Annotated in this window: 101 protein-coding genes and 1 pseudogene (2 of these 102 cut by a window edge); 58 read left to right on the top strand and 44 right to left on the bottom strand. The window is 52.6% G+C overall.

What is annotated here, in order from left to right; translation table 11 throughout:
• Window positions 1–1,315: the 5' portion of a DNA polymerase II gene (gene polB, locus OGY08_RS08855; protein WP_008786176.1), read on the bottom strand. It extends 1,037 nt beyond the left edge of the window; only the first 1,315 of its 2,352 coding nucleotides appear in the window; it begins with the start codon at window positions 1,313–1,315; its stop codon lies beyond the left edge, outside the window.
• A 576-nt stretch (window positions 1,316–1,891) separates the two neighbouring features.
• On the opposite strand from polB, the gene OGY08_RS08850 reads away from it, so the two are divergent.
• Entirely contained in the window at window positions 1,892–2,278 is a 387-nt protein-coding gene (locus OGY08_RS08850) for a DUF4751 family protein (RefSeq protein ID WP_008786178.1), read from the top strand.
• Window positions 2,279–2,318: 40 nt separating this feature from the next.
• Here the strand turns inward: OGY08_RS08850 and araD are convergent, their stop codons facing one another.
• The 3 genes from araD to araB form a co-directional block, all read right to left on the bottom strand.
• On the bottom strand, window positions 2,319–3,014 hold the full coding sequence (gene araD, locus OGY08_RS08845; RefSeq protein ID WP_071446588.1) for an L-ribulose-5-phosphate 4-epimerase: 696 nt from the start codon (window positions 3,012–3,014) through the stop codon (window positions 2,319–2,321).
• A 105-nt stretch (window positions 3,015–3,119) separates the two neighbouring features.
• Window positions 3,120–4,622, bottom strand: a complete 1,503-nt coding sequence (araA, locus tag OGY08_RS08840) for an L-arabinose isomerase (RefSeq protein WP_003829590.1) — start codon at window positions 4,620–4,622, stop codon at window positions 3,120–3,122.
• A 10-nt stretch (window positions 4,623–4,632) separates the two neighbouring features.
• Window positions 4,633–6,342: a ribulokinase gene (gene araB / locus OGY08_RS08835; protein ID WP_125362744.1), complete on the bottom strand. Its 1,710-nt coding sequence runs from the start codon at window positions 6,340–6,342 to the stop codon at window positions 4,633–4,635.
• Between the two features lie 339 nt (window positions 6,343–6,681).
• On the opposite strand from araB, the gene araC reads away from it, so the two are divergent.
• Window positions 6,682–7,527, top strand: a complete 846-nt coding sequence (araC, locus tag OGY08_RS08830) for an arabinose operon transcriptional regulator AraC (RefSeq protein ID WP_003829586.1) — start codon at window positions 6,682–6,684, stop codon at window positions 7,525–7,527.
• Window positions 7,528–7,646: 119 nt separating this feature from the next.
• Window positions 7,647–8,414 carry a DedA family protein gene (locus tag OGY08_RS08825; RefSeq protein WP_125362743.1) on the top strand — a complete coding sequence of 256 codons (768 nt, stop codon included), beginning with the start codon at window positions 7,647–7,649 and terminating at the stop codon, window positions 8,412–8,414.
• A 97-nt stretch (window positions 8,415–8,511) separates the two neighbouring features.
• Here OGY08_RS08825 and thiQ read toward each other — a convergent pair whose 3' ends face one another.
• From thiQ to sgrR, 4 genes are all read right to left on the bottom strand, one after another.
• Complete coding sequence (gene thiQ / locus OGY08_RS08820; RefSeq protein WP_032942352.1) at window positions 8,512–9,210, bottom strand: thiamine ABC transporter ATP-binding protein ThiQ; 699 nt, start codon at window positions 9,208–9,210, stop codon at window positions 8,512–8,514.
• Window positions 9,194–10,804, bottom strand: coding sequence for a thiamine/thiamine pyrophosphate ABC transporter permease ThiP (gene thiP / locus OGY08_RS08815; RefSeq protein WP_125362742.1), 1,611 nt, complete (start codon window positions 10,802–10,804; stop codon window positions 9,194–9,196). Before thiP ends, thiQ begins: the two co-directional genes overlap by 17 nt.
• Window positions 10,780–11,763, bottom strand: a complete 984-nt coding sequence (gene thiB / locus OGY08_RS08810; protein WP_048236144.1) for a thiamine ABC transporter substrate binding subunit — start codon at window positions 11,761–11,763, stop codon at window positions 10,780–10,782. Before thiB ends, thiP begins: the two co-directional genes overlap by 25 nt.
• A gap of 300 nt (window positions 11,764–12,063) precedes the next feature.
• Complete coding sequence (gene sgrR / locus OGY08_RS08805) at window positions 12,064–13,719, bottom strand: HTH-type transcriptional regulator SgrR (protein ID WP_048214950.1); 1,656 nt, start codon at window positions 13,717–13,719, stop codon at window positions 12,064–12,066.
• Window positions 13,720–13,818: 99 nt separating this feature from the next.
• On the opposite strand from sgrR, the gene sgrT reads away from it, so the two are divergent.
• The 5 genes from sgrT to idnR all read left to right on the top strand — a co-directional run bounded on the left by sgrT (window position 13,819) and on the right by idnR (window position 18,694).
• On the top strand, window positions 13,819–13,947 hold the full coding sequence (sgrT, locus tag OGY08_RS08800) for a glucose uptake inhibitor SgrT (protein WP_020996233.1): 129 nt from the start codon (window positions 13,819–13,821) through the stop codon (window positions 13,945–13,947).
• 108 nt (window positions 13,948–14,055) lie between these two features.
• Entirely contained in the window at window positions 14,056–15,234 is a 1,179-nt protein-coding gene (locus OGY08_RS08795) for a sugar efflux transporter (RefSeq protein WP_125362741.1), read from the top strand.
• Window positions 15,235–15,512: 278 nt separating this feature from the next.
• Window positions 15,513–16,277: a gluconate 5-dehydrogenase gene (gene idnO, locus OGY08_RS08790; RefSeq protein WP_079935003.1), complete on the top strand. Its 765-nt coding sequence runs from the start codon at window positions 15,513–15,515 to the stop codon at window positions 16,275–16,277.
• A 58-nt stretch (window positions 16,278–16,335) separates the two neighbouring features.
• Window positions 16,336–17,619 (top strand): MFS transporter, encoded by a 1,284-nt coding sequence (locus tag OGY08_RS08785; protein ID WP_003829574.1) that lies wholly within the window; start codon window positions 16,336–16,338, stop codon window positions 17,617–17,619.
• A gap of 82 nt (window positions 17,620–17,701) precedes the next feature.
• The gene (idnR, locus tag OGY08_RS08780; RefSeq protein ID WP_125362740.1) at window positions 17,702–18,694 is read left to right on the top strand and encodes a DNA-binding transcriptional regulator IdnR; all 993 of its coding nucleotides are present in this window, start codon (window positions 17,702–17,704) and stop codon (window positions 18,692–18,694) included.
• 45 nt (window positions 18,695–18,739) lie between these two features.
• Here the strand turns inward: idnR and leuD are convergent, their stop codons facing one another.
• The 5 genes from leuD to leuL all read right to left on the bottom strand — a co-directional run bounded on the left by leuD (window position 18,740) and on the right by leuL (window position 23,598).
• Entirely contained in the window at window positions 18,740–19,345 is a 606-nt protein-coding gene (leuD, locus tag OGY08_RS08775; RefSeq protein ID WP_003829572.1) for a 3-isopropylmalate dehydratase small subunit, read from the bottom strand.
• Window positions 19,346–19,355: 10 nt separating this feature from the next.
• Entirely contained in the window at window positions 19,356–20,756 is a 1,401-nt protein-coding gene (gene leuC, locus OGY08_RS08770; protein ID WP_125362739.1) for a 3-isopropylmalate dehydratase large subunit, read from the bottom strand.
• A gap of 2 nt (window positions 20,757–20,758) precedes the next feature.
• Window positions 20,759–21,850: a 3-isopropylmalate dehydrogenase gene (gene leuB, locus OGY08_RS08765; protein WP_003829570.1), complete on the bottom strand. Its 1,092-nt coding sequence runs from the start codon at window positions 21,848–21,850 to the stop codon at window positions 20,759–20,761.
• Window positions 21,850–23,421, bottom strand: coding sequence for a 2-isopropylmalate synthase (gene leuA / locus OGY08_RS08760; protein WP_008786191.1), 1,572 nt, complete (start codon window positions 23,419–23,421; stop codon window positions 21,850–21,852). Before leuA ends, leuB begins: the two co-directional genes overlap by 1 nt.
• A gap of 90 nt (window positions 23,422–23,511) precedes the next feature.
• Window positions 23,512–23,598, bottom strand: coding sequence for a leu operon leader peptide (gene leuL, locus OGY08_RS08755; protein WP_048998978.1), 87 nt, complete (start codon window positions 23,596–23,598; stop codon window positions 23,512–23,514).
• Window positions 23,599–24,252: 654 nt separating this feature from the next.
• Between leuL and leuO the strand changes: the two genes are divergently transcribed.
• The 23 genes from leuO (at window position 24,253) to mutT (ending at window position 51,464) form a co-directional block, all read left to right on the top strand.
• A complete protein-coding gene (gene leuO, locus OGY08_RS08750) occupies window positions 24,253–25,200 on the top strand; it encodes a transcriptional regulator LeuO (protein ID WP_020996231.1) in 948 nt (315 codons plus the stop codon).
• A gap of 318 nt (window positions 25,201–25,518) precedes the next feature.
• Window positions 25,519–27,243, top strand: coding sequence for an acetolactate synthase 3 large subunit (gene ilvI / locus OGY08_RS08745; RefSeq protein WP_125362738.1), 1,725 nt, complete (start codon window positions 25,519–25,521; stop codon window positions 27,241–27,243).
• A gap of 2 nt (window positions 27,244–27,245) precedes the next feature.
• A complete protein-coding gene (gene ilvN / locus OGY08_RS08740; protein WP_003829566.1) occupies window positions 27,246–27,737 on the top strand; it encodes an acetolactate synthase small subunit in 492 nt (163 codons plus the stop codon).
• 264 nt (window positions 27,738–28,001) lie between these two features.
• Window positions 28,002–29,006 carry a catabolite repressor/activator gene (gene cra, locus OGY08_RS08735; RefSeq protein WP_003018794.1) on the top strand — a complete coding sequence of 335 codons (1,005 nt, stop codon included), beginning with the start codon at window positions 28,002–28,004 and terminating at the stop codon, window positions 29,004–29,006.
• Window positions 29,007–29,618: 612 nt separating this feature from the next.
• A complete protein-coding gene (mraZ, locus tag OGY08_RS08730) occupies window positions 29,619–30,077 on the top strand; it encodes a division/cell wall cluster transcriptional repressor MraZ (RefSeq protein WP_003018792.1) in 459 nt (152 codons plus the stop codon).
• A gap of 1 nt (window position 30,078) precedes the next feature.
• Window positions 30,079–31,020: a 16S rRNA (cytosine(1402)-N(4))-methyltransferase RsmH gene (gene rsmH / locus OGY08_RS08725; protein ID WP_003018789.1), complete on the top strand. Its 942-nt coding sequence runs from the start codon at window positions 30,079–30,081 to the stop codon at window positions 31,018–31,020.
• Window positions 31,017–31,382: a cell division protein FtsL gene (gene ftsL / locus OGY08_RS08720; protein WP_000625651.1), complete on the top strand. Its 366-nt coding sequence runs from the start codon at window positions 31,017–31,019 to the stop codon at window positions 31,380–31,382. The genes rsmH and ftsL overlap by 4 nt, the downstream gene beginning before the upstream one ends.
• A 15-nt stretch (window positions 31,383–31,397) precedes the next feature.
• Window positions 31,398–33,164, top strand: coding sequence for a peptidoglycan glycosyltransferase FtsI (gene ftsI, locus OGY08_RS08715; RefSeq protein WP_003829538.1), 1,767 nt, complete (start codon window positions 31,398–31,400; stop codon window positions 33,162–33,164).
• Window positions 33,151–34,638: a UDP-N-acetylmuramoyl-L-alanyl-D-glutamate--2,6-diaminopimelate ligase gene (murE, locus tag OGY08_RS08710; protein ID WP_125362737.1), complete on the top strand. Its 1,488-nt coding sequence runs from the start codon at window positions 33,151–33,153 to the stop codon at window positions 34,636–34,638. The genes ftsI and murE overlap by 14 nt, the downstream gene beginning before the upstream one ends.
• On the top strand, window positions 34,635–35,993 hold the full coding sequence (murF, locus tag OGY08_RS08705; RefSeq protein ID WP_125362736.1) for a UDP-N-acetylmuramoyl-tripeptide--D-alanyl-D-alanine ligase: 1,359 nt from the start codon (window positions 34,635–34,637) through the stop codon (window positions 35,991–35,993). Before murE ends, murF begins: the two co-directional genes overlap by 4 nt.
• Window positions 35,987–37,069 (top strand): phospho-N-acetylmuramoyl-pentapeptide-transferase, encoded by a 1,083-nt coding sequence (gene mraY, locus OGY08_RS08700; RefSeq protein WP_003018774.1) that lies wholly within the window; start codon window positions 35,987–35,989, stop codon window positions 37,067–37,069. The genes murF and mraY overlap by 7 nt, the downstream gene beginning before the upstream one ends.
• 2 nt (window positions 37,070–37,071) lie before the next feature.
• The gene (gene murD / locus OGY08_RS08695; protein WP_125362735.1) at window positions 37,072–38,388 is read left to right on the top strand and encodes a UDP-N-acetylmuramoyl-L-alanine--D-glutamate ligase; all 1,317 of its coding nucleotides are present in this window, start codon (window positions 37,072–37,074) and stop codon (window positions 38,386–38,388) included.
• Entirely contained in the window at window positions 38,388–39,632 is a 1,245-nt protein-coding gene (gene ftsW, locus OGY08_RS08690; protein ID WP_003829529.1) for a cell division protein FtsW, read from the top strand. Before murD ends, ftsW begins: the two co-directional genes overlap by 1 nt.
• Window positions 39,629–40,696: an undecaprenyldiphospho-muramoylpentapeptide beta-N-acetylglucosaminyltransferase gene (gene murG, locus OGY08_RS08685; protein WP_003829528.1), complete on the top strand. Its 1,068-nt coding sequence runs from the start codon at window positions 39,629–39,631 to the stop codon at window positions 40,694–40,696. The genes ftsW and murG overlap by 4 nt, the downstream gene beginning before the upstream one ends.
• A 51-nt stretch (window positions 40,697–40,747) precedes the next feature.
• Window positions 40,748–42,223 carry a UDP-N-acetylmuramate--L-alanine ligase gene (gene murC, locus OGY08_RS08680; RefSeq protein WP_003018763.1) on the top strand — a complete coding sequence of 492 codons (1,476 nt, stop codon included), beginning with the start codon at window positions 40,748–40,750 and terminating at the stop codon, window positions 42,221–42,223.
• Window positions 42,216–43,136, top strand: coding sequence for a D-alanine--D-alanine ligase (locus OGY08_RS08675; RefSeq protein WP_032942366.1), 921 nt, complete (start codon window positions 42,216–42,218; stop codon window positions 43,134–43,136). Before murC ends, OGY08_RS08675 begins: the two co-directional genes overlap by 8 nt.
• A gap of 1 nt (window position 43,137) precedes the next feature.
• Window positions 43,138–43,971, top strand: a complete 834-nt coding sequence (gene ftsQ, locus OGY08_RS08670; protein WP_003018758.1) for a cell division protein FtsQ — start codon at window positions 43,138–43,140, stop codon at window positions 43,969–43,971.
• A complete protein-coding gene (gene ftsA, locus OGY08_RS08665; RefSeq protein ID WP_003018755.1) occupies window positions 43,968–45,230 on the top strand; it encodes a cell division protein FtsA in 1,263 nt (420 codons plus the stop codon). Before ftsQ ends, ftsA begins: the two co-directional genes overlap by 4 nt.
• A gap of 62 nt (window positions 45,231–45,292) precedes the next feature.
• Window positions 45,293–46,444 carry a cell division protein FtsZ gene (ftsZ, locus tag OGY08_RS08660; protein ID WP_003018753.1) on the top strand — a complete coding sequence of 384 codons (1,152 nt, stop codon included), beginning with the start codon at window positions 45,293–45,295 and terminating at the stop codon, window positions 46,442–46,444.
• A 100-nt stretch (window positions 46,445–46,544) separates the two neighbouring features.
• Entirely contained in the window at window positions 46,545–47,462 is a 918-nt protein-coding gene (gene lpxC, locus OGY08_RS08655) for a UDP-3-O-acyl-N-acetylglucosamine deacetylase (protein ID WP_006686706.1), read from the top strand.
• A 283-nt stretch (window positions 47,463–47,745) separates the two neighbouring features.
• Window positions 47,746–48,252 (top strand): secA translation cis-regulator SecM, encoded by a 507-nt coding sequence (gene secM, locus OGY08_RS08650; RefSeq protein WP_003829520.1) that lies wholly within the window; start codon window positions 47,746–47,748, stop codon window positions 48,250–48,252.
• Between the two features lie 60 nt (window positions 48,253–48,312).
• Complete coding sequence (gene secA / locus OGY08_RS08645) at window positions 48,313–51,018, top strand: preprotein translocase subunit SecA (protein WP_003829517.1); 2,706 nt, start codon at window positions 48,313–48,315, stop codon at window positions 51,016–51,018.
• 56 nt (window positions 51,019–51,074) lie between these two features.
• The gene (mutT, locus tag OGY08_RS08640) at window positions 51,075–51,464 is read left to right on the top strand and encodes an 8-oxo-dGTP diphosphatase MutT (RefSeq protein ID WP_008786200.1); all 390 of its coding nucleotides are present in this window, start codon (window positions 51,075–51,077) and stop codon (window positions 51,462–51,464) included.
• Window positions 51,465–51,636: 172 nt separating this feature from the next.
• Here mutT and yacG read toward each other — a convergent pair whose 3' ends face one another.
• The 3 genes from yacG to coaE are packed head-to-tail and all read right to left on the bottom strand — an operon-like array spanning window position 51,637 to window position 53,204.
• Window positions 51,637–51,831, bottom strand: a complete 195-nt coding sequence (gene yacG, locus OGY08_RS08635) for a DNA gyrase inhibitor YacG (RefSeq protein ID WP_003018740.1) — start codon at window positions 51,829–51,831, stop codon at window positions 51,637–51,639.
• Window positions 51,832–51,840: 9 nt separating this feature from the next.
• Window positions 51,841–52,584: a cell division protein ZapD gene (gene zapD / locus OGY08_RS08630; protein WP_008786201.1), complete on the bottom strand. Its 744-nt coding sequence runs from the start codon at window positions 52,582–52,584 to the stop codon at window positions 51,841–51,843.
• Window positions 52,584–53,204 (bottom strand): dephospho-CoA kinase, encoded by a 621-nt coding sequence (gene coaE, locus OGY08_RS08625; protein ID WP_003829511.1) that lies wholly within the window; start codon window positions 53,202–53,204, stop codon window positions 52,584–52,586. Before coaE ends, zapD begins: the two co-directional genes overlap by 1 nt.
• Window positions 53,205–53,429: 225 nt before the next feature.
• On the opposite strand from coaE, the gene OGY08_RS08620 reads away from it, so the two are divergent.
• Complete coding sequence (locus OGY08_RS08620; RefSeq protein ID WP_003829510.1) at window positions 53,430–54,473, top strand: GMP reductase; 1,044 nt, start codon at window positions 53,430–53,432, stop codon at window positions 54,471–54,473.
• Window positions 54,474–54,530: 57 nt separating this feature from the next.
• On the opposite strand, the gene hofC is transcribed toward OGY08_RS08620, so the two are convergent.
• The 4 genes from hofC to nadC form a co-directional block, all read right to left on the bottom strand.
• On the bottom strand, window positions 54,531–55,733 hold the full coding sequence (gene hofC, locus OGY08_RS08615; RefSeq protein ID WP_191226417.1) for a protein transport protein HofC: 1,203 nt from the start codon (window positions 55,731–55,733) through the stop codon (window positions 54,531–54,533).
• Window positions 55,723–57,108, bottom strand: a complete 1,386-nt coding sequence (gene gspE / locus OGY08_RS08610; RefSeq protein ID WP_111466116.1) for a type II secretion system protein GspE — start codon at window positions 57,106–57,108, stop codon at window positions 55,723–55,725. Before gspE ends, hofC begins: the two co-directional genes overlap by 11 nt.
• A gap of 9 nt (window positions 57,109–57,117) precedes the next feature.
• Window positions 57,118–57,555: a prepilin peptidase-dependent pilin gene (gene ppdD, locus OGY08_RS08605; RefSeq protein WP_003829506.1), complete on the bottom strand. Its 438-nt coding sequence runs from the start codon at window positions 57,553–57,555 to the stop codon at window positions 57,118–57,120.
• Between the two features lie 243 nt (window positions 57,556–57,798).
• Window positions 57,799–58,692: a carboxylating nicotinate-nucleotide diphosphorylase gene (nadC, locus tag OGY08_RS08600; RefSeq protein ID WP_125362732.1), complete on the bottom strand. Its 894-nt coding sequence runs from the start codon at window positions 58,690–58,692 to the stop codon at window positions 57,799–57,801.
• Between the two features lie 87 nt (window positions 58,693–58,779).
• Here nadC and ampD point away from each other — a divergent pair, with 87 nt between their 5' ends.
• Both ampD and ampE read left to right on the top strand, forming a co-directional pair.
• Window positions 58,780–59,343: a 1,6-anhydro-N-acetylmuramyl-L-alanine amidase AmpD gene (gene ampD / locus OGY08_RS08595; protein WP_125362731.1), complete on the top strand. Its 564-nt coding sequence runs from the start codon at window positions 58,780–58,782 to the stop codon at window positions 59,341–59,343.
• Window positions 59,340–60,194, top strand: coding sequence for a beta-lactamase regulator AmpE (gene ampE / locus OGY08_RS08590; RefSeq protein ID WP_003829498.1), 855 nt, complete (start codon window positions 59,340–59,342; stop codon window positions 60,192–60,194). Before ampD ends, ampE begins: the two co-directional genes overlap by 4 nt.
• A 92-nt stretch (window positions 60,195–60,286) precedes the next feature.
• On the opposite strand, the gene OGY08_RS08585 is transcribed toward ampE, so the two are convergent.
• The 3 genes from OGY08_RS08585 to aroP form a co-directional block, all read right to left on the bottom strand.
• Window positions 60,287–61,237 carry a glycoside hydrolase family 43 protein gene (locus OGY08_RS08585; RefSeq protein ID WP_125362730.1) on the bottom strand — a complete coding sequence of 317 codons (951 nt, stop codon included), beginning with the start codon at window positions 61,235–61,237 and terminating at the stop codon, window positions 60,287–60,289.
• Complete coding sequence (locus OGY08_RS08580; RefSeq protein WP_100271502.1) at window positions 61,237–62,643, bottom strand: glycoside-pentoside-hexuronide (GPH):cation symporter; 1,407 nt, start codon at window positions 62,641–62,643, stop codon at window positions 61,237–61,239. Before OGY08_RS08580 ends, OGY08_RS08585 begins: the two co-directional genes overlap by 1 nt.
• A gap of 158 nt (window positions 62,644–62,801) precedes the next feature.
• Window positions 62,802–64,175 (bottom strand): aromatic amino acid transporter AroP, encoded by a 1,374-nt coding sequence (gene aroP, locus OGY08_RS08575; protein WP_008786209.1) that lies wholly within the window; start codon window positions 64,173–64,175, stop codon window positions 62,802–62,804.
• 564 nt (window positions 64,176–64,739) lie between these two features.
• On the opposite strand from aroP, the gene pdhR reads away from it, so the two are divergent.
• The 6 genes and pseudogenes from pdhR to traT all read left to right on the top strand — a co-directional run.
• Window positions 64,740–65,504, top strand: a complete 765-nt coding sequence (gene pdhR, locus OGY08_RS08570; RefSeq protein ID WP_003018699.1) for a pyruvate dehydrogenase complex transcriptional repressor PdhR — start codon at window positions 64,740–64,742, stop codon at window positions 65,502–65,504.
• A 163-nt stretch (window positions 65,505–65,667) separates the two neighbouring features.
• The gene (gene aceE / locus OGY08_RS08565; protein WP_008786210.1) at window positions 65,668–68,331 is read left to right on the top strand and encodes a pyruvate dehydrogenase (acetyl-transferring), homodimeric type; all 2,664 of its coding nucleotides are present in this window, start codon (window positions 65,668–65,670) and stop codon (window positions 68,329–68,331) included.
• A 14-nt stretch (window positions 68,332–68,345) separates the two neighbouring features.
• Window positions 68,346–70,235, top strand: coding sequence for a pyruvate dehydrogenase complex dihydrolipoyllysine-residue acetyltransferase (gene aceF / locus OGY08_RS08560; RefSeq protein ID WP_003829487.1), 1,890 nt, complete (start codon window positions 68,346–68,348; stop codon window positions 70,233–70,235).
• Between the two features lie 175 nt (window positions 70,236–70,410).
• On the top strand, window positions 70,411–71,835 hold the full coding sequence (lpdA, locus tag OGY08_RS08555; RefSeq protein WP_003829486.1) for a dihydrolipoyl dehydrogenase: 1,425 nt from the start codon (window positions 70,411–70,413) through the stop codon (window positions 71,833–71,835).
• Between the two features lie 269 nt (window positions 71,836–72,104).
• The gene (locus OGY08_RS08550; RefSeq protein WP_125362764.1) at window positions 72,105–72,389 is read left to right on the top strand and encodes a hypothetical protein; all 285 of its coding nucleotides are present in this window, start codon (window positions 72,105–72,107) and stop codon (window positions 72,387–72,389) included.
• A 59-nt stretch (window positions 72,390–72,448) separates the two neighbouring features.
• Window positions 72,449–72,640: pseudogene (traT, locus tag OGY08_RS08545) on the top strand (complement resistance protein TraT); the annotation flags it as partial.
• A gap of 67 nt (window positions 72,641–72,707) precedes the next feature.
• Here the strand turns inward: traT and OGY08_RS08540 are convergent.
• A complete protein-coding gene (locus OGY08_RS08540) occupies window positions 72,708–73,502 on the bottom strand; it encodes a DUF2950 family protein (RefSeq protein WP_125362728.1) in 795 nt (264 codons plus the stop codon).
• 10 nt (window positions 73,503–73,512) lie between these two features.
• The gene (locus OGY08_RS08535; protein WP_286565858.1) at window positions 73,513–75,099 is read right to left on the bottom strand and encodes a DUF3300 domain-containing protein; all 1,587 of its coding nucleotides are present in this window, start codon (window positions 75,097–75,099) and stop codon (window positions 73,513–73,515) included.
• Between the two features lie 448 nt (window positions 75,100–75,547).
• On the opposite strand from OGY08_RS08535, the gene acnB reads away from it, so the two are divergent.
• The 6 genes from acnB (at window position 75,548) to OGY08_RS08505 (ending at window position 82,834) form a co-directional block, all read left to right on the top strand.
• Window positions 75,548–78,145: a bifunctional aconitate hydratase 2/2-methylisocitrate dehydratase gene (gene acnB / locus OGY08_RS08530; RefSeq protein ID WP_057067418.1), complete on the top strand. Its 2,598-nt coding sequence runs from the start codon at window positions 75,548–75,550 to the stop codon at window positions 78,143–78,145.
• Window positions 78,146–78,319: 174 nt separating this feature from the next.
• The gene (gene yacL, locus OGY08_RS08525) at window positions 78,320–78,682 is read left to right on the top strand and encodes a protein YacL (protein WP_020996227.1); all 363 of its coding nucleotides are present in this window, start codon (window positions 78,320–78,322) and stop codon (window positions 78,680–78,682) included.
• Between the two features lie 180 nt (window positions 78,683–78,862).
• Window positions 78,863–79,816 (top strand): 2-keto-3-deoxygluconate permease 1, encoded by a 954-nt coding sequence (locus tag OGY08_RS08520; RefSeq protein ID WP_048214928.1) that lies wholly within the window; start codon window positions 78,863–78,865, stop codon window positions 79,814–79,816.
• Complete coding sequence (gene dtnK, locus OGY08_RS08515) at window positions 79,813–81,084, top strand: D-threonate kinase (protein WP_125362726.1); 1,272 nt, start codon at window positions 79,813–79,815, stop codon at window positions 81,082–81,084. Before OGY08_RS08520 ends, dtnK begins: the two co-directional genes overlap by 4 nt.
• Window positions 81,074–82,057, top strand: coding sequence for a D-threonate 4-phosphate dehydrogenase (locus OGY08_RS08510; RefSeq protein ID WP_081003606.1), 984 nt, complete (start codon window positions 81,074–81,076; stop codon window positions 82,055–82,057). Before dtnK ends, OGY08_RS08510 begins: the two co-directional genes overlap by 11 nt.
• 9 nt (window positions 82,058–82,066) lie before the next feature.
• Window positions 82,067–82,834 carry a DeoR/GlpR family DNA-binding transcription regulator gene (locus OGY08_RS08505; RefSeq protein ID WP_008786221.1) on the top strand — a complete coding sequence of 256 codons (768 nt, stop codon included), beginning with the start codon at window positions 82,067–82,069 and terminating at the stop codon, window positions 82,832–82,834.
• Window positions 82,835–82,864: 30 nt separating this feature from the next.
• Here OGY08_RS08505 and OGY08_RS08500 read toward each other — a convergent pair whose 3' ends face one another.
• The gene (locus OGY08_RS08500) at window positions 82,865–83,212 is read right to left on the bottom strand and encodes a YacC family pilotin-like protein (protein ID WP_032941691.1); all 348 of its coding nucleotides are present in this window, start codon (window positions 83,210–83,212) and stop codon (window positions 82,865–82,867) included.
• 153 nt (window positions 83,213–83,365) lie between these two features.
• On the opposite strand from OGY08_RS08500, the gene cueO reads away from it, so the two are divergent.
• Both cueO and OGY08_RS08490 read left to right on the top strand, forming a co-directional pair.
• On the top strand, window positions 83,366–84,982 hold the full coding sequence (gene cueO / locus OGY08_RS08495) for a multicopper oxidase CueO (RefSeq protein WP_125362725.1): 1,617 nt from the start codon (window positions 83,366–83,368) through the stop codon (window positions 84,980–84,982).
• A 121-nt stretch (window positions 84,983–85,103) separates the two neighbouring features.
• Window positions 85,104–85,625 carry a hypothetical protein gene (locus tag OGY08_RS08490; RefSeq protein WP_032942383.1) on the top strand — a complete coding sequence of 174 codons (522 nt, stop codon included), beginning with the start codon at window positions 85,104–85,106 and terminating at the stop codon, window positions 85,623–85,625.
• Between the two features lie 34 nt (window positions 85,626–85,659).
• Here the strand turns inward: OGY08_RS08490 and OGY08_RS08485 are convergent, their stop codons facing one another.
• On the bottom strand, window positions 85,660–88,050 hold the full coding sequence (locus OGY08_RS08485) for a glucose/quinate/shikimate family membrane-bound PQQ-dependent dehydrogenase (RefSeq protein ID WP_032941710.1): 2,391 nt from the start codon (window positions 88,048–88,050) through the stop codon (window positions 85,660–85,662).
• A gap of 203 nt (window positions 88,051–88,253) precedes the next feature.
• On the opposite strand from OGY08_RS08485, the gene hpt reads away from it, so the two are divergent.
• Window positions 88,254–88,790, top strand: a complete 537-nt coding sequence (gene hpt / locus OGY08_RS08480; RefSeq protein WP_003018658.1) for a hypoxanthine phosphoribosyltransferase — start codon at window positions 88,254–88,256, stop codon at window positions 88,788–88,790.
• 70 nt (window positions 88,791–88,860) lie between these two features.
• On the opposite strand, the gene can is transcribed toward hpt, so the two are convergent.
• Complete coding sequence (can, locus tag OGY08_RS08475) at window positions 88,861–89,523, bottom strand: carbonate dehydratase (protein ID WP_008786227.1); 663 nt, start codon at window positions 89,521–89,523, stop codon at window positions 88,861–88,863.
• 108 nt (window positions 89,524–89,631) lie between these two features.
• Here can and OGY08_RS08470 point away from each other — a divergent pair, with 108 nt between their 5' ends.
• The 4 genes from OGY08_RS08470 to OGY08_RS08455 all read left to right on the top strand — a co-directional run bounded on the left by OGY08_RS08470 (window position 89,632) and on the right by OGY08_RS08455 (window position 93,160).
• Window positions 89,632–90,558: an ABC transporter ATP-binding protein gene (locus OGY08_RS08470; protein WP_003829469.1), complete on the top strand. Its 927-nt coding sequence runs from the start codon at window positions 89,632–89,634 to the stop codon at window positions 90,556–90,558.
• Window positions 90,555–91,325, top strand: coding sequence for an ABC transporter permease (locus OGY08_RS08465; RefSeq protein ID WP_008786229.1), 771 nt, complete (start codon window positions 90,555–90,557; stop codon window positions 91,323–91,325). The genes OGY08_RS08470 and OGY08_RS08465 overlap by 4 nt, the downstream gene beginning before the upstream one ends.
• A gap of 103 nt (window positions 91,326–91,428) precedes the next feature.
• Window positions 91,429–91,869 carry a PTS sugar transporter subunit IIA gene (locus OGY08_RS08460; RefSeq protein WP_125362724.1) on the top strand — a complete coding sequence of 147 codons (441 nt, stop codon included), beginning with the start codon at window positions 91,429–91,431 and terminating at the stop codon, window positions 91,867–91,869.
• A 61-nt stretch (window positions 91,870–91,930) separates the two neighbouring features.
• Entirely contained in the window at window positions 91,931–93,160 is a 1,230-nt protein-coding gene (locus tag OGY08_RS08455; RefSeq protein ID WP_125362723.1) for a polysaccharide deacetylase family protein, read from the top strand.
• Window positions 93,161–93,166: 6 nt separating this feature from the next.
• On the opposite strand, the gene panD is transcribed toward OGY08_RS08455, so the two are convergent.
• From panD to thpR, 16 genes are all read right to left on the bottom strand, one after another.
• Window positions 93,167–93,547, bottom strand: a complete 381-nt coding sequence (gene panD / locus OGY08_RS08450) for an aspartate 1-decarboxylase (protein ID WP_000621526.1) — start codon at window positions 93,545–93,547, stop codon at window positions 93,167–93,169.
• A 95-nt stretch (window positions 93,548–93,642) separates the two neighbouring features.
• A complete protein-coding gene (gene panC / locus OGY08_RS08445) occupies window positions 93,643–94,497 on the bottom strand; it encodes a pantoate--beta-alanine ligase (RefSeq protein ID WP_008786233.1) in 855 nt (284 codons plus the stop codon).
• 78 nt (window positions 94,498–94,575) lie between these two features.
• Window positions 94,576–95,370, bottom strand: a complete 795-nt coding sequence (panB, locus tag OGY08_RS08440) for a 3-methyl-2-oxobutanoate hydroxymethyltransferase (RefSeq protein WP_111466107.1) — start codon at window positions 95,368–95,370, stop codon at window positions 94,576–94,578.
• A gap of 116 nt (window positions 95,371–95,486) precedes the next feature.
• Window positions 95,487–96,707, bottom strand: a complete 1,221-nt coding sequence (locus OGY08_RS08435; protein ID WP_075553053.1) for a fimbrial protein — start codon at window positions 96,705–96,707, stop codon at window positions 95,487–95,489.
• 33 nt (window positions 96,708–96,740) lie between these two features.
• The gene (locus tag OGY08_RS08430) at window positions 96,741–97,325 is read right to left on the bottom strand and encodes a fimbrial-like protein (RefSeq protein WP_125362721.1); all 585 of its coding nucleotides are present in this window, start codon (window positions 97,323–97,325) and stop codon (window positions 96,741–96,743) included.
• A gap of 11 nt (window positions 97,326–97,336) precedes the next feature.
• Window positions 97,337–97,957 (bottom strand): fimbrial protein, encoded by a 621-nt coding sequence (locus OGY08_RS08425; RefSeq protein ID WP_103285754.1) that lies wholly within the window; start codon window positions 97,955–97,957, stop codon window positions 97,337–97,339.
• 14 nt (window positions 97,958–97,971) lie between these two features.
• Window positions 97,972–98,538 (bottom strand): fimbrial protein, encoded by a 567-nt coding sequence (locus OGY08_RS08420; RefSeq protein ID WP_103285753.1) that lies wholly within the window; start codon window positions 98,536–98,538, stop codon window positions 97,972–97,974.
• Window positions 98,525–101,134, bottom strand: coding sequence for an outer membrane usher protein (locus OGY08_RS08415; protein WP_125362763.1), 2,610 nt, complete (start codon window positions 101,132–101,134; stop codon window positions 98,525–98,527). The genes OGY08_RS08420 and OGY08_RS08415 overlap by 14 nt, the downstream gene beginning before the upstream one ends.
• Before the next feature lie 58 nt (window positions 101,135–101,192).
• Window positions 101,193–101,927 (bottom strand): fimbrial chaperone, encoded by a 735-nt coding sequence (locus OGY08_RS08410; protein WP_008786240.1) that lies wholly within the window; start codon window positions 101,925–101,927, stop codon window positions 101,193–101,195.
• A gap of 178 nt (window positions 101,928–102,105) precedes the next feature.
• Window positions 102,106–102,702, bottom strand: a complete 597-nt coding sequence (locus OGY08_RS08405; protein WP_125362720.1) for a fimbrial protein — start codon at window positions 102,700–102,702, stop codon at window positions 102,106–102,108.
• 359 nt (window positions 102,703–103,061) lie between these two features.
• Window positions 103,062–103,553 (bottom strand): 2-amino-4-hydroxy-6-hydroxymethyldihydropteridine diphosphokinase, encoded by a 492-nt coding sequence (gene folK, locus OGY08_RS08400; protein ID WP_008786242.1) that lies wholly within the window; start codon window positions 103,551–103,553, stop codon window positions 103,062–103,064.
• 51 nt (window positions 103,554–103,604) lie between these two features.
• A complete protein-coding gene (pcnB, locus tag OGY08_RS08395) occupies window positions 103,605–105,002 on the bottom strand; it encodes a polynucleotide adenylyltransferase PcnB (RefSeq protein WP_204354956.1) in 1,398 nt (465 codons plus the stop codon).
• A 71-nt stretch (window positions 105,003–105,073) separates the two neighbouring features.
• On the bottom strand, window positions 105,074–105,970 hold the full coding sequence (gluQRS, locus tag OGY08_RS08390; RefSeq protein WP_125362719.1) for a tRNA glutamyl-Q(34) synthetase GluQRS: 897 nt from the start codon (window positions 105,968–105,970) through the stop codon (window positions 105,074–105,076).
• Between the two features lie 70 nt (window positions 105,971–106,040).
• Window positions 106,041–106,496, bottom strand: coding sequence for an RNA polymerase-binding protein DksA (dksA, locus tag OGY08_RS08385; protein WP_003829221.1), 456 nt, complete (start codon window positions 106,494–106,496; stop codon window positions 106,041–106,043).
• Window positions 106,497–106,673: 177 nt separating this feature from the next.
• A complete protein-coding gene (sfsA, locus tag OGY08_RS08380; protein WP_008786246.1) occupies window positions 106,674–107,378 on the bottom strand; it encodes a DNA/RNA nuclease SfsA in 705 nt (234 codons plus the stop codon).
• A gap of 15 nt (window positions 107,379–107,393) precedes the next feature.
• The gene (gene thpR / locus OGY08_RS08375) at window positions 107,394–107,924 is read right to left on the bottom strand and encodes an RNA 2',3'-cyclic phosphodiesterase (protein ID WP_286565857.1); all 531 of its coding nucleotides are present in this window, start codon (window positions 107,922–107,924) and stop codon (window positions 107,394–107,396) included.
• Window positions 107,925–107,997: 73 nt separating this feature from the next.
• On the opposite strand from thpR, the gene hrpB reads away from it, so the two are divergent.
• From hrpB to OGY08_RS08350, 5 genes are all read left to right on the top strand, one after another.
• On the top strand, window positions 107,998–110,427 hold the full coding sequence (gene hrpB / locus OGY08_RS08370) for an ATP-dependent helicase HrpB (protein ID WP_185757608.1): 2,430 nt from the start codon (window positions 107,998–108,000) through the stop codon (window positions 110,425–110,427).
• Between the two features lie 135 nt (window positions 110,428–110,562).
• Entirely contained in the window at window positions 110,563–113,103 is a 2,541-nt protein-coding gene (gene mrcB, locus OGY08_RS08365) for a bifunctional glycosyl transferase/transpeptidase (RefSeq protein ID WP_008786249.1), read from the top strand.
• 421 nt (window positions 113,104–113,524) lie between these two features.
• Window positions 113,525–114,091 carry a fimbrial protein gene (locus tag OGY08_RS08360; protein ID WP_286565856.1) on the top strand — a complete coding sequence of 189 codons (567 nt, stop codon included), beginning with the start codon at window positions 113,525–113,527 and terminating at the stop codon, window positions 114,089–114,091.
• Window positions 114,092–114,138: 47 nt separating this feature from the next.
• The gene (locus OGY08_RS08355; protein ID WP_125362715.1) at window positions 114,139–114,852 is read left to right on the top strand and encodes a fimbrial biogenesis chaperone; all 714 of its coding nucleotides are present in this window, start codon (window positions 114,139–114,141) and stop codon (window positions 114,850–114,852) included.
• A 43-nt stretch (window positions 114,853–114,895) separates the two neighbouring features.
• Window positions 114,896–115,343: the start of a fimbria/pilus outer membrane usher protein gene (locus tag OGY08_RS08350; protein ID WP_125362714.1), read on the top strand. 2,039 nt of this gene lie beyond the right edge of the window; the window shows 448 of its 2,487 coding nt (coding positions 1–448); it begins with the start codon at window positions 114,896–114,898; its stop codon lies beyond the right edge, outside the window.

Here is a 115,343-nt window from a genome sequence, read left to right as displayed (position 1 = left end):
TAAGCCCCACCGGGTCGATTAAAAAAGTACGAATTATTGAGGGATACAGGCTTTTGTAATCCAGCACCAGTACGGAGTCGTATAAGCCTGGGCGCGAGTCCATCACGTAGCCGCCGGGACTGGCGTGCGCGGGGACTTCACCCAGATTCGGCGCCACATAACCCGCCCGGTGCATTCGTGGCAGGTAGAGATGTCCGAAGGCGGCAACTGAACCACCGTGCCGGTCGACCGGCAGACCGTTGACCGTCGATCGTTCCAGCAGAAATGGCATGATCTCGGTTTTGTGAAAAATGCGCGTGACCAACTCACAGTCTTTGAGATTGTAGGTGGCAAGCGCGGGCTTATCCTGGGCAAATCGACGGTCGATTTCGTCCATTCTGTCCCACGGATTATCAATCGACTTCCCTTCGCCCAACAGCTCCTGTGACACTGTTTCCAGTGAAAATGACGAGAAATTCCAGAACGCGGATTTTAGCGCCTCAATACCGTCGATAATCAGGCGCCCCTTAGCCTGAGCGAAAAATACGCCGTTCTTGAAGCCATGCTCGCGCCACTCAAGCTCGCTGCTATCACGGCCAAAACGCAGGGGAATGCGGTAACGTTCGGCGTGCTTTTGCAGGACGCGTAAATCGAATTGCACGACGTTCCAGCCGATTATCACATCAGGATCGTGACGGGCAATCCAGTCATTGAGTTTTTCCAGCAACTGCGGGCGGCTTGCAACGTACTCAAGTTCAAAATCAAGCGTAGAGGCGTCGCCGTTTGCCGGGCCGAGCATGTAGACAATACGTTGCCCGCAGCCTTCAAGACCGATGCAATAGAGTTCGCCGTGGCGCGTGGTTTCGATATCCAGCGATACCCATTTTAGCGGTGGTCGATAGTCAGGGTTCGGCTTCAGGCGGGCATTCACCAGCATGTCATTATGTCTGTCGCCTTCGACCCAAACAGGGGAGGTGATAAAGCGCTCCATCAGATACCGCTCAGGTGGGCGTACATCGCCCTCATAGACGGTGACTGCGTTTTCGCGCAACAGTTTTTCCAACCGCATGAGCTGGCGATGTGAGCGGCAATACAGGCCGGAAACAGGATTGCGGTGGAAGTCTTGCAATTGCAGCGATTTCAGGCGATAGCCGTTTTCAGTGCGTAATAATGACATTACGCGAGGAACCTGACTGGTGGGAATAAACGCGACCGACTCCTGAGGCGCGAGCGTGACCTGCAGCGGCCCATCGTCTGTCGCCAGCCAGAATGAGACCTCAGTTCCCTGCGGGGTGTCCCGCCAGTGCCGGGTTAAAATAAAACCTGCTTGCGCCACGCTGCGTATCCGTCAAAAAACCAGGCATTATTATAGCCTGGTTTTGATAGATTAGCTGTGATTTTATACAGTTGTCATGCTCAGAAGAGGTTACTGCCCGAAATACGCTTTCCTGAGTAAAATAATTATTCCTACCTGACAATGTTATCTTCATATGCAATATATGAATAAAATAGCTTTGATAGGCTACAGATAGATATATTATAGCTGGTATTTGTACATTAGTTTCCATTAATTACGTTGTTTATATTTTAATTGTTAATTACAAGTTCGTTTTCATACTTTTTCTATTTTTTAGGAATAGTGCTCATTTGATTTTGCTACATATTTCTCGGATTAGTGAAAAAATTATATTTTTATTTGTTTTTATTAGCTGTTAGTGTAAAACTTTCATTCGAAATGTTTGGGTCATTATCTTAAATATAATATATTTAAATGGGGTTGTTATTGTTCTAAATAAACAGTTTCGATTCAATTTCGTCGGGAAATTCTCTGTGAATATAATTTTATTTTTTTTCGATGGCTTGTGCATTTTTTTTGTCCTTTTGATATTAATTTTGAAAAAATGGAGTTTTTATGAACGTTCTTTCCAAACATCAGCTTGGCATTAAATATCAGAACTATATGTTTGTTAACACAATGATTTCTAATCCAGCGATTAAAACTGTGAGCAAATATATTTTATATAAAACATGGGACGGTAAGTTGTGGAATGCTGAAATTATTGAAAATGGTAGCGCTTTTTTTCACTGGCAGGGTAATGACAAAAGTAAGGGGCACAAAGATACAGTGATTAATTATCTGCTGAACGGGCAGAAGTGGCAGGCGACGATTACAGATTATGTCTTTTTCCATTGTCTGGAAGGAAATAAGTCTCATGGACACTATGATAATGTAATTAATTATATCTGTTCAAATGATTGTGTATACCAAGGTTCATTCGCCGAATATTATAGCGAATAACTATAAAGGAGCGCGTAGATTATCTGCGCGCTTATTTCTTTTACTGCCCGTAATACGCTTTTGCACCGTGTTTGCGCAGGTAGTGTTTATCTAGCAGGGTTTGCTGCATATCCGGTAACTGCGGCGCGAGCTGGCGACAGAAGATCCCCATATAGGCTACTTCTTCCAGCACGATGGCGTTATGCACCGCATCTTCGGCATTTTTTCCCCAGGCAAATGGACCGTGAGAGTGCACCAGCACGCCAGGCATCTGTGAGGCGTCAATACCCTGTTTTTCAAAGGTTTCAACGATTACGTTACCGGTTTCCCATTCATATTCGCCGTTGATTTCTTCGTCGGTCATTTTGCGTGTGCAGGGAATCGAACCGTAGAAATAGTCCGCATGGGTGGTCCCCGTTGCCGGAATCGACTGACCCGCCTGTGCCCAGATGGTTGCATGGCGCGAATGGGTGTGAACAATGCCGCCAATGGTCGGGAACGCCTGATACAGCAAACGGTGTGTTGGGGTATCTGAGGAAGGTTTCTTCGTACCTTCTACAACTTCACCCGTGGCGATACTGACTACCACCATATCGTCGGCGGTCATTACGCTGTAATCGACTCCCGAAGGTTTAATCACAAACACGCCGCGCTCGCGATCGACGGCGCTAACGTTCCCCCAGGTCAGGGTGACCAGATTGTGCTTAGGCAACGCCAGATTGGCTTCCAGTACCTGACGTTTGAGATCTTCTAACATGATGCTCTCCGATGAATCTTGCCGGATGGCGCTACGCTTATCCGGCCTACAAATCGCACATTCTTGTAGGCCGGATAAGGTGTTTACGCCGTCATCCGGCAGTTGTTAACGTTTGAAGCCGTAATACACTTCGTTCCAGCGCAGCGCGTCCTTAAAGGCCGGCAGGCGGGTATCGTTATCGATCACTGCGATCTCGATATCATGCATTTCAGCGAACTGGCGCATATCGTTCAGATCCAGCGCGTGGCTGAACACAGTGTGGTGCGCGCCACCGGCCAGGATCCAGGCTTCAGAAGCGGTTGGCAGATCCGGTTGAGCTTTCCACAGCGCGTTAGCGACAGGCAGTTTTGGCAGGGAGTGCGGCGTTTGTACCGTGTCGATGCAGTTAACCAGCAGGCGATAGCGATCGCCGAGATCGATCAGGCTGGCAACCACTGCCGGGCCGGTTTTGGTGTTGAAGATCAGACGGGCAGGATCGTCTTTACCACCAATGCCGAGGTGCTGTACGTCGAGGATCGGTTTCTCTTCCACCGCGATGGACGGGCACACTTCCAGCATGTGCGAGCCGAGCACCAGATCGTTGCCTTTCTCGAAGTGGTAGGTGTAATCCTCCATAAATGAGGTGCCGCCCTGCAGACCGGTTGACATCACCTTCATGATGCGAAGCAGAGCGGCGGTTTTCCAGTCGCCTTCGCCCGCAAAGCCGTAGCCTTGCTGCATCAGACGCTGTACGGCCAGACCAGGGAGCTGTTTCAGGCCGTGTAAATCTTCAAATGTGGTGGTGAAGGCGTGGAATCCACCCTGTTCCAGGAAGCGCTTCATCCCCAGTTCAATACGGGCCGCTTCCAGGACATTCTGACGTTTTTCACCGTGGACTTGCGTCGCCGCCGTCATGGTATAGGTGCTTTCGTACTCATCGATTAGCGCGTTGATTTCGCCGTCGCTAATTGCGTTCACTACCTGCACCAGATCGCCCACGGCCCAGGTGTTTACCGAGAAGCCGAACTTGATCTGCGCAGCGACTTTATCGCCATCGGTGACCGCAACTTCACGCATGTTGTCGCCAAAACGGCAGACTTTCAGGTGGCGGGTATCTTGTTTGGACACGGCCTGGCGCATCCAGGAGCCAATGCGTTCGTGCGCTTGTTTATCCTGCCAGTGACCGGTGACCACGGCATGCTGCTGACGCATACGCGCGCCGATGAAGCCGAACTCACGACCGCCGTGCGCAGTCTGGTTCAGGTTCATAAAGTCCATATCAATGCTGTCCCACGGCAGGGCGGCATTAAACTGGGTGTGGAACTGCATCAGCGGCTTGTTGAGGATAGTCAGGCCGTTAATCCACATTTTGGCCGGGGAGAAGGTATGCAGCCAGACCACCATCCCTGCACAGCGATCGTCGTAGTTCGCGTCACGACAGATAGCGGTAATCTCATCAGGGGAAGTGCCCAGCGGTTTTAATACCAGCTTACAGGGCAGTTTGGCTTCAGTATTCAGTGCGTTAACGACGTGCTCGGCATGTTGGGTTACCTGACGCAGGGTTTCAGGGCCATACAGATGCTGGCTACCAATCACAAACCACACTTCATAGTTATCAAAAATCGTCATTGTCGTGTCCTTAATGTGTCAGGGTTGCCAGGTCTACCGGGGCTTGTTGCGCCGGAGCGGCAGTCGGAAGGTATTGCTGTTCAGCGCTTACTGCCCACTGCTGATAGCGGCGGTAAAGCTGTTCAAAACGTTGAGCCTGCTCTGGGCGAGGTTGCAGCGTGTTTTCCACGGCGCTTGCCATCTGCTGCTGAGCGGCAGGGATATCGGCGTGTACTTTCGCGGCAACGGCGGCGAAGATAGCCGCACCGAGTGCGCAGCACTGGTCTGAAGCGACAATCTGTAGCGGACGGTTCAGCACGTCACAGCAGGCCTGCATGATGACCGGGTTCTTGCGCGCGATACCGCCAAGCGCCATCACGTTGTTAACCGCAATGCCTTGTTCGGTGAAGCATTCCATAATGGCGCGCGCGCCAAAGGCGGTGGCGGCAATCAGACCACCGAACAGCGCTGGCGCGTCGGTTGCCAGGTTCAGATCGGTAATCACCCCTTTCAAACGCTGGTTGGCATTGGGCGTACGGCGACCGTTGAACCAGTCGAGCACGACCGGCAGATGCTCCAGTGATGGATTTTTCGCCCATGCTTCGGTGAGTGCAGGTAGCAGCTGTTTTTGACTGGCTTTAATCTGGGTCTGCAGTTCCGGATGCTGTGCGGCAAGCTGTTCCAGCGGCCAGCTCAGCACGCGGCTAAACCAGGCATAGATATCGCCGAAAGCAGATTGCCCCGCTTCCAGACCGATAAAATGCGGCACCACGCTGCCATCAACCTGGCCGCAAATGCCTTTCACCGCACGCTCGCCAACGCTTTGCTTGTCGGCAATCAGAATGTCGCAGGTTGACGTGCCGATGACTTTCACCAGCGTGTTAGGCTGTGCACCTGCGCCGACCGCGCCCATATGGCAGTCAAAAGCACCGCCTGCAATCACCACACTTTCCGGTAGTCCCAGACGCTGTGCCCACTCGGTGCACAGGGTGCCAACCGGCAGATCCGCGGTGAAGGTATCGGTAAACATTGGGTATTGCAGATGGCGGTTGAGGATGGGGTCGAGTTCGTCAAAGAAACTGGCTGGCGGCAGACCACCCCAGCTTTCATGCCACAGGGATTTATGCCCGGCGCTGCAGCGACCGCGACGAATATCCTGTGGGCGTACGGTGTTGGAGAGCAGGGCCGGAACCCAGTCGCATAGCTCAATCCACGAAACCGCAGCCTCGGCAACTGCGTGGTCCTGACGAGTGACATGCAGAATTTTGGCCCAGAACCATTCGCTGGAATAAATGCCGCCGATATAGCGGGAGTAATCGATCTTGCCCGGTGTGTGGCACAGGCGGGTGATTTCTTCGGCTTCTTCTACTGAGGTGTGATCTTTCCACAGGACAAACATCGCATTCGGGTTTTCCGCGAACTCCGGACGCAGCGCCAGTACATTACCGTCTGCATCGATGGGTGCCGGGGTTGAGCCGGTACTGTCAACGCCAATACCGACCACTTCCGCGCGCTGCTCAGCGCTCAGTTCGGCCAGTACGGTTTTCAGCGCCGCTTCCATGGATTCAATGTAGTCGCGCGGATGATGGCGAAACTGGTTGTTTGGGCCATCGCAATACTGCCCTTCCTGCCAACGTGGGTACCACTCAACGCTGGTGGCGATCTCTTCGCCGGTGGCACATTCCACCGCCAAAGCGCGTACTGAATCACTACCAAAATCGAGGCCAATTGCAATCGCCATCGTCTTACTCCATCCAAAAATACGGGTATGGATAAACAGTAGTGAGTAGCGATAAAAACCGTCAGGCAGGATCCGCTAATCTTATGGACTAAAATGCTGTGGCATCACAAAGTGTGACGCTGTGCAAATAATCAATGTGGACATTTCTGCCGTAGTTATAGACACTTTTGTTAGCCGATTTTGACGTTGGCGTAGTACATGTTTTTTACAAAGAGCTTTTCACAAGCGGGGTTGGTGGTCCATTGCCGCAAATACAGCGGCCCGCAGGGGCGACAGCGATGATGTCTGGCGTAATATGGACAAATTGTTTCTTGGCAGGACATAGGGAGTATTGAAATTATGGCTGAAACGCAAAACGATCCCCTGTTGCCTGGTTATTCGTTTAACGCGCATTTGGTGGCCGGATTAACCCCCATTGAGGCGAACGGATACCTGGATTTTTTTATCGACAGGCCGCTGGGTATGAAGGGTTATATCCTCAATCTCACCATCCGTGGCGAAGGGGTTATCAATAATCAGGGCAAGCAATTTGTCTGCCGGCCTGGCGATATTCTGTTGTTTCCTCCTGGAGAAATTCACCACTACGGGCGCCATCCTGATGCCAGCGAGTGGTATCACCAGTGGGTTTACTTTCGACCGCGCGCCTACTGGCAGGAGTGGCTGACCTGGCCGGCCATTTTTGGCCAGACCGGTTTTTTCCGCCCGGATGAAGCACATCAGCCGCATTTTAACGAGCTGTTTGGGCAAATAATTAACGCCGGGCAGGGAGAAGGTCGTTATTCCGAACTGCTGGCGATTAATTTACTGGAGCAGTTGTTGCTCCGACGTATGGAAGCCATCAATGAATCGCTACACCCGCCCATGGACAACCGCGTCCGTGATGCCTGCCAGTACATCAGCGATCACCTGGCGGACAGCAATTTTGATATCGCCAGCGTCGCGCAGCACGTCTGCCTGTCGCCTTCCCGTTTGTCGCATCTGTTCCGTCAGCAGTTGGGGATCAGCGTATTAAGCTGGCGCGAGGACCAGCGCATCAGCCAGGCGAAGCTACTGCTGAGTACCACACGTATGCCTATCGCCACCGTAGGTCGCAATGTTGGTTTTGACGACCAGCTCTATTTCTCTCGTGTTTTCAAAAAATGTACCGGTGCCAGTCCGAGCGAGTTTCGCGCTGGATGTGAATAAAAAGTGAATGATGTATCCTGAAAGTTGTCATAACTCGCAATCTATTCAGACAATTGATGGCTTGACGAAGTTGAGAGGGGTTATCAAAATCCCTGCTTCGTAAATTTGACGGACACATTATGCAAGCATTGCTGGAACACTTTATTCTCCAGTCCGCCCTGTACTCTCTGATCGCCGTACTTCTGGTGGCTTTTTTGGAGTCGCTGGCGCTGGTTGGTCTGATTCTGCCCGGGACCGTGATGATGGCGGGGTTGGGCGCGCTGATTGGCAGCGGCGAACTGAACTTCTGGCATGCCTGGCTTGCGGGCATTGTCGGCTGCCTGTTGGGGGACTGGATCTCCTTCTGGTTGGGCTGGCGCTTTAAAAAGCCGCTGCACCGTTGGTCGTTCATGAAAAAGAACAAGGCGTTGCTGGATAAAACCGAGCACGCCCTGCATCAACACAGCATGTTTACCATTCTGGTAGGCCGTTTTGTCGGACCGACGCGCCCGCTGGTGCCGATGGTAGCAGGCATGCTGGATCTGCCTGTCGCTAAATTTATCGTCCCGAATATTATTGGCTGCGTGCTGTGGCCACCGTTCTACTTCCTGCCGGGGATCCTGGCGGGAGCGGCAATTGATATCCCTTCTGATATGCAGAGCGGGGATTTTAAATGGTTGCTGCTGGCGACGGCGGTGTTGCTCTGGGTGGGCGGCTGGTTTTGCTGGCGGCTATGGCGTAGTGGCAAAGCGGCTGTTGATCGCTTAACGGCGTATTTCTCCCGCAGCCGTTTGCTGTATCTGGCGCCGTTAACGCTCGGGATCGGCGTGGTCGCGCTGGTGGCGTTACTGCGCCATCCGCTGATGCCGGTGTATATCGACATTCTGCGTAAGGTTGTAGGTTACTGACGATACCTTTGCCGGATGGCGGCTTCGCCTTATCCGGCCTACAAAATGTGCGACCTACAGGCCGGATAAGGCGTTCACGCCGTCATCCGGCAACGCATTATGCTTTAATGCCCAATAGCGCCGAGGCGCTGGCGTTGCCGCTTAACAGATCGTCCGTTTTGCCCTGCCACGCGATGCGCCCGTCGGCGACCACAATCGAGCGGGACGCAATTCGCGCGGCATCTTCTACGCTGTGAGAAACCATCAGCAACGTCAGCTGCTTCTCGCGACAGACTTCGGCGACCAGCGTTAGCATCTCCTGGCGCAGCGCGGGATCGAGCGCTGAGAACGGTTCATCAAGCAGTAAAATAGGTTGTTCTCGCACCAGACAACGCGCCAGCGCCACGCGCTGCCGCTGCCCGCCGGAAAGCTCACCGGGGAGGCGTTCCAGCAGAGAGTCGAGTCCCATTTGTTGAGCGATGTGGTGCATTTTCTCCCGCTGCGATGTGTTCAGCTTCAATCCCGGATTCAGGCCCAGGCCGATGTTTTGCTGTACGCTCAGATGGCTGAACAGGTTATTTTCCTGAAACAGCATGGAAACAGGACGGCGTGAGGGCGGCGTGGTGGTGTGATCTTCACCGTCAATCATCATGGTACCGCTGGCAGGCGTGAGAAAGCCGGCAATCAGATTCAGCAGCGTACTTTTCCCGGCGCCGCTGGGCCCGAGTACAGCTATTTGCTCACCGCGCGTGACCGACAGCGTAAAGCGCATAGGCAAATGGTGATACAGCCATGTGATATCAATCAGTTTTAACATTTCGACCCGGCAATTTCTCAATAACGGTAAAAAGCGTAAAGCACAGGATCAGCAGTAATAACGCCGTAACTGCGCCATCCTGACTGCGATAAGAGCCAATCTGCTGATATAAATAAAATGGCAGGGTACGGAAATCCTCATTACCAAATAATGCCACTACGCCAAAATCGCCGATCGACAGGACGCAGGCAAACGCCATCGCCTGCGCCAGCGGGCGCTTCAGGGCTCGCAGTTCAACCACTTTCAGGCGCGACCATCCCTCAATACCCAACGACTGGCACAACATACTGTAGCGCGCAGTGACGTCACGCATTGGGTTTTCCAGCACTTTCAGCGCGTAAGGGATCGCCATCAGCGCATTGGTAAAAATGACAATGCCGTCGGCAGATTCAGGAAGCCCAATGGTATTATTGAGCAGTAGAAAGAAGCCGGTTGCCAGCACGATGCCCGGCATGGCGAGGATCATCATGCCGCTCAACTCCAGCATCTGACCTGCCAGCAGCTGCTGTCGGGCACGGAGTTCACGACTGCTCCATAACAGCATCATAGTGAGCACGACGCATAACGCTCCTGCTGCTAATGCGATGCGCAGCGAGGTTCCCAGCGCCTGCCACAGCACTGGCTGCATCAGTACATCCAGAACATGGCGGTTTAAGCCATCGACAATCACCGCCAGCAACGGCGGCAGTAACAGCAACAGGGCAAGAATAATCAGGATTGCGTCAGCCAGTCGGCTGTGCAGGCGATCGTCGGGATCGCGCCAGCCTTGTACCAGGGTAGCACCGGGAGCAATCGCGCGGCTCAGACGTTGGCTGAGGAGCACCAGCGCCAAACAACAAACCATCTGGATCAACGCCAGCATGGCTGCGCGGGCAGGATCGTAATCAAAATTCAGCGCCTGATAGATAGCCAGTTCGATGGTGGTGGCTTGTGGCCCGCCACCCAGCGACAGAACGGTGGCGAAGCTGGCGAAGCACAACATAAAGATGAGTGCCGCGACGGGCAGGATCTGACGACGCAGCCACGGCCATTCAACAAAACGGAAGAAATGCCAGCCACGCATACCCAGCTGAGCGGCTAACTGCCGCTGTTCGCCGGGAATATTCTCCAGCGACTGTAACAGCAGGCGGCTGGCCATCGGCAGATTGAAAAAGACATGCGCCAGCAGAATGCCCTGCAAACCGTATGGCGAAAACGTCCACTCCAGCCCGAATGTATGCCAGAGCGAGGCCAGCCAACCCTGGCGGCCGTAGACGCTAAGAATACCGAATACCGCGACCAGCACTGGCAGGATTAACGTCATTGCGCACAGACGCAGCAGCGCCAGACGTCCTGGAAAACGACGACGATAGAGCGCTCTGGCAAGGAAAATCGCCGGGACAACCGACAACACTGCGGATAAAAAAGCCTGCCAGAAAGAAAAGCGCACCACGTGCCACAGGTAGTCATCTTGCCACAGCGAGAGCCATTCTCCCTGCGGGGCGTTAAACCACAGTGCCAAAAATGCGGCCAGGGCAACGGCCACCATCAGCGTGGCGGCGGTAAGCCCAGGAAACAGCCAGCCGGGAATTAACGGCTGACGGCGCGTTGCCATTCGCTAATCCATGCCTGACGTTGAGCCGCAACCTGCTGCGGCGTAAATTCCAGCGCGGTGGTCGGTTTATTCAGTTGCTCGAATCCTGGCGGTAGGGCGACTTGCGTCACGGGATACATCCAGTTGCCGGTCGGAATCGCATTCTGGAATGCCGGGGATACCATAAACTTCAGGAATTTCTCGGCCAGTTCCGGCTGCTTGCTGGCCGCGGTACGGGCGGCGACTTCCACCTGCAAATAATGGCCTTCGCTAAAGTCGGCTGCGGCGTAGTTGTCTTTTTTATCGGCGATGATGTGATAGGCCGGAGAGGTGGTGTAGCTGAGCACCAGATCGCTTTCACCTTTCAGGAACAGGCCGTAGGCTTCGCTCCAGCCCTTGGTGACGGTGACGGTTTTGGCTGCCAGTTTCTGCCACGCCTCTGGCGCTTTATCGCCATAGACTTTCTGCATCCATAGCAGCAGACCCAATCCCGGCGTGCTGGTGCGCGGATCCTGATAAATGACGCGCCATTTTTGGTCGCTCTCTACCAGTTCTTTCAGGCTTTTGGGCGGATTCTTCAGCTTGTTTTTATCATAAACGAAGGCGAAATAGCCGTAATCAAACGGAACGAAGGTATCGTTTTTCCAGCCGCCGGGTACGTTAACGGCGTCGTTTGCAACACCACTTTTGGCAAACAGTTTGGTTTGTGTGGCGGCTTCCAGAAGGTTGTTATCCAGACCCAGTACGACGTCGGCTTTGCTGTTTTTTCCTTCCATGCGCAAGCGGTTAAGCAGCGAAACGCCATCTTCCAGCGCGACCAGTTTTAGCTCGCAGTTGCAGTCAGCTTCAAAGGCTTTTTTGATTGTCGGGCCCGGGCCCCAGTCAGCTGCGAACGAGTCGTAGGTATAGACGGTCAGTACAGGTTTAGCGAAAGCAGGCGCTGCGCACAGCAGTAAAAGCGGAAGACATTTTTTAAACACTTTGCACCTCAAGAGTTGGGTGGCAAAGGACTTGAGATAAGCCTCAAATCCCTTCGCCGGCATTATCCGGATCAGGTTCGACGGGTATCTCTCAGCCCATACACTTCATCATTCACGCTGCCTCTGTGTTGGCAGCGCTCGCTCACCCCAGTCACATAGTTATCTATGCTCCTGGGGACTCACTCGCTTGCCGCCTTGATGCATCATGAATGATCTTGTGTATGTTTTTTATTTAGCACCCCGTTGAGAACGGCGTTAGTGTAGTGATTTTGTTGCCGGGCAGCAATTAAGAGCTGGCTCTTATGGATCCGGCGGAGCAAACCACGCCGATTTAAAATCAAACCAGCCGAGGGTATTCATGCGCAGCCCGCGCATGCTTCGCTGTCCCTGAATGATCAGCCAGTGGTGGATCAACGGCACAATGGCCTTTGTGGCGAGCAGCTGTTGGCACCATGCCGCCAGGCTCATTTCGCCCGTTCGCCAGCGAGCCGCATCGTTTTCCCAGTCACGCGAGATACAGTTTTGCAGCAAAGGGACTTCGCACAAATGGGCGAACAGTGAGAAGTCCAGCGGGAGGGTAAAGTTGGCGCTGTTGAGCCAGATATCGCTGACGATTTCACCTGCATGCCATTGATCGTAGTCGATCTCCTGAATATTCAACTGTACCTGATGCTGCGCCAGCAACGTTTTCATGATCTGCGCGATAATCCGGTGTTCGATATGATCGCGATAGTAGGTGATTGTCAGCGTTTCCAGCCCGGCGGGTTTTTCACCATGGCCTGGTTTGGCGTGATGCCAGCGGGGAAGCAAACCGTAGGCGGGAAACCACAACCGCTGGTACTGTTCATCGGCGTGGCAGATTAAATTTGTTGGCGAGAGAACGCGGCTTGCCCACTCGCGAACCTCCTGATTAGCGCCACGGTGGCTACGCGCATCAAACAGCAGGTAGTAGCAGCCTTCTTCGAGGCGGCTTTCGATCGCCTTTTCATCCTCTGTGGGGCCTTTTAGCGTCAACCCGCCGCCAGGCTCTTCTCCGATATCGGGTAATACCCAAACGTTAACTTCGTCGATCAAGGCCCGGTAGCCAAAGTAATCATCAAATGCATGAATTTTCAGTTGGTTATTGGTGTTGCGCATTACCGCATACGGACCGGTACCAATCGGGTGACTGGAGAAGTTGTTTAGCGTTTCCCATTCTCGCGGCAGGATCATGGCGGGGACCTGCCCCAATAGCCAGGGAAGCCAGCGATCTGGCTGGGCCAGATGGATATCCAGCGTCCAGGCCGTGGGAGAGACGATCTGCGTGATGTGTGAGTACAGCGGCAGGGCGTTAATGCGCCTCAGCGAGGCGATAACATCTTCCATTTCCAGCTCGCGGCCATGATGAAAATGGATCCCCGGGCGCAGGAAGAATCGCCAATGCAAAGGTGAAATTTGCTGCCAGTGATGAGCAATGTCCGCTTCCAGTTCCCCATTTTCCTCATTTACCCGAATTAAGGCACTGAAGATTTGCCGGGCGATATGGGTTTCGGAGCGGCGTAATGCCGTGCCGGGGAGCAGGTTGTGCATGGGGCGATAATAGAGAACGCGCATGATATGCCGACCTTGGCGAAAGCTGCGGCCCAAGTGGGAGACCAGCATTTGCCGTACGGCCGTTTTGTCACCGACAAGCTGCACTAGTTGATCGATGCGATCCTGTTCCAGTAGGTCTTCCGCGCGCTGCTGCTGGAGCGCCAGCCCGGTATAGAGGAATGTCAGTCGCGAGCGTTTACCTCGTCCAACTTCAGCTTCCCACGTTAACCAGCCACGATCCTGCATGGTATTAAGCAGCGTACGCATATGGCGGCGCGAGCAGCTCAGCAGATCCGCCAGCTCGTTGAGCGTCGTGTCTTGCGTCTTGCCGTCACAGCATTGCCACAGACGGATGAACTGTTGTTGCAAACGACCAGAAGACATAAAAGGGGAACTCCTGCGGAAAACTCAGCAATTTTATAATCCCTATATTAAGCCAATAATAGATTCCGATGAAGCGATGAGACAACGAAGGGGTCATCTATGCGTCAGTTCTGGTTGAAGTACTTTACCGCGACAGAAAAATCGTCCTGGTTGGCTTGCCTGAGTGCCCCGCAGCGCTTAAAGATGCTCGAAGAGCTGATGCAGTGGGAGATGACATCTGACTCCTGAATTGGAAATTGCAGACATCATGTGTGACTGAGTATTGGTGTAAAATCACCCGCCAGCAGATTTTTTCTGCTGGCTTTTTTCGTATCAGCCCAGCCAATAGGGATAACAATGCTCTGGATTATGACCATGGGACGGCGCCTCAACGGCGTTTACGCGGCATTTATGCTGGTCGCTTTTATGATGGGCGTGGCGGGGGCATTGCAGGCACCCACGCTGAGTCTGTTCCTGAGCCGTGAAGTCGGGGCGCAGCCATTTTGGGTCGGGCTGTTTTACACCGTCAATGCGATTGTCGGGATCGTCGTCAGCCTTGGCCTCGCGAAACGATCCGACAGCCAGGGCGATCGACGTAAGTTGATCATGTTCTGCTGCCTGATGGCAATTGGCAATGCGTTGCTGTTTGCCTTTAATCGTCACTATCTTACGCTGATCACCTGCGGTGTGCTGCTGGCCTCGCTGGCGAACACCGCCATGCCGCAGCTGTTTGCGCTGGCGCGGGAATATGCTGATAACTCCGCGCGTGAAGTGGTGATGTTTAGCTCGGTGATGCGTGCGCAGCTTTCACTGGCCTGGGTAGTTGGCCCACCGCTGGCTTTTATGCTGGCGCTGAATTACGGCTTTACGGCGATGTTTTCCATTGCCGCAGGGATTTTTGCCATTAGCCTGGTGCTGATTGCGCTGATACTGCCGTCAGTTGCTCGGGTGGAGCAGCCTGTAGACGTGCCGCTGGAACAGACCGGTGGTTGGCAGGACAAAAATGTGCGTATGTTGTTTATTGCCTCCACGCTGATGTGGACCTGCAACACCATGTACATCATCGATATGCCGCTGTGGATAAGCCTCGAACTGGGCTTGCCGGACAAGCTGGCCGGGATTCTAATGGGGACGGCGGCTGGGCTGGAAATTCCGGCGATGATTCTTGCGGGCTATTACGTGAAGCGCTTTGGCAAACGGCGAATGATGATCGCGGCCGTAGCGGCAGGTGTGCTGTTTTATCTTGGTTTGATCTTCTTTCACAGCCGTACGGCGCTGCTGGTGCTGCAACTGTTTAACGCGGTATTTATCGGTATTATCGCCGGGATAGGCATGCTGTGGTTTCAGGATCTGATGCCCGGACGTGCGGGATCAGCGACTACATTATTTACCAACAGTATTTCAACGGGAGTCATTCTGGCAGGGGTGATTCAGGGGGCTGTTGCGCAAAGCTACGGTCACTCTGCCGTCTATTGGGTGATTGCGGTGATTTCGGTGGTGACGCTGTGGATGACTGGTCGGGTGAAGGATGTTTAGTCCGGTGCAGTCCCGGCGTTGCAGTGCTCGACCGGGCGACATTTCGTATTCGCTTTTGTCGTTTTTGTAGGCCGGATAAGGCGTTTACGCCGCCATCCGGCAACCTGTCCTTACGGCCTGATCGCGTTACGCTTATCAGGCCAATCCCTCTTTTTTTCATCTTGCACGTAAATGCAATGTTGATCACATAACGATCATTTTCCTCTTCCTGGATCTTCTTTTTTCTACTGTTACGCGTATACAGTTACGCGTAACAGTTATTAAAAAAGGAGTTTCTTATGAAGAACCTATTCGACCTGACCGGTAAACGCGCGCTGATTACCGGTTCCGCTCAGGGCATTGGTAACCTGCTGGCCAACGGTCTGGCGGCGCACGGTGCTGAGATTGTGATTAACGATATTACCCAGCAGCGCGCTCAGGCGGCGGCGGACAAACTGGTGACCGAAGGCTATCGCGCCGTTGGCTATGGATTTGATGTCACCAACGGGGAAGAGGTTGCGCGCGCCATCGCGCAAATCGAAAAGGAAGTTGGGGCCATTGATATTTTAATTAACAACGCCGGAATTCAGCGTCGTTTTCCCTTCACCGAATTCCCGGAGGCTGAATGGGACAAAGTGATTGATGTAAACCAGAAATCGGTCTTTCTGGTGTCGCAGCAGGTTTCCCGCTACATGGTGCAACGCCGCCGCGGGAAGATTATTAATATCTGCTCAATGCAAAGCGAATTAGGTCGTAAAACCATTACTCCATACGCGGCGTCAAAAGGTGCGGTCAAAATGTTAACCCGTGGCATGTGCGTGGAACTGGCGGAATACAATATTCAGGTCAATGGCATTGCTCCCGGCTATTTCGCCACCGACATGACCACCGCGCTGGTCAACGATGAAGCATTCTCCGCCTGGCTGTTCCAGCGCACGCCCGCCGCTCGCTGGGGTAACCCGGAGGAGCTGATCGGCGCGGCGGTTTATCTTGCCGCGCCCGCTTCTGACTTTGTGAATGGGCATCTTCTGTTTGTGGACGGCGGCATGCTGGCCGCGGTCTGATCAATAATGGGCCGCAACGCGCGGCCTGAGCGATAAAACAATAATCCAAGGAGTGAGTATGAATATGCTCGCAAAACTGCCAGCGCGTCGCTGGTGGTATTTAATGCCGATTATTTTTATTACCTACAGCTTAGCTTATCTCGACCGCGCCAATTACGGCTTTGCCGCTGCCGCCGGTATTGAACATGACTTAGGGATTACTCAGGGAACAGCATCGTTAATTGGCGCGTTATTCTTCCTGGGCTATTTCTTTTTCCAGGTGCCGGGCGCGATGTACGCCGTAAAGCATAGCGTGCGCAAAATGATTTTTTACAGCCTGATCCTTTGGGGGCTTTGTGCCGCGGCGACCGGCTTTGTCAGCAATATCCCAACGCTGATGGCGATCCGCTTTATTCTCGGCATCGTCGAAGCGGCGGTAATGCCCGCGATGCTGATTTATATCAGCAACTGGTTTACCAAAACTGAACGCTCGCGCGCCAACACCTTTTTAATTCTCGGCAACCCGGTCACAGTGCTGTGGATGTCGATTGTCTCCGGCTACCTGATTGAAGCCTGGGGCTGGCGCGAAATGTTTATTATCGAAGGTATCCCGGCGGTGATCTGGGCGTTCTGCTGGGTGATTCTGGTACGGGACAAACCGGCGGATGCGGGCTGGTTGAGCGAGCAGGAGAAACAGGCATTACAGCAGGCGATGGATCGCGAGCAGCGCGACATCAAACCGATGCGTAACTACGGTGAAGCGATGCGTTCACGCAGCGTCATTATGCTTTGCGCGGTGCATGCGCTGTGGAGCATCGGGGTGTATGGCTTCATGATGTGGATGCCGTCAATCCTCAAAAATGCGGCGCAGATGGACATCGTGGCGGTGGGCTGGCTGGCAGCGGTACCGTATCTGGCGGCGATCTGCCTGATGCTGACCGTCTCCTGGCTGTCCGATAAGTTCCAGAACCGTAAGCTGTTTATCTGGCCGCTGCTGTTGATTGCCGCCATCGCGTTCTTTGCCTCGTGGCTGTTGGGCAACCAGTCCTTCTGGCTCTCCTACGCGCTGCTGGTTGTGGCCGCCGCCTGTATGTATGCGCCTTACGGGCCGTTCTTTGCGCTGATCCCCGAACTGCTGCCGCGCAACGTCTCCGGCGTGTCGATGGGGATGATCAACAGTTTTGGCGCGTTAGGAGCATTCCTCGGCGCGTGGCTGGTGGGTTACCTCAACGGTGTGACCGGCGGGCCGGGCGTCTCCTACACCTTCATGGCGATTGCTCTGCTGGCGTCGGTGGTGCTGATGTACTGCGTTCGTGCGCAAAATGAAACCACGTCGCCGTCGGCTGAGATGGCTACGCGTTAAGGTTGAGCGAGGAGTGCAGTCGCTAACCGGCTGTGATAAGGTTCTCTGCGAGCATAATGGGCTGTTGGTCGTAGAGAACCTCATGAAAAACAATCGGATGACATTACAGGATATCGCTAATCTGGCCGGGCTGAATAAGATGACGGTCAGCCGTTATCTGCGTGACCCGAATCAGGTGTCGCAACGCAGCCGCGAATTGATTTCGAAAGTGATGGAAGAGAACAACTACATCCCCAATCGCGCCCCGGAAATTCTGCTCAACGCACGCAGCAAAACCATTGGTGTGCTGATCCCCTCGTTTCGTAATCAGATCTTTGCCGACGTGCTGGCAGGGATTGAATCCGTCACCTCGGCCTGCCAGTACCAGACGCTGATCGCCAACTACGAATATGATGCCGAGCGTGAAGAACGCGAGGTGCTGAACCTGCTCTCTTACAATATCGACGGCCTGATCCTCACGGGAAAGCTGCATACAGAGCGAATGATCCAGTACGTGCGCGCCAGTGGCGTACCGGTGGCGGAACTGATGGATATTAGCGGCCAGTATCTTGATATTCAGGTTGGGTTTGATAACGAAAAAGCCGCGTTTGAAATGACGCAGGCTTTTATCGACAGCGGTAAACGCAGCATTGCTTTCTTTGGCTCGATGGATGACCCCCGAGACCTTAGCCGTTTTCGAGGCACCGAGAAAGCGCTGGCGGCGCAGGGACTGGAAGCGTACCACCTGGCGCCAAAAACTATTTCGTCGGTGGCGCTGGGCCGCAAGATGTTCCAGCAGGCGATGGCGGAAAAGCCGGATATTGACGCCATTTTCTGTACCAACGATGACCTGGCGGTTGGCGCGCTGATGGAGTGTCAGGCACAGCAGTACGATGTGCCGGGAAAAATGGCGATTGCCGGTTTCCATGGGCTGGAAATTGGCCGTGCGCGGCTGCAAAAAATCGCCAGCGTGATTACGCCACGCTTTGAGATTGGCAAAACTGCGGCGGATATTCTGATTAAGCGTTTGAACGGGAAAGATGCGCCGGGCAGCGTCAATCTTGGCTACCAAATCTATTACGGCGATACGCTGTAGGCGAAGAGAAGGGGCTGGCCACCGTGCGGTGACCAGCGGGAGATATTACTGCATAAATGCTGGCTGCTTGTCTTCGTACTCGGTGATGGCCGCTTCATGTTGCAGCGTCAGCCCGATGCTGTCCAGACCGTTCAGCATGCAGTGACGGCGGAAGTCGTCAATTTTAAAGCTGTAGGACTTATCGCCTGCTTTCACCACCTGCGCTTCCAGATCCACTTCAAATTTAATGCCCGGATTGGCTTTCACCAGCGCGAACATTTCATCTACCTGCGCGTCGCTCAGGGTCACCGGCAACAGTTGGTTATTGAAACTGTTGCCGTAGAAGATGTCGGCGAAGCTTGGTGCGATCACCACTTTAAAGCCGTAATCGGTCAGTGCCCACGGCGCATGTTCGCGTGAAGAGCCGCATCCAAAGTTTTCCCGTGCGAGCAGAATTGATGCCCCTTTATATTCCGGGAAGTTTAAAACGAACTCAGGATTCGGCTGTTGGCCCTTTTCGTCCAGGAAACGCCAGTCGTTAAACAGATGGGCGCCAAAACCGGTGCGCGTAACCTTCTGCAAAAACTGTTTAGGGATAATTGCGTCGGTATCAACGTTGGCGGCATCCAGTGGGACAACCAGGCCGGTATGCTGGGTAAATTTCTCTGCCATGGTAGTTTCCTTATTTGATGCTGCGAATGTCGGCAAAATGACCGGTTACGGCGGCAGCGGCGGCCATGGCCGGGCTGACTAAATGCGTGCGACCACCGCGGCCCTGACGACCTTCAAAATTACGGTTGCTGGTGGATGCGCAGCGTTCGCCTGGGTTCAGGCGGTCATTGTTCATCGCCAGGCACATGGAACAGCCCGGTAAACGCCATTCAAAACCGGCTTCGATAAAGATCTTATCCAGACCTTCTGCTTCCGCCTGCGCTTTCACCGGACCAGAGCCCGGCACCACCAGTGCCTGCACGGCCGGCGCAACTTTGCGCCCTTTGGCGATTTCTGCCGCGGCGCGTAAATCTTCAATACGCGAGTTGGTGCAGGAACCGATGAACACTTTATCGATAGCCACTTCCGTTAACGGAATACCCGGTTTCAGCCCCATATACGCCAGCGCTTTTTCAGCTGATGCACGCTCAACGGGATCGGCAAATGACGCCGGGTCGGGAATATTATCGTTCACCGAGATGACCTGACCCGGGTTTGTTCCCCAGGTGACCTGCGGAGCGATCTCTTCTGCCTGCAGGGTAACGACGGTATCAAACGTCGCGTTGTCGTCGGTTTTCAGGGTTTTCCAGTATGTAACCGCGTGGTCAAAATCCTCGCCCTTCGGTGCGTGTAAACGGCCCTGAACATAGTTAAAGGTCGTTTCATCCGGTGCGACCAGACCCGCTTTGGCGCCCATTTCAATGGCCATGTTGCACAGGGTCATCCGGCCTTCCATGCTCAATGCACGGATGGCTTCGCCACAAAACTCAACGACGTGTCCGGTACCGCCTGCGCTACCGGTTTTACCGATAATCGCCAGCACGATATCTTTGGCGGTAATGCCAGCGGCTGCTTTACCGTTGACTTCAATCTTCATGGTTTTGGCGCGCCCCTGTTTCAGGGTCTGCGTCGCCAGAACGTGTTCAACTTCAGAGGTGCCAATGCCAAATGCCAGTGCGCCGAACGCGCCGTGTGTAGCGGTGTGGGAATCGCCGCAGACGATGGTCATACCCGGCAACGTCACGCCTTGTTCTGGCCCCATCACGTGAACGATACCCTGATACGGATGGTTCAGGTCGTACAGCTCGACGCCAAATTCGTTACAGTTCTTAATCAGCTCCTGCATCTGGATGCGCGCCATCTCACCCGACGCGTTGATGTCTTTGGTTTGGGTCGAGACGTTGTGATCCATGGTGGCAAAGGTTTTAGCTGGCTGGCGCACCTGACGGCCATGCGCGCGCAGACCATCAAACGCCTGCGGAGAGGTCACTTCATGCACCAGATGCCTGTCGATGTACAACAGTGGGGTTTCGTTTTGCGCCTCAAAGACGACGTGCGCATCAAACAATTTTTCGTATAACGTTTTGGCCATGATTACACCCCTTCTGCGACGTAACGGGCAATGATGTCGCCCATTTCATCGGTACTGACTGCGGCAGCGCCACGGGCTAAGTCACCGGTGCGAATGCCTTCTTCTAATGCGCGGTTGATGGCGCTCTCAATTGCGGTTGCCGCATCATTGGCATCCAGGCTGTAGCGCAGCAGCAGCGCCAACGACAGGATCTGGGCGATAGGGTTGGCAATGTTTTTCCCTGCGATGTCCGGAGCGGAGCCGCCAGCAGGCTCGTACAAACCGAAGCCCTGCTCATTCAGGCTGGCGGACGGTAACATGCCCATTGAACCGGTGATCATGGCGCACTCATCAGACAGAATGTCACCAAACAGGTTAGAGCACAGCAACACGTCGAACTGGGATGGATCTTTAATTAATTGCATAGTCGCGTTGTCGATGTACATATGCGCCAGTTCAACGTCCGGGTATTCATTAGCAATTTCATTGACAATTTCGCGCCACAGAATAGACGTTTGCAGTACGTTAGCTTTATCAATCGACGTAACTTTACGGCGACGTTTGCGAGCGGATTCAAACGCGATACGCGCAATACGTTCGATCTCGAAACGGTGATAAACCTCGGTATCAAAGGCTTTTTCATGTTGTCCGCTGCCTTCGCGGCCTTTTGGTTGACCGAAGTAAATCCCGCCAGTCAGTTCGCGTACGCACAGGATGTCGAAACCGTTCGCGGCAATATCTGCGCGCAGAGGGCAAAACGCTTCCAGCCCCTGGTAGAGCTTAGCCGGGCGCAGGTTGCTGAATAATTTGAAGTGCTTACGCAATGGCAGCAGTGCGCCACGCTCTGGCTGCTGGTTTGGCGGTAAGTTTTCCCATTTCGGGCCGCCAACGGAGCCAAACAGAATGGCGTCAGCTTGTTCACAGCCTTCAACCGTTGCAGGTGGCAGCGGCTGACCGTGGTTATCGATAGCGGCACCACCCACGTCGTAGTGGCTGGTGGTAATGCGCATATTAAAGCGGTTGCGGATTGCGTCCAGTACCTTCAGGGCTTGCGCCATTACTTCCGGGCCAATACCGTCACCCGGCAAAACAGCAATATGATAATTCTTCGACATCACACGGTTTCCTTGTTGTTCTCGTTGTTCTGAGCTTTGCGTTGCAATTCTTTTTCGACTTCTTCGGCGCGCCAGATGTTGTTCAGCACATGCACCATCGCTTTAGCAGAAGATTCGACGATATCTGTCGCCAGACCGACGCCGTGGAAACGACGACCGTTATAGTTGGCAACGATATCCACCTGACCCAGCGCATCTTTACCGTGCCCTTTGGCGGTCAGGCTGTATTTCACCAGTTCGATGTTGTACTCAGTTACACGGTTGATGGCCTGATAAATAGCATCGACCGGACCGTTACCGTTCGCCGCTTCGGCTTTGACTTCGTCACCGCAGGCCAGCTTGACGGAGGCGGTGGCGATGTCGTTTGAGCCGGACTGCACGCTGAAGTAATCCAGACGGAAATGCTCTGGTTCTTCCTGCTGTTTATTAATGAAGGCCAGCGCTTCCAGGTCGTAATCAAATACCTGACCTTTTTTATCCGCCAGTTTCAGGAATGCGTCATACAGGTTGTCCAGGCTGTATTCATTTTCTTTATATCCCATCTCATCCATACGGTGTTTCACCGCGGCGCGTCCGGAACGGGAGGTCAGGTTCAGCTGTACCTGGTTCAGACCAATTGATTCAGGCGTCATGATTTCGTAGTTTTCACGGTTTTTCAGTACGCCGTCCTGATGGATGCCGGAGGAGTGGGCAAAGGCACCGCTGCCGACAATGGCTTTGTTTGCCGGAATGGGCATGTTGCAGATTTGGCTGACTAACTGGCTGGTACGCCAGATCTCCTGGTGATTGATGCGGGTCTGTACATTCAGGATATCTTTACGCACCTTGATCGCCATGATCACTTCTTCCAGTGAGCAGTTACCGGCGCGTTCGCCGATACCGTTCATCGCGCCTTCCACCTGACGCGCTCCGGCGTGAACGGCTGCCAGCGCGTTGCCGACGCCCAAACCTAAATCATCATGGGTGTGTACGGAGATGATGGCTTTATCGATATTTGGTACGCGTTCATACAGGCCAGAAATGATTGCCCCAAATTCGAAAGGCATGGTGTAACCGACGGTATCGGGGATGTTAATGGTTTTGGCACCCGCGTTAATAGCAGCTTCAACAACGCGAGCCAGATCGGCGATAGGGGTACGGCCTGCATCTTCGCAGGAGAACTCCACGTCATCGGTATAATTACGCGCACGCTTAACCATGTAGACCGCGCGCTCAATGACCTCATCCAGCGTACTGCGTAATTTCGTCGCGATGTGCATCGGCGAGGTGGCGATAAACGTATGAATACGGAAAGCTTCAGCGACTTTCAGCGATTCTGCTGCGACGTCGATATCTTTTTCTACGCAGCGTGCTAAGGCGCAAACGCGGCTGTTTTTAACCTGACGAGCAATGGTCTGAACTGACTCAAAGTCGCCCGGTGAAGAAACGGGGAAACCTACTTCCATCACGTCAACGCCCATACGCTCAAGGGCCAGCGCAATCTGCAGTTTTTCTTTCACACTCAGGCTTGCCTGTAACGCCTGTTCACCATCGCGTAAGGTGGTATCGAAAATAATGACTTGCTGGCTCATGGTTTAGGTCCTTGGTTTCTTAGGGCGCCTTGCTTCGAGCATAAAAAAACCCGCGCAACGGCGCGGGTTTTTGTCTTAACTGGAGCTGACTTAATGCTGAATGTCGTCCACCAGTCTACCGCGCAATGAAGATGCGTTTAGTAGTAGTAGACCGTTAAAACGAGCAATGTAAGTCATCAATTAAGCTCCAGGCGAATGCGATATGCTTTTAGTGGTACTGGATATGAAGACTGATGTCAACCCTCACCCCAGCAAATGCCTTACTTAAGGGGAGAAGTTTCTGCAAAACTTAAGCGAATTGTGCTGAATTTTTCGGAGTACATAAAATTAATCAGTTGATGGTTGTACATACTTTTCATGGTTTGACATATTTGAGCATAATTATTTGCATTTATTGTAACGGCGAACTGAAGAAAAGGTCGCTCTTGGGATTTCATATCTTTATGATTTATCTGTTTTTATAGTAATCGTGAATGGCTATGGACAGTGTAACACCACATAATTGATAAATTAATGTTAACTTTTAATGTATTAATAATATAAACATTTAATTAAAACTTAAATACGTATTCACGATACGTATGATTGTATATTCGCCATGCTTATGGTTATATTGTTTTTGAAATTTAAACATATGAATCACCGTGCAGTGACACCTGCCACACTGCGCTCGCATTGGTTTTTTGTTCATTTAGGTTTGTGCCTTTATGTTTTCCTAATTTTAATGTTTTTTCTTTTTCTCATCTTATATGTATGGTAAATCATATTAACGGAGATTATTTCTTCACTCCGTCTGGGAAAAGGGAGTTTAGAGTGACAGTGGAGTTAAATATGCCAGAAGTAAAAATAATAGATAAAACAAATATTATAGATATGGGGAAGCCACAGCTTCGCATGGTTGATCTTAATTTATTAACCGTCTTTGATGCGGTGATGCAAGAACAAAACATTACCCGTGCCGCACATACTTTGGGGATGTCCCAACCCGCTGTCAGTAATGCGGTCGCGCGCCTGAAAGTGATGTTTAATGATGAGCTTTTTGTTCGTTATGGACGCGGTATCCAGCCGACAGCAAGAGCTTTCCAGCTATTTGGTTCTGTTCGCCAGGCATTGCAATTAGTGCAAAATGAACTGCCTGGATCGGGTTTTGAGCCAGCCAGCAGCGAGCGCGTATTCAATCTTTGCGTATGCAGCCCATTGGATAATATTCTGACGTCGTTGATTTATAATCGGGTTGAGCAAGTTGCACCAAACATTCATGTCGTATTTAAATCTTCACTCAATCAAAATACAGAGCATCAATTACGTTACCAGGAAACAGAATTCGTTATTAGCTATGAAGAATTCCGTCGTCCTGAATTTACCAGTATTCCGTTATTCAATGACGAAATGGTGTTAGTCGCAAGTAAAAAGCATCCGCGCATTAGTGGTCCGTTACTGGAAAGCGATGTCTATAATGAACAGCATGCGGTGGTGTCACTTGATCGCTTCGCATCATTCAGCCAACCGTGGTATGACACACCGGATAAACAATCCTGCGTAGCTTATCAGGGCATGGCATTAATTAGCGTTCTTAATATTGTGTCGCAAACGCATTTGGTCTCTATTGCGCCGCGTTGGTTAGCAGAAGAATTTGCCGATTCTTTAGAACTACAGATCTTACCTTTACCGTTAAAATTGAACAGCCGCACATGCTATCTTTCCTGGCATGAAGCCGCGGGCCGGGATAAAGGACATCAATGGATGGAAGAGCTGTTAGTCTCCGTTTGTAAGCAGTAGCACTTGGCAGAGTAAACCGGACAATACATCCTGTTTATTCTGCTTTTGTCTTTATAACTGAAATTTTATGCTGAACTCTATTTTTTACGTCTGTCCAAAAGTGTCAAAAAATAGAGTAATTGCTGTAAGTTCCCATTTTTAAGCGATTATTTATCATACTGATTGCTTATGCTGGTTTAATTCTCCGTTTATTCGCGTCTTTCCTCCTTTTTATTCTTATTTACTCCAGTGACACCCCTTCGGAGTCAATTGCCATGCGTCATCGTCAGCGGTTAATGTGTTGTTAAACCGTAATTCATTATAAGAGTGAGGCAAGCCATGGAGATGTTGTCTGGAGCCGAGATGGTCGTCCGATCGCTCATCGATCAGGGTGTGAAGCAGGTATTCGGTTATCCCGGGGGGGCCGTTCTCGATATTTATGATGCGCTGCATACGGTCGGCGGTATTGATCATGTGCTGGTTCGCCATGAACAAGCGGCGGTACATATGGCTGATGGCCTGGCGCGTGCCACGGGAGAAGTGGGGGTCGTATTAGTTACCTCCGGACCGGGGGCGACCAACGCGATTACCGGAATCGCAACGGCTTACATGGATTCCATTCCGCTGGTGATCCTCTCCGGACAGGTCGCAACGTCGCTGATTGGCTACGATGCCTTCCAGGAGTGCGACATGGTAGGTATATCCCGCCCGGTGGTAAAACACAGCTTCCTGGTCAAACAAACGGAAGATATCCCACAGGTGCTGAAAAAAGCCTTCTGGCTGGCAGCAAGCGGTCGTCCTGGGCCGGTGGTGGTGGATTTGCCGAAGGATATTCTGAATCCGGCGAAGAAACTGCCTTATAGCTGGCCGGACTCGGTAAGTATGCGCTCGTATAATCCGACGACGACGGGGCATAAAGGACAGATCAAACGGGCGCTACAGACGCTGGTTGCGGCGAAGAAACCGGTTGTCTATGTGGGCGGTGGCGCGGTCAATGCTGCTTGCCATGAGCAGTTAGCTCAGATTGCTGAAGAGCTGAATCTGCCGGTTGTCTCCTCGCTAATGGGGTTGGGCGCGTTTCCGGCCACGCATCGTCAGGCGCTGGGCATGTTAGGGATGCACGGTACCTACGAAGCGAATATGACCATGCATCATTCCGATGTGATCTTTGCTGTCGGCGTTCGCTTTGACGATCGAACGACGAATAACCTGGCAAAATATTGTCCGAATGCGACCGTGCTGCATATCGACATCGATCCGACCTCTATTTCTAAAACCGTTACTGCGGATATTCCGATTGTGGGTGATGCCCGTCTGGTGCTGGATCAAATGCTCGAACTGCTGGAGCAAGAGAAATCACAGCAGCCACTGGATGATAACCGTGACTGGTGGCAACAGATTGAGCACTGGCGCGCCCGTCAGTGTCTGAAATACGACACGCAAAGCGAAAGCATTAAGCCGCAGGCGGTGATTGAAACCATCTGGCGTCTGACGAAAGGGGAGGCGTATGTGACCTCTGACGTTGGCCAGCATCAGATGTTTGCCGCACTTTATTATCCGTTCGATAAACCGCGTCGCTGGATTAACTCAGGCGGCCTCGGCACGATGGGATTCGGTTTACCTGCGGCGTTAGGGGTGAAAATGGCGTTGCCGGATGAAACGGTAGTGTGCGTCACCGGGGATGGCAGCATTCAGATGAACATCCAGGAGCTGTCGACGGCGCTGCAGTATGAACTGCCGGTGCTGGTGCTCAACCTTAACAACCGTTATCTCGGCATGGTCAAACAATGGCAGGACATGATCTACTCCGGGCGTCACTCCCAGTCTTACATGCAGTCGCTGCCCGATTTTGTGCGCCTTGCTGAGGCTTATGGGCATATCGGTATCCAGATTAATCATCCAGATGAACTGGAGAGCAAGCTGGGTGAAGCGCTGGAGCATGTGCGTAACCATCGCCTGGTGTTTGTCGACGTCACCGTCGACGGCAGTGAGCATGTCTACCCGATGCAGATTCGTGGGGGCGGGATGGATGAAATGTGGCTAAGCAAAACGGAGAGGACCTGATTATGCGCCGGATATTATCAGTATTGCTGGAAAATGAGTCGGGTGCATTGTCGCGGGTGATTGGCCTCTTCGCCCAGCGTGGATACAACATTGAAAGCCTGACCGTCGCGCCGACCGACGACCCCACCTTATCGCGGATGACGATTCAGACGGTAGGGGATGAGAAAGTCCTTGAGCAGATCGAAAAGCAGCTCCACAAACTGGTGGATGTTCTGCGCGTTAGCGAGCTGGGGCAGGGTGCCCATGTTGAACGAGAAATCATGCTGGTGAAAATCCAGGCCAGCGGTTATGGCCGGGAGGAGGTGAAACGCAACACGGAGATTTTCCGCGGGCAAATCATCGACGTGACGCCGTCTATCTACACCGTACAACTGGCGGGCACCAGCGACAAGCTGGATGCGTTTCTGGCAACCTTGCGTGAAGTCGCCAAAATTGTGGAAGTTGCTCGTTCCGGTGTGGTGGGACTCTCCCGTGGCGATAAAATTATGCGCTAATCGTCAACCGTAGGCCTGGTAAGCAAAGCGCTATCAGGCCTCATCGTGGAGGTCATGCCGGATAGCGGCATAAACGCCTTATCCTGCCTGCAGGTAACGAACCCGCTTTCGCTGATGCTACCTGCTGCGCTTTTTTTTGCGAAATCAGCAGTAACCAGAGACAAAAGCGGTTGCCGCAGTCATTATTCTGCGCTTAGATGTTAAGAAGTTTAACCCATGCCATCTAAAAGGTTATGGTTTGTACATTTTACGCAAGGGGCAATTGTGAAACTGGATGAAATCGCTCGGTTGGCCGGCGTTTCGCGAACGACTGCAAGCTACGTTATTAATGGCAAAGCAAAGCAATATCGCGTAAGCGACAAAACGGTTGAAAAAGTCATGGCGGTGGTGCGTGAGCATAATTACCACCCGAATGCCGTGGCGGCTGGGCTGCGTGCTGGACGCACACGTTCTATCGGGCTGGTGATCCCGGATCTTGAGAACACAAGCTATACCCGGATCGCAAACTATCTGGAACGCCAGGCGCGTCAGCGTGGGTATCAGCTGTTGATTGCCTGCTCTGAAGATCAGCCGGATAACGAAATGCGCTGTATTGAGCATCTTTTACAGCGCCAGGTCGATGCCATTATTGTGTCGACTTCATTGCCGCCTGAGCATCCGTTCTACCAACGCTGGGCAAACAGTTCATTCCCGATTGTGGCGCTGGACCGTGCACTGGACCGCGAACATTTTACCAGCGTTGTGGGTGCGGATCAGGATGATGCCGAAATGCTGGCAGAGGAGTTACGCAAATTCCCTGCTGAAACCGTTCTCTATCTGGGCGCGCTTCCTGAATTATCCGTCAGTTTCCTGCGCGAGCAGGGTTTTCGTACCGCGTGGAAGGACGATCCGCGTGAAGTCCATTTCCTGTACGCCAACAGCTATGAGCGGGAAGCGGCTGCGCAGCTGTTTGATAAATGGCTGGAAACGCACCCAATGCCTCAGGCGTTGTTTACCACGTCGTTTGCCCTGTTGCAGGGCGTGATGGATGTGACCCTGCGTCGTGATGGGCAACTGCCGTCTGATTTAGCGATTGCGACTTTTGGCGATCACGAACTGCTCGACTTCCTGCAGTGCCCGGTACTGGCAGTGGCACAGCGCCATCGTGATGTCGCAGAACGCGTGCTGGAGATTGTACTGGCAAGTCTGGACGAACCGCGTAAACCAAAACCAGGTTTAACGCGTATACGGCGTAATCTGTACCGTCGCGGTATTCTCAGCCGTAACTAAGTTTCCTCAATTGATGACGTCGGCGGGATAAGCCTCTGACGTCTTCAATTTTTCTATTCTCAGAAATAACCGCATTATATTTAAGAATATTCTTTAGAATTATCTGAAATCATTCTTGAAATACCCCGAATTAAAAATGCAACTATCCATTTTTGGGTTATTGATACGTAACGACGCGTTACGCTTGTATTATTTTGTTACATGCTTGTATGGATTTGCCGAATTAACAAACACTTTGCTCTCGTATTGCGGCCATCTGGTGCTTACCTCGGCTCTGCGCGGCGTACAGACCGATTAACTGGTACTGTTAACTCGCTGCATATTGTCCTAAAATGCCGCTCGCGTCGCAAACTGACACTTTATATTTTCTTTGGATGATATTCAGTTGTTTTAAACAATGATGAGTTGTTGGATTTTTTTCTTACAAATATTCATGACGTTAATTTGCTTCGTTTGCTGTACGGAATTTGTTCAACGCTGATATTAGCCGTAAACAATGGGTTTTTTGCTCCGCTAAGCGCCGCGACTTGCTTGACAAGGTTTTCCTCCGCTCCGTAAACTCCTTTAAGTGGGAATTTGTGGGATAAAGTGGTAATTGGGGGTGAGACTGGCATGTTCCGGGGAGCAACGTTAGTTAATCTCGACAGTAAAGGGCGCTTATCCGTGCCTACCCGTTATCGGGATCAACTGCTTGAGAGCGCTACCGGTCAAATGGTTTGCACCATTGACATCCATCACCCGTGCCTGCTGCTGTACCCCCTGCCTGAATGGGAAATAATCGAGCAGAAGCTATCGCGTCTGTCGAGCATGAATCCAGTTGAGCGTCGCGTACAGCGCTTATTGTTGGGTCATGCCAGCGAATGTCAGATGGATAACGCTGGTCGATTACTGATAGCACCCATTCTGCGGCAACACGCAGGGCTAACGAAAGAAGTGATGCTGGTTGGGCAGTTCAATAAGTTTGAGCTGTGGGATGAAACGACCTGGTATCAACAGGTCAAGGAAGATATCGACGCTGAGCAGTCTGTTACTGGCGCGTTGTCGGAACGATTGCAGGATTTGTCTCTATAAAATGACGGAAAATTATAAACATACAACGGTGTTGCTGGATGAAGCCGTAAACGGCCTGAATATTCGTCCAGACGGCATCTACATTGACGGGACATTTGGTCGCGGCGGTCACTCACGTCTGATCCTCTCCCAGCTTGGCGAAGAGGGACGTTTACTGGCAATCGATCGCGATCCGCAGGCTATTGCCGTTGCAAAAACGATTACCGATCCCCGTTTCTCCATCGTACATGGACCTTTCTCTGCGCTGGCTGACTATGTCGCCGAGCGTGGACTGACCGGTAAGATCGACGGGATTCTTCTCGATCTCGGCGTTTCTTCACCGCAGCTCGATGACGCAGAGCGCGGTTTCTCGTTTATGCGTGACGGTCCGTTAGATATGCGTATGGACCCAACACGCGGTCAGTCAGCGGCCGAATGGCTGCAAACCGCCGATGAAGCAGACATTGCCTGGGTGATTAAAACCTTTGGCGAAGAGCGCTTTGGCAAACGCATTGCGCGCGCCATCGTGGAGCGCAACCGCATCGAACCGATGACCCGCACCAAAGAGCTGGCGGAAGTTATTGCAGCGGCAATGCCGGTGAAGGACAAATTCAAACATCCCGCGACCCGTACCTTCCAGGCGGTGCGCATTTGGGTGAACAGTGAACTGGAGGAGATAGAGCAGGCGCTAAAAAGCTCGCTCAGCGTGCTGGCTCCAGGTGGTCGCCTTTCGATCATCAGTTTCCATTCGCTTGAAGACCGCATTGTGAAACGCTTTATGCGTGAACAAAGCCGTGGTCCTCAGGTACCGGCTGGAATACCGATGACCGAAGCGCAGATCAAAAAGCTGGGCGGCCGTGAGTTAAGAGCACTAGGCAAGATGATGCCGGGTGAAGAAGAGGTAGCTGAGAATCCTCGTGCCCGTAGTTCAGTTCTGCGTATTGCAGAGAGGACGAACGCATGATCAGCAGAGTGACAGAAGCCCTCAGCAAAGTTAAAGGATCGATAGGAAGCAACGAGCGCCATGCCTTGCCTGGCGTGATCGGTGACGATCTTTTGCGGTTTGGGAAGCTGCCACTCTGCCTGTTCATTTGCATTATTTTGACGGCGGTTACCGTCGTGACAACAGCACACCATACGCGGTTACTGACTGCGCAGCGTGAGCAGCTGGTTCTGGAGCGAGATGCGCTGGATATCGAATGGCGCAACTTGATCCTTGAGGAGAACGCGCTCGGCGACCATAGCCGTGTTGAACGGATCGCAACGGAAAAGCTGCAAATGCAGCATGTCGATCCCTCACAAGAAAATATCGTAGTACAAAAATAAGGATAAACGCGACGCATGAAAGCAGCGGCAAAAACGCACAAACCAAAACGCCAGGAAGAACAAGCCAACTTTATCAGTTGGCGTTTTGCGTTACTGTGCGGCTGTATTTTGCTGGCACTGGGTTTTCTGCTGGGGCGCGTTGCCTGGCTGCAAATCATCGCGCCGGACATGCTGGTGCGTCAGGGTGATATGCGCTCTCTACGCGTCCAGGAAGTGTCTACATCACGCGGAATGATTACCGACCGCTCTGGTCGCCCGCTGGCGGTGAGCGTTCCGGTTAAAGCGATATGGGCCGACCCGAAAGAAGTACATGATGCAGGCGGCGTGAGCGTTGGCGAACGCTGGAGAGCGCTGTCAACCGCGCTGAATCTCCCGCTCGATCAACTGGCTTCCCGCATTAACGCCAACCCGAAAGGGCGCTTCATCTATCTGGCGCGTCAGGTAAACCCTGACATGGCCGACTACATCAAGAAACTGAAGCTGCCAGGTATCCACCTGCGCGAAGAATCCCGCCGTTACTATCCTTCCGGAGAAGTGACTGCTCACCTCATCGGCTTTACTAACGTCGACAGCCAGGGGATTGAAGGCGTAGAGAAGAGCTTCGACAAGTGGCTCACCGGACAACCGGGCGAACGTATTGTACGTAAAGACCGTTATGGCCGCGTCATTGAAGATATCTCCTCTACCGACAGCCAGGCGGCGCATAACCTCGCGTTGAGCATTGATGAGCGTTTACAGGCACTGGTCTACCGTGAACTGAATAACGCCGTGGCGTTCAACAAGGCGGAGTCAGGCAGTGCGGTACTGGTGGATGTAAACACCGGTGAAGTGCTGGCCATGGCCAACAGTCCGTCCTACAACCCGAACAATCTCACCGGTACGCCAAAAGACGCGATGCGTAACCGTACCATCACCGACGTGTTTGAACCGGGTTCTACCGTTAAACCGATGGTGGTGATGACCGCGCTGCAGCGTGGCGTGGTTCGCGAAAATACCGTCCTCAATACTATCCCTTACCGAATTAATGGTCACGAAATCAAAGACGTGGCGCGTTATAGCGAATTAACCCTCACCGGGGTTTTGCAGAAGTCGAGTAACGTCGGTGTTTCCAAGCTGGCGTTAGCGATGCCGTCCTCAGCGTTAGTAGATACTTACTCACGTTTTGGGCTGGGAAAAGCGACCAATTTGGGGTTGGTCGGAGAACGCAGTGGCTTATATCCTCAAAAACAACGGTGGTCTGACATAGAGAGGGCCACCTTCTCTTTCGGCTACGGGCTAATGGTAACGCCGTTACAGTTAGCGCGAGTCTATGCAACGATCGGCAGCTACGGCGTTTATCGTCCACTGTCGATTACCAAAGTTGACCCTCCTGTTCCGGGTGAGCGTATCTTCCCGGAAGATACCGTGCGTACCGTCGTGCATATGATGGAAAGCGTGGCGCTGCCGGGCGGCGGCGGCGTGAAGGCGGCGATTAAAGGCTATCGCATCGCTATTAAAACCGGTACAGCGAAAAAAGTAGGGCCGGATGGCCGCTACATCAACAAATACATTGCTTATACCGCAGGCGTTGCGCCTGCGAGTCAGCCGCGCTTCGCGCTGGTTGTTGTTATCAACGATCCGCAGGCGGGTAAATACTACGGTGGCGCCGTTTCCGCGCCGGTCTTTGGTGCCATCATGGGCGGCGTACTGCGCACCATGAACATCGAGCCGGATGCGCTGACAACGGGCGATAAAAATGAATTTGTGAATAATCAAGGCGAGGCAACAGGTGGCAGATCGTAATTTGCGCGACCTTCTTGCTCCATGGGTGCCGGGTGCACCGGAGCGAGCACTGCGGGAGATGACGCTTGACAGCCGTGTGGCTGCATCAGGCGATCTCTTTGTCGCGGTATTGGGTCATCAGGCGGACGGGCGTCGGTATATCCCGCAGGCGATAGCGCAAGGTGTGGCTGCCATTATTGCAGAAGCAAAAGATGAAGCTACTGATGGTGAAATCCGTGAAATGCATGGCGTTCCGGTCATCTATCTCAGTCAGCTTAACGAACGTTTATCTGCACTGGCGGGCCGTTTTTACCACGAGCCTTCTGAGAAAATGCGTCTGGTCGGTGTAACCGGGACTAACGGTAAAACCACCACCACCCAATTGCTGGCCCAGTGGAGCCAACTGCTTGGCGAAACCAGCGCGGTAATGGGAACAGTAGGTAATGGCCTGCTGGGCAAAGTGATCCCGACGGAAAATACCACCGGTTCAGCCGTTGATGTCCAGCATGTGCTGGCGGGGCTGGCTGCGCAGGGCGCAACGGTTGGCGCGATGGAAGTCTCTTCACACGGCCTGGTTCAGCATCGCGTGGCGGCGCTGAAGTTTGCCGCATCAGTATTTACTAACTTAAGCCGCGACCATCTCGACTACCACGGCGACATGGAACATTACGAAGCCGCGAAATGGCTGCTGTATTCCACGCACCATTGCGGTCAGGCCATCGTCAATGCGGATGATGAAGTCGGTCGTCGCTGGCTGGCGAAACTCCCGGATGCGGTTGCCGTTTCGATGGAAGACCACATCAACCCGAACTGTCATGGTCGTTGGTTAAAAGCGGTTGACGTGAAGTATCACGACAGTGGGGCAACGATTCGTTTTACCTCCTCATGGGGCGACGGCGAAATTGAAAGCCGCCTGATGGGGGCGTTTAACGTCAGCAATCTTTTGCTGGCGCTGGCAACGCTGTTGGCACTGGGCTATCCGTTAGCTGATTTACTGAAAATGGCGACACAATTGCAGCCGGTTTGCGGACGTATGGAAGTGTTCAGCGCGCCGGGTAAAACCACCGTGGTGGTTGATTACGCCCATACGCCAGATGCGCTGGAAAAAGCGCTGCAGGCGGCACGTCTGCACTGTACTGGCAAACTGTGGTGCGTCTTTGGCTGCGGCGGCGATCGCGATAAAGGCAAACGTCCGTTGATGGGCGCAATCGCCGAGCAGTTTGCAGATGTTGTCGTGGTGACTGATGACAACCCGCGTACCGAAGAGCCGCGCGCCATTATTAACGACATTCTGGCGGGTATGCTGGATGCCGGACAGGCGAAGGTGATGGAAGGGCGCGCAGAAGCCGTGACAAACGCCATTATGCAGGCGAAAGAAAACGACGTGGTGCTGGTGGCCGGGAAAGGTCACGAAGATTACCAGATCGTCGGCTCGCAGCGTCTCGACTATTCTGACCGCGTGACCGCAGCGCGTCTGCTGGGGGTTATCGCATGATTAGCGTAACGCTCAGCCAACTGGCGGAGATCCTCCGTGGCGAACTGAAAGGGGCCGATCTGACCCTTGATGCCGTAACAACCGATACGCGTAAAGTGACGCCGGGCTGCCTGTTTGTGGCGCTGAAAGGCGAACGCTTTGATGCCCATGATTTTGCAGACAAAGCGCAAGAGAGCGGGGCGGGTGCGCTGCTGGTCAGCCGCCCGTTGAACACCAACCTGCCGCAGCTCATTGTTAAAGATACGCGTCTGGCGTTTGGTGAACTGGCGGCGTGGGTTCGCGCTCAGGTTCCGGCGCGCGTTGTCGCGCTGACCGGCTCATCCGGTAAAACGTCCGTCAAAGAGATGACGGCTGCCATTCTGAGCCAGTGTGGTAACACCCTATATACCGCGGGCAATCTGAATAACGACATCGGCGTACCGATGACGCTGCTGCGCTTAAATAACGATTACGACTATGCCGTGATTGAGCTCGGCGCCAACCATCAGGGCGAAATCGCCTGGACCGTCGGCCTGACGCGTCCGGAAGCGGCGCTGGTGAACAATCTGGCCGCCGCGCACCTGGAAGGTTTCGGCTCTCTGGCGGGCGTTGCGAAGGCAAAAGGTGAGATTTTTACCGGCCTTTCTGCGAACGGTATCGCCATTATGAATGCCGACAACAACGACTGGTTGAACTGGCAAAGCATCATCGGCGAACGCAAAGTCTGGCGCTTCTCCCCGAATGCGGCCAACAGCGACTTTTCTGCTACCAACGTTCATGTGACCTCGCATGGCACAGAATTTTCTCTGCAAACGCCGACCGGAAGCATTGATGTCCTGCTGCCGTTGCCGGGTCGCCACAATATCGCTAACGCCCTTGCGGCGGCGGCGCTTTCTATGGCGGTAGGCGCGACGCACGAGGCGATCAAAGCGGGTTTGAAGGATCTGCAAGCGGTACCGGGACGTCTGTTCCCGATTCAACTTGCAGAAAATCAGCTGTTGCTGGATGACTCCTATAACGCGAACGTCGGTTCGATGACCGCAGCGGTGCAGGTGCTGTCTGAAATGCCGGGCTATCGCGTATTGGTCGTTGGCGATATGGCAGAGCTTGGCGCAGAAAGTGAAGCATGCCATGTACAGGTAGGTGTTGCTGCGAAAGCAGCAGGTATCGACCGCGTACTGAGTACAGGAAAACTGAGTCAGGCAATTAGCGACGCCAGCGGCGTTGGCGAACATTTTGCGGATAAAAGCGCGCTGGCCGCGCATCTTAAAGCATTGATTGCAGAACATCAGGTCATGACGATTTTAGTGAAGGGTTCACGTAGTGCCGCCATGGAAGAGGTAGTACGCGCATTACAGGAGAATGGGACATGTTAGTTTGGCTGGCCGAACATTTGGTCAAATATTATTCCGGCTTTAACGTCTTTTCCTATCTGACGTTTCGCGCCATCGTCAGCCTGCTGACCGCGCTGTTCATCTCTTTGTGGATGGGCCCGCGCATGATTGCCCGCTTGCAAAAAATGTCCTTTGGACAGGTTGTACGTAACGACGGTCCGGAATCGCACTTTAGTAAACGTGGTACGCCAACCATGGGCGGGATCATGATCCTCACCGCGATTGTTATCTCCGTTCTGTTGTGGGCATATCCGTCGAACCCGTATGTATGGTGCGTGCTGGTGGTATTGATTGGCTACGGCATTATCGGTTTTGTCGATGACTACCGCAAAGTGGTGCGCAAAGATACCAAGGGGTTGATTGCCCGCTGGAAGTACTTCTGGATGTCGGTGATTGCGCTGGGTGTAGCCTTTGCGCTGTACCTCGCCGGTAAAGATACCCCGGCTACCGAGCTGGTGGTGCCGTTCTTTAAAGATGTCATGCCGCAATTGGGGCTGTTCTACGTGCTGCTGGCGTACTTCGTTATTGTGGGTACTGGCAATGCGGTAAACCTCACCGATGGCCTGGATGGTCTGGCGATTATGCCGACCGTGTTCGTGGCCGCAGGTTTTGCGCTGGTGGCATGGGCTACAGGTAACATGAACTTTGCCAACTACCTGCACATTCCCTATTTACGCCATGCCGGTGAACTGGTGATCGTCTGTACGGCGATTGTCGGTGCGGGGTTAGGCTTCCTGTGGTTTAACACCTATCCGGCGCAGGTCTTTATGGGCGACGTCGGTTCTCTGGCGCTGGGCGGCGCGCTGGGCATTATTGCCGTGCTGCTGCGTCAGGAATTCCTGCTGGTAATTATGGGCGGCGTATTTGTTGTGGAAACGCTGTCGGTCATTCTGCAGGTTGGCTCCTTTAAGCTGCGCGGACAGCGCATCTTCCGTATGGCGCCGATTCACCATCACTATGAACTGAAAGGCTGGCCGGAACCGCGCGTAATTGTGCGCTTCTGGATTATTTCGCTGATGCTGGTGCTGATTGGCCTGGCAACGCTGAAGGTACGTTAATCATGGCTGATTACCAGGGTAAAAAAGTCGTCATTATCGGTCTGGGATTGACCGGGCTGTCCTGCGTGGATTTCTTTCTGGCGCGTGGCGTGACGCCGCGTGTGATGGATACCCGCGCAACGCCACCTGGCCTGGATAAATTGCCGGAAGCGGTTGAGCGTCATGTTGGCAGCCTGAATGATGATTGGCTGCTGGCCGCCGATCTCATCGTCGCCAGCCCTGGTATTGCCCTGGCGCATCCTTCTCTGAGCGCCGCTGCTGATGCAGGGATCGAAATTGTCGGTGACATCGAGCTGTTCTGTCGTGAAGCGCAGGCGCCGATCGTCGCGATCACCGGTTCCAACGGGAAAAGCACCGTCACCACGTTGGTGGGAGAAATGGCGAAAGCGGCTGGTGTGAACGTGGGTGTTGGCGGAAATATCGGCCTGCCCGCGCTGATGCTGCTGGATGACGAACGTGAGCTGTATGTACTGGAGCTGTCGAGCTTCCAGCTGGAGACAACCTCCAGCTTACAGGCCGTAGCCGCCACCATTTTGAACGTCACCGAAGATCATATGGACAGGTATCCGTTTGGCTTGCAGCAGTACCGTGCGGCCAAACTGCGCGTCTATGAGAATGCGAAAGTGTGCGTGGTTAATGCCGATGATGCGCTGACCATGCCGATTCGCGGGGCGGATGAGCGCTGCGTGAGCTTTGGCATCAACATGGGTGACTATCATCTCAATCGTCAGCAGGGTGAAACCTGGCTGCGGGTGAAAGGCGAAAAAGTCCTGAACGTGAAAGAGATGACGCTTACCGGCCAGCATAACTATACCAACGCCCTGGCGGCGCTGGCGCTGGCGGATGCTGCGGGTCTGCCGCGGGCATCCAGCCTGAAAGCGCTGACTACCTTTACCGGTCTGGCGCATCGTTTCCAGTTGGTACTGAATCATAACGGTGTGCGTTGGATCAACGATTCAAAAGCCACCAACGTTGGCAGCACCGAAGCGGCACTGAATGGTCTGCACGTTGACGGTACGCTGCACCTGCTGCTGGGCGGCGATGGGAAATCCGCCGACTTTATGCCGCTGCAACGCTACCTGACTGGCGACAACATTCGTCTGTACTGCTTTGGTCGCGATGGCGCGCAGCTTGCTGCTCTGCGTCCTGAGGTTGCGGAACACACTGAAACCATGGAGCAGGCAATGCGTCTGCTCGCACCGCGTGTGAAGCAGGGTGATATGGTGCTGCTGTCGCCAGCCTGCGCCAGCCTTGACCAGTTCAAGAACTTTGAGCAACGCGGTGACGTCTTTACCCGTTTAGCGAAGGAGTTGGGTTGATGCGCTTCTCTCTCCCTCGTCTGAAAATGCCGCGCGTACCGGGACTGGGTGTCCTGGCGTGGATCTTCGCGGCACTTAAAGGCTGGGTGATGGCTTCGCGTGATAAAGACGCGGACAGCTTGATCATGTATGACCGCATGCTGCTGTGGCTGACTTTTGGTCTGGCAGCGATCGGTTTTGTGATGGTGACATCGGCATCGATGCCCGTAGGGCAACGCCTGGCAGGCGATCCTTTCCTGTTTGCTAAGCGTGACGCGCTGTATATCTTCCTCGCGTTCTGTCTGGCGATGGTGACGCTGCGTCTGCCGATGGAGTTCTGGCAAAAGTACAGCACGACGATGCTGATCGCCTCGATCATCATGTTGTTGATCGTGCTGGTGGTGGGGAGCTCCGTTAACGGGGCATCGCGCTGGATCGCGCTGGGTCCACTGCGTATTCAGCCTGCGGAATTCACCAAGCTGTCGCTGTTCTGTTATCTCGCTAACTACCTGGTGCGTAAAGTCGATGAAGTGCGTAATAACCTGCGCGGCTTCTTAAAACCGATGGGTGTGATTCTGGTGCTGGCAGTCTTACTGCTGGCGCAGCCTGACCTTGGTACGGTGGTGGTGCTGTTTGTCACGACGCTGGCGATGCTGTTTCTCGCTGGCGCGAAACTGTGGCAGTTCATTGCCATTATCGGCATGGGGATTTCGGCGGTGGTGCTGCTGATCCTTGCCGAACCGTATCGTATTCGCCGCGTAACCTCCTTCTGGAACCCATGGGAAGATCCGTTTGGCAGCGGCTATCAGTTAACGCAATCGCTGATGGCTTTTGGTCGCGGTGAGGTTTGGGGTCAGGGGTTAGGTAATTCAGTGCAAAAACTGGAGTATTTACCGGAAGCGCACACCGACTTCATCTTCGCCATCATTGGGGAAGAGCTGGGTTATATCGGTGTGGTATTGGCACTTTTAATGGTATTCTTCGTCGCTTTTCGCGCGATGTCGATTGGCCGCAAAGCGCTGGAAATTGACCACCGTTTTTCAGGCTTTTTAGCTTGCTCCATCGGGATTTGGTTTAGCTTCCAGGCCCTGGTAAACGTCGGCGCGGCAGCAGGTATGCTGCCAACAAAAGGTCTGACGTTACCGCTGATCAGTTATGGTGGTTCCAGTTTGTTGATTATGTCGACGGCCATCATGTTTTTGTTACGTATTGATTATGAAACGCGTCTGGAAAAAGCCCAGGCGTTTACACGAGGTGCACGATGAGTGGTCAACCGAAGCGGTTAATGGTGATGGCAGGCGGTACCGGCGGGCATGTGTTCCCGGGGCTGGCGGTTGCGCACCATTTAATGGCCCAGGGCTGGCAGGTTCGTTGGCTGGGCACCGCCGATCGTATGGAAGCGGACTTAGTGCCGAAGCATGGCATTGAAATTGACTTTATTCGCATCTCCGGTTTGCGTGGCAAAGGTGTCAACGCGCTACTTGCCGCCCCCGTGCGTATTTTTAATGCCTGGCGTCAGGCGCGCGCCATCATGAAGCAGTTTAAGCCTGATGTGGTGCTGGGGATGGGCGGCTACGTGTCCGGCCCTGGCGGTCTGGCTGCCTGGTCATTAGGCATTCCGGTTGTCCTGCATGAGCAAAACGGCATTGCGGGATTAACCAACAAGTGGCTGGCGAAGATTGCAACGAAGGTGATGCAGGCTTTTCCTGGCGCTTTCCCGAATGCGGAAGTGGTGGGTAACCCAGTACGCACCGACGTTCTGGCGCTGCCGTTGCCCGAAGCGCGTCTGGCGGGGCGTGAAGGCCCGGTTCGCGTGCTGGTCGTCGGGGGATCTCAGGGCGCACGCGTATTGAACCAGACGATGCCGCAGGTTGCCGCAAAGCTTGGTGACGCGGTGACTATCTGGCATCAGAGTGGCAAAGGCGCGCAGCAAACCGTTGAACAGGCGTATGCCGACGCGGGACAACCGCAGCACAAGGTCACTGAGTTTATTGATGATATGGCAGCAGCCTACGCGTGGGCGGATGTCGTAGTTTGTCGCTCCGGCGCGCTGACGGTAAGCGAAATTGCCGCCGCAGGTTTGCCTGCGCTGTTTGTGCCTTTCCAGCACAAAGACCGACAGCAGTACTGGAATGCGCTGCCGCTGGAGAAAGCGGGCGCCGCAAAAATTCTTGAGCAGCCGCAGTTTACTGTGGATGCCGTCGCTAACACCCTTTCCGGGTGGTCGCGAGAAACCTTATTAACCATGGCAGAACGTGCGCGCGCCGCTTCCATTCCGGATGCTACAGAGCGCGTTGCTAATGAAGTGAGCCGGGCTGCCCGGGCGTAATTGTGGTGATGCCTTTTGCATCGCATGAACTAAGAAGTTAATGGCTAAAGAATGAATACACAACAACTGGCAAAACTGCGTTCCATCGTGCCCGAAATGCGTCGCGTTCGGCACATTCACTTTGTCGGCATCGGTGGTGCTGGTATGGGCGGTATTGCCGAAGTTTTGGCCAACGAAGGTTATCAGATCAGCGGTTCTGACTTAGCGCCGAACCCGGTGACGCAGCAGTTGACGAATCTGGGCGCCACGATTTTCTTCAACCATCGCCCGGAAAACGTGCGCGATGCGAGCGTGGTGGTGGTATCCAGCGCCATTTCTGCGGATAACCCGGAAATTGTTGCGGCGCATGAAGCGCGCATTCCGGTGATCCGTCGTGCTGAAATGCTGGCGGAGTTAATGCGTTTTCGTCACGGTATCGCCATTGCCGGGACGCACGGTAAAACCACGACCACAGCGATGGTCTCCAGTATCTACGCGGAAGCGGGGCTGGATCCGACGTTTGTCAACGGCGGTCTGGTGAAGGCCGCAGGCGTCCATGCGCGTCTGGGTCATAGCCGTTATTTAATAGCGGAGGCGGATGAGAGCGATGCGTCGTTCCTGCATTTGCAGCCGATGGTAGCGATTGTTACCAATATCGAAGCCGATCATATGGATACCTACCATGGCGACTTCGAAAATTTAAAGCAGACGTTTATTAATTTCCTGCATAACTTGCCGTTTTATGGTCGTGCGGTGATGTGCGTTGACGATCCGGTGATCCGCGAGTTGTTGCCGCGAGTTGGTCGTCAAACCACAACCTATGGTTTCAGCGATGATGCTGATGTGCGCGTCGAAGATTACCAGCAGATTGGTCCACAAGGACACTTCACACTGCTGCGTCAGGGGATGGCCGATTTACGCGTGACGTTGAACGCACCGGGCCGTCACAATGCGCTGAACGCGGCGGCGGCGGTAGCAGTTGCAACAGAAGAAGGCATTGAAGACGACGCAATTCTGCGCGCGCTGGAAAGTTTCCAGGGCACCGGACGACGTTTTGACTTCCTCGGCGAATTCCCGCTTGAGCCGGTAAACGGTAAAGCCGGGACGGCGATGCTGGTGGATGATTATGGTCATCACCCTACGGAAGTGGATGCCACAATTAAAGCTGCACGCGCGGGCTGGCCGGACAAAAATTTGGTGATGCTGTTCCAGCCGCACCGCTTTACGCGTACTCGCGATCTGTATGACGACTTTGCCAACGTGCTGACTCAGGTCGATGCGCTGTTGATGCTGGATGTGTACGCCGCGGGTGAAGCCGCGATTCCAGGAGCCGACAGTCGCTCGCTGTGCCGTACGATCCGTGGTCGCGGTAAGATCGACCCGATTCTGGTATCCGATCCGGCTCAGGTGGCAGACATGCTGGCGCCGGTATTAACCGGCAACGATCTGATTTTGGTGCAGGGCGCAGGAAATATCGGCAAAATCGCGCGTTCCTTAGCTGAAATCAAACTGAAGCCGCAAAACCCGGAGGAAGAACAACATGGCTGATAAAATCGCGGTCCTGTTAGGGGGAACCTCCGCAGAGCGTGACGTTTCGCTGAATTCCGGCGCGGCCGTACTGGCAGGGTTACGCGAAGGTGGTGTGGATGCTCATCCAATTGACCCAAAAGAGGTCGATGTCACGCTTTTGAAATCGATGGGTTTTCAAAAGGTGTTTATTGCGCTGCACGGTCGTGGTGGTGAAGATGGCACGTTGCAGGGCATGCTGGAGCTGATTGGTCTGCCGTACACCGGTAGTGGCGTCATGGCTTCTGCGATTTCGATGGACAAACTGCGCAGCAAACTGTTGTGGCAGGGGGCTGGTTTACCGGTCGCGCCTTGGGTCGCATTGACCCGCGCTGAGTTCGAAAAAGGCCTTAATGATGAGGTGGTTACGGAGATTTCTGCGCTAGGTTTGCCGCTGATTGTGAAGCCCAGCCGTGAAGGCTCAAGCGTAGGGATGTCAAAAGTTGAAGAAGAAAATGCTTTGCATGGTGCATTAGCATTGGCTTTTCAGCATGATGAAGAAGTACTGATCGAAAAATGGCTCAGTGGCCCGGAATTTACAGTTGCGATACTTGGTGAAGAAATTTTACCGTCAATACGTATCCAACCTGCGGGAACCTTCTATGATTATGAGGCGAAGTATCTCTCTGATGAGACACAATATTTCTGCCCTGCCGGTCTGGAAGTCGAACAAGAGGCCCGTTTACAGGAATTAGTCCTGAAAGCGTGGACCACATTGGGCTGTAAAGGTTGGGGTCGCATTGACGTCATGCTGGACAGCGATGGCCAGTTTTATCTGCTGGAAGCGAATACCTCTCCGGGTATGACCAGCCACAGTCTGGTGCCGATGGCGGCGCGTCAGGCGGGCCTGAGCTTCTCGCAGTTGGTGGTAAGAATTCTGGAGTTGGCGGACTGATATGTCGCAGGCTGCGCTGAACACGCGAAACGGTGATGAAGAAGAAGTAAACTCCTCACGCCGCAATAATGGAACGCGTCTTGCAGGAATATTGTTCCTGCTGACAGTGCTGTGCACCGTGTTTGTCAGCGGCTGGGTAGTGTTGGGATGGATGGAAGATGCGCAACGTTTGCCTTTATCGAAACTGGTGTTAACCGGCGAACGACATTACACGCGCAATGACGATATTCGTCAGTCCATTTTGGCGCTGGGCGCTCCGGGAACCTTTATGACTCAGGATGTGAATATCATTCAGAGTCAAATTGAACGCCTCCCCTGGATTAAACAGGCGAGCGTCAGAAAGCAATGGCCCGATGAATTGAAGATTCATCTGGTTGAATATGTGCCCATTGCGCGTTGGAATGACCAACATATGGTGGATGCTGAAGGAAATACATTCAGTGTTCCAACCGGTCGGGCCAATAAGCAGGTATTACCTATGTTGTATGGACCGGAAGGCAGCGCAAGTGAAGTGTTGCAAGGGTTCCGCGATATGGGGCAGGTGCTGGCTAAGGATAGATTCACCCTGAAGGAAGCGGCGATGACCGCTCGTCGTTCCTGGCAGTTGACGCTGAATAACGATATTAAGCTGAATCTGGGCAGGGGCGATACGATAAAACGTTTGGCTCGCTTTGTGGAACTCTACCCGGTTTTACAGCAGCAGGCGCAAACCGATGGCAAACGGATTAGCTACGTTGATTTGCGTTATGACTCAGGAGCGGCAGTAGGCTGGGTTCCCTTGCCTCCTGAGGAATCTAATCAGCAACAGAATCAGGCACAGGCAGAACAACAATGATCAAGGCGACGGACAGAAAACTGGTAGTTGGACTGGAGATTGGCACCGCGAAGGTAGCCGCTTTAGTAGGGGAAGTTCTGCCCGACGGTATGGTCAATATCATTGGCGTGGGCAGTTGCCCATCGCGAGGTATGGATAAAGGCGGGGTGAATGACCTTGAGTCAGTGGTGAAGTGCGTACAGCGCGCCATTGACCAGGCTGAACTGATGGCAGATTGCCAGATTTCCTCGGTGTATCTGGCACTTTCCGGTAAACATATTAGCTGTCAAAATGAAATTGGTATGGTGCCCATTTCCGAAGAGGAAGTGACGCAGGAAGATGTGGAAAACGTGGTACATACGGCAAAATCCGTACGCGTTCGCGATGAACATCGTGTTCTGCACGTTATTCCGCAGGAATACGCCATCGACTACCAGGAAGGCATTAAAAATCCGGTCGGTCTTTCCGGCGTGCGTATGCAGGCAAAAGTCCATCTTATTACCTGCCACAACGACATGGCGAAGAACATTGTCAAAGCCGTTGAACGTTGTGGTCTGAAAGTTGACCAACTGATTTTTGCCGGGTTGGCAGCCAGTTATTCCGTGTTGACGGAAGATGAACGTGAGCTGGGTGTCTGCGTGGTGGATATTGGTGGTGGTACAATGGACATCGCCGTTTATACTGGCGGGGCGTTGCGCCACACTAAAGTTATCCCTTATGCAGGGAATGTAGTGACCAGCGATATCGCGTATGCCTTTGGTACGCCGCCGAGCGATGCTGAAGCCATCAAAGTGCGTCATGGTTGCGCGCTGGGCTCCATCGTGGGTAAAGACGAAAGCGTTGAAGTGCCAAGCGTAGGTGGTCGTCCACCGCGTAGCCTGCAACGTCAGACCCTGGCAGAGGTCATTGAGCCGCGTTATACCGAGCTGCTCAACCTGGTCAACGAAGAAATTTTGCAATTACAAGAACAGCTTCGCCAGCAGGGTGTGAAACATCATCTGGCGGCGGGGATTGTGTTAACCGGTGGCGCTGCGCAAATTGAAGGTCTTGCGGCCTGCGCACAGCGCGTGTTCCATACGCAAGTACGTATTGGCGCACCGCTGAATATCACTGGTCTGACGGATTATGCCCAGGAGCCTTATTATTCAACGGCAGTGGGGCTGCTTCACTACGGGAAAGAATCCCATTTGAGTGGTGAGGCTGAAGTAGAAAAACGCGTTACGGCATCAGTTGGCTCGTGGATCAAACGACTCAATAGCTGGCTGCGAAAAGAGTTTTAATTTTTAAAGAGACCAACGCACATTAACGGTCTCAGGCGACAGGCACAACGGAGAGAGAAACTATGTTTGAACCTATGGAACTTACCAATGACGCGGTGATTAAAGTCATCGGCGTCGGCGGCGGCGGCGGTAATGCCGTTGAACACATGGTGCGCGAGCGCATCGAAGGTGTTGAATTCTTCGCGGTGAATACCGACGCTCAGGCGTTGCGTAAAACGGCGGTTGGACAGACCATTCAGATTGGTAGCGGCATCACCAAAGGTCTGGGCGCGGGTGCAAACCCGGAAGTAGGCCGTAATGCGGCAGACGAAGATCGTGAAGCTCTGCGTGCAGCGCTTGACGGCGCAGATATGGTGTTTATCGCAGCTGGCATGGGCGGCGGTACCGGTACCGGTGCAGCGCCAGTGGTTGCTGAAGTAGCAAAAGATTTAGGTATTCTGACCGTTGCTGTCGTGACTAAGCCTTTCAACTTTGAAGGTAAGAAGCGTATGGCATTCGCGGAGCAGGGTATCACCGAGCTGTCCAAACATGTGGACTCTCTGATTACTATTCCGAATGACAAACTGCTGAAAGTGCTGGGTCGCGGTATCTCCCTGCTGGATGCGTTTGGCGCAGCGAACGACGTGCTGAAAGGCGCAGTCCAGGGTATCGCTGAACTGATTACTCGTCCGGGCCTGATGAACGTCGACTTTGCAGACGTGCGCACCGTGATGTCCGAAATGGGCTACGCGATGATGGGTTCAGGCGTGGCAAGCGGTGAAGACCGTGCAGAAGAAGCGGCTGAAATGGCTATCTCTTCTCCGCTGCTGGAAGACATCGATCTGTCTGGTGCGCGCGGCGTGCTGGTCAACATTACTGCGGGCTTCGACCTGCGTCTGGATGAGTTCGAAACCGTCGGTAACACGATTCGTGCCTTTGCATCGGATAATGCGACCGTGGTTATCGGTACCTCCCTGGACCCGGATATGAACGACGAACTGCGCGTGACCGTTGTTGCAACTGGAATTGGTATGGACAAACGTCCTGAAATCACTCTGGTGACCAACAAGCAGGTACAGCAGCCGGTAATGGATCGTTACCAGCAGCACGGCATGGCGCCGTTGACGCAAGAGCAGAAACCGGTAGCGAAAGTGGTTAACGACAATACGCCGCAAACCACCAAAGAGCCGGATTATCTGGATATCCCAGCATTCCTGCGTAAGCAAGCTGATTAAGAATTAGCTGGAATTTGGGAATTGTGGCTCTTTGTGCTAAACTGGCCCACCGAATGTATAGTACACTTCGGTTGGATAGGTAATTTGGCGAGATTATACGATGATCAAACAAAGGACTCTTAAACGTATCGTTCAGGCGACTGGCGTCGGTTTGCATACCGGCAAAAAAGTCACCCTGACATTACGCCCTGCGCCGGCCAACACCGGGGTCATCTATCGTCGCACCGACTTGAATCCTCCGGTAGATTTCCCGGCCGATGCCAAATCTGTGCGTGATACCATGCTCTGTACGTGTCTGGTCAATGAGCATGATGTACGGATTTCAACCGTAGAGCACCTTAATGCTGCTCTGGCGGGTTTAGGTATCGATAACATCGTTATTGAAGTTAACGCACCGGAAATCCCGATCATGGATGGCAGTGCCGCTCCGTTCGTTTATCTGCTGCTTGATGCAGGTATTGAAGAACTGAGCAGCGCCAAAAAATTTGTTCGCATCAAAGAGACCGTTCGTGTCGAAGATGGCGATAAGTGGGCTGAGTTCAAGCCGTATAATGGTTTTACGTTGGATTTCACCATCGACTTTAACCATCCGGCGATCGACTCCAGCACGCAGCGCTACGCGATGAACTTCTCTGCGGATGCGTTCATGCGTCAGATCAGCCGTGCGCGTACTTTCGGCTTCATGCGTGATATCGAATATCTGCAGTCCCGCGGCCTGTGCCTGGGCGGCAGCTTCGATTGTGCCATCGTTGTTGACGATTATCGCGTATTGAACGAAGACGGCCTGCGTTTTGAAGATGAATTCGTTCGTCACAAAATGCTCGACGCGATCGGTGACTTGTTCATGTGTGGTCACAACATTATTGGTGCATTTACCGCGTATAAATCCGGTCATGCATTGAATAACAAACTGTTGCAGGCGGTCCTGGCAAAACAGGAAGCCTGGGAATATGTGACCTTCCAGGACGATGCAGAACTGCCGTTGGCGTTCAAAGCACCATCGACCGTACTGGCATAACGACATACGTTGTCGCATAAATTCGACTGGTAAATCTGGCACTCTCTCCGGCCAGGTGAGCCAGTCGTTTTTTTATCTTCCGAGTGCAAACCACCTTATCTGAAGCGACTTTTTCCCCACAGGTAGATTAAAATACCGTTCGATCGCTGCTTTCTTAAGCATATTTACCCGCGACTTGCTGTCATTACTGCTGTGGTGCGAACGCATTAATGGTAAGATTTGTGCGCAAAAAATGGTTTTGCATTTGTAACCCCAAACGCAGGGTATATCAGGTGGCAATAACGTGAGTGGAATACTGACGCGCTGGCGACAGTTAGGCAGACGGTACTTCTGGCCGCATCTCCTGTTGGGGATGGTCGCGGCTAGTTTTGGCCTGCCCGCGCTCGGTAATGCTGCTGAACCTAATACCCCCGCGAAGGCGACCGCCAGCAATCACGATCAAGGCGCTAAAGTTAACTTTAGCCAGCTTGCTTTGCTGGAAGCGACTAATCGCCGCCCAAATTTTACCGTCGATTACTGGCATCAACATGCCATTCGTACGGTTATCCGCCATCTTTCTTTTGCCATGGCGCCTCAGGCGTTGCCCGTTGCCGAAGAGCCATTGCCAATCCAGGCGCACCATCTTGCGTTACTGAATACGCTCAGCGCGATGCTGACGCAGGAAGGCACTCCGCCCGCGACAGTAAGTCGCGTGACATACGCACACTTTACCTCTCAGGCCGCGTTTAGCGTTCCGGTCTGGATCAGCCAGCTGCAGGGTATCCGCGCTGGTCCTCAACGCCTCAGCTAAAAAAGAACCTTCCAACTTATAATTTTTGACTCCGCACCGCGGGGCGTTTGAGATTTTATTATGCTAATCAAATTATTAACGAAAGTATTCGGTAGCCGTAACGAGCGTACGCTGCGTCGTATGCGTAAAGTGGTCAATGTCATCAACGCGATGGAACCGGAGATGGAAAAACTCTCCGATGATGAACTGAAAGCGAAGACCGCTGAATTCCGCGCCCGTCTGGAAAAAGGTGCCAGCGTTGAGAGCCTGATCCCGGAAGCGTTCGCAGTAGTGCGTGAAGCGAGTAAACGCGTGTTCGGTATGCGTCACTTCGACGTTCAACTGCTGGGCGGTATGGTGCTTAACGATCGCTGCATCGCGGAAATGCGTACTGGTGAAGGTAAAACCCTTACCGCGACGCTGCCAGCCTACCTGAACGCATTAAGCGGGAAGGGCGTACACGTGGTTACCGTGAACGACTACCTGGCTCAGCGTGACGCCGAAAATAACCGCCCGCTGTTTGAATTCCTCGGCATGACCGTGGGTATCAACATGTCTGGCCTGCCTGCGCCAGCCAAGCGTGAAGCCTACAATGCCGATATTACTTACGGTACCAACAACGAATACGGCTTTGACTACCTGCGCGACAACATGGCGTTTAGCCCGGAAGAGCGCGTTCAGCGAAAACTGCACTATGCGCTGGTCGATGAAGTCGACTCCATCCTGATCGATGAAGCGCGTACACCGCTGATCATTTCCGGTCCGGCTGAAGACAGCTCGGAAATGTACAAAAAAGTGAATAAAATCATCCCGCACCTGATCCGTCAGGAGAAGGAAGATTCCGACACGTTCCAGGGCGAAGGGCACTTCTCAGTTGATGAGAAAGCGCGCCAGGTTAACCTGACCGAACGTGGTCTGGTACTGATTGAAGAGCTGCTGGTTAACGAAGGCATTATGGACGAGGGCGAGTCACTGTACTCTCCAGGCAACATTATGCTGATGCACCACGTGACTGCCGCACTGCGTGCGCACGTGCTGTTTACCCGCGACGTAGACTACATCGTGAAAGACGGCGAAGTTATCATCGTCGATGAACACACCGGTCGTACCATGCAGGGGCGTCGCTGGTCCGATGGTCTGCACCAGGCTGTTGAAGCTAAAGAAGGCGTAGAGATCCAGAACGAGAACCAGACGCTGGCATCTATTACCTTCCAGAACTACTTCCGTTTGTACGAAAAACTGGCCGGCATGACCGGTACAGCCGACACTGAAGCATTTGAATTTAGCTCCATCTACAAACTGGATACCGTGGTTGTGCCGACCAACCGTCCGATGATCCGTAAGGATTTACCGGATCTGGTGTACATGACCGAAGCGGAAAAAATTCAGGCGATCATTGAAGATATTAAAGAGCGTACCGCAAATGGCCAGCCGGTGCTGGTAGGTACTATCTCCATTGAAAAATCGGAAGTAGTGTCTAACGAGCTGAGCAAAGCGGGTATCAAACACAATGTTCTGAACGCCAAGTTCCACGCCAACGAAGCTGCAATCGTCGCCCAGGCGGGTTACCCGTCAGCCGTGACTATCGCGACGAACATGGCCGGTCGTGGTACCGATATCGTGCTGGGCGGTAGCTGGCAGGCGGAAGTTGCCGAGCTGGAAAACCCAACTCCGGAACAAATCGCGCAGATTAAAGCCGAGTGGCAGGTTCGCCATGACGCGGTATTAGCTGCCGGTGGCTTGCATATTATTGGTACCGAGCGTCACGAATCTCGCCGTATCGATAACCAGCTGCGTGGTCGTTCGGGTCGTCAGGGTGATGCGGGCTCTTCCCGTTTCTATCTGTCGATGGAAGATGCGCTGATGCGTATTTTTGCCTCTGACCGCGTGTCAGGCATGATGCGTAAACTGGGTATGAAGCCTGGCGAAGCCATTGAACACCCATGGGTGACCAAAGCAATTGCTAACGCACAGCGTAAAGTGGAAAGCCGCAACTTCGATATTCGTAAGCAGCTGCTGGAATATGATGACGTTGCCAACGATCAGCGTCGTGCTATCTACACCCAGCGTAACGAACTGCTGGACGTAACTGACGTTAGCGAAACCATCAACAGCATCCGTGAAGATGTCTTCAAAGCAACTATTGATGCCTATATTCCGCCGCAGTCTCTGGAAGAAATGTGGGATATCCCGGGTCTGCAGGAACGTCTGAAAAACGACTTCGATCTTGAGATGCCGATTTCAGAGTGGCTGGATAAAGAGCCTGAGCTGCACGAAGAAACGCTGCGTGAACGTATCCTGGCAAACGCCATCGAAGTTTATCAGCGTAAAGAAGAAGTTGTGGGCGCGGAGATGATGCGTCACTTCGAAAAAGGCGTGATGCTGCAAACTCTCGACTCTCTGTGGAAAGAGCACCTTGCTGCGATGGACTATCTGCGTCAGGGTATCCACCTGCGTGGTTATGCGCAAAAAGATCCGAAGCAGGAATACAAGCGTGAATCCTTCTCTATGTTTGCGTCAATGCTGGAATCACTGAAATACGAAGTGATCAGCACCCTGAGCAAAGTTCAGGTGCGTATGCCTGAAGAAGTCGAAGCCATGGAGCAGCAGCGTCGTGAAGAAGCTGAGCGCTTAGCGCAGATGCAGCAGTTGAGTCATAAAGGCGACGATTCTGCCGCAGCAGAAGAGCTGGCAGCACAAACCGGCGATCGTAAAGTGGGTCGTAACGATCCGTGTCCTTGCGGCTCTGGCAAAAAATACAAACAGTGCCACGGCCGTCTGAGCTAAGAAAATAACTTACTGAAAAGGCGCAGAATTCTGCGCCTTTTTTATGGACGATAAAGATGAAAATACTGCAAATCGCCGTCGGGATTATTCGTAATCAGCAACATGAAATTTTTATCACCCAGCGTGCGGCTGATGCCCACATGGCAAATAAGCTGGAATTCCCCGGCGGGAAAATTGAAGCGGGCGAAACGCCGGAGCAGGCGCTGATTCGCGAGCTACAGGAAGAAGTGGGGATCACGCCGACTCAAAGCTCATTGTTCGAAAAGCTGGAGTATCAGTTTCCGGACAGGCATATCACTCTGTGGTTCTGGCTGGTTGAAAGCTGGGAAGGCGAGCCGTGGGGAAAAGAGGGGCAACCGGCGCAGTGGATTGCGCAAGATGCTCTGAATGCGCAGGATTTCCCGCCCGCGAATGCACCGGTCATTGAAAAGCTGATAGCTGGCTAATGGTGCTGTAGGCCGGATAAGGCAACGCCGCATCCGGCAAATTATGGCGGGGCGCTACGCTTGCCCGCCCTACGTTTTAGTTCGTAGGCCTGATAAGCGCAGCGCCATCAGGCAAAACAACATAAAATGCCGGGTGCGGCGTTGCCTAATCCGACCCACCGTTTTAGCAGAATTACTTCTGTTCTTCACTCCAGTCGTCGCTTTCTGACAGATCACCAGAGCTTGGGATGCGTTTCTCTTCTGCGGCCCACTCTCCCAGATCGATTAACTGGCAGCGCTTGCTGCAGAATGGGCGAAACGGACTGACCTCAGCCCATACTACAGGCTTGCCGCAGGTTGGGCAGTTGACGATGGTTTGTTCAGACATGTTGACTCCTTAACAGCACGCCAGTTCAAAATCGAGGCGCTCAGGCACCTGACCATTCTCGCTATCCAGCGGCATAAAGCGGATGGCAAAACGGCTCTTATGACCAGAGATTTGCGGATAAAGCAGCGAATCAAGCGGCAGCTGCAAGCGCAGCAGATCTGCATCTTCGCCGTTGTCCTGATAAAAACCATTCAGGCTGGTTTGCTTACGAAACGGCGCTGAGTTGCGAATTAAATCCAGTACCAGCGACAGCGCCTGGTTGAGCGGATTCAGGCTGGCAAGCCAGGTTTCAACCTGCGCGTCACGATGCGACTGTGCCAGGTGTAACCAGATATGCAGAGTCGGCAGATCGAAACTGCAGCACCCGCCAGGAATACTTAAACGCTGACGTACGAGACCAATCAGACGATCTTCGCGCAGCGTCTGTCCAATACGCGGGGCAGAAATCAGAATGCTGCCTGCACTTTTTAGCTGCTGACGCAAAGAGTCGATTCTGCTTTGATCGACGCCGGGAACTTCGACCCAGGCCTGGAGTTTACGCTGCTGTCGCTCCAGTTCTTTGAGGAGTTCGGTACGGACTTCGCCGCGTTCAAATACATCCAGCAAATCTCCGATATTGCGGAAAAAATGCAGAGCGCCGGCATGATCAGTAATGGGCAAATTAACGGAGAGCTGTTGGATTAAAAACTCAATGCGCAGCCATGTACGCATCTTCTCATTGAGAGGGTGTTCAAAAAGGACCTGGGTGTGCATTACGGTTTTTCCTGTGAGACAAACTGCGACGCGCATTGCAAATAGAGCGCGTGCAGGCGGGCGACATCCGAGGCGATGGCTTCCGGTGCGCCATTATTATCAATAACATCGTCTGCCACGGCCAGCCGCGCTTCACGCGTTGCCTGGGCAGCAAGAATTTGTTCAACATGCTCACGCGTGACGTCATCACGCTGCATGGTGCGTCTGAGCTGGGTTTCGGGGGTGACATCCACCACGAGTACGCGGTCGGCTTTTTTATACAGCGAATTTTCCACCAGCAAAGGGACAACCCATAGCAGATAAGGAGAGGTTGCTTGCTGAAACTGACGCTGGGTTTCCTGCTGAATAAGCGGATGAAGCAGAGCATTCAGCCAGCTTTTCTCCTCAGGATTGGAAAAAATGCGTTCGCGTAAAATGCGTCGCTGCAACGATCCGTCTGCGGCTATAACGTCGGAACCAAAATGTTCTTCGATCGCCTTAAGAGCAGGTGTGCCGGGTTCAACCACCTGGCGCGCAATAATATCTGCATCAATGACGTTTATTCCGAGGTCAGCGAACGCATTTGCAACGGTGCTTTTACCACTGCCAATGCCGCCGGTTAAGGCTACCGTATACCTCATAGATGCCGATCCTGGAGTTTAAGTTTGATTATCAAACAGTTAAAAGTTATGCGTGCGAAGGCGAGGCTGCTGCAGGATTAACCTACTATTCGCCAGGTAAATTTATGGGATTGTAGCGTAAAAAAAGAGAATTTCGCAGTCTTGCGCGGCATTGATTAGTGCGTATGATAGCGTCACTGGAGTTGTGAGTTTCGATTTTTCGCCATTAACCCCAGGAATCCGCACATGCGTATCGAAGAAGATCTGAAGTTAGGTTTCAAAGACGTTCTTATCCGCCCTAAGCGTTCTACTCTCAAAAGCCGTTCCGATGTTGAGCTGGAACGTCAATTTACCTTTAAGCATTCAGGTCAGACCTGGTCCGGCGTACCTATTATTGCCGCGAACATGGACACTGTCGGGACGTTTGCCATGGCAACGGCACTGGCTTCCTTCGACATCCTGACCGCTGTGCACAAACACTATTCTGTTGAAGACTGGGCCGCCTTCATCGCAGAGAGCTCTGCCGATGTGCTCAAACACGTAATGGTTTCAACCGGTACGTCTGATGCAGATTTCGAAAAAACTAAACAGATTCTGGCGCTCAACCCCGCGTTGAACTTTATCTGCATTGATGTGGCCAATGGCTACTCAGAGCATTTTGTTCAGTTCGTGTCGAAAGCGCGTGAAGCATGGCCGACTAAAACGATCTGTGCGGGCAATGTGGTCACCGGTGAAATGTGTGAAGAGCTGGTGCTTTCCGGTGCTGATATTGTCAAAGTCGGCATTGGCCCAGGTTCTGTATGTACCACGCGTGTAAAAACCGGCGTTGGCTATCCACAGCTTTCTGCGGTTATTGAATGCGCCGATGCAGCCCACGGTCTGGGTGGAATGATTGTCAGCGACGGCGGCTGCACAATGCCGGGTGACGTGGCAAAAGCGTTCGGTGGCGGTGCAGACTTCGTGATGCTCGGCGGCATGCTGGCTGGTCATGAAGAAAGTGGCGGCAAAATTGTTGAAGAGAACGGTGAGAAATTCATGCTGTTCTACGGTATGAGCTCTGAATCTGCCATGACGCGTCACGTAGGTGGTGTTGCACAGTACCGCGCTGCAGAAGGTAAAACCGTCAAGCTGCCACTGCGCGGCCCGGTTGATAATACCGCTCGCGATATCCTTGGCGGTTTGCGTTCTGCTTGTACCTATGTGGGCGCATCCCGTCTGAAAGAGCTGACCAAACGTACAACATTTATTCGTGTACAGGAACAAGAAAACCGTGTTTTCAATAGCCTGTAAGAACAGCTAGTTCTGTGAAATGCCGGATGGCGTTACGCCGCCATCCGGCATTTGAATCTATCCCGCCCCGCTCATCGCATCTCCCAGATGGAAAATCGGTAAATACATCGCGACGACCAGCGTACCGATGATAAGCCCCGTAATGACCAGCAACGCAGGCTCAAGTAATGCAGCCAAATTCTCAGCCTGAGCCAGGGTTTTCTCGCCATGGTGATGAGCAAGATTGCGCAGCATTGCATCCAGCGAGCCGGAAGCTTCACCCGTTCTGACCAGCTGTATACACAATGGGCTGAATTCACCGCTATTTTTAAGCGCTAACCAGATCGGTTTTCCAGAGCTGATGTCCTGCTGAACCAGTGCTAAACGTTGCGACCAGAAAGGGTTAGCCAGCGTTTCGGTAACGCTCTCAAGACCCTGCAAAAAGGGAATGCCCGCATTTTGCGTTAACGCCAGAACAGTGAATATCTGCGTGAGTTTTTGCCCTCTCACTATCGGCCCTATGACCGGGAGGCTGAGCAGCAATTTCTGGCGCAGAATGAGCCAGTACGGTTTCTGCTTTATCAAATGATGTGTGGCAACTGCTACCAGGCCAAGCGCTACCGCCAGCCATCCCCATTGGCTGCTACAGTGTGCGATGGTAATAATCCACTGAGTGAGCGCCGGTAGCGGGGTGTTGAACGTCTGGTAGATAGCGGCAAACTCAGGGAGTACAAACTGCAGCATCGCAAATACGACCATCACCGCCATTGTTATGATGATGATCGGATAGCGCAGGGATTTTTTAACTTTATCAGCAAGTTGCTGTTGTTTCTTTTGCTGGTAGGCGAGTTCAAAACAGCAGTCGTCCAGCTTACCCGTAAGTTCTCCGGTACGGATCATTGCCTGGTAAAGGGGCGGAAAAACGTGTTGCCATTGTGATAACGAGGCGGAGAGGGTTATGCCCTGTTCCATATCGTAAGCCAGCGTACGCAGTAGCGCCTGCCATTGACTGCTGGGATGCTGTTCAGCAAGCAGAGCTAGCCCTGTTGAGAGCGTTAACCCTGCCTTTAGCAATGTCGCCAACTGGTGTATGGTTTCGGCACTTCTTGTACGGCTCCAGTGCGAGATTTTGACACGCATACGTTTAATGCGCAGCGGCGTAATCTGTTGTTCCTCAAGAGCCAGCATCAATGACGGTCGGGTATCGGCCCATAGCGTTCCTTCCAGCGATTTACCTTCGTTGTTAATGCCTTGCCAGCACCAAAGCTGTTTAGCGGACATGAGGCATGCCCAGTACACGAATCAGCTCTTCAAATGTCGTTAACCCTTGCTTGACGGCCTGACAGCCATTCTCGAAAAGCGTTCTCATTCCTGATTGCTGAGCATCAGATTCCACTTCGTCTACTGATGTGCCACTGGCAATACTCTGACGTAATGCCGGAGTAACAGGGAGCACTTCAAACAATGCCGTACGGCCATAAAATCCGTGATAACAATGTTTGCAGCCAAGGGCCTGCCAATTCGGTAGTGGTGTAGGCCAGACAGTTTTCGGGAGCGTGATAGGCGTACTCTGACGTTGTCGGCAATGGGGGCACAACTTTCTGACCAACCGCTGTGCAATAACGAGCGTCAGCGCGGAGGCGATCATCCAGCGTGCGACACCCATTTGTTGCAGGCGCACCAGCGTTTCACTGGTGGAATTGGTATGCAGCGTAGAAAGAACCAGATGGCCGGTTTGTGCGGCTTTAAGGGCTATTTCGGCCGTTTCGCCATCGCGGATTTCACCCACCATGATAATGTCGGGATCCTGGCGCAGCAGAGCACGTAAGACTCCCTGAAAAGTCAAACCGGCGCGTGGGTGAATTTGCGTCTGGTTGAGACCTGCGATCGGGATCTCTACCGGATCCTCCACGCTACAAAGATTCACATCCGGGGTGTTTCGGGTTTGCAGCGCACTGTACAGCGTGACCGTTTTACCGCTTCCGGTAGGCCCGGTAACCAGAATCAGCCCCTGAGGCTGCTGCAAGGCTTGCGAAAATGCGGCCAGCTGCGCGTCTTGCATTCCCAGCGCCGCGATCTCCAGTGACTGATCGACCTGATGAAGTAGCCGTAACACGACTTTTTCGCCGTAGCGACAGGGCAGAGTGGCGATGCGAAACGAGACCGGCTCTCCTGAAATCTCAACGGTAAATTGTCCGTCTTGTGGAAGCCGATGCTCGGCGATATCCAGGCTGCCTAATACTTTTAACCTTGCGGTGATGGCAGTGCCCATCTCGGTCGTGACTTCCGGTAAAGCGTGAAGCACGCCATCTACGCGTAATCTGATTCGATAGTGATTTTCTTCGGGTTCAAAATGAATATCAGAAGCCCGTTGCGTCAGAGCGGAATGAAACGTCTGATTCAGCAAGTCTGCCGCGCTGGCGCTGCTTTTCGTGACTACTGCCGGGAGCATTTTCTGCGGTGTATGCGTGTGGCCTTCCATTTGCTGACGTGTCCAGCAGACAATGTCGATGCGTCGGGTGGTGGCAAAATGCAGCGCATCCAGCAGTTCGTGTGATGGGGCGTCTACGACGGCGATATGCACCACTTCATTGTCTGCATCCAGTAATATTGCCTGATAACGTTGGCATAGTGCCGTAAGTTGGGTGGTATTCATCTCTGTTCCTTAGTGGGTATCAAAGCGGAAAACGTCTTCACAGGCCTGCTGCAATGCGCTGTCGTTCTGGATGACGCAGTTTCGGTTCCAGCCGGTAATGCCGTTGGCATTGTCCCAACCTGGCGTCATGGTGATGCTTAGCCCGTTCAGGCTTTCCTGCCCACTAAGGCTGACAACTCCCTTTTCAACGCTCATGGCTGAGACGTAACGGGTAGTTGTTGGAGAGGGAATACCATTCGTTCCGGCATCGCAGGTATCTGTTCCGCCATGCTCCAGTGCACAGAGCTCAACCGCCGTGCGATAGGGGACAAAGGTTTGCAGCATGTCTGTCAGCGCGGCTTTGCGCAGATAGTTTTGATATGCCGGAATGCCGATGGCGCTAAGGATGGCAATAATGCCAATCACCACCATGAGTTCGATAAGCGTAAAGCCTCGTTGCTTGTTCATCGTTCGCTCCTTGAGTTTGCTGGCGCTACTTTGGCAAACCGACGGGAGGACGGCGAGAGACAAAAAACAAAACGGGAAAGCGGGTTCAGAGGATTTTTACGAAATTACAGAGTCAGACAATGTATTTGCGAAGAGACTCGAAGAAACTGCCGGGTGGTGGTGTAAATGCCGTATTCGGCTTACGGAATAAACCTGTGTAGTAGGCCCGATAAGCGAAGCGTCATCGGGCAATACAATCAGCAATTAGCGAAATCGCATGGAGAGATCGAGTGCGCGAACATGTTTGGTCAGCGCGCCAACGGAGATAAAGTCCACACCGGTTTCGGCAAATTCGCGCAGCGTTTCATGGGTGACGTTGCCCGACACTTCCAGACGCGCCTGGCCGTTGGTGCGTTTTACCGCTTCGCGCATTTGGTCAGTTTCGAAGTTATCGAGCATGATGATATCGGCCCCGGCTTTCAGCGCGTCGTCCAATTCATCCAGGCTTTCTACTTCGACTTCAACCGGCACATCCGGGTGCAACCAGAAGGCTTTTTCGACGGCCTGACGTACCGAGCCGGAAGCAATAATGTGGTTTTCTTTAATCAGGAAGGCGTCGGACAGCCCCAAACGATGATTCGCGCCGCCGCCGCACAATACGGCGTATTTTAGCGCGGTACGCAGTCCCGGCAGGGTTTTGCGCGTATCCAGCAGTTGGGTCTTGGTTCCCGCTAACAGGTCGACGTATTTACGCACTTCACTCGCTACACCTGAAAGCGTCTGCACAAAATTCAGCGCAGTACGTTCACCGGTCAGTAAAACGCGGGAAGGGCCGTCCAGTTCAAACAGCGGCTGATTGGCCTTTATGCTGTCGCCATCTTCGACATGCCAGGTGATGTTGACATCACCGCCAGCCAGCTGAATAAAGACCTCTTCCACCCAACGTTTTCCACAAAAAACGCCATCTTCGCGGGTGATTACGGTGGCATGGGAGCGCATGTCTTCGGGTAAAAGCTGTGCGGTGATATCGTTATTGGCATCAACTTCTCCGCCTAAATCTTCACGCAGCGCCTGAGCTACAGCGGCAGGGATATCCAGATTTATGCGTTCCAACAGCGCGTCACGTCGGTAGTCAGGGTTATAGCGGCGAGGCGGCATGATAAAACTCCAAATTGCTAACGAATCATAAGGTGGAAACATGCTACCCTGAACCTGATATGAGCACCACCAATAAGGAGATTCTGCATGTTGTTAGACGAGGGCTGGCTGGCAGAGGCGCGACGCGTTCCCTCTCCGCATTACGATTGCCGCCCGGATGACGAAAACCCTTCTCTGCTGGTGGTGCATAATATCAGCCTGCCGCCCGGCGAGTTTGGCGGCCCGTGGATAGACGCGCTGTTTACGGGCACGATTGATCCCAACGCCCATCCTTATTTTGCCGGGATCGCCCATCTGCGTGTTTCGGCCCATTGTTTGATTCGCCGTGACGGTGAAATCGTGCAATATGTGCCTTTTGATAAACGCGCCTGGCATGCGGGTGTGTCGAGCTATCAAGGGCGAGAACGCTGTAATGATTTTTCAATTGGTATTGAGTTGGAAGGGACGGATACGCTGGCCTATACCGATGCGCAGTATCAGCAACTGGTTGCCGTGACGAATACTCTGATTACGCGTTATCCGGCCATTGCTAACAACATGACAGGACATTGCAATATTGCGCCCGAGCGTAAGACCGATCCCGGGCCGTCCTTTGACTGGGCAAGGTTCCGCGCCCTGGTCACCCCCTCGTCGCACAAGGAGATGACATGACGCTGTTTACAACATTATTGGTGTTGATTGTTGAACGCCTGTTTAAGCTGGGTGAGCACTGGCAGCTTGATCACCGGATTGAAGCTTTTTTCCGCCGGATTAAGCATTTTTCGATGATGCGTACGGTAGGCATGACTCTGATTGCGATGGGAGTGACGTTTCTGCTACTGCGCGCACTTCATGGGCTGTTGTTTAATGTTCCGTTGCTGGTGGCGTGGATCTTAATTGGCTTGCTGTGCATCGGTGCTGGCAAGGCGCGCCTTCACTATCACGCTTACCTGAACGCGGCTGCTCGCGATGATGCTCACGCCCGTGATGCGATGGCCAGCGAGCTGACGCTTATCCATGGGGTTCCGCCGGACTGCGATGAGCGTGAATTCTTGCGCGAACTGCAGAACGCGCTGTTATGGAACAACTTCCGCTTTTATCTGGCGCCGTTATTTTGGCTGATTGTCGGTGGTCCGTGGGGACCTGTGACGCTGGTTGGTTATGCTTTTTTACGCGCCTGGCAGTCCTGGCTGGCGCGCTATCAGACACCGCACCAGCGTCTGCAATCAGGCATTGATGCGATCCTGCATGTGCTGGATTGGATCCCGGTGCGTCTGGCGGGCGTGGTCTATGCGCTGTTGGGACATGGTGAGAAAGCGCTGCCGGCCTGGTTTGCCTCGCTTGCGGATCTGCACACGTCGCAATATCAGGTGCTTACGCGTCTGGCGCAGTTCTCGCTGGCGCGTGAACCGCACACCGATAAAGTCGAAACGCCAAAAGCCGCCGTTTCGCTGGCGAAGAAAACCTCGTTTGTGGTGGTGGTGGTTATTGCGGTGCTCACCATTTATGGGGCATTAGTATAGCGTTGTGCCGGATGGCGCTAATGCTTATCCGGCCTACAATGAAAAAACGTGTAGGCCCGGTAAGCGCTAGCGCCACCGGGCAGTGCAACGGTTTAGTTCGTATCAGCAGGCGGCACGCCAAAATCTGGCATGCCGTTTTCGTCCCAACGCACGAGCTTCAGACGAGTGTGGCGGTTTGGGTCGTACAGCGGATCGCCCTCGATTTCGGTGTAGTTTCTTGCGTGATACACCAGTACATCTTCACCTTCCGGCGTTTGTGTAAAGCTGTTGTGTCCTGGCCCAAACTGGCGGTTTTCATAACTGGTGGTAAAGACCGGACGCGGTGATTTGTGCCAGTTCTGCGGGTTGAGCGGATCGGCGTTGAGGTCAATCCACAATAATCCCATACAGTAGTTCTCATCGGTGGCGCTGGCTGAATAGCTGATAAACAGCTTATCGCCATGAACCATGACGGCAGGACCTTCGTTGACCCAAAAACCCCGGCATTCCCAGTCATACTCAGGATGACTTAGCATGATCGGCTCGCCTTTAATCGTCCATGGATTTTCCAGCTCAGCGAGATAGATATTGGAGTTTCCGGCGATATCGGGCGACTTCTGCGCCCAGAGGTACCACTGTTTTCCCTGATGGTTAAAGGTGGTGGCATCAAGCGCAAAGGTATCAAACTGCGTTTTAATCTGACCTTTCTCCGTCCACTGCCCGGTCAACGGATCGGCGTCGGCACATTCGAGCGCAAACATGCGATGCTGGAACATCCCCAGCTTGTCGAGCGACTGTGTGTGGGTGGCAGCAAAATAGATGTACCACTTGCCTGCCAGATGATGGATTTCGGGTGCCCAGATGAGTTGGCTCATGGGGCCGCTTTCTGGTTTGCGCCAGACGACAACCGGGGCGGCGGTGCGCAACCTCTCCAGCGAGTCGGCCCGGCGTATCTCCAGTCGGTCATATTCGGGTACTGAAGCAATGAAATAATAGTGGCTACCGTCACGTAAGATAAACGGATCGGCACGCTGTTCAATAAAGGGATTTGGCCACTGATTCATTAGGCTTTCCTTACGGTTTCAGTCGTTTTTATATCGTGGTATTCATTCAGTTCACGGTAGTTGGCGCGGCGCTTTTCTAAATCTGTCTGGATTTGCTGCATAAACTCGCGGTCAACTTTCAGCAGACGAACCACGCCTGCGGTAATCAGGTAGCCTACGCCCGGTATGATGGTAAACAGCAGCATAATACCGTTAATGGCAGAGTCGCTTTGCGCTTTCGCCCCTGCGTCGTAGCCGTACCAGGATAGCAGGAAGCCGACCATCGCTCCGGCAATCGCCAGGCCCAGTTTCAGGAAGAACAGGTTACCGGAGAAGCTGATTCCGGTGATGCGTTTACCGGTTTTCCACTCGCCATAGTCATCGACATCCGCCATCAGCGACCAGTGCAGCGGAGAAGGGATTTGGTGCAGGATGTTGAGTAGGAAGTAGAGCACCATAATCATCATGGTGGCTTTCGGATCGAAGAAGTAAAACGCGGCAGAGAAAATCGCCAGGATAATATTGGTCCAGAAGAAGACTTTCAGTTTGCACCAGCGATCGGTTAATACCTTCGCCAGCATACTGCCGATCATCATGCCGACCACACCAAGACTGATAAACAGCGTTGCGAACTGCGTGCTTTGCTGCATAACCCATGTCACGTAGTACATGGTGGCAGCCATGCGAATAAAGCCCGGACAGACGTTGCACAATGTTAACAGCAGAATTTTTACCCACTGATCGTTCTTCCACACGTCTTTCAGATCGGCTTTTAAATCGTCATTGGTCTGGACAGCAGGGCGTACGCGTTCACGGACCGTAGCGAAGCAAAACAGGAACATACACATGCCGATGAAAGCCAGAACCGCCATCGCCATCTGATACCCTTTGGCTTTGTCTTCCCCGCCGAACCAGTCGGCCATTGGCAGCAAGGTGAGGGACAGCAGCAGGGTTGCAATGCCTACCAACACAAAGCGATATGACTGGCAGGCGACGCGTTCCTTCGGATCGTTGGTGATGACGCTACCGAGCGAGCAGTAGGGAATGTTGATCGCTGTATAAGTAATAGATAGCAGGAAGTAGGTAACGAACGCATAGATAACTTTGCTGTTATAGGTCCACTCAGGGGTGGTAAACATCAGTACGCTGAATAATGCGTACGGGAAAGCCATCCATAAAAGCCATGGACGAAATCGACCATATTTACTACGAGTGCGGTCGGCCATCGCGCCCATTATAGGGTCGGTAACGGCGTCGATAACGCGTATTGAGAGAAGTAATACGCCGACCAGTGCAGGTGCCAGACCAAAAATGTCTGTGTAAAAATAGTTAACAAACAACATGATGGCGCCAAAGATGATGTTGCATCCGGCGTCGCCCATTCCATAGCCGATCTTTTCTTTCACCGTGAGCTTACTGGTTTCCATCAACTGCACTCCATTAATGAGATATGGAGAGAATTATTGTCCGGCACCGGTGTTTTTGCGTTGCAGGATAACGCCGCTGATATGGACTAAACAGTCGTGAGTGGGAAAGTGTGAGACAGGTAACAACCCCCACCTGACGCAGGTGGGGGGAGGGGGGATTAATGCGCTTTAACCGCGCCGGCTGTTTTCTGTTTGCACAAGTAGCCGATGCCAAGAATAGCAATCCATACAGGGATTAAGTACACCGAGATCGCCATGCCCGGCGTCATCAGCATAATCACCAGTACTGCAGCCATGAAAATCAGGCACACCCAGTTACCCAGCGGATAGAGCAGCGCCGGGAAGCGGGTGGTAACACCCTGCTGCTGTTTGGCTTTGCGGAACTTCATGTGTGCCAGGCTAATCATTGCCCAGTTGATCACCAGTGCGGAAACCACCAGCGCCATCAGCAGACCAAAGGCGGATTCCGGTGCCAGGTAGTTGATCAGCACACACAGAGCCGTCACCAGTGCGGAAACCAGAATGGTGTTCACCGGTACACCGCGTTTGTCGACGTTCATCAGCGCTTTCGGCGCATTGCCCTGCTGTGCCAGACCGAACAGCATACGGCTGTTGCAGTATACGCAGCTGTTATAGACAGAAAGGGCGGCAGTCAGCACTACGATGTTCAGGGCATTAGCAACAAAGGTGTCGCCCAGCTCGTGGAAAATAAGGACAAACGGGCTGGTATCCGCCGTGACACGCGTCCACGGCATCAGGGAAAGCAGAACCGCCAGCGAACCCACATAGAAAATCAGGATACGGTAGATAACCTGGTTAGTCGCTTTGGGAATGCTTTGCTCCGGGTTATCCGCTTCTGCTGCGGTGATCCCGACCAGCTCCAGCCCACCGAAAGAGAACATGATAATAGCCATCATCATCACCAGACCGGTGAAGCCATGCGGCAGGAAGCCTCCCTGGTCCCACAGGTTGCTGACGCTGGCCTGCGGGCCGCCGTTACCGCTAAACAGTAACCAGCCGCCGAACAGGATCATCGCTACGACGGCAATGACTTTAATAATGGCGAACCAGAACTCCATCTCACCAAACACTTTCACGTTGGTCAGGTTGATGGCGTTGATCAGCACAAAGAAGGCAGCCGCAGACACCCATGTTGGGATCTCCGGGTACCAGAACTGGATGTATTTACCCACGGCAGTTAGCTCAGCCATGGCAACCAGCACGTACAGCACCCAATAGTTCCAGCCGGAAGAGAACCCCGCGAAACCGCCCCAGTATTTATAAGCAAAGTGACTAAATGAGCCTGCAACGGGCTCTTCAACCACCATTTCACCTAACTGACGCATAATCAAAAAGGCGATAAAGCCGGCAATAGCGTAACCCAGAATAATACCCGGTCCTGCAGACTGGATAACGGATGCGCTACCGAGGAATAACCCGGTACCAATCGCGCCACCCAGTGCGATTAGCTGTATATGGCGGTTCTTAAGGCCGCGCTTGAGCTGATCGCCATGCTGTTGACTTTCCATCATGAAACCTCGTGTGTGGTTTTACTCTTCATATTTCGAGTGCTTATTTTTTGAACTACGCAGCAATGCGTGTGTAAGTTTGCAATTCCGTTTGTTGTATTAATTTGTTTACAGATGCTTTTGATAAAATGTTGCCTTAATACTTTTGTCTTGATCAGAATAATGATATGCGAGCGCGAATGCACCTGCTTTATGCGGGGAAGATGACGAGTTGAATAAAAAGAAACCATTTGTAAATGCGAGTTTATCTACCACAAAATTTCCATTTTGAATTTCTATTCATTAATAGTGGTTGATATATCGATAAATAAGCAGGTGAATCGGTTCAGATGAGATAATTTTTCGTTTCAATTCCGTTAAAACTACCCCGGGGTGGGTAAATTTAACATTTGTGCATAGTTACATGTTTGAAACGTTATTTCTGTAATGTTGTTAAAATATGCCTCCTTTACTGATTTCAATCAAAACCTGTATGGACAGAAGGTGAATACTTTGTTACTTTAGCGTCAAGAACATGAAATTGGTAAGACCAATTGACTCCGGGCAAATGGCTTAAGACAGGAAATCATGGCCTACAGCAAAATCCGCCAACCAAAACTCTCCGATGTGATTGAGCAGCAGCTGGAGTTTTTAATTCTTGAGGGGACACTTCGCCCCGGAGAAAAACTCCCACCGGAACGCGAGCTGGCAAAACAGTTCGACGTCTCCCGCCCCTCCTTACGCGAGGCGATCCAACGCCTTGAAGCGAAGGGCTTACTGCTTCGTCGTCAGGGCGGTGGCACTTTTGTTCAGAGCAGCCTGTGGCAGAGCTTTAGCGACCCACTGGTAGAGCTGCTCTCCGACCATCCTGAATCCCAGTTTGACCTGCTTGAGACGCGCCATGCGCTGGAAGGTATTGCGGCTTATTACGCTGCACTGCGCAGCACGGATGAAGACAAAACGCGTATCCGTGAACTCCACCATGCGATCGAGCTTGCTCAACAGTCCGGCGATCTTGACGGCGAATCTGATGCGGTACTCCAGTATCAAATTGCTGTCACCGAAGCGGCACACAATGTGGTGCTGCTCCATTTGCTAAGGTGTATGGAGCCGATGCTGGCCCAGAACGTTCGGCAAAACTTCGAATTGCTGTATGCGCGTCGTGAAATGCTGCCACTGGTTAGCAGTCACCGTACCCGTATTTTTGAAGCAATTATTGCCGGGAAGCCGGAAGAGGCGCGTGAAGCGTCCCACCGTCACCTGGCGTTTATCGAAGAGATCCTGCTGGACAGAAGCCGTGAGGAAAGCCGTCGTGAACGCGCCTTACGCCGTCTGGAGCAACGAAAGAATTAGTGATTTTTCTGGTAGAACGTTAACCAGAAGATGTTGTAAATCAAGCGCCATATAAAGTGCGCGGCAACTAAACGCAGAACCTGTCTTATTACGCTCTCTGGCGAGAACGTAATGGGACAGGTTCCAGATAACTCAACGTATTAGATAGATAAGGAATACCCCCATGTCAGAACGTTTCCCAAATGACGTGGATCCGATCGAAACTCGCGACTGGCTACAGGCGATCGAATCGGTCATCCGTGAAGAAGGTGTTGAGCGTGCTCAGTATCTGATCGACCAACTGCTTTCAGAAGCCCGCAAAGGCGGCGTGAAAGTAGCGGCAGGTGCAGGGGCCAGCAATTATATAAACACTATTGCCGTTGAAGATGAACCGGAATACCCGGGCAATCTGGAGCTGGAACGTCGTATTCGTTCTGCTATCCGTTGGAACGCCATCATGACCGTACTGCGCGCGTCTAAAAAGGACCTCGAGCTGGGTGGCCACATGGCATCCTTCCAGTCCTCCGCAACGGTATATGATGTTTGCTTCAACCACTTCTTCCGTGCACGCAACGAGCAAGATGGCGGCGATCTGGTGTACTTCCAGGGCCACATCTCTCCGGGCATCTACGCACGCGCATTCCTGGAAGGTCGTCTGACTGAAGAGCAGATGAACAACTTCCGTCAGGAAGTACATGGCAAAGGCCTGTCTTCCTACCCGCACCCGAAACTGATGCCAGAATTCTGGCAGTTCCCGACCGTATCTATGGGTCTGGGCCCAATCGGTGCTATCTACCAGGCTAAGTTCCTGAAATATCTGGAACACCGTGGCCTGAAAGATACCTCTAAACAGACCGTTTACGCCTTCCTGGGCGACGGCGAGATGGATGAGCCAGAATCTAAAGGTGCGATCACCATCGCGACCCGTGAAAAACTGGACAACCTGGTCTTTGTTATCAACTGTAACCTGCAGCGTCTTGACGGCCCGGTAACCGGTAACGGCAAGATTGTTAACGAACTGGAAGGCATCTTCGCGGGCGCTGGCTGGAACGTTATCAAAGTCATGTGGGGCGGTCGTTGGGATGAGCTGCTGCGTAAAGACACCAGCGGTAAACTGATCCAGCTGATGAACGAAACCGTTGACGGCGACTACCAGACCTTCAAATCCAAAGATGGCGCATACGTACGTGAGCACTTCTTCGGTAAATACCCGGAAACCGCAGCACTGGTTGCTGACTGGACTGACGAGCAGATTTGGGCTCTGAACCGTGGTGGTCACGATCCGAAGAAAGTCTACGCTGCACTGAAAAAAGCGCAGGAAACCAAAGGCAGAGCAACTGTAATCCTGGCCCATACCATCAAAGGTTACGGCATGGGTGACACTGCTGAAGGTAAAAACATCGCTCACCAGGTTAAGAAAATGAACATGGACGGCGTGCGTTATATCCGCGACCGTTTCAACGTTCCTGTGACCGATGAGCAGGTTGAAAACCTGTCTTACATCACCTTCCCGGAAGGTTCTGAAGAGCACACTTATCTGCACGCTCAGCGTCAGAAACTGCATGGCTACCTGCCAGCTCGTCAGCCGAACTTCACCGAGAAGCTGGAACTGCCAGCTCTGGAAGACTTCGGTGCGCTGCTGGAAGAGCAGAACAAAGAAATCTCCACCACTATCGCTTTCGTTCGTGCCCTGAACGTGATGCTGAAGAACAAGTCGATCAAAGATCGTCTGGTTCCGATCATCGCTGACGAAGCGCGTACTTTCGGTATGGAAGGTCTGTTCCGTCAGATTGGTATCTACAGCCCGAACGGTCAGCAGTACACCCCGCAGGACCGTGAGCAGGTTGCTTACTACAAAGAAGACGAGAAAGGTCAGATCCTGCAGGAAGGTATCAACGAACTGGGTGCAGGCGCATCCTGGCTGGCTGCTGCGACGTCTTACAGCACCAACGATCTGCCGATGATCCCGTTCTACATCTACTACTCCATGTTCGGGTTCCAGCGTATCGGTGACCTGTGCTGGCAGGCTGGCGACCAACAGGCTCGCGGCTTCCTGGTAGGGGGTACTTCTGGTCGTACGACGCTGAACGGTGAAGGTCTGCAGCACGAAGATGGTCACAGCCATATTCAGTCTCTGACTATCCCGAACTGTATCTCTTACGATCCGTCTTACGCGTACGAAGTTGCGGTCATCATGCACGATGGTCTGGAGCGTATGTACGGTGAGAAACAAGAGAACGTTTACTACTACATCACCACGCTGAACGAAAACTACCACATGCCGGCAATGCCAGCAGGTGCCGAGGAAGGTATCCGTAAAGGTATCTACAAACTCGAAACCCTCGAAGGTAAGAAAGGTAAAGTTCAGCTGCTGGGCTCCGGTTCTATCCTGCGTCACGTGCGTGAAGCAGCACAGATTCTGGCGAACGACTACGGTGTAGGCTCTGACGTTTACAGCGTAACTTCCTTCACTGAACTGGCGCGTGATGGCCAGGATTGTGAGCGCTGGAACATGCTGCACCCGATGGAAACTCCGCGCGTTCCGTACATCGCTCAGGTGATGAACGACGCTCCGGCAGTAGCATCTACTGACTATATGAAACTGTTTGCCGAACAGGTTCGTACTTATGTACCGGCTGATGATTATCGCGTACTGGGTACTGACGGTTTCGGTCGCTCTGACAGCCGTGAAAACCTGCGTCACCACTTCGAAGTTGATGCTTCCTACGTGGTTGTAGCGGCCCTGGGCGAACTGGCTAAACGTGGCGAAATCGATAAGAAAGTGGTTGCAGACGCAATCATCAAATTCAACATCGATGCAGATAAAGTTAACCCGCGTCTGGCGTAAGAGGTAAAAGAATAATGGCTATCGAAATCAATGTACCGGACATCGGGGCTGATGAAGTTGAAATCACCGAGATCCTGGTCAAAGTGGGCGACAAAGTTGAAGCTGAACAGTCGCTGATCACCGTAGAAGGCGACAAAGCTTCTATGGAAGTTCCGTCTCCTCAGGCGGGTATCGTTAAAGAGATCAAAGTCTCTGTTGGCGACAAAACTGAGACCGGCAAACTGATCATGATTTTCGATTCCGCCGACGGTGCAGCAGCAGCTGCACCTGCTCAGGCAGAAGAGAAGAAAGAAGCGGCTCCGGCAGCAGCACCTGCTGCCTCTGCGGCGAAAGACGTACACGTACCGGACATCGGCGGCGACGAAGTTGAAGTTACCGAGATCATGGTTAAAGTGGGCGACACCGTTGCGGCTGAACAGTCTCTGATCACCGTTGAAGGTGACAAAGCGTCAATGGAAGTTCCGGCACCGTTCGCGGGTACCGTTAAAGAGATCAAAATCAACACGGGTGACAAAGTGTCTACCGGTTCCCTGATTATGGTCTTCGAAGTGGCGGGCGCAGCGCCTGCTGCTGCACCGGCTCAGGCGGCTGCTCCAGCAGCAGCGGCGGCTCCGGCAGCTTCTGGCTCGAAAGAAGTTAACGTACCGGATATCGGTGGTGACGAAGTTGAAGTCACTGAAGTGATGGTTAAAGTGGGCGATAAAATTGCCGCTGAACAGTCACTGATCACCGTTGAAGGCGATAAAGCGTCGATGGAAGTTCCGGCACCGTTCGCGGGTACCGTGAAAGAAATCAAAATCAGCACCGGCGACAAAGTTAAAACCGGTTCTCTGATTATGGTCTTCGAAGTCGAAGGCGCAGCACCTGCAGCCGCTCCTGCGCAAGCAGCTGCTCCGGCTCCGGCCGCTGCACCAGCACCTGCGCAAGCCGCAGCTCCGGCAGCGAAAGCGGAAGGCAAATCTGAGTTTGCTGAGAACGACGCTTACGTTCATGCAACGCCGCTGATTCGTCGCCTGGCGCGCGAATTCGGTGTGAACCTGGCGAAAGTGAAAGGTTCTGGCCGTAAAGGTCGTATCCTGCGTGAAGACGTTCAGGCTTACGTGAAAGACGCTATCAAGCGTGCTGAAGCGGCTCCGGCTGCAGCAGCAGGTGGCGGTATCCCGGGCATGCTGCCTTGGCCGAAAGTGGACTTCAGCAAGTTTGGTGAAATCGAAGAAGTGGAACTGGGCCGTATCCAGAAAATCTCTGGTGCTAACCTGAGCCGTAACTGGGTGATGATCCCGCACGTTACGCACTTCGATAAGACCGATATCACCGATCTGGAAGCGTTCCGTAAACAGCAGAACGCCGAAGCTGAAAAACGTAAACTGGACGTGAAATTCACCCCAGTAGTCTTCATCATGAAAGCCGTTGCCGCAGCTCTGGAACAGATGCCGCGCTTCAACAGCTCCCTGTCTGAAGACGGTCAGCGCCTGACCCTGAAGAAATACATCAACATCGGTGTAGCGGTTGATACTCCTAATGGTCTGGTTGTTCCGGTCTTCAAAGACGTGAATAAGAAGAGCATTACCGAGCTGTCTCGTGAACTGACCGTGATCTCCAAGAAAGCGCGTGATGGCAAGCTGACCGCTGGCGAAATGCAGGGCGGTTGCTTCACCATCTCCAGCATCGGTGGCCTGGGTACTACCCACTTCGCGCCGATTGTGAACGCGCCGGAAGTGGCTATTCTCGGTGTCTCCAAGTCCTCTATGGAGCCAGTGTGGAACGGTAAAGAGTTTATGCCGCGTCTGATGATGCCGATTTCGCTCTCCTTCGACCACCGTGTAATTGACGGTGCGGATGGTGCGCGCTTTATCACCATCATCAACAACATGCTGTCTGACATTCGCCGCCTGGTGATGTAAGCGAAAAAGCCGGCCCGACGGCCGGCTTTTTTCTGGTAATCTCATGAAGTCAGTGAGGTTATTGTGCGAAAGACAAATCGGTTGCCGTTTGTTGTTTCAAAATTGTTAACAATTTTGTAAAATACGGGCGGATAGAACGACCCGCTGGACGACGGGTATAAATTAAGAGGTCATGATGAGCACTGAAATCAAAACTCAGGTCGTGGTACTTGGGGCAGGCCCTGCAGGTTACTCTGCTGCCTTCCGTTGCGCAGATTTAGGTCTGGAGACCGTCATCGTAGAACGTTACAGCACCCTTGGCGGTGTTTGTCTGAACGTCGGCTGTATCCCTTCTAAAGCGCTGCTGCACGTAGCAAAAGTTATCGAAGAAGCCAAAGCGCTGGCTGAACACGGTATCGTTTTTGGCGAGCCGAAAACCGATATCGACAAGATTCGTACCTGGAAAGAAAAAGTTATCACTCAGCTGACCGGCGGTCTGGCGGGTATGGCCAAAGGCCGTAAAGTGAAAGTGGTTAACGGTCTGGGTAAATTTACCGGGGCAAACACCCTGGAAGTTGAAGGCGAAAACGGCAAAACCGTGATCAACTTCGACAACGCAATCATCGCGGCGGGTTCCCGTCCGATCGAACTGCCGTTTATTCCGCATGAAGATCCGCGCGTGTGGGATTCCACCGATGCACTGGAACTGAAAACTGTTCCTAAGCGCCTGCTGGTAATGGGCGGCGGTATCATCGGTCTGGAAATGGGTACCGTGTACCATGCGCTGGGTTCAGAGATCGACGTGGTTGAAATGTTCGATCAGGTTATCCCGGCTGCCGACAAAGACGTGGTTAAAGTCTTCACCAAGCGTATCAGCAAGAAATTCAACCTGATGCTGGAAACCAAAGTAACCGCCGTTGAAGCGAAAGAAGACGGTATCTACGTTTCCATGGAAGGCAAAAAAGCCCCTGCCGAAGCTCAGCGTTACGATGCTGTGCTGGTCGCTATCGGTCGTGTACCGAACGGTAAAAACCTCGACGCGGGCAAAGCTGGCGTGGAAGTTGACGACCGTGGCTTTATCCGCGTTGACAAACAACTGCGCACCAACGTACCGCACATCTTTGCTATCGGCGATATCGTCGGTCAGCCGATGCTGGCACACAAAGGTGTTCATGAAGGTCACGTTGCCGCTGAAGTTATCGCCGGTAAGAAACACTACTTCGATCCGAAAGTTATCCCATCCATTGCATACACTGAACCAGAAGTTGCATGGGTTGGTCTGACCGAGAAAGAAGCGAAAGAAAAAGGTATCAGCTACGAAACCGCCACCTTCCCGTGGGCTGCTTCTGGCCGTGCTATCGCTTCCGATTGCGCAGACGGTATGACCAAACTGATTTTCGACAAAGAATCTCACCGTGTTATCGGTGGTGCGATTGTCGGTACCAACGGCGGCGAGCTGCTGGGCGAAATCGGTCTGGCGATCGAAATGGGTTGTGACGCAGAAGATATCGCGCTGACCATCCACGCGCATCCGACTCTGCACGAGTCCGTGGGCCTGGCGGCAGAAATCTTTGAAGGTAGCATTACCGACCTGCCAAACCCTAAAGCGAAGAAAAAGTAATTTTTCCGAAATGATAAAAAGCGGCTGAATGGCCGCTTTTTTTATGTATTTGTTACATAATAGTGTCAAGATCTGGCAAAGATTAAGGTAACTAGCCGAATTGCCAGAAAATGTTTTTTACCGTACTGCATCAAACTCCCGAACCGCATGAAATCAGCATTCCAAATCAACATACTGTTTCACAAGAAATAAATCACCTTATCTTGTCATCAGATGAAATTAATAACCCTGTAAACTAATAGCGTGATAATAAATTGGGAGGGGAAATGATGAAACGTTTTTTAAAAGCAGCAGTAATAACTACCGTGTTTATTTCCGGCATGGCGCTGGCGCAGGATGCCGCCATTCCATGGGCTACCAACAGCGGTGGTACCGAAAGCACACATATTGCGGCAATGGGACAAAATTTGAATGCGCAGCATCAGCAGATTAACCAGACACAGGAAGGTGTATGGGCAACAAACTCTGGCAGCATTCGAGCTGACGAAATAGCACTTATCAGCACTAAGCCGGCGTTTAAAGGTTATCCTGAATTAATGCCGCATCAGAATTAACTCTCCGAGCTCACGTCAGACAAATCCACGCTGACGTGAGCGTGTGGGCAATAACGCTGGCTGGTTGTGGTGCGATAACCACCGCTTATAACAGCAACACCTCTGGTGCGACGCTGGGTGGTGGTATCGCGGCGGGGCTGATCGGCATGGCTGCGGATGCGATGGTGGAAGAGGTGAACTACACCATGGTTACTGACCTGCAAATCTCTATGTGCAGCAAAGCTAAAGTGACAACGGATAAAGTTGCTGCATTTAATTTGTTGGGGTTGCCGGGGGGCGGCTATGCATTACCCGGCCTACTAACCTTCCGACTCGGTATCAGGGCGCTACAGGTTGCCAGTTTTTATCCGGATGGAATGTGGTTAACGCTTGTGCTTTCTGCTGTGATTCAACACCGAGATCGGCCTGGTAGACTTTGTCTTCACCGTTAATCATAAAACTCATCACGCCGGTGTGATCGTAGCTAACGGGCCAGGCTACCATGGCAAAACCGCTGGTTTTATCGGGAAGGATCCGGAAGCGATAGCCGTGATAGCCCATGCCCGGCTCCTGTGGACTGAAGGCTGGGCCAAGCGGGCTTGGCGCTTCGCCCGGCGAAACAGGCCAGTACAGACCATCCTTTTTCCCTTCAGAACTGACAATCTTTTGCGCGTATTTCTGGTTCATCGAAAAATAGCTCTGCTGGGCATCCACATAGGCGTGCAACGCCTCAATGGCAGCAAGTTCGTTGCGTCCAATCTCACGGGTCAGGATCTCTTCGGCTGCTTCCTTGATATCAAATTGCCAGCCTGAAGCGTTTTTGACGACCGGGATTGGCAGTTGCCAGTCGCTGTCCCCAACCACAAGATGCGCCGTATTGCCGTCGATGACAGTGCTATGGCGTACCTTCCAGTCACGCAGGAAGCGATCAACTGCATCAGGATCGACGCCTTCTGGCGGCAGAAAATCACGCCAGTTTTCCCCGAGCAGGTTGCTCATTGCACTTTCATTTTGCTCACTGATAGCGTTTGCCAGCGCATCTGTTGCCTGGTCTGGTGTGCTGAAGGATTGTTGTGCCATCGCGGTGGCCGAAACCATGAACAACACCATTCCACTGAGTAGTTTATTTTTCATGTCGGTTCCCTTAACGATGACGGAATTCACGGTGTTCAGCACGCCCGCCAGAAGGCTGGCGCGATGGCTGATTACGGGCGACCTGCCGGCTCTGGGCACCTCGCTGTTGCTGTGCCTGCCAGTTGGCGGAGCGACTGTCGTTACCGCTCAGCGCATTGGCGCGTGGCTGGCTGGTTCGCTGTTGAAGATTGCGCTGTTGCACATTGCGTTGTTGTGCCGGTTGCGTGACCCGTTTCTCCTGTCGCTGGGCGACTGCCTGGCGATTCTCCCGCTGCTGAGGGCTCGTCCGCTTCGCGGTTTGCGGTTTGGTATCGTAACCGCGGTAGTTATTACGTTGGGAAATTTGCTTCAGTTGTTGATTCGATGCCTGACGCTGGGCGTCTCTCGTGCCCGTACGCGCCGTCTGCGGGAATGTTTTCCCCGTCGATTTTTCCATTTGGCTCATCGCGGCCTGGCGCTGGTTATCACGGTTGACTGGTCTTTGCTGGGTCGAACTTAACCCGGTTGCCGTGTTAGTGGAGTGGAAGCGGTTATTGAGCTGGCTATTTGGGTAAGGCACACCCTCACGGTAGGCCGGATTATGCTGCCAGGTACGGTTGGCATCTGTCAGGCGCTGACCACTGATTTTATTGAAGTTATCAACGTTAATGTTGATGTTGTTATCACCGTTGCGGTTATAGCCGCCATGGTTATCCCAGTCATCATTATGATGGTGGTCGTCGTCGTCATCCCAGTCGATGTTGCTGAAGATGGCATAGGTTGTGGCGACACCAAGGCTGAAGCCTAAACCATTGACGAAGCTGTTACCAAATTGCTCACCGGGCGTTGGTGGCAGATAGGTTGGCGGATAGGCGGTATTCGGCCAGGTACCGTAAACCGTGTTCGGGTTATAGGTTGGAACGTACACCACCTGCGGATCGGCGGATTCAATCTTGATGACAGTAGGGCTTGTCGTGGTGGTAGTGCTGGTCGTCGACGTGCTGGTGGCGGTTTTCGCCGGTGCCGCTTTGGTCACGGTGGTGACGGTCTGTTGCGGTGTTGATTGCAGCGCGCCGGTTTGTTGCGCCAGTACACGCAGACGTTGAACGGAATCCATGACGTCCTTCGGCTGTGCGAGGAAAGCATCGCCCAGGCTTTGTACCCACGGCGGATTTTCACCCATCAGCGACATCAACTGAGGAAAAGCGACCAGCGATTTCACGCTGGGATCCCAGGGCTGGCTGGCCACGGCCTGAATGGCGGCATCGCCCTGCATTTTGGGATTGTCTTTTGACCACTGTGCGGCCTGGATGACGTTAGCCGGATAGGTTGAGGCCATCAAAATTTGCGACAACAGCGAGTCTGGATAGAGCGCGATAGGCGCAACCCACTGATCGATTTGTGCTGCTGAGTAGGTTGGTGCCACGGCGGGCGCAGTTTGCTCTACCGGGGCGGGGGCCGCTACGGGAGCTGGGGCCGGTGTTGACGGTTGCTGCGCAACGGGGGCCGGAGCAGCAGGCTCCGTTGTGCGACTTTTAACAAACATCACGCCAGAGGCGGCAAACAGCCCGGCACTGCACAAAAGGACAAGCAGATGTGGCTTAAGGGGCAACTTCATAAAATGACTCCAACGAGACGAGCGCTGTGCCGTGAGGCGTTCCTGTTGCCGCGAGTATTATTCACCCGTGTTAGACAGTTTTGACTTTTATGGTTGATTCACCAGGTAGGTCCGAAAAAAGAGTGTGAGTATTTATTACACAATTATATGTGATGGCGGAAAAATCGCTGGAATATTCAGCCGATCGTGCTTGAAAATTAACCGTTTATGGGTGGTTTTAAGCTGACTTAATTTCACCTCGCCTTGTCGCTATACCATTCTTAACGATTCAGCCAATTTTTTATGTTGCTTTTTTGTAAACGGATTAACACTTAATGAAAATCCTGTTATTGTGCCTTATGCGGTACCGGGCATTTACCCTACTAACTACTGTCTCACAGGAGCGTGAAGAGAATCGCCCATCTACAAAAGCGCCGCATTATGACAATGAGAGCGAGGAGATATCGTCGTGCTAGAAGAATACCGTAAGCACGTAGCTGAGCGTGCTGCCCAGGGGATTGTGCCAAAACCTTTAGACGCAACCCAAATGGCTGCACTTGTCGAGCTGCTGAAGACCCCGCCTGTGGGCGAAGAAGAATTCCTGTTAGACCTGTTGATCAACCGCGTTCCTCCTGGCGTAGATGAAGCCGCTTATGTTAAAGCTGGTTTTCTCGCCGCTGTCGCAAAAGGCGACACCACCTCCCCGCTGGTTACCCCAGAAAAAGCCATTGAACTGCTGGGCACCATGCAGGGTGGCTACAACATTCATCCGCTGATCGACGCGCTGGACGATGCAAAACTGGCGCCGATTGCCGCCAAAGCGCTCTCTTCAACGCTGCTGATGTTCGATAACTTCTACGATGTAGAAGAAAAAGCCAAAGCGGGCAACGAATATGCGAAGCAGGTAATGCAATCCTGGGCTGATGCCGAATGGTTCCTGAACCGTCCAGCTCTGGCTGAAAAAATCACCGTTACCGTCTTTAAAGTGACGGGTGAAACCAACACCGATGACCTTTCTCCGGCACCGGATGCATGGTCTCGCCCGGATATCCCTCTGCACGCGCTGGCGATGCTGAAAAACGCCCGTGAAGGTATCGAACCGGATCAGCCGGGCGTGGTTGGCCCGATCAAACAGATCGAAGAATTGCAGAAAAAAGGTTACCCGCTGGCTTATGTGGGTGATGTTGTCGGTACCGGTTCTTCGCGTAAATCCGCAACCAACTCCGTGCTGTGGTTCATGGGTGACGACATTCCTCATGTGCCGAACAAGCGTGGCGGCGGCCTGTGCCTCGGCGGCAAAATTGCACCTATCTTCTTCAACACCATGGAAGATGCGGGCGCACTGCCGATTGAAGTGGACGTGTCGAACATGAACATGGGCGACGTGATTGACGTTTACCCGTTCAAAGGCGAAGTACGCAACCACGAAACCGGCGAACTGCTGGCAAGCTTTGAGCTGAAAACCGAAGTCCTGATCGACGAAGTACGCGCCGGTGGCCGTATCCCGCTGATCATCGGTCGTGGCCTGACCACCAAGGCGCGCGAAGCGCTGGGCCTGCCGCACAGCGACGTATTCCGTCAGGCGAAAGACGTGGCGGAAAGCAGCCGTGGCTTCTCCCTGGCACAGAAAATGGTTGGCCGCGCTTGCGGCGTGAAAGGCATCCGTCCGGGCGCGTACTGCGAACCGAAGATGACCTCCGTCGGTTCTCAGGATACCACTGGCCCTATGACCCGTGACGAACTGAAAGACCTGGCGTGTCTGGGCTTCTCTGCTGATCTGGTGATGCAGTCCTTCTGCCACACCGCGGCCTATCCGAAGCCGGTGGACGTGAACACGCATCACACGCTGCCAGACTTCATCATGAACCGCGGCGGTGTGTCGCTGCGTCCGGGCGACGGCGTTATTCACTCCTGGCTGAACCGCATGCTGCTGCCGGATACCGTAGGTACCGGTGGTGACTCCCATACCCGTTTCCCGATTGGTATTTCCTTCCCGGCAGGTTCTGGTCTGGTGGCGTTTGCTGCGGCGACCGGCGTGATGCCGCTGGATATGCCGGAATCCGTTCTGGTGCGTTTCAAAGGCAAAATGCAACCGGGTATCACCCTGCGCGATCTGGTACACGCCATCCCGCTGTACGCGATCAAACAGGGTCTGCTGACCGTTGAGAAGAAAGGTAAGAAGAACATCTTCTCTGGCCGCATTCTTGAAATCGAAGGTCTGCCGGATCTCAAAGTAGAGCAGGCGTTCGAATTGACCGACGCCTCCGCTGAACGTTCTGCTGCCGGTTGTACCATCAAGCTGAACAAAGAGCCGATCGTTGAGTATCTGAGCTCTAACATCGTTCTGCTGAAGTGGATGATCGCAGAAGGTTACGGCGATCGCCGTACGCTGGAACGTCGTGTGCAGGGCATGGAAAAATGGCTGGCGGATCCGCAGTTGCTGGAAGCCGACGCTGACGCAGAATACGCGGCAGTGATCGACATCGATCTGGCGGATATCAAAGAGCCAATCCTGTGTGCACCGAACGATCCGGACGATGCGCGTCTGCTGTCTGACGTACAGGGCGAGAAGATCGACGAAGTGTTCATCGGCTCCTGCATGACTAACATCGGCCACTTCCGTGCCGCTGGTAAGCTTCTGGATGCGCACAAAGGCCAACTGCCAACGCGTCTGTGGGTGGCTCCACCAACCCGTATGGATGCGGCACAGCTGACCGAAGAAGGTTATTACAGCGTGTTCGGTAAGAGCGGTGCGCGTATCGAAATTCCAGGCTGCTCTCTGTGCATGGGTAACCAGGCGCGTGTAGCCGACGGCGCAACGGTGGTGTCGACCTCTACCCGTAACTTCCCGAACCGTTTAGGTACCGGAGCGAACGTCTACCTGGCTTCTGCGGAGCTGGCGGCGGTTGCGGCGCTGATCGGCAAACTGCCGACGGCGGAAGAGTACCAGACCTATGTGGCGCAGGTAGATAAAACGGCCGTAGATACTTACCGTTATCTGAACTTCGACCAGCTGTCTCAGTACACCGAGAAAGCCGATGGTGTGATTTTCCAGACCGCGGTGTAATGCCCTAAAGCATTTTGTGTAAAAACGCATCAATGCCCGGAGAAGTCTGCTTCTCCGGGCATTTTTATTTCTATTCCTTATACCCACTACGCTTTTTTTCTGCCGCGCTGCTGCGATAATTACAGCAAGGCGCAATGCGGTATTGGCGCATTGCCGGGAGTAGAGGAAGACATTATGGATTACGAATTTCTGCGCGATATTACCGGGGTGGTAAAAGTGCGTATGTCCATGGGCCACGAGGTGGTGGGGCACTGGTTTAATGAGGAAGTGAAAGAAAACCTGGCCTTACTTGATGAAGTGGAACAGGCAGCGCGTGCGGTTAAGGGCAGTGAGCGCTCCTGGCAGCGAGCAGGGCATGAATACACGCTCTGGCTGGATGGCGAAGAAGTGATGGTTCGCGCTAATCAGCTGGAGTTCTCTGGCGATGAGATGGAAGAGGGGATGAGCTACTACGACGAAGAAAGTTTTTCGCTCTGTGGTGTAGAGGACTTTCTTCAGGTTGTGGCGGCATACCGCGAATTTGTGCATCAATCCTGAGATATTTCAGATATCAATGAAGCCGGGTGAGACAAACCCGGCTTTTTTTTCATCCGAATGATTATTTGATTTTTATTAATCATTCAAAAACTGTGATCTGCCGCGTTTGTGATCTTATTTTGATTGAATATAATCGTTGTGATTTTATTTAATCACAACATAACAACAGGCGGGAAGACCATGAACATCAAGAAGGCAATAGAACGCGTACCCGGCGGCATGATGGTTGTGCCGTTGGTTATCGGTGCCATTATCAACACTTTTGCCCCGCAGGCGTTGCAGATCGGTGGATTCACCACGGCTTTATTTAAAAATGGCGCGGCTCCCTTGATTGGCGCGTTCCTGCTCTGTATGGGGGCGGGAATTAGCGTAAAGGCGGCGCCGCAAGCTTTGCTACAAGGCGGCACGATTACGCTGACCAAGTTACTGGTCGCGATTGCAATTGGTCTCGGGGTTGAACACCTGTTTGGCGCGGAGGGCATCTTTGGCTTAAGCGGTGTTGCCATTATTGCGGCAATGAGTAACTCCAATGGCGGGCTTTACGCGGCGCTGGTTGGCGAGTTTGGCAATGAACGTGATGTCGGTGCGATCTCCATTTTGTCTCTGAATGACGGGCCTTTCTTTACCATGATCGCGCTGGGCGCGGCGGGTATGGCAAATATTCCTATCATGGCGCTGGTGGCGGTTCTTGTTCCGCTGGTGGTTGGCATGATCCTCGGTAACCTCGACGCCAATATGCGTGACTTCCTGACCAAAGGCGGTCCACTGCTCATTCCTTTCTTTGCGTTTGCACTTGGAGCCGGTATTAACCTGGAAATGCTGCTGCAAGGTGGTCTGGCGGGCATTCTGCTGGGTGTGCTGACCACCTTTGTGGGCGGCTTCTTTAACATTCGTGCCGATCGTCTGGTAGGCGGGAGTGGTATTGCTGGTGCTGCGGCATCCAGTACTGCGGGGAACGCCGTCGCGACGCCACTGGCCATAGCACAGGCCGATCCCTCGCTGGCAGAGGTTGCCGCTGCGGCAGCGCCGCTGATCGCTGCGTCAGTCATTACAACCGCTATTCTGACGCCAATTCTTACGTCGTGGGTCGCGAAAAGGCAGTCTCGTCAGACCGTGCAGGAGAAGAAAGCATGAAAATGATCGTTATCGCCGATGACTTTACGGGCTCTAACGATACCGGCGTACAGTTGGCGAAAAAAGGGGCGCGTACCGAAGTAATGCTGACCCCAGCGCAGAAACCGTCGCGCCGCGCCGATGTTCTGGTCATCAATACGGAAAGCCGGGCGATGCCGGCAACGCAGGCCGCCGCGGCTGTACAACAAGCGTTAGCACCATGGTGTGAGGGCGAAGCAACACCGCTGGTATACAAAAAAATAGACTCGACATTTCGTGGCAATGTGGGGGCTGAAGTCACTGCAGCCATGCGTACAGCCGGTCGGACGCTGGCCGTGATTGCGGCGGCAATTCCTGCTGCCGGGCGCACCACGCAGGATGGCTTGTGCCTGGTCCATGGTGTGCCGCTGCTGGAAACGGAATTCGCCAGCGATCCAAAAACGCCCATTCACTCTTCGCGTATTGCTGAACTGGTCGCACTGCAAAGCGATGTCCCTGTACATGAGGTGTCGCTGGTGGATGTGCGTCGGGGAAGTTTGAGTGCGCTGCTGAGCGCTTTTGCAAAAGCCGGCGAATGTATGGTGGTGGTGGATGCCATGGAAGAGCGAGATCTCGCGCTCATTGCACAGGCGGTTTGTGAGCAAAAACAGATGCCGCTGCTCGTAGGGGCGGCAGGGCTGGCCAATGCGCTACCGGCCGCAACGTTTATGCAAGAAAAGCAGGAATTACCGGTGTTGGTTGTGGCTGGCTCAATGAGTGAGGCAACGCGACGTCAGGTGGAAAAAGCAGTGTGTCAAGGTCGGGCAAAAGTCGTTGATATCGATGCCGCGCGGTTGGTTGCATCGTCATTTGCACCGGAAATGGACTCTGTTATTGAACAGGCTTGCGCGCAACTGAGCCAGCAGCAGCACACGATCTTACGCACCAGTCGATGTGCAGAAGACCGGGACATGATCGACACGCTGTGTTTCAACGTGGGGATGAGTCGCCAGCAGTTGGGAGAACTGCTGAGTCAGCGTCTAGGGGAGATAACGCTGCGCATTATTGAACAAGCACGTATCGGCGGATTGTTCCTGACCGGAGGCGATATTGCCACGGCGGTCGCCAGTGCGTTGGGTGCTGAAGGGTATCGCATCCACAGTGAGGTCGCCCCCTGTATTCCGTGCGGAACGTTTGTGAATAGCGAGATTGACGACTTGCCGGTTATTACCAAAGCGGGTGGATTCGGTTCTGATACGACCCTTTGCGATGCGCTGTATTTTATTGAGGAGATGTACCGTGGTAACTAAAACAATTGCGATTACGATGGGAGATCCGGCGGGGATTGGTCCGGAAATTATTGTTAAAGCGCTACGCGAAGATGAACTTAATGGTGCACCGCTGGTGGTGGTTGGGTGCCTAAAAACGCTGCAGCGGTTACAGGCTCAGGGGCTGGCTGACGGAGTAACATTTCGCGCTATTGAACAGGTCGCCGATGCCAGATTCACGCCAGATACGATTCATGTGATTGATGAACCGCTGGCGAAACCTGACGAACTGGTCCCTGGTACAGTGCAGGCGCAGGCGGGCGATCTGGCCTATCGCTGTGTGAAGCGGGCGACTGAACTGGCGATGAAGGGGGATGTACATGCCATCGCGACCGCGCCGTTGAACAAAGAAGCGCTGCATCTCGGCGGACACAATTATCCTGGACATACCGAACTGCTGGCAACGCTAACCGAAAGCCGCGACTATGCGATGGTGCTGTACACCGATAAGCTGAAAGTTATCCATGTTTCGACGCATATCGCACTGCGCAAATTCCTTGATACGCTCAATGGGCAACGTGTCGAAACGGTGATTGGTATCGCAGATACCTTCCTGAAGCGCGTAGGCTTTGCACACCCGCGTATTGCCGTTGCGGGGGTGAATCCACATGCCGGAGAGAATGGCCTGTTTGGCGATGAGGAAATTCGTATTGTCGGACCCGCGATTGAGAATATGAGAGCGAAGGGGATGGATGTTTACGGTCCGTGCCCGCCGGATACCGTGTTTTTACAGGCTTATGAAGGTCAGTATGACATGGTGGTGGCGATGTACCACGATCAGGGGCATATCCCGCTGAAATTGCTGGGTTTCTATGATGGTGTAAATATCACAGCAGGTTTACCGTTTATTCGTACCTCTGCCGATCACGGTACGGCATTTGATATCGCCTGGACGGGAAAAGCAAAATCTGAGAGCATGGCCGTATCGATCAAACTGGCAATGCAACTGGCGTAATTTACTGTTATGAAAGGGCAACACCGTCTGGATAAGATTGTGGCGTATTTGAAAAATCATACGCTGGTTACCGTGGAACAGTTGGTTGACGCGGTTGACGCCTCTCCAGCAACGATCAGGCGCGATCTCATCAAGCTGGATGAACAGGGTGTGATCAGCCGCAGCCACGGCGGTGTTGCGTTACGACGCTTTGAAGCTGCGCAGCCAACCACAAACGAAAAGCAACTGCGATCGCCTGCTGAGAAACGGGCGATTGCGCGTTTTGCCGCCTCAATGGTGCGTGCGGGCGATGCCGTGGTGCTTGATGCCGGTACCACAATGCTGGAGCTGGCAAAATGTCTGACGCATTTGCCGCTGCGAGTGATTACCGTTGATCTGCATATTGCCCTGTTTTTGTCAGAATTCCGTCAGATAGAGGTGACGATCGTCGGTGGACGCATCGATGACAGCAGCCAGTCCTGTATTGGTGAGTTTGGCCGGAAAATGTTGCGCAGCGTCTATCCTGATATTGCTTTTATGAGCTGTAACACCTGGAGTATGGAAAAGGGTGTAACCACGCCAACGGAAGACAAAGCGGGATTAAAGCAGGAAATTATTGCGAATGCCCAACGGAAGGTATTGCTGGCGGATAGCAGTAAGTACGGCGCACATTCGTTATTTAACGTCGCGCCGCTTAGTTGCTTTACCGATGTTGTTACCGATGTGAATCTACCGCCAAACGCGCAGACTGAATTAAAAGCGCAATCCGTTGCCCTGACGCTGGTACAGCCAGAGTAACGGCAATCTCAACCCTGATTGCGCCGGAGATTATTTAACGTAGGCCAGCAGGCTCAGAGAGTCACGCGCCAGCGCTTTGCATTTCTTTGCTGTTGGGATGCCGATACCGCTGAGATCGCGATAGCTGTCCTCACCCAGTGCCTTCATGTTGAAGGTGTCGTAATTGCTCAGGTCCCACTGGTTTTGCTGGGCAAAAAAGACCAGTGCGCGACGGATCTGCCCATTTGGCAAATTCTGGTATCCACAGTCATTTTTCAGAAAAACAAAAACTGCCGTTAAATCGGCCATATCTTCGGCTTCGGACTCGCTGAGCGCGTAGCTATTTGCGCATACGGCCATCAGGGTGCCGAACAAAACTGTTCTGAAAAACGTCTTCATTGCTTCTACCACTGCATCACGGAATTTAAACGTTAGCACACTGCGAGCGAAGCGACGACCTTTATTATTAGCCGTTTACTTGACCTTCCCGTAAGGGGAAGGCTTATGCTTAAAAGATAGCCTGCTTAAGCTGCTGAATATAAGGAAGTGATTATGCAACGTCGTGACTTTTTAAAGTACTCCGTGGCGCTGGGCGTCGCGTCAGCATTACCTCTGTGGAGCCGTAGCGTATTCGCCGCAGACCGTCCCGCATTACCCATTCCAGACCTGTTAACCGCCGATGCTTCTAATCGCATTCAGTTGATTGCACAAGCCGGGCAGTCGAGCTTTGCAGGTAAAACTGCTACCACATGGGGATATAACGGCAATTTACTCGGACCTGCGGTCAAGCTGAACAAAGGGCAGTCGGTGACCGTGGATATCCATAACCAGCTTGCCGAAGAGACGACGTTGCACTGGCACGGCCTGGAAATCCCCGGTGAAGTCGACGGTGGACCGCAAGGCATTATCCCGGCGGGCGGGAAACGTTCGGTGACCTTCACGCCGGATCAGAGGGCGGCAACCTGCTGGTTCCACCCGCATCAGCATGGAAAGACCGGTCGTCAGGTAGCGATGGGACTGGCCGGACTGGTGCTGATTGAAGATGAAGAGATTCGCAAGCTGCTGCTGCCTAAGCAGTGGGGCATTGATGATGTGCCGGTGATCATTCAAGACAAACAGTTCTCTGCTGATGGGCAGGTTGATTATCAACTGGACATCATGACCGCCGCCGTCGGCTGGTTTGGCGATACGCTGCTGACCAACGGGGCGATTTATCCTCAGCATGCGGCACCGCGCGGCTGGCTGCGCTTGCGTCTGTTGAATGGTTGTAACGCACGCTCACTGAACATTGCGGCCAGCGACAATCGTCCTTTGTACGTCATTGCCAGCGACGGCGGACTGTTGGCGGAACCGGTAAAAGTGACCGAGCTTCCTATGCTGATGGGCGAGCGCTTTGAAGTGCTGGTGGATGTGAGCGACGGCAAAGCTTTTGATCTGGTCACTCTGCCAGTCAGCCAGATGGGGATGGCGATTGCGCCATTCGATAAGCCGCATCCAGTCATGCGCGTTCAACCGTTGCTGATTACCGCTTCCGGCACGCTGCCAGATTCGCTGACATCCATGCCATCGCTGCCGTCACTGGAAGGGCTGACGGTGCGCAAGCTGCAGCTGTCGATGGATCCGATGCTCGATATGATGGGCATGCAAATGCTGATGAAGAAATACGGCGGTCAGGCCATGGCGGGTATGGATCATGGGAAGATGATGGGCCATATGAATAATGACAATATGGGCCACGGCAATATGAATCATGGCAATATGAACCACGGTAAGATGGGGAATATGCAGCATGGCGACATGGGCAACATGAAGCATGGATCATTCGACTTCCATAATGCCAACCGGATTAATGGCCAGGCATTTGATATGAATAAACCGATGTTTGCCGCGGCGAAAGGTCAGCACGAACGCTGGGTGATTTCCGGCCAGGGCGACATGATGCTGCATCCGTTCCACATTCACGGCACGCAGTTCCGTATTCTGTCTGAGAATGGCAAAGCACCTGCCGCACACCGCGCGGGATGGAAGGACACTGTGCGGGTAGAAGGCGGCGTGAGCGAGGTGTTAGTGAAGTTTGACCACGACGCGCCAAAAGAGCATGCCTATATGGCGCATTGCCATCTGTTAGAGCATGAAGATACCGGGATGATGCTCGGCTTCACCGTATAAACAGCGGCGGATAGCGGTGGCGCTATCCGCTAAATGTTTATTCCAAAAACGGATTATTACCCTATCGTCCAGTAGAAGCATGCATATACTGATGAGGTTAATCACTTATCACGAGGTATGCATGACCCTTTTGCGTAAAGTACTGACGGCATCTTTTATTATGCTTCTGGCGGTTTCGGCACAAGCTGCGATGAAGATGGAACGCCAACAGATTTCAAAACTGAATTTAAGCCTTGAAATTCCTCAGACGCTCACGCCGATGCCGGACGAAATGGCAAAAATCAAATACCCTTCTGAAAACCGTCCACAGGTGATTTACGGTGACGAACGCGGTAAAGCGTCTTTAGGTATTACCGCCGGGCGCAACGCATTGCCTGCCGCTCAGTTGGATATGGCAAAGGATGCGACGCTGAAGATGCTGACCAACTTCAATCCGCAGGCCGAACCTGTCACGGTTGATGGGCATAAAGCGTGGCTGATTACCTTCCGTTCTCAAGCGCCGGATACTGAAATTCTCAATATGCTGCTGATTACCTCGCAAAATGAGAAAGCGGTGCAGGTCTCCTTCAATATGACCAAAGATCTGGTGGCTCAGTATCAGGAAGCCGCAAAAGCGTCGCTACTGTCACTGAAGTTTGAATAAAAAAACGCCCGCTGAATCGCGGGCGTTAACCATTTTACTTCGCGTCGTCCGGCAACGCGTATGCCACGATATAATCGCCCATCTTCGTACCAAATGAGCCGTGGCCCCCAGCGGAAATCACCACATACTGCTTACCGTTCACTTCATAGGTCATCGGCGTTGCCTGACCACCGGCCGGCAGACGGCCCTGCCACAGTTTTTCACCGTTACTCATGTTGTACGCACGCAGATAGTTATCTGCAGTCGCGGCGATAAACAGCACGTTCCCCGCGGTTGAGATAGGTCCGCCCAGCATCGGCATCCCCATATTGAACGGCACCGGAACCGGCATTGGGAACGGCATGCTGTCCTGCGGTGTACCTATACGTTTTTTCCACACCACGTGATTGGTTTTCAGGTCCACCGCGGAGATATAACCCCATGCTGGCTGCTTACACGGTAGGCCAAATGGTGAAAGGAACGGATTAAGCGTTACGCCGAACGGTACGCCGTATTGCGGCTGAATACCGGACTCCGTGCCTGTACCTTTGGCGTCTTTTGGCGGTTCCATTGGGTTGCCGGGACCGCGTGGGATCAGCTTCGAAACAAACGGCAGCGCCATTGGGTTGGCAATGGCGACCTGACGGTTAGGATCAACAGAGATGCCGCCCCATTCGAACATGCCGAGATTACCCGGGAACACCAGTGTGCCCTGCTCTGAAGGTGGGGTAAAAATGCCCTCATAGCGCAACTGATGAAACATTACGCGGCACACCAACTGGTCAAACATGGTTGCGCCCCACATATCCGCGCCACTGAGATCTTTATGCGGACGGAAGCTGAGGTCGGAGAACGGCTGGGTTTTGCTGACATAATCACCTTTGGCTGCACCTTGCGGCACCGGTTTTTCCGGGGCTGGCACCACCAGTTCACCATTACGGCGGTCGAGCACAAAGATATTACCGGTTTTTGCCGGGGCGTAAATGACCGGAACTTTCTCTCCGTTGACGTTGATATCCGCCAGAGTTGGCTGCGCCGGTAAGTCCATATCCCACAGATCGTGGTGAACGGTCTGATAGCTCCAGGCCAATTTCCCGGTAGTGGCATTTAACGCCAGGATGGAGCTGGCATAACGTTCCTGCTCCGGTGTGCGGTTACCGCCCCAAATATCCGGCGTGGTGACACCCATGGGCAGATATACCAGATCCAGCTTCGCGTCGTAGGCCGCAGGCGCCCAGGAGTTCGGCGAGTTAAAGGTGAAGGTATGTTCATCTGAAGGAATGAAATTAGGATCTTTGGCGCCTGGGTCGAACGCCCACAGCAGCTTACCGGTATTCACATCGAAGCCACGGATAACGCCGGAGGTTTCGCGGGTGGAGAAGTTATCAGTCACCGATCCGGCAATCACAATGGTTTTATCAGTGATGATGGGCGGTGATGTCGGCTCATACAGACCCGGCGTGGTATCCGGCATATTGGTCTGCAGATTCAAAATGCCTTTATTGGCGAAGGTTTCACATGGCTTGCCGGTCTCGGCATTCAATGCAAACAGTCGTCCATCATTGACCGGCAAAAGGATACGGCGCGGACAGTCGGCCATCACCTCTGCTGAAGCCGTATCCGGTCTGGCTTCATGATAGGAAACGCCGCGACAAGTTACGTGCTGGAAGCTGGTATTGGTATTAAGTTGAGGATCGAAATGCCACTTCTCTTTACCGCTGGCTGCGTCCAGGGCAAAAAGTCGCTGGTGGGCGGTACACAGATAAAGGGTATCGCCTACTTTTATGGGCGTGACTTCATTGGTGATTTCACCGGGATCGTTGGGTTGTTTTAAATCCCCGGTACGAAATACCCAGGCTTCTTTCAACTGATGAACGTTGTCTGCGTTGATTTGTTTCAACGGAGAGTAGCGTTGACCTTCCTGATTGCGGCCGTAAGCAGGCCAGTCTTCATCGGCAACCGGAGAGATAGCCTCGGCCACGGTGGCATCAGCACTCAACATTCCGTGAACCTCTTGTGGGTCGTTGAAGCCAGCCCAGGTCAGGATACCGCCGCTAATCAGCAGGGCCACCACCAGCCCCGCTACTGCGCCACTGGAAGGGATAATAAGGCGACGCCAGACGAAAGGCAGGATAAGCCAGATACCAAAGAAAACCAGGATGTCGCTACGCGGCGTCAGCGCCCAGAAATCAAATCCGACCTCCCATACGCCCCAAAGCATGGTGGCGAGAAGCAGGGCGGCATACAGCCAAAGGGCAGAGCGTTTACTGCGCCATAAAAGAAGCGCCACACCGAGCATGGCGAGGCCCGCGATCGGGTAATACCAAGAGCCGCCAATGGCGACGAGCCAACCTCCGCCAATCAGGAGATACAGTCCACAAAGTGCCGCGAATACGGCGCTCAGGGTCACGATAAGCCGTTGAGAACGTACGTTGTTATTTGCCATAAAAAATACCATCACATGTGTTATTTCTTTAATAGCAGTTAATTATAGGAGCTAAAACGCGTGACCATTGTCACATTATGAACTTTATCAACAGATGCCGCGTATGAATGCTTTTGCTGGTATACTGCGTGCCTTGCGCTTAGATGCTGGCTTATTTAAAGTAAGCATTAAGTGATTTGTTTTTAAATCATATGGTTAGATATATGAAACATACTGTTGAAGTCATGATCCCGGAAGCGGAGATCAAAGCGCGTATTGCTGAACTGGGGCGTCAGATTAACGAACGTTACAAGGACAGCGGCAGCGATATGGTGCTGGTTGGTCTGTTACGTGGCTCATTTATGTTTATGGCGGATCTGTGCCGTGAAGTGCATGTCTCTCACGAAGTCGATTTCATGACGGCATCCAGCTATGGCAGCGGAATGTCTACCACGCGTGATGTTAAAATTCTGAAAGACCTGGATGAAGACATTCGTGGCAAGGACGTGCTGATTGTCGAAGACATCATCGACTCCGGCAATACGCTGTCCAAAGTGCGTGAAATTCTGAGCCTGCGCGAGCCGAAATCCCTGGCTATTTGTACGCTGCTGGACAAACCTTCTCGTCGTGAAGTGAATGTTCCGGTCGAGTTTATCGGCTTCTCAATTCCTGATGAGTTTGTGGTCGGTTACGGCATTGACTATGCCCAGCGTTATCGCCATCTGCCGTACGTTGGCAAAGTGGTGCTGCTGGACGAGTAACTGGCTAGAGCGCCTGATGGCGCAGGTTTGTAGGCCGGGTAAGGCGTCGCCGCCTCCCGGCAATGTCACATTATTTATGGTTACTGTGTTTCTGACTCAGGTTAGACAACCCCTGGCGATAGCGCTGTTCCAGCGTTTCGCGGCTGGTGGCGGTGACGTCGAGATCGCGCAGCAGGCCATCATGAATACCGTAAGCCCAGCCGTGAATGGTCACTTTCTGACCGCGCTTCCAGGCTGAACGCATAATGGTTGAGTGGCCCAGGTTATAGACCTGTTCCATGACATTCAGTTCGCACAGGGTGTCCATACGACGTTCCTGCGGCATTTCGCCCAGCAGTGAGCTGTGTTTGAACCAGATATCGCGGATGTGCAGTAACCAGTTATCAATCAGCCCCTGTTCTTTATTTTCAATCGCCGCCTGGACGCCGCCGCATCCATAGTGGCCGCATATAATAATATGTTCCACTTCCAGCACATCCACCGCATACTGAACCACTGAGAGACAGTTCAGGTCGGTGTGAATAACCAGATTGGCAACATTGCGGTGAACAAATAATTCGCCCGGTTCAAGACCGGTTAATCGTTCAGCGGGAACGCGGCTATCGGAACATCCAATCCATAGAAAACGCGGATTCTGGGCATGTGTCAGCGTTTCAAAAAATCCGGGATCTTCTTCTATCAGCATCTTTGACCATAGTGCATTGTTGCTGATGAGTGTATCTATGTCTTTCATGGAGTAGCACGACCCGAAGCCAGATAAATTCGATGGGCTAATATAGGGTAACTCCATCATTATTTAAACTATATATAAAATGTCAGAACGTAAGGTAAGTATAAAAACATGACCATTGCTCTGGAACTTCAACAACTTAAAAAAACTTACCCCGGTGGCGTTCAGGCGTTACGCGGGATAGATTTGCAAGTCGAAGCGGGTGATTTTTATGCGCTTTTGGGACCGAATGGCGCAGGAAAATCCACCACCATTGGAATAATCAGCTCGCTGGTGAATAAAACCTCCGGGCGGGTGAGTGTCTTCGGATACGATCTTGAAAAAGATACGGTTAATGCTAAACGCCAGCTTGGCCTGGTACCACAGGAGTTTAACTTTAACCCGTTTGAAACCGTGCAGCAGATCGTGGTCAACCAGGCGGGTTACTACGGTGTTGAGCATAAAGAAGCGGTCAAACGCAGCGAACTATATTTAAAGCAGCTCGATTTATGGGAAAAACGTAACGAGCGCGCGCGCATGCTGTCTGGTGGGATGAAACGTCGTCTGATGATTGCCCGTGCGCTGATGCACGAGCCGAAATTACTCATTCTGGATGAACCAACGGCGGGCGTCGACATTGAGCTGCGTCGTTCAATGTGGGGCTTTTTAAAGGATTTAAACGACAAAGGCACCACCATTATTCTGACCACTCACTATCTCGAAGAAGCGGAAATGCTGTGTCGTAATATCGGCATTATTCAGCACGGCGAGCTGGTGGAAAACACCTCGATGAAGAGTCTGCTCTCCAAGCTGAAATCCGAGACCTTTATCCTCGATCTGGCACCAAAAAGTCCGCTGCCGAAACTGGAAGGTTATCAGTACCGACTGGTCGACACTTCCACGCTGGAAGTGGAGGTTCTGCGTGAACAAGGGGTCAACAGCGTCTTCTCTCAGCTGAGCGCACAGGGCATTCAGGTATTGAGTATGCGTAACAAAGCGAACCGACTGGAAGAACTGTTTGTTTCTCTGGTGCATGAAAAACAAGGAGATCGCGCATGATGCAGCTTTACTGGGTTGCGCTGAAAAGCATCTGGGCGAAAGAGATCCACCGCTTTATGCGTATCTGGATCCAGACTTTGGTGCCTCCCGTCATCACCATGACGCTCTATTTTATTATCTTTGGTAACCTGATCGGCTCGCGTATCGGCGAAATGCATGGTTTTAGCTACATGCAGTTTATTGTGCCGGGGCTGATTATGATGGCAGTGATCACCAACTCGTACGCGAACGTGGCATCGTCATTCTTTAGCGCCAAGTTTCAGCGCAATATCGAAGAGCTGCTGGTCGCCCCGGTGCCGACGCACGTGATTATCGCCGGTTTCGTCGGCGGCGGCGTGGCGCGTGGCCTGTGCGTAGGCATTCTGGTCACGGCTATTTCACTGTTCTTCGTACCGTTCCAGGTGCATTCCTGGGTCTTTGTGGCGCTCACGCTGGTGTTAACGGCGGTACTGTTCTCGCTGGCCGGTTTGCTGAACGCAGTCTTTGCTAAAACCTTTGACGATATCAGCCTGATCCCCACCTTCGTGCTGACGCCGCTGACCTATCTGGGTGGCGTGTTCTATTCGTTAACGCTGCTGCCGCCGTTCTGGCAGGGACTGTCGCATCTGAACCCAATTGTCTACATGATTAGCGGCTTCCGCTACGGCTTCCTGGGTATTCATGATGTTCCGCTGGTCACCACGTTTGGCGTGCTGGTGGTGTTCATTGCGGCGTTTTACTTGCTGTGCTGGTACCTGATTCAGCGCGGACGCGGCCTGCGTAGCTAATTCTTTCTTCCTCTCCTGACTCGGGAGAGGAAGACTTTTGATGCTTATCACCATTACCGATTTATCACCCTGATAAACTACTTGCCTGCTAAGGAGGTAGGCAATGTTAGGTTGGGTAATTACCTGTCATGACGATAAGGCACAGGATATGCTGCATCGTCTGGAGAAAAAGTACGGCCCGTTGGAGCAATGTCAGGTGGTAAGTTTCTGGCGTGGGCTCAGCTCGAATATGTTAAGCCGCATGATGTGCCATGCCCTGCATGCCACAGACTCTGGTGAAGGGGTAGTATTCCTGACGGATATGGCCGGGGCTGCGCCTTACCGTGTGGCTTCGTTAATGAGTCATAAACATCCCCAGTGCGAAGTGATTTCAGGTATCAGCTATCCATTGCTTGAGCGAATGATTTCGTCACGGGAATCGCTGAGCAGTTCTGCGTTTCGCGATTGCATCGTCGCGCTTGGCGGCCCCGAAGTCTCCAGCCTCTGGCATCAACAACAAAAAAATCCCCCCTTCGTGTTGAAGCATGATTTGTATGAGTATTAATCATTGGTATTGATGATGCTTTTGCTACAATAACCGAGGTTTCTCGCCTCGGTTAAATCATATGGTTATGCGCGTTCTGTTTGTTCTGTTGCTCCTGTTTTCTGGTGGCGTAGGTGCGGCCTTGCCCGCTCGCTATATGCAAACCACGGAAGATGCGGTGATTTGGGCACATGTTGGCAATAAGACTGAGACTGTCGGTAATTTACGCGCGGGACAGATTATTGCCGTTGAACCGGATGCAAAGGATTACTACACCTTCAACTTCGGTTTTGGCAAAGGCTACATCGACAAAGGGCACCTGGAACCTGTGCAGGGGCATCAGCGTGTGGAAGACGGCCTGGGTGACTTAAATAAACCGTTGAGTAACCAGAACCTGATTACCTGGAAAGATACGCCGGTGTATAACGCTCCGGATGTCGGTAGCGCTCCGTTTGGCGTGCTGGCGGATAATCTGCGATATCCGGTTATCAGCAAGCTTAAAGACCGTCTCAACCAGACCTGGTACCAGATCCGCATTGGCGGCAGACTGGCCTACATTAGCGCGCTGGATGCTCAGCAGGATAACGGTATCCCGATTCTGACTTACCATCATATTCTGCGCGATGAAGAGAACACGCGTTTTCGTCATACCTCCACCACCACATCAGTGCGCGCGTTCAGTAACCAGATGACCTGGCTGCGAGATATGGGCTATACCACGCTGACGATGTATCAGTTAGAAGACTACCTCAATAATCGCGCAAACCTTCCGGCGCGTTCGGTCGTTATTACGTTTGATGATGGCCTGAAGTCCGTTAGCCGCTATGCGCATCCCGTCCTCAAGCAGTATGGCTTTAAGGCGACGGCGTTTATCATTAGCTCACGTATCAAGCGCCACCCACAGAAGTGGGATCCGAAATCGCTGCAGTTTATGAGTATTTCCGAGCTGGAAGGGATTAAAGATGTTTTCGACTTCCAGTCGCACACCCATTTCTTGCATCGGGTGGATGGCCAGCGACGACCAATTTTACTCAGCCGTAACTATCACAATATTCTGTTTGATTTTGAACACTCCCGTCGGGCGCTCGGGCAGTTTAATCCGCATGTGCTCTATCTTTCCTACCCGTTTGGCGGCTATAACGCGACGGCGGTGAAAGCGGCGCATGACGCTGGTTTTCATTTGGCGGTGACGACGGTGAAAGGGAAGGTGAAGCCTGGCGATAACCCGATGTTGCTAAAGCGGCTGTATATCCTGCGGACGGATTCGCTGGAAACAATGTCGCGGCTGATAGTCAATCAGCCGCAGGGGTAAGGGCTGTCAGGCGACCTGTACCGGAATGGCTTTTGCAGTGCGTTTCATTTCGTTGTCGCCTTCAAAATAGGCCACTTTCGGACGCCATGTACGGGCTTCTTCGTCAGACATAGTGACGAAGCTGGCGATAATCACAATGTCGCCAACTTCAGCACAGTGCGCCGCTGCACCGTTCACCGAGATGATTCTGGAGCCGCGTTCAGCCGCAATGGCATAGGTTGAGAAACGTTTACCATTGGTCACGTTCCAGATATCAATAGCTTCATTTTCCAGAATACCTGAGGCATCGAGGAAATCCTGGTCGATGGCGCAGGAGCCTTCGTAGTGCAGGTCCGCCTGCGTGACTTTTACGCGGTGGAGCTTGCCTTGCAGCATGGTGCGAATCATAACTTCTATACCCTGTCGTTTACCTTGGCTAAGCAGGCGCGACTGGCCTGCTTTGAGAAATCTTCAGGCAGTATTGCCCGATTTTTAACCCCTGTCTACTGGGCTAATGTAACGCTTTGATTATCGATCAGACGAGCCTGACCCAGCCATGCTGCGGCCAGAATCACCGCGCGTTTACTGGTTTCAGTCAACTCCAGCAGCGTGTCGGCATCACGAATCTGAATATCGTCGGCGCGGAAGCCTTTTTCATTCAGTTCTTGTTCGGCAATGGTAATAATTTCTTGCAGCTCACGATTACCCGCAATCAGCTTTTCAGCGATACCGTTCATCACGTTGTGCAGGCCTGGCGCAATTTTACGCTGTTCTGCCGTTAGATAACCGTTACGTGAGCTGAGGGCCAGACCGTCTTTGGCGCGAATAATCGGTACGCCAACGATCTCAATGTCATAACCCATGTCCGCTACCATTTTGCGGATCAGCGCCAGCTGTTGGAAATCTTTTTCACCAAAGCAGGCGATATCGGGTTGGATCAGGTTAAACAACTTGCTGACGATAGTGGAAACACCACGGAAGTGGCCTGGGCGGCTGGCGCCTTCCAGCATGGTAGAGAGGCCGGGAACATCAACGAAAGTCTGGCCTTCCAGACCCTGCGGGTAGATCTCTTCAACGGCCGGAGCAAAGACATAATCGACTTTACGCTTGTTCAGCTTTTCGCAATCTTCCTGCAGGGTGCGCGGATAGCGCACCAGATCGTCTGGTCGGTCAAACTGCATCGGGTTAACGAAAATGCTGACGAACACCACATCAGCCCGCGCTTTTGCTTCATCGACCAGTTTCATATGGCCGTCGTGCAGGTTACCCATGGTGGGAACCAGTGCGACGCGTTTGCCTTCCTGACGCAGACGACGAATATGCTGGCGCAGCAGCGGCAGGGTTTCAATGATTAACACGACAAGACTCCTTGAGTTGCCTGAGGTACCGTAGGCCGGATAAGACGCGTAGCGTCGTCATCCGGCACGGTCAGAAAATTAGTGGAAGCTGTGCTCTTCGCCCGGATAAACTCCGGACTCCACTTCAGCCATATACTGCCGCACTGCGGCGCGCATGTCGCCTGCTTCATTGAGGAAATTCTTCGCAAATTTCGGGATATGGCCACCGGTAATGCCAAAGGCATCATGCATGACGAGGATTTGACCGTCGGTGACGTTACCGGCGCCGATACCAATTACAGGAATCGACAGCGCTTCAGTGACGCGCTTCGCCAGTTCAACCGGCACGCACTCCAGCACCAGCAACTGAGCGCCAGCGGCTTCTAAGGCCAGCGCATCATCCAGCAGTACCTGCCCGGCGTCGCCGCGGCCCTGAATTTTATAGCCGCCGAAGATATTCACCGACTGGGGCGTTAATCCCAGATGACCGCAAACCGGCACCGCGCGTTCGGTGAGCATTTTCACCGTATCTACCAGCCAGGCGCCGCCTTCGATTTTGACCATATTAGCGCCCGCGCGCATGACCACCGCAGCGTTTTCAAACGCCTGCTCCGGAGTGGCATAAGCCATAAACGGTAGGTCGGAGAGCAGCAGACAATTCGGTGCGCCGCGACGCACGGCTCGGGTGTGGTAAGCAATGTCTTCAACGGTGACGGGCAGGGTGGAGTCGTGCCCCTGTACCGTCATGCCCAGCGAATCACCGACCAGCATCACGTTGATGCCTTCATCGGCAAACAGCTTAGCGAAGCTGTAGTCGTAGGCGGTGATAGTCGCGAAGCGCTTTTTCTCTTGTTTGCATTTTTGCAACACAGCGATAGTGGTGGGTTTGCTCATAACCTCTCCGGCCATAATATTGATGAATATAATGGCCGCATTGTAGGGGAATGAAGCAGAAAAGCGTTAGCCCTTTGTGTGTATTCCCGGCAGCGAGAGCCGCCGGATTAACGCGCTTAGGGGTAGTCGATAGTGAAGCTGCCTGTCGCTTTGAACTCGCCGGGTTTGATGGTGTTGCTACCGTCTTGTTTCAGCGTTGCTCTGAAATTCAGAATCTGATCGGGGTTACCGATATTGCTATAAGTATAGTCTTCCATATTCGTAAACTTATAAACGGAGCTGGAGTTGTTTGGCATGATCGTCATCCAGTCGCTGATGCTTGCTGGGTTCTTCTCGCCGGCAACCGTCACGCCAATACCGCTGGCGGCACCAGATGTTAAAGTATTACCCAATAATGCGTTGTCACTGCTGCCTGTTATTGTTGATCCTAACTTCACTTCGACATTTTTAATGTAGGTACAGTTACTTAATTTTATTGAAAAGTCTTTTGTCACACCATCGCCTTTCAGTTCTTCTGCGTTGCGACTGCCAAAAGGCACGGTAGATCCTGAAACACCTTCACCTGTAACGGCAGTGGCAGTACATGTTGGGTAGTGAATCGTTATTGAACCTGGACTGATGACGTAATCAAGGTAGTGGTTGCCACCACCGATACTGGTGTCTGAAAGCTTAAATCGGAAGTTGTAACCGGTACTTGTTGGAAAGGTAACGTTAACTGCTGATGTGGTTGGCTTAAATGTATCATCAGCATAAAGATGGAATTTAATCCACAGAACAATTCCCCCCATTTCAAAATAACCTTTCTTCCATGCGATTGAATCACAGAAAGTGGAGAAATCTGCATAAGAGGTACTAATGAAATTCAGATCAAAGGACTTATAATCCGTACCACCGCCGTTCCAGTCAACCCAAAATGAACTCCCTGGGTAATAGGCGGTGCCAAAGTTAATCTTGGTAATTTCCATACCAAGATACAAACCCGTAGTATTTGTTTTCCATAATGGATTGCCGCTATTATTTTTAATACCCGCACTCTGAAAACCATGATAAAGATTTACACTATGAACATCGTGGTTATAGTTACAATTAAGCCCATGCTTGGGATCAAATTCTGTCGCACCAGAAACGGCAAGTTCGCGTAAGCCTGATTCTGTATGGGCGGCAACTGAAGGGAGCAGGTTCCATGAGAATGGAGCTGAGTAGTCTTGTACATCTGCATATTCTGCACCTCCTTGATACGAGGTCGCTTGCCCAATATAGACAGACCAGGCATAAGCGTTGCTGGCTCCTAACCATAAAAATAGAGATGATATTAAAAGGAGTATGTTTTTTTTCATGGCTAATTTCCCTATTAATGGTCGTTCCGAATTTTATTGGTAGGTGACATTGACAAGTACATGGCTACTTAATTCGCCGAGGGTAACCGTTTCGGTACTCAGGATTTTCTGCATCCGTGAATAAAAGGTCCAGGTTGTATCGCTATAATCTGTAGCGGAAAATATCGCCCTTGACGAGCCGTCAGTATTCAACACATTTTGACGTGGTGAATCTGTGGTGAAAATCACTACTCCTACATTTGCCACACCGCCCGAGGTCTGAGTTAGATCATTCGCAAATACCTGCTGATTGCCCTTCGCAAACTGGCCGCTTTGGGGGGTAAAGTTAAAGGTAACATTAGTGATGGCTCCGTCACTGATTGGACAATGCAGAAGTTTAATTGAAAACTCTTGACCGCCTTCATAATCAGTTTCCGCAGTAATGCCGTCGGCAAAATAGGCGGGACCTACGGTTGCGAAATTTACCGTTCCACTGCCGTTAATCTCTAACTGGCAGGTATCCTTCTGCACGGTGGCGGTGAAATCCACGTTGGTGTCGGCATACAGCGGCGCGACAACCAGGGCTGTTGCCAGCCCCGGAATTAACGCGGAGAGTGTGAATCTACGCAAACGCATCATGGTGATTACCGTTACTGGTAAGTAATGGTGAAAACAGTATTGCTCAGAAAATCACCCGCAGTTATCTGAGAAAGGGTTGTTACTGGGCTGGATACCGGCACCAGACGCGCACTTAACGGATAATCGACAGGGGTGGTAGAGGTCGCGGTTGAGAGGTCGATAGTTTGCTCGCTTGATGTAGGGTCGCCACAGTTGAACTGGATGCTATCTGTGCCAGCAGGTGTTGCTGTTGACCATATCTCCATACCGGTTTTACCTGCTTTGGTTGCTGACGTTGAGTTGTTGGCAAACTCAGGGTTCTTGGAATTTGAACCGGTGCACAAGGTGTTTGACGAAGCAATTCGCAGTTTTGCCGTTTTATCTTTTAACCCTGCGCAGTCGCTAAAGCGTAGGTTAAAGGATTTCGATTTGCTTTTTGCGAAAACTTCCGAGACATACACGTCGCCAAGACCAATCGTAGCGGTGGCGGTCTCACCGTCAAGCACTGATGCCGCACAGGTACCGGCGGTGATATTTGCCTCTACGGTTAAGTCCAACTGTGCAGTACCGTCAGCCTGCGCCATGGTGGAAACGCCCGCCCCCATCGTTGCCAGTGCGCCAATCATTAACCCGCGCAAAAGTTGTTTTTTCATTATCATCGTCCCTGTTATTGATAAGTGAAGGTGAAGGTCGCTTTAGAGCTGAATGCGCCGGTGGTACCTGCGCCATCCGTCAGTTCGCGCAGTGCCACTGTCATTTCGACGGCATTGTTAGTACGTTCTTCAGTGGTCCAGGTGAAGGAACCAGAACCTGGCGTCATATAGGTTTCATCACTGACGCTTTTACGTTTAAAGCCCATACCGATATTGGTGGCGGCGCCTGAATCAGCGGATTCATTTTTAATGAAGTTACCGCTGGCGGAGGTCGAGGTTGCCAGTGCTGTGGTGATACTGGTCAATGAACCGGCACAATCGCTGGCGACGAACTTAAAGTTCTTCTGCGATTCCGCTGATTTCTTAATGATCTTATCCAGACCAACATCGCCCACCGTTAGCTTATAGCCGTTGGTGGCATCGCCAGAAACCGATGAGCCATCCAGGGCGGCAATGGTCATGCTGCAGGTAGTGGCCAACACGGTGGCGGTGAAGTCGACGTTAAGTGTTTCCGCCTGACTGGCCAGCGGAAAGAGTACCGCGAGTACGGAGGCAGCTAAAAAGCGCTTATTCCTTTTCATTGGGGATTCCATTTGTATTGTGGTTAATGACACGACACGTAATGTTGTCTAACAGTAGGGTCTGGCTGGTGCCGACCGTTTGTTGCGTTGCTGGCAACTGGAAGGTTGCCGTACAGGTTGCGGGCTGGTTATTTTCAAACCAGCGCACCGTAAGTTCGCCGTTATCGCTAATACCGCGGACAAAAGCCTGGCCGCCCTGGCCCATATTGCCGATCTGTACATTGTTCTCATAAACTTCGGCGCCGAATGGGATCGTCTGGTGATCGCTGCGCGTCATGTTGAGAATGGCTGAACGTCCTTCATCGGTTTCGAAACTGGCGAAAACGACCGCGCCATCGCGTGGTACCAGTGTGGTACTGGTGCTCTTCAGCTCGACGTCGTTATCCATCGTATCGATGTCGAGATTGACCTGGTTTTCCCGGTAGGCCGTCAATGAGTTCGTTGCGCCATAACCCCAACGATCAATTGTGCTGCTTCCACCGTTAATCCGAGCGCCTTTAGCGCCAGGCGCTTTCACCAGCACAATGGCATCGCTGTTGCCAAAGTTGTCGTTGGTAAACGTTAAGCCACCACTGTGCAACACAAAACCGCCGTCAGTGGAGAGCGAATACTGACGGTTACTGTCGTTATTCGCCGAGGCGGATGCTGAAAGATCTCCCCATGGGGACTGATAGCTGGTATATCCACCAATATCGGAGATGTTCTTCCCCTCTTTTTGCATGGTGTAGCCTGTATTCACGCTGTAGTTCAGCTTATTGTCTTCGCTGCTGCCGCTACTGTTCATGCTGAGCTGGTGCCCACCGTTAAAATCGGTACGCATTTGGGTGCTCAAGTTGCTGAATCCTGAGCGGCGACGTTCACCACCCAGCAGGTTCTCCAGCGGAATATTGAAGTTGATATAAAGCGAATCATCCTTATCGCCTTCTTCATCCCAGGTGCGCTGCAGGTTGATACTCATGCTGCCCCAGGAAAATCCTTTGCCATAACCCAGGCTGTAATCGCTGCGGCTCTCGTTGCTTGCCCAGTAGTCGGTCCAGGTGGCTGACAGATAAAATGAACCGTAATCAACCTCAGCGGACTGCAAAGGTTGGTTCATGCTGACGGTGACCTGATTCTTCATACGCGAGAAGTTATTCATGGTATTGCGTTCAGCGTCAGTACCTTTGAATTTGGCATCGTCGATTAGCTCTAGCGCGTCATTCAGGCCCAGGTAGTCTCGCGTCGAGTAGCGATAGGCCGCGACGTTGAACGACGTATCGGTCGCTTCAATCAGCTTGTTCCAGGTCAAGCGATAGCTTTGGCCTTGATAGGTATCGTCGTCAGGGATATCTGCGCGTGAATGGGTAACGTCAACCGCCAGTGCGCCAAAGGGGGTATTCAGACCCAGACCGAGGAGTCCAGCGAAATAGTCGTTGTCCGTTGCCTGAATACCGGTGTAGGCCGTCAGAAAGTTGTTCAGACCGTAGTAGTATGAGCCCTGCGCCAGGTTTGGTTTGTCATGAAGTTCGTCGTTATTGACTTCCCCGACGCTCACGTCCCAGCGTCCGACGCCCGGGCGCTGCATCTGCATGACCGAAGAAAACGGCTGGGAGAAAGTACGTTTACTGCCATCAGCTTCTTCGATGGTGACGATCAGGTCGCTACCGTAGCCGGAAGGGCTGATATCGTTGATCTCGAAAGGTCCCGGCGGAACGGTCGCTTCATAAATCTTATAACTGCCCTGAGTCACGGTCACTTTGGCGTTAGTGTTGGCGACGCCGCGGATAATAGGCGCATAGTTAGCCAACTGTGAAGGCAGCATACGCGTGTCGCTATACAGACGTGCCCCGCGGATGTTCACCGAGTCAAAGGTTTCGCCAGTGGTATAGGCTTCGCCGACAATCAGCTGTGAGCGTAGTGCCGGGAGGTCGCGCTGCAGATAACGGTTCTGGTATTCGAAATTGCTGCCGCCGTCCTTCGCCCAGTTGTAGTTACCACTGGCACGAAGACGCCATGCACCGAGATTGATGCCCGTATTAAATGCAGCATACAAGCTATCGCTGTCAGTATCGTGGTTGGTGCTGTGGTAGCCGTTAAGGGTATAGGAAAACAGGGCAGCCGGGATGCCGCTTTCCCACAAGGAGGGCTCGACATAGCCAGAATAACCTTTAATGAGCCACGCCTGAGGAACGGAGATATCCAGGCGCTGCTCACCCATATCAAAGCTTACGTTTGACTGCTCGATAAGTGCAGGTAGGTTTAAGCAGTCATCCCCATCTTCATCACCTTTTTTCAGAATAGCGTGTTCGTTGCCGATCTCAGGCTGCTTAATGTGCAGCTGTGCCAGATTCTTCGACGTCAGGCAGGCTTGCGCGCTATTTTTACCAACATCAACAAAGGGAAGGGTCAGGCTTGCTACTGATTTCTCGTTGACGAAAACTTTCACACTGTAGGTTCCCGCTGGCGTAGGGTTGCCGTCGGAATATTTACTGATATCGATACTAGCCGCGCTACTTCCCATTAAAAATGAGCTGTCGTACTCGACGTTTTCTGCGGCAAAACCGGGCTGGCTGTAAAGCAGTGCACAGCACATCGCCAGTAGCGTTTTTTTCGGCATCGATTCGGTATAAGGAAAGTTTGCACCGTCTTTTGCATCCTGCGTTTTGATTAATCGATTACAGTGAAACAGAGCCTTCGATCATGCCGCCATAATCGTTAATGGCGTGGTAGTCCAGTTTGCCTGATACGGTATTTTGTAGACCTTTGACGTTAAAAGAGGCATTGCTCAAAGGCGCAACCATGGTGGCATCAACGGTATAGCGCTTCCCGCCAACCGTAACGACAGCATCATTAAATGAAACGTAGTAAGGTGTTGGGTTATTAACCTTTAGCGTCGTATGGCCTTGTTCATTCCCCATCTGCCACTTCAACTGTTTGGTGGCTTCTGCAGGCGAACCCTGTAAACCGGCAGGGCGGTAAAACAGTTTGATACGAGTGCGGAAAGCTAACTGCAGCAAACTTTTGTTTTCTTCTTTGTTGGCGTCTGCTTTTGGCGGTACTTCCAGCACGTTAAACCAGAACACGCTTTCACGGTCTTTTGGCAATGCTGTGGTTTGGGTAAACATTACTTTCACGGATTGACCGTGCTTTGGTTCTATACGTGAAACGGGAGGAGTGGAGACGAATGGGGCCTTAATACTGCCTGGATCGGCATTATCATTCCCGAGATCAATCCAGTTTTGCACCAGCAGCGGTCGGGTACCTTTATTTTCCAGGCGGATACTGACATCTTTTTTATTTTCATCATAAATGATACGCGTGCCGGAAATGATAATATCGGCATGACTGGTATTACTCAATAAGCTTCCTGCTAGTACCAATGTGGTAAGCGTTTTCTTAAAATTCAACATGAGCATTCCTTGCCAGTGGATGATTTGGTGTTCTTAATTTAAGAAACGAGGTGCGATAGTAATCGTAATTCTCACCTCGTTATTACAAGCTGTGTTAATGACAAACGGTGTAATAATTCCGGTTAATGCTATTAACGCGCTTTTTTGTATACTTATTTCATCAGTAAAGCGTTAATGCTTACTGATAAGTAAAGGTATACATTGCGTTAGTGGTAACGTGACCTGGGGTTACGTCATCAATGCCGTTTGCTTTAACGTAAGAAGCTACAAAGTTATAGGTAGCGACCTGGCTGGCATCGAAGGTGGCTTCGTGAACGTCTGCACCGTCAACTTTCATCAGCGTTTTGGTGTCTGCATCGTGAATCGCGATGTTTACGTTTTTCGCAGCAGCCATACCGGCGGCAGTCAGGTTGGTGTCGTTATCCAGCGTGCCTTTGGTATTACCAAAAGAAGAGACCATTGACAGTTTTGCAACGGTGGTGCCGCCAGTGACTCCGGATGCATCTTTACAGTTCAGAACGATGGAGAAAGGTTCTGCTTTTGCGCCGTAAGTAGCATCAGCGACTTCAGTGGTGATATCCGCCGGGGTTGCGGTTTCCAGATAGATGTTGCCATCAGTGGATTCATCACCACGGCTGGTGGAAACGACTTTAGAACAGGTTGTAGCACTGACTAAACCGTGAAAATTAAGCTGACCGCCTTCTGCATCCGCTGCCATTGCCGAAGTTGAGCCCATTGCCATAACCATAGCTGCTGCCAAAATTGCTTTTTTCATTACTGTATCCTTACAGGATTTGAAATATTAGATAATTACTACTTTGCTATATTAAATAGCAGGGGCATATTCTAGCGGTTAGTAATGTTTTGTAAAATAACTTGGGCCTATGAGTTTTATAAAATCATTTTATTTTAAAATTATTGTAGGAGGGCTTTCTTTGTTTTTTGAAATATATTTTTATGGGATATAGGTTTGTGTGATAAAGCGCAAGGAACAAACAACTACTGGTCTTTAATAATAATTGTTTTGCATGGATGATGTCTGAGTAGTATGTGTTAATTAGATTTACTGAAAGGAAAATGTAGTTTAATTAATTTGAGTGAGGCTTTTCATAATTAATTTATTATATAACGCGGTTACCATTGCGCCGGACGAGGAGTGGTTTGCTGGATGAAAAACGCAAGTGGTTGTTTATCGTCTGGAAAGATAAGATCCGGCGCGATTTCAGCGAGCGGCCACAGCATAAAACCACGGTTTTTCATGTCGTAGTGCGGTACGGTCAGACGTTCGGTGTTAATCACTTCATCGCCAAACAGCATAATGTCGAGGTCCAGCGTTCGTGGTCCCCAGCGTTCGGCTTTGCGCACCCGGCCCTGCTGTAACTCAATGCGTTGGGTGTGATTGAGTAATTCTTCCGGCGCAAGGGTGGTTTCCAGTGCGACGGCGGCGTTCAGGTAATCGGGTTGATCCTGTGGGCCTAATGGTGGCGTACGGTAAAATGAGGAGACAGCCACGATTCGGCTGTCAGGGATTTCCCCGATCGCTTTCACGGCAGCATTAACCTGCTCCAGAGGGGAGGCTAAATTACTGCCGAGGGCGATATATACCCGTCGTTTTTCAAGCTGCATCTGTGTCACCACCTTGATACGACTCGAAATTTGTTGGGTATACGTGATAGGTCATGCGGAGCCTTCACGGCGTGGCGCGCGTTTACGCGGGCGACGATGGCGACGACGTGTGTCTGGCTCTTCATCCAGCTCGTTCAGCATGCCTTTTTGTTCTGGCGGCGCAGAAACCTGGAATTCACCCCACCATTTCGCCAGTCGCTGCAATTCCGCGTTGTGTTCGACTTCAGCACGCAGCGCTAACAGGTCGTAAGCTGCGCGGAATTTTGGATGCTCCATCAGCTTCCAGGCGCGTTTACCCTGGCGACGCGACATACGTAACTGCAACTGCCAGATATCACGGGTCAGTGAGGTCAGACGTTTCGGGATCGCCAGCGAGCGGCAGGCTTCGTCCAGCACGTCGTTCATTGCCAGCGCGAAAGCATCGTAATAGGCCAGACCGCTTTCTTGCGCAATTTTCTGTGCGGCTTCCAGTAACGGATACCAGAACATGGCAGCAAACAAGAACGCCGGGTTAACGCGCATATCATTGTGAATGCGGTTATCGGTATTCTTCAGTACCTGGGCAATGATGCGTTCCATTGGGCTGTCACCGTCTTCGGTGAAGTAGCGCGTAATGGTTGGGAACAGCGGTTGGAACAGGCTGTACTCACGCAGTTTTTTATAGGTTTCGTACCCATAGCCCGCCTGTAACAGCTTGAGCGCTTCTTCAAACAGGCGTGCAGGAGGAATATCGTTAAGCAAGGTAGCCAGACGCGGGATAGGCTCCGCGGTTTCCGGGCTGATACGCATGTCGAGCTTGGCGGCAAAGCGCACGGCGCGCAGCATACGCACGGGATCTTCGCGATAGCGCGTTTCCGGATTACCGATCAGGCGAATGATGCCCTCTTCGAGATCCTGCATTCCCCCGACGTAATCACGTACGGTGAAATCGGCCACGCTGTAATACAGGCTGTTAATCGTGAAGTCGCGACGCTGGGCATCTTCTTCGATGGAGCCGAAGATGTTGTCACGCAGCAGCATACCGTTTTGCCCACGCTGCGATGTTGTGCGATCGGATTCGCTGCCTTCATGATGGCCGCGGAACGTTGCCACTTCGATAATTTCTGGGCCGAACATGACATGGGCCAGACGGAAACGGCGACCGACCAGGCGACAGTTACGAAACAGTTTGCGCACCTGATCCGGCGTTGCGTTAGTGGTGACATCAAAATCTTTCGGTTTTTTGCCCAGCAAAAGATCGCGTACACCACCGCCAACCAGCCATGCCTCGTATCCGGCCTTATTGAGCCTGTACATTACCTTCAGGGCATTTTCACTGATATCTTTGCGGGAGATAGAGTGCTGCTCACGCGGAATTACCGTCATATGTGGACGGGCGACGGCGAGCTCAGCCTCGCGCTCCTCGCGGCTTAGCACCTTGCGGCAAAAATTAGCGACTCGGGTAAAAATAGTGCACCTCGGTAGTGTCAAACTTCAATCAGAACAAGTATTGCTGTGTAAAAATAGCGGCTAATCATAGCTCAGCATGATGCATTTGAGAATGCCGGATTTAAGATCGCCGATTCAGGCACCGTTGTCAGACGCCAATTCTCAACGGCAAACTCCAGGATCTGATCAACCTGCATATCCTGCCACGGGATATCGGCACGCTGGCCGAGAAAGCGCAGCGCGGCAATAATCACCGGACGCGGATCGCCTTGCGGCAGCGCAGGTGCATGATTTTGTTTTGAAAGTTTAGCGCCTTGTTCGTTGAGCGCCAGCGGAAGATGAATATAGTCAGGCGCTTGCCAGCCAAACTGCTGATACAAAGAGATTTGCCGCACCGTGGGTTCGATAAGATCGGCGCCGCGTACAATCTCTGTTACGCCCTGAAAGTGGTCATCAACCACCACGGCGAGGTTATAGGCAAACAGCCCGTCGCGACGGTGAATGATAAAATCTTCGCCTGCAAGCTGTGGATCTGCCTGAATTTCACCGCGCAGTTGGTCAGTAAACTGCATCACCGGGTGACGTTGCTTTATGCGGACTGCCGCCTGCTCTGGTCTGAGGCGTAACTCACGGCAGTGGCCGTCATAAATACCGCCGACGCTTTGAATACGCGCCCGCGTACAGGTGCAGTAATAGCTCAGATCCTGTTGATGTAACCAGGCGAGCGCCTCGCGGTAGGCATCATGACGTTGGGATTGCCATAAAATATCGCCATCCCAGTGCAGTCCGTAATGTTCCAGCTGACGCAGAATCGTATCTGCAGCACCGGGAACTTCACGAGGGGGGTCAATATCTTCAATGCGCACTCGCCAGATTCCGCGCTGTGAGCGGGCCTGCAGGTAACTCCCGAGGGCGGCAATTAGTGAACCGAAATGCAGTTCGCCAGAAGGGGAAGGGGCGAAGCGGCCTATATAGTGTGAATCGCTCATTTTGCGGACTAACAAATAATAAGGCGGGAGAAGCTCCCGCCTGTAGTAAACGTGGTAAAAATGACCGGAATTAACCTGCCATTTGTTTTTCGCGGATTTCTGCCAGCGTTTTACAGTCGATGCACAGATCGGCTGTCGGACGCGCTTCCAGACGGCGAATACCAATTTCTACGCCGCATGATTCGCAGTAGCCGAAATCTTCGTCTTCTACTTTCTTCAGCGTCTTCTCGATCTTTTTGATCAGTTTGCGCTCACGGTCACGGTTACGCAGCTCAAGGCTGAATTCTTCTTCCTGTGCGGCGCGGTCCACCGGATCAGGGAAGTTAGCCGCTTCGTCTTGCATATGAGTTACGGTGCGATCGACTTCATCCCTAAGTTGATTGCGCCATGCCTCAAGAATACGCCTGAAGTGCGACAGCTGGGCTTCGTTCATATACTCTTCGCCCGGTTTCTCCTGGTACGGCTCCACCCCAGCGATGGCGAGAATACTCAGGGACGATGTTTTACGGTTTTGCCCTTCTTGCATGTTGCTTCTCCTTAACACGCACTATCGATCCCCATGTTCGGGGGAAAAATCAGGTCGCTATAAATAGCAGATGCTTTTCCGGATAGCAATTATCTAAACGTAACACTTGACAACCCTGTGAGGAAAAGCGTATTTGCCCACGCGCCCAGAATACTAATTGACCAGATATTTACACCATTACAAGGTAATGGGCAACGGCTCTTTAAGAGTCATACCGTGGGCAGAAAGTTCCGCTTTATAAACCAGAATTTCAACCCCCTTAAGCTGTGCTTCAACTAATAATTGCGCATATTTTGCATCGATATGGCGCGCGGGTGAAAACCGTGTAATGGCTGAATGTAGCACGGCGAAAAATATCACTGCCCGCTTGCCTTCAGCCGCTACGCTCATCAATTCCCGAAGATGCTTCTGACCTCGTTCAGTGATGGCATCGGGAAAATAACCCTGCTCTTTTTCCGCCAACGTGACTGATTTCACTTCAATATAGCAGTCAGGTCGGGAATCTGCCTGTAACAAAAAGTCGATGCGGCTCCCTTCGGCGCCGTATTTTACTTCACTTTTCAAAGTACTGTAGCCTGAAACTTCCGAAATTAACGCCTGTTGAATCGCCTCTTTCGTTAATCTGTTGGCCCACAGCGTGTTAACACAAATAAATTCACCGGATTGGGTTTGCGTTAATTCCCAGGTATGTGGATATTTGCGTTTAGTATTTTCTGATGTCGAATACCAAACGGTGTCACCTGGCATTGCGCATCCGGTCATCGCACCGGTATTTGGGCAGTGTAGCGTTAACGCTGTGCCATCGGGTGTGATCACATCCGCTAAAAAGCGTTTATAGCGCTGAATGAGCGTTGCAGGTTGTAAAGGTGGAGAAAATTGCATAAGCAGTCCCTTTAATTATTCAGTCAGCGTCCAGCGTTGCAGCGGCGTATAACGCGTGCGTCCTCGTGAAAATGAGGAGGAGTAAAGTGCGAACTCCGTTACCGGAAATGACCAGCCAAAGCCCGGTGGAGGGATTGGAACCGCGTGACCGGCATCGCGCAGCAGCGTGATATGCGGGTGAAACGGCTGCGGGCTTTGATAGCACCCGCTACGCGCTGCCTGCGCCCGTAGCATATTCGCCAGTTGCAGCAACCCGCGCGGCGGCTGACGCATACCCAGCCACACGACCCTGGAGCGCAGCCATTGCCCGGCATCATCGAATTTGAGCGTGAAACCTGGCTGGCGAATACGCCCCGCGAGCTGCGACAGCGCCTGTTGCTTCTCAGCGCTGACGTCGCCTAAAAAGGCCAGCGTCAGATGCAGATTATCAGCCGCGACGGGGCGACCCGCTTCAGGGGGGAACTGCGCGGCCCGCCAGTGGATTAGCTGCTCCCGAATCCCGGCAGGCAATTCAATCGCAAAGAACAGCCTTTTTGGCTCAGACATGATGGATACTCGGTTATGAATTAACGCGATGCTACAATGCAGCGCGAAGAATGTTAACCCTCTGGAGCCATTTGTGACGTTGTTGCCCGTTGCTGCCGTAGTGCCTGAACTGCTTACCGCCCTTGATGCCTCGCCGCAGGTTCTGCTGACGGCGCCGACCGGTGCCGGGAAATCGACCTGGCTGCCGTTGCGACTTCTTGAGCATCGCGGTATCACGGGGCGGATTATTTTGCTGGAGCCGCGCCGCTTGGCAGCGCGCAATGTGGCGCAACGATTAGCGGAATTGCTGAACGAAAAGCCTGGTGAAACTGTGGGCTATCGCATGCGCGCACAAAGTTGCGTAGGGCCGCAGACCCGGCTGGAAGTGGTAACAGAGGGCGTCCTGACGCGGATGATCCAACGCGATCCTGAACTGACAGGCGTCGGGCTGGTGATCCTCGACGAATTTCACGAACGGAGTTTACAGGCTGATCTGGCGCTGGCGCTATTGCTGGATGTGCAGCAAGGGCTGCGGGACGATCTGAAACTGTTGATTATGTCCGCCACTCTGGATAACGGGCGTTTGCAGCAGATGTTGCCCGATGCGCCGACGATCGTTTCTGAAGGCCGCGCATTTCCCGTTGAGCGGCGGTATCAGCCGTTGGCGGCGCATTTGCGTTTTGATGAAGCGGTGGCGATAGCGACGGCGGAGCTATTGCGCCATGAAAGCGGGTCACTGCTGCTATTTTTACCGGGTGTGGGCGAAATCCTGCGTGTACAGGAGCAGCTGGCTACGCGTGTAGGCAGCGATGTTGTGCTGTGTCCACTGTATGGTGCGTTAACGCTTGCCGAGCAGCGTCAGGCGATTGTGCCCGCGCCGCAAGGCAAACGCAAAGTGGTGCTGGCCACCAATATTGCTGAAACCAGCTTGACGATAGAAGGCATCCGACTGGTGGTGGACTGCGCCCAGGAACGCGTGGCGCGCTATGACGTGCGTACCGGTCTGACGCGACTGATTACCCAGCGCATCAGCCAGGCTTCGATGACTCAGCGCGCGGGACGTGCGGGTCGTCTGGAGCCCGGTATTTGCCTGCATCTGCTTGCCAAAGAGCAGGCAGAAAGAGCGGCAGCGCAGGGGGAAGCGGAGATATTGCAGAGCGATCTGTCCGGGCTACTGATGGAGTTGCTGCAATGGGGATGTACCGAACCTGAACAACTGAACTGGCTGGATACGCCGCCCGCCATCAACCTGCAGGCGGCAAAACGGCTGTTGCAGATGCTGGGCGCGCTTGAGGGCGACAGACTCAGTGCCCGCGGGCAGAAAATGGCGGCATTGGGTAACGATCCTCGTTTAGCGGCGATGCTGGTCGGTGCCAAAAATAATACCGAAGCGGCTACGGCGGCAAAACTGGCCGCGATTCTGGAAGAGCCGCCGCGCGGTGGAAGTACCGATCTGACCGTGGCGTTTTCACGAAATCAGCCCACCTGGCAGCAGCGCAGTCAACAGTTGCTGAAACGGCTTAACGTTAGCAGCGGGCAGCCCGACAGCACGCTGCTCCCCTCATTGCTGGCGCGGGCGTTTGCCGATCGGATCGCGCGTCGACGCGGGCAGGAAGGGCGCTATCAACTGGCGAATGGCATGGGCGCCATGCTGGATGCCGATGATGCCTCAGGACGCCATGAATGGCTGATAGCGCCACTTTTGTTGCAGGGCAGCGCTTCGCCAGACGCGCGTATCTTGCTGGCTCTGCCGCTGGATATCGAGTCGCTGATGCAGGCATGTCCTGAGCTGCTACAACAGTCCGACACCATCGAATGGGATGAAACCCAGGGAACGTTAAAGGCATTGCGTCGGTCGCGCATTGGTCAGCTCACGGTAAAAGTACAGCCATTGGCCAAACCCTCGGAAGAGGAGTTGCATCAGGCGATGTTGAATGGCATTCGCGATAAAGGGCTAAGTGTGCTCAACTGGACGCCGGAAGCCGAGCAGTTTCGACTGCGTCTGCAATGTGCGGCAAACTGGTTGCCAGAGTATGACTGGCCCACGGTAGATGAAGATTCTCTGCTGGCGTCGCTGGAGACCTGGCTGCTGCCGCACATGAGCGGTGTGCACTCGTTACGCGCATTAAAAGCACTCAATGTGGGACAGGCGTTGCGCGGTTTACTGGACTGGTCAATGTTGCAACGTCTGGATAGTGAGCTGCCTGCGCATTACACTGTGCCGACGGGAAGCCGGATTGCTATTCGCTATCATGAGGATAATCCTCCAGTATTGGCGGTTCGGATGCAGGAAATGTTTGGTGAAGCAAAGACTCCAACCATTGCCCAGGGGCGCGTGCCGCTGATGCTGGAGCTGCTGTCTCCGGCCCAAAGACCACTACAGGTGACGAGCGATCTGAGCGCGTTCTGGCAGGGATCGTACCGCGAGGTGCAAAAAGAGATGAAAGGGCGTTATCCCAAACATGTCTGGCCGGACGATCCGGCGAATACCGCGCCAACGCGGCGCACCAAAAAGTATTCGTAATGTAACTTTAGGCCGGATAAGGCGTTATGCCGCATCCGGCGAAAGAACGGTAATAATTGAGAGATTTCTTCTTCTGTCGCAGGACGGAAGAACAGAGAATCGGGCCCTTGCGCCTGAATGTTGCGGAGAAAAAGCATGGCGGGGAATGACCGCGAGCCAATTGGACGTAAAGGAAAACCCTCGCGTCCGGTGAAACAAAAGGTGAGCCGTCGTCAACTCAGAGATGATGAGTATGACGACGATTATGATGATGATGACTATGAGGATGAAGAACCGATGCCGCGTAAGGGTAAAGGCAAAGGGCGTAAGCCTCGTGGTAAGCGCGGCTGGTTCTGGCTGCTGGTAAAACTGTCGATTGTCTTTTTGGTACTGATCGCCATTTACGGCGTTTATCTGGACCAAAAAATTCGTAGCCGTATTGATGGCAAAGTCTGGCAGCTTCCTGCGGCAGTTTATGGCCGTATGGTTAACCTTGAGCCAGAAATGCCTATCGGCAAAAACGAGATGGTGAAGCTGCTGGAGGCCACGCAGTATCGTCAGGTGACGAAGATGACGCGTCCGGGCGAATTTACCGTGCAGGCGAAGAGCATCGAGATGATTCGTCGTCCGTTTGACTTTCCGGACAGCAAAGAAGGGCAGGTGCGTGCGCGTCTGACCTTTGACGGCGATCATCTGGATACCATCGAGAATATGGATAACAACCGCCAGTTCGGTTTCTTCCGTCTCGATCCGCGTCTGATCACCATGCTCTCTTCACCTAACGGTGAGCAGCGCCTGTTTGTTCCGCGTAGCGGCTTCCCGGATCTGCTGGTGGACACGCTGCTGGCGACCGAAGATCGTCATTTCTATGAGCATGACGGTATCAGTCTCTATTCCATTGGCCGTGCGGTGCTGGCGAACCTGACAGCTGGTCGTACGGTACAGGGAGCCAGTACGCTGACTCAGCAGCTGGTGAAAAACCTGTTCCTGTCCAGCGAACGTTCCTACTGGCGTAAGGCCAACGAAGCCTATATGGCGCTGATCATGGATGCGCGTTACAGCAAAGACCGCATTCTTGAGCTGTACATGAACGAAGTCTATCTCGGCCAAAGCGGTGATAACGAGATTCGCGGCTTCCCGCTGGCGAGCCTCTATTATTTCGGTCGTCCGGTAGAAGAGCTGAGCCTCGACCAGCAGGCGCTGCTGGTGGGGATGGTTAAAGGGGCGTCGATCTACAACCCGTGGCGTAACCCGAAACTGGCGCTGGAGCGTCGTAACCTGGTTCTGCGTCTTCTGCAACAGCAGCAGATTATCGACCAGGATCTGTATGACATGCTGAGTGCGCGTCCGTTAGGCGTACAGCCGCGTGGTGGGGTGATCTCCCCGCAGCCTGCCTTTATGCAGATGGTGCGTCAGGAGCTCCAGGCGAAGCTGGGCGATAAAGTTAAAGATCTCTCCGGCGTGAAGATTTTCACCACCTTTGATTCCGTGGCGCAGGACGCCGCAGAAAAAGCGGCGGTGGAAGGCATTCCGGTACTGAAGAAACAGCGTAAGCTGAGCGATCTGGAAACCGCGATTGTGGTCGTTGACCGCTTTAGTGGTGAAGTTCGCGCCATGGTCGGCGGAGCAGAACCGCAGTTTGCGGGCTATAACCGTGCGATGCAGGCGCGTCGTTCGATTGGTTCTCTGGCCAAGCCTGCGACCTATCTGACCGCGCTCAGCCAGCCGAAGTTGTACCGCTTGAATACCTGGATTGCCGATGCGCCGATTGCACTGCGTCAGCCGAACGGCCAGGTGTGGTCACCGCAGAACGATGACCGTCGCTATAGCGAAAGCGGTAAAGTGATGCTGGTGGATGCGTTAACGCGTTCAATGAACGTGCCAACGGTAAATCTGGGGATGGCGCTGGGCCTGCCTGCTGTAACCGATACCTGGTTGAAGCTGGGGGCGCCGAAAGATCAGCTTAACCCGGTTCCGGCCATGCTGCTGGGGGCGTTGAACCTGACGCCAATTGAAGTGGCGCAGGCATTCCAGACTATCGCCAGCGGCGGGAACCGCGCACCGCTGTCGGCGCTGCGTTCGGTGATTGCCGAAGATGGAACCGTACTGTACCAGAGTTTCCCACAGGCCGAGCGTGCCGTTCCGGCGCAGGCAGCGTATATGACGCTGTGGACTATGCAGCAGGTGGTTCAGCGTGGTACGGGTCGCCAACTTGGCGCGAAGTATCCGGGTCTGCATCTGGCAGGGAAAACCGGGACCACCAACAACAACGTGGATACCTGGTTTGCCGGGATCGACGGCAGCCAGGTGACCATTACCTGGGTGGGCCGCGATAACAACCAGCCAACCAAGCTGTACGGTGCCAGCGGCGCGATGTCTATTTATCAGCGTTATCTGGCCAACCAGACGCCAACACCGCTGGTGTTGACGCCACCGGAGGATGTGGTGGATATGGGCGTAGACTACGACGGTAACTTCGTTTGTAGCGGGGGTATGCGCACGCTTCCTGTATGGACCACCGATCCGGATTCACTGTGTCAGCAAGGTGAGATGCTGCAGCAGTCGGGTAATCCGTTCGATCAATCTTCTCAGCAGCCGCAGCAACAGCAGCCTCAACAGCAGCAACCGCCGCAGCAAGAGAAGAAGGACGGCGATGGCGTAGCCGGTTGGATTAAAGAGATGTTTGGTAGTAATTAATTCAGTAGTAAATTAGACCTAAACACCCGCTATTAGCGGGTGTTTTTATTTCTGGGTAAAATGAGTTTTATTTTTTCATGATGTAATTGTATTGATTTAATTTTAATTAAGAACAGATTAAGTAAAATAAATGTTTGCAAAAAACATTGGAAATTAAATGGTTAACTTCTTTTATGATGTGTGAAAAATTGCAGGCTATAGACAGTCTCTCCGGTGGTTTGATTTAATCCGCGAGTGAACACTATACAAGATTCATTATACGCGATTCATTGTATTGATTTGACGAATGGATTTCAGAAGATCATGTTTTTTTGCATATCTTTATTCTTTTCTCTCCGTGCTCACCCTCAATATTTCTCACCAGTAATTTATTATTGGTAATGGGACTTTGTCATTCAATCGTTCTGATTAAGGGATTCTAATGAATAAAAAGCTTCTTACTGTGCTGATGGCCGGAAGCCTGATTGCCGCTGTAAATACTTCTGCATTTGCAGAAGATACGGGTAAGGTAGAGTTTTCTGGCCGTATTGTTGCCGACACTTGCGTTATTGATGTCGATGGCGCAGGAGCAAATACCGTGGTGACTTTTGCTGATGCTTACCCGGATAATTTTGAGAAGGATGGGTCAATTGGCCCGACAAAAGATTTCCAGATTTCTCTGGCTAAATGTGACCCTGCCATAGCAAGTTTAAACCTGAGGTTCAGTGGTGACACTACTGACGGCGAGAATTTACGCCTGAAGAACGACCTTAGTGATGCGAGTGCTGCAACAAATGTGGGTATTACCGTGACCAATAATAATGGTGGTAACACTGACGTTGTGATTGATGACTCCGTTCCGGTATCAACCACGGATGTGGCGAATACTGGCGATGAAGCAACGCCTTCTATTTTCAACTATACCGCGAAAGTGATTCAGATTGGTGATGACAAACCGACTGCAGGTAAATATCACGCCTCCGCGAATTTTACCGTGTTCTATCGTTAAGTATGACAGGCAGCCCTTCAGGGCTGCCTGACCAGGGAGTATTGCGGGTGAAATTATATGCGCGAATTTGTTTTGCCATTATTGGGCTTATTGCCATAAATGCACAGGCCAGCATTGTCCTGGGGGGAACTAGAATCATTTACCCGGAGAATAAAAAAGAAGTACAGATATCTATTAAGAATAAAGAAGATGCCAATAAATATCTGATACAAAGCTGGGTAACAAAGACAGATAACACAAAAGCGCCTTTTATTATCACTCCGCCGATTTATAAAATGGACGCTAATGGTCAGGCTCTGCTGCATATCGTCTTTATTGGCGATAAAGGATCGCTACCACAAGACCGTGAGTCGATGTTTGTTGCCAACTTTAAATCTGTTTCGGCTATGCCTGATGAATTAAAAGATAAAAATACGCTGCAGTTTGCGATGAAAACACAGCTGAAACTTTTTTGGCGGCCAGTGAGTCTTAAAGAATCGGCCGCTGCCGGTGCGTGGGAAAAATTACGGTTTAGCCGTCAGGGTTCTCAATTAACCGCAAAGAATCCAACGCCATTTCATATTTCGTTATTAGAACTCTCTGTTGGTGGAAAGCGGGTAAAACCTCTCGCAGACAGTTCTGTACCTGAGTCATTGTCAATGACGATTCCTCCCTTTGGGGAACAAATATTTTCAATACCTGCAGCAGCAGTAGGTGATGTGTCATGGGCTGCAGTGAATGACTATGGTGCTGCAACGGTGAAAAAGCACCAACAACTATAAACGCAATGACGCGTATGGGTAAAAATTAAAGGGACTTTATTATATGCAGCCTTATCCTTTGCGATCTTGCCGACTCTTTTTGCTCAACAGCATTACGCTGGCATTATGCTCATTTTTGCACCCAGCGAGTGCTGAAGATGAATTCAATTTGCATATTCTGGAACTCGGTACACCGTTAGAGAATACGTCAACACTGGAAACCTTTTTGCAAAATAATGGGTTACAACCAGGGACTTATTTGACTGAAGTTATGTGGGATTATGATCGCATTGATAAGCGAAATATTACATACGTACTATCGCAGGATAAGACGCAGTTACTCCCGCAGTTCAGCAAAGGGGATCTCAGAGAGCTGGGGGTGAAGGTCGATAGCCTTCCCGGCTTGAAATCATTGGCTGATACGGCTCCAGTTGGCGACATCGCCCAGTACATATCGGGAGCAAAGTTTGATTTTCAACTCGATAGCCAAACTCTTTTCATGCGGATCCCGC

Origin of the sequence: Citrobacter sp. Cpo069 (assembly GCF_030332785.1) — a bacterium.
Taxonomy (GTDB): Bacteria; Pseudomonadota; Gammaproteobacteria; order Enterobacterales; family Enterobacteriaceae; genus Citrobacter; species Citrobacter portucalensis.
The sequence above is the reverse complement of the archived record's forward strand: the minus strand, read 5'-3'. Positions and strand labels throughout refer to the sequence as shown.

Bases quoted from the DNA above. Each gene is read 5' to 3' on its own strand.
- OGY08_RS08850 (WP_008786178.1), top strand. From the start codon at position 1,892: ATGAACGTTCTTTCCAAACATCAGCTTGGCATTAAATATCAGAACTAT.
- araD (WP_071446588.1), bottom strand. From the start codon at position 3,014: ATGTTAGAAGATCTCAAACGTCAGGTACTGGAAGCCAATCTGGCGTTG.
- araA (WP_003829590.1), bottom strand. From the start codon at position 4,622: ATGACGATTTTTGATAACTATGAAGTGTGGTTTGTGATTGGTAGCCAG.
- araB (WP_125362744.1), bottom strand. From the start codon at position 6,342: ATGGCGATTGCAATTGGCCTCGATTTTGGTAGTGATTCAGTACGCGCT.
- araC (WP_003829586.1), top strand. From the start codon at position 6,682: ATGGCTGAAACGCAAAACGATCCCCTGTTGCCTGGTTATTCGTTTAAC.
- OGY08_RS08825 (WP_125362743.1), top strand. From the start codon at position 7,647: ATGCAAGCATTGCTGGAACACTTTATTCTCCAGTCCGCCCTGTACTCT.
- thiQ (WP_032942352.1), bottom strand. From the start codon at position 9,210: ATGTTAAAACTGATTGATATCACATGGCTGTATCACCATTTGCCTATG.
- thiP (WP_125362742.1), bottom strand. From the start codon at position 10,804: ATGGCAACGCGCCGTCAGCCGTTAATTCCCGGCTGGCTGTTTCCTGGG.
- sgrR (WP_048214950.1), bottom strand. From the start codon at position 13,719: ATGTCTTCTGGTCGTTTGCAACAACAGTTCATCCGTCTGTGGCAATGC.
- sgrT (WP_020996233.1), top strand. From the start codon at position 13,819: ATGCGTCAGTTCTGGTTGAAGTACTTTACCGCGACAGAAAAATCGTCC.
- OGY08_RS08795 (WP_125362741.1), top strand. From the start codon at position 14,056: ATGCTCTGGATTATGACCATGGGACGGCGCCTCAACGGCGTTTACGCG.
- idnO (WP_079935003.1), top strand. From the start codon at position 15,513: ATGAAGAACCTATTCGACCTGACCGGTAAACGCGCGCTGATTACCGGT.
- OGY08_RS08785 (WP_003829574.1), top strand. From the start codon at position 16,336: ATGAATATGCTCGCAAAACTGCCAGCGCGTCGCTGGTGGTATTTAATG.
- idnR (WP_125362740.1), top strand. From the start codon at position 17,702: ATGAAAAACAATCGGATGACATTACAGGATATCGCTAATCTGGCCGGG.
- leuD (WP_003829572.1), bottom strand. From the start codon at position 19,345: ATGGCAGAGAAATTTACCCAGCATACCGGCCTGGTTGTCCCACTGGAT.
- leuC (WP_125362739.1), bottom strand. From the start codon at position 20,756: ATGGCCAAAACGTTATACGAAAAATTGTTTGATGCGCACGTCGTCTTT.
- leuB (WP_003829570.1), bottom strand. From the start codon at position 21,850: ATGTCGAAGAATTATCATATTGCTGTTTTGCCGGGTGACGGTATTGGC.
- leuA (WP_008786191.1), bottom strand. From the start codon at position 23,421: ATGAGCCAGCAAGTCATTATTTTCGATACCACCTTACGCGATGGTGAA.
- leuL (WP_048998978.1), bottom strand. From the start codon at position 23,598: ATGACTTACATTGCTCGTTTTAACGGTCTACTACTACTAAACGCATCT.
- leuO (WP_020996231.1), top strand. From the start codon at position 24,253: ATGCCAGAAGTAAAAATAATAGATAAAACAAATATTATAGATATGGGG.
- ilvI (WP_125362738.1), top strand. From the start codon at position 25,519: ATGGAGATGTTGTCTGGAGCCGAGATGGTCGTCCGATCGCTCATCGAT.
- ilvN (WP_003829566.1), top strand. From the start codon at position 27,246: ATGCGCCGGATATTATCAGTATTGCTGGAAAATGAGTCGGGTGCATTG.
- mraZ (WP_003018792.1), top strand. From the start codon at position 29,619: ATGTTCCGGGGAGCAACGTTAGTTAATCTCGACAGTAAAGGGCGCTTA.
- rsmH (WP_003018789.1), top strand. From the start codon at position 30,079: ATGACGGAAAATTATAAACATACAACGGTGTTGCTGGATGAAGCCGTA.
- ftsL (WP_000625651.1), top strand. From the start codon at position 31,017: ATGATCAGCAGAGTGACAGAAGCCCTCAGCAAAGTTAAAGGATCGATA.
- ftsI (WP_003829538.1), top strand. From the start codon at position 31,398: ATGAAAGCAGCGGCAAAAACGCACAAACCAAAACGCCAGGAAGAACAA.
- murF (WP_125362736.1), top strand. From the start codon at position 34,635: ATGATTAGCGTAACGCTCAGCCAACTGGCGGAGATCCTCCGTGGCGAA.
- mraY (WP_003018774.1), top strand. From the start codon at position 35,987: ATGTTAGTTTGGCTGGCCGAACATTTGGTCAAATATTATTCCGGCTTT.
- murD (WP_125362735.1), top strand. From the start codon at position 37,072: ATGGCTGATTACCAGGGTAAAAAAGTCGTCATTATCGGTCTGGGATTG.
- ftsW (WP_003829529.1), top strand. From the start codon at position 38,388: ATGCGCTTCTCTCTCCCTCGTCTGAAAATGCCGCGCGTACCGGGACTG.
- murG (WP_003829528.1), top strand. From the start codon at position 39,629: ATGAGTGGTCAACCGAAGCGGTTAATGGTGATGGCAGGCGGTACCGGC.
- murC (WP_003018763.1), top strand. From the start codon at position 40,748: ATGAATACACAACAACTGGCAAAACTGCGTTCCATCGTGCCCGAAATG.
- OGY08_RS08675 (WP_032942366.1), top strand. From the start codon at position 42,216: ATGGCTGATAAAATCGCGGTCCTGTTAGGGGGAACCTCCGCAGAGCGT.
- ftsQ (WP_003018758.1), top strand. From the start codon at position 43,138: ATGTCGCAGGCTGCGCTGAACACGCGAAACGGTGATGAAGAAGAAGTA.
- ftsA (WP_003018755.1), top strand. From the start codon at position 43,968: ATGATCAAGGCGACGGACAGAAAACTGGTAGTTGGACTGGAGATTGGC.
- ftsZ (WP_003018753.1), top strand. From the start codon at position 45,293: ATGTTTGAACCTATGGAACTTACCAATGACGCGGTGATTAAAGTCATC.
- lpxC (WP_006686706.1), top strand. From the start codon at position 46,545: ATGATCAAACAAAGGACTCTTAAACGTATCGTTCAGGCGACTGGCGTC.
- secA (WP_003829517.1), top strand. From the start codon at position 48,313: ATGCTAATCAAATTATTAACGAAAGTATTCGGTAGCCGTAACGAGCGT.
- mutT (WP_008786200.1), top strand. From the start codon at position 51,075: ATGAAAATACTGCAAATCGCCGTCGGGATTATTCGTAATCAGCAACAT.
- yacG (WP_003018740.1), bottom strand. From the start codon at position 51,831: ATGTCTGAACAAACCATCGTCAACTGCCCAACCTGCGGCAAGCCTGTA.
- zapD (WP_008786201.1), bottom strand. From the start codon at position 52,584: ATGCACACCCAGGTCCTTTTTGAACACCCTCTCAATGAGAAGATGCGT.
- coaE (WP_003829511.1), bottom strand. From the start codon at position 53,204: ATGAGGTATACGGTAGCCTTAACCGGCGGCATTGGCAGTGGTAAAAGC.
- OGY08_RS08620 (WP_003829510.1), top strand. From the start codon at position 53,430: ATGCGTATCGAAGAAGATCTGAAGTTAGGTTTCAAAGACGTTCTTATC.
- hofC (WP_191226417.1), bottom strand. From the start codon at position 55,733: ATGTCCGCTAAACAGCTTTGGTGCTGGCAAGGCATTAACAACGAAGGT.
- gspE (WP_111466116.1), bottom strand. From the start codon at position 57,108: ATGAATACCACCCAACTTACGGCACTATGCCAACGTTATCAGGCAATA.
- ppdD (WP_003829506.1), bottom strand. From the start codon at position 57,555: ATGAACAAGCAACGAGGCTTTACGCTTATCGAACTCATGGTGGTGATT.
- nadC (WP_125362732.1), bottom strand. From the start codon at position 58,692: ATGCCGCCTCGCCGCTATAACCCTGACTACCGACGTGACGCGCTGTTG.
- ampD (WP_125362731.1), top strand. From the start codon at position 58,780: ATGTTGTTAGACGAGGGCTGGCTGGCAGAGGCGCGACGCGTTCCCTCT.
- ampE (WP_003829498.1), top strand. From the start codon at position 59,340: ATGACGCTGTTTACAACATTATTGGTGTTGATTGTTGAACGCCTGTTT.
- OGY08_RS08585 (WP_125362730.1), bottom strand. From the start codon at position 61,237: ATGAATCAGTGGCCAAATCCCTTTATTGAACAGCGTGCCGATCCGTTT.
- OGY08_RS08580 (WP_100271502.1), bottom strand. From the start codon at position 62,643: ATGGAAACCAGTAAGCTCACGGTGAAAGAAAAGATCGGCTATGGAATG.
- aroP (WP_008786209.1), bottom strand. From the start codon at position 64,175: ATGATGGAAAGTCAACAGCATGGCGATCAGCTCAAGCGCGGCCTTAAG.
- pdhR (WP_003018699.1), top strand. From the start codon at position 64,740: ATGGCCTACAGCAAAATCCGCCAACCAAAACTCTCCGATGTGATTGAG.
- aceE (WP_008786210.1), top strand. From the start codon at position 65,668: ATGTCAGAACGTTTCCCAAATGACGTGGATCCGATCGAAACTCGCGAC.
- aceF (WP_003829487.1), top strand. From the start codon at position 68,346: ATGGCTATCGAAATCAATGTACCGGACATCGGGGCTGATGAAGTTGAA.
- lpdA (WP_003829486.1), top strand. From the start codon at position 70,411: ATGAGCACTGAAATCAAAACTCAGGTCGTGGTACTTGGGGCAGGCCCT.
- OGY08_RS08550 (WP_125362764.1), top strand. From the start codon at position 72,105: ATGAAACGTTTTTTAAAAGCAGCAGTAATAACTACCGTGTTTATTTCC.
- OGY08_RS08540 (WP_125362728.1), bottom strand. From the start codon at position 73,502: ATGAAAAATAAACTACTCAGTGGAATGGTGTTGTTCATGGTTTCGGCC.
- OGY08_RS08535 (WP_286565858.1), bottom strand. From the start codon at position 75,099: ATGAAGTTGCCCCTTAAGCCACATCTGCTTGTCCTTTTGTGCAGTGCC.
- yacL (WP_020996227.1), top strand. From the start codon at position 78,320: ATGGATTACGAATTTCTGCGCGATATTACCGGGGTGGTAAAAGTGCGT.
- OGY08_RS08520 (WP_048214928.1), top strand. From the start codon at position 78,863: ATGAACATCAAGAAGGCAATAGAACGCGTACCCGGCGGCATGATGGTT.
- dtnK (WP_125362726.1), top strand. From the start codon at position 79,813: ATGAAAATGATCGTTATCGCCGATGACTTTACGGGCTCTAACGATACC.
- OGY08_RS08505 (WP_008786221.1), top strand. From the start codon at position 82,067: ATGAAAGGGCAACACCGTCTGGATAAGATTGTGGCGTATTTGAAAAAT.
- OGY08_RS08500 (WP_032941691.1), bottom strand. From the start codon at position 83,212: ATGAAGACGTTTTTCAGAACAGTTTTGTTCGGCACCCTGATGGCCGTA.
- cueO (WP_125362725.1), top strand. From the start codon at position 83,366: ATGCAACGTCGTGACTTTTTAAAGTACTCCGTGGCGCTGGGCGTCGCG.
- OGY08_RS08490 (WP_032942383.1), top strand. From the start codon at position 85,104: ATGACCCTTTTGCGTAAAGTACTGACGGCATCTTTTATTATGCTTCTG.
- OGY08_RS08485 (WP_032941710.1), bottom strand. From the start codon at position 88,050: ATGGCAAATAACAACGTACGTTCTCAACGGCTTATCGTGACCCTGAGC.
- hpt (WP_003018658.1), top strand. From the start codon at position 88,254: ATGAAACATACTGTTGAAGTCATGATCCCGGAAGCGGAGATCAAAGCG.
- can (WP_008786227.1), bottom strand. From the start codon at position 89,523: ATGAAAGACATAGATACACTCATCAGCAACAATGCACTATGGTCAAAG.
- OGY08_RS08470 (WP_003829469.1), top strand. From the start codon at position 89,632: ATGACCATTGCTCTGGAACTTCAACAACTTAAAAAAACTTACCCCGGT.
- OGY08_RS08465 (WP_008786229.1), top strand. From the start codon at position 90,555: ATGATGCAGCTTTACTGGGTTGCGCTGAAAAGCATCTGGGCGAAAGAG.
- OGY08_RS08460 (WP_125362724.1), top strand. From the start codon at position 91,429: ATGTTAGGTTGGGTAATTACCTGTCATGACGATAAGGCACAGGATATG.
- OGY08_RS08455 (WP_125362723.1), top strand. From the start codon at position 91,931: ATGGTTATGCGCGTTCTGTTTGTTCTGTTGCTCCTGTTTTCTGGTGGC.
- panD (WP_000621526.1), bottom strand. From the start codon at position 93,547: ATGATTCGCACCATGCTGCAAGGCAAGCTCCACCGCGTAAAAGTCACG.
- panB (WP_111466107.1), bottom strand. From the start codon at position 95,370: ATGAGCAAACCCACCACTATCGCTGTGTTGCAAAAATGCAAACAAGAG.
- OGY08_RS08435 (WP_075553053.1), bottom strand. From the start codon at position 96,707: ATGAAAAAAAACATACTCCTTTTAATATCATCTCTATTTTTATGGTTA.
- OGY08_RS08430 (WP_125362721.1), bottom strand. From the start codon at position 97,325: ATGATGCGTTTGCGTAGATTCACACTCTCCGCGTTAATTCCGGGGCTG.
- OGY08_RS08425 (WP_103285754.1), bottom strand. From the start codon at position 97,957: ATGAAAAAACAACTTTTGCGCGGGTTAATGATTGGCGCACTGGCAACG.
- OGY08_RS08420 (WP_103285753.1), bottom strand. From the start codon at position 98,538: ATGAAAAGGAATAAGCGCTTTTTAGCTGCCTCCGTACTCGCGGTACTC.
- OGY08_RS08415 (WP_125362763.1), bottom strand. From the start codon at position 101,134: ATGCCGAAAAAAACGCTACTGGCGATGTGCTGTGCACTGCTTTACAGC.
- OGY08_RS08410 (WP_008786240.1), bottom strand. From the start codon at position 101,927: ATGTTGAATTTTAAGAAAACGCTTACCACATTGGTACTAGCAGGAAGC.
- OGY08_RS08405 (WP_125362720.1), bottom strand. From the start codon at position 102,702: ATGAAAAAAGCAATTTTGGCAGCAGCTATGGTTATGGCAATGGGCTCA.
- folK (WP_008786242.1), bottom strand. From the start codon at position 103,553: ATGCAGCTTGAAAAACGACGGGTATATATCGCCCTCGGCAGTAATTTA.
- gluQRS (WP_125362719.1), bottom strand. From the start codon at position 105,970: ATGAGCGATTCACACTATATAGGCCGCTTCGCCCCTTCCCCTTCTGGC.
- dksA (WP_003829221.1), bottom strand. From the start codon at position 106,496: ATGCAAGAAGGGCAAAACCGTAAAACATCGTCCCTGAGTATTCTCGCC.
- sfsA (WP_008786246.1), bottom strand. From the start codon at position 107,378: ATGCAATTTTCTCCACCTTTACAACCTGCAACGCTCATTCAGCGCTAT.
- thpR (WP_286565857.1), bottom strand. From the start codon at position 107,924: ATGTCTGAGCCAAAAAGGCTGTTCTTTGCGATTGAATTGCCTGCCGGG.
- mrcB (WP_008786249.1), top strand. From the start codon at position 110,563: ATGGCGGGGAATGACCGCGAGCCAATTGGACGTAAAGGAAAACCCTCG.
- OGY08_RS08360 (WP_286565856.1), top strand. From the start codon at position 113,525: ATGAATAAAAAGCTTCTTACTGTGCTGATGGCCGGAAGCCTGATTGCC.